This window comes from Micromonospora sp. WMMD998, assembly GCF_029581235.1.
Classification (GTDB): Bacteria; Actinomycetota; Actinomycetes; order Mycobacteriales; family Micromonosporaceae; genus Micromonospora.
Window position 1 is genome coordinate 6,231,717 of record NZ_CP120740.1, and the last position, 113,780, is coordinate 6,345,496.

Consider the following 113,780-nt stretch of genomic DNA (forward strand, 5'->3'; position numbering starts at 1 on the left):
CCGCGGGGTCAGCGCGGCGATCTCCCGGTCCAGCCGCACCACCTCGGCCGCGGGCGGATAGGGCGGGCGGCCACAGGCGCGGCAGCCGGCGACGAGGTCGGCCGGGGCGCCGCAGCCGGGACAGGGATAGCCGGTGTTCTCCACCCCGCCAGCTTCACCGACGGCGAAGCGGGCGGACAGAGTAGGCGTACCTAGGGTCGGGTGTGTTCGCGCATCCACGCGGTGTAGTCGGGGTTGCCGCTGTCCTCCCGGCTCACCAGGATCTCCGGCACCTCGTACGGATGGCTGGCGCGAAGCTGGTCGACGAGCGCGTCCACCCGGTCCGGCGTGGTCTTGAACCGCACCCACCACTCGGCGGTGGTCTGGATCGCCGACTGCCACCAGTAGGTGCTGTCCACCGGCCCGCCGACCTGGGCGCACGCCGCCAGGCGCCCGGCGACGGCCGTGGCCGCCAACACGTCCGCCACCCGGCGGGCGTCCACCACCGTCGTCACCACGCAGATCTGGTCCACCAGCGCACCCTACGCGGCATCCGGGCCGCTCCGCCGCAACCGGTGGGTGAAGCCGCTCAGGCGTCGGTCGTGCCGTCCCGGTTCGCCGCGACCCACCCGTCGATCCGGGCCCACCAGTCGAACAGCCAGTCGATGCGTTCCTGCTCTCCGGCGGGGATCTCCTCGGGCGGCACGGACCAGAAGCGCATCACGATCCGCTTGTCCATCGGCAGTTCCCGCCACACGTCCGCGACGGTGAGCATCTGGTCCAGGCCGGTGTGCGCCACGAAGATCACCCCGGCGTCCGGCGCGGCGTCGAGCGCGGCGAGCAGCCCGCCGGGTTGGGGTGCGAGCACGTGCTGCATCCGTTCGGCGCGCAGCGCCATCCGCTCCAGGCCGAGCCGGCGCAGCCGGGCGATCGCGCGCAGCCGGCGGGACGGGGTGAAGTTGCCGCCCTCCGGGAAGATCACGAAGGCGTCGTCGTCGTCGAGGCCGGCGGCCAGGTGCCCGATCTGCCGCACCGCCGAGTCCCGACCGTCCGGGCCGGGCGCGATGAACCGGTTGGGCAGCCGGTTGAGCAGCACGTCGATGGCCGGGTCCCACTGGAGGCTCTCCTTGAGCACGATCCGGGGCTCCCGGTGGAACCAGTTCACCAGCGCGTGGATCAGGATGAACGAGTCGCCCGGGCCGGCGTGCCGGCAGAGCACCAGCTCCGGGCGGCCGGGCAGCGCGGTGTCCGGGTCGGTGCCGACCGCGTCGATGCTCAGCCGCAGCGTCCACCGGGCCTGCCAGAACAGCACCCGCAGGAAGTGGCCGGCGACCACGTAGTGCGCCCGTTGGAAGGCCGGGGACCGTTTGTGCCGGCCGAAGCCGGAGGCCAGCCAGAGCAGGAAGAGGGCGAGCAGCGCCGCGGCGTCCCAGACCAGGTAGACGGCGCCGATCCAGAGCAGCCGCAGCGGACGCAGCCGCCCCGGCACCAGCGGCGACACGGCCAGCGCCAGCAGCGCCCAGCCGGGCAGGGTGGTCACCACGGCGACGGCGAGGAGCACGACGCCCGGCGCGAGCAGCAGCCGACGGATCCAGCGGGGTGGCAGCGACATCAACGCTCCAGCGCGGTGTCCAGGTAGCGGCGGGAGGCGGTGTACGCCCGGCTGATCCGCCGCCCCACCGCCGCCATGTCCCGGTACGCCCACGGGCTGTCGTCACGCGGCTCCAGCCCGCCGGTCGGCAGCACGTGCACCTCGATGCCCTCGGGCAGGGCCGCCATCTCCCGGGCGAACCGGTGCCGGCGGGCGACCTCGAACGCGACCTGGGCGACCTCCCAGGGCCGGCGGGGCGGGCTCAGCTCACGTTCGATCCGGCCCACCTGGAGGACGAAGATCTGCCTCGCCCCGGCCGCCACCGCCTCGCCGACCGGGATCGAGTTGACCACCCCGCCGTCGATGTAGTGCTGCCCGTCGATCTGGGCCGGCGGCAGCAGCCCCGGCACCGAGGCGGACGCGAGCACCGCCGGCACCACCGGCCCGGTGGAGAACCAGTGCTCGGCCGCCCGCTCGATGTGGGCGGCGCAGCAGCGGAACGGCACCGCCAGGTCCGCGAACGTGGTCGCCTCGCCCAACTCGCTCTCCAGCAGCCGGCGCAGCGGGCGCGGCGAGTGCAGGTGGGTACGCGCGGCGAAGCGGCGCAGTTGCCGGGCGACCGAGTCGCCGTACACCTCGCCGGCCTCCGGGGAGGCCCAGAGCCGGACCAGCCGGTCGGTGACCGCCTCGGTCGGGTCGGCGGCCACCAGGACGCCGTTGACCGCCCCGATCGACGTGCCGAGCACCAGGTCGGGCCGGATCCGGGCGCGGAACAGGGCACGCAGCATGCCCACCTCGACCGCGCCCAGCACGCCCCCGCCGCCGAGCACGAACGCCACCGGACCGCCTGCCATGCCGCTCATCCTGGCATGCGGCCGGCCGACCCGCCCGCGCCGCCCGCGCCGGTCCGGTCGATCACGCCTCGCCGTCGCGGGCACGCGGGGTGTGACGGCAGTCGGACGCCCGTTGACAGCCCGGACACATTCGCGCAACCTGATAGCGCTCCCGAGCCCAGGCAGGTGCGAGGCGATGGCGACACTCCAGGCCGGCCGCCTGCTGGCCCGGCGTTACCGGCTCATCGACCGGATCGGTGCCGGCGGCATGTCGGTGATCTGGCGGGCCCGCGACGAGGTGCTCGACCGGGTGGTGGCGGTGAAGGTGCTGGCCCCCTCGCTCGCCGCCGACGCGCGGTTCCGCGACATGGTGCGCGAGGAGGCCCGCTCGGCCGCCCAACTCGACCACCCGCACGTCACGGCGGTGCACGACTACGGCGAGACGGTGGCGCCCGACGGTTCGATCACCTCGTTCGTGGTGATGGAGCTGCTCAGCGGCGAGGAGCTGGAGCACCGGCTGACCGAGGGCCCGCTGCCCTGGCCGGCAGCGGTGGAGACGGGCGCCCAGGTGGCCGAGGCGCTGGCCGCGGCGCACCGGCTCGGCATCGTGCACCGGGACGTCACCCCGGCCAACGTGATGATGACCGGGGTCGGGGCGAAGGTGCTCGACTTCGGCATCGCCACCCGGGTCGGGGCGCCGGACGAGGACGAGGACGGCGGCACGTTCGGCACTCCGGCGTACGTGGCGCCGGAACGGCTGGACGGGGCGCCGGCCCAGCCGGCCACCGACGTCTACTCGTTGGGCGTGCTGCTGTTCGAGACGCTCACCGGCCAGCCGCCGTACCCCGCGGACACCTGGGAGCAGCTCAGCGCCGCGCTGGCGGAGAGCGCGCCGCCCACTCTGGACGACGTACCGGGGCTGCCCCGGCCGGTCGCGGAGATCTGCCTGCGCTGCCTGGCCCGCGACCCGCGGCGCCGGCCCACCGCGCACCGGGTGGCCGCCGTGCTCCGCGACCAGTTGCTGCCCGCCGATCCGCAGGCCGCCACCATGCTGGCGCCGACCGTGACGCTGCCCGCGCTGCCGCCCCGGGCGGCCTCGACGCCGCCGCTGCCGGCGGCCGGCCCGCCGCCACCGTCCGGCCCGCCGCTGCCGTCCGAATCACCGCTGCCGTCCGGATCACCGCCGCCGTCCGGATCACCGCCGCCGTCCGGATCACCGCCGCCGGAGGGGGGCGTGCCGCGCCGATGGCGGGTTCTCGCGCTTGCCGGCGCCGGCGTGGTGCTTGTCGCCGCCGCCGCGTTGCTGGTGCCGGCGCTGACCCCGGACCGGCAGGTCGTCCCGCGGGTGCTGCCGACCGCCGGGCCGGCGGAGACCCCCACCACCGCGTCGCCCGAGCCCGAGACGCCCACCCCCGCGCCGCCGTCCGAGCCGACCAGCCGGCCCACCACCGGCGGCCCGACCGCGCCGGCCGGCGACCCGGCCGACCCGGTCGACCCGGCCGAGCGCGTGGACGGGCTGATCGAGGCCGGGCTGACCGACGGTGAGATCCGCAGCGACGTCGGGGTGGACCTGCGCAACCTGCTGCGCAACGCGGTGGCCGCGAGCGGCGAGGGCGAGGTGACCGCCGCGGTGGAACGACTCCGCGGCAAGATCGCCGAACGGCGGCGTGAGGGCAGCATCAGCCCCGGGTACGCGCGGCAGCTCGACGCCGCCGCGGCCATGCTCGTGGCCGGCCGCACCTGACCGGTCACCCGGCGACGAGCCGGGCGACCGCCCGGGAGCCCTCCGCCCGCCCGGCCAGAAAGCCGCGGTACACCGCCTCGTGGCCGACGGCCATCCGTTCCACCGAAAAGCTCTCCGCGACGTGCGCGACACAGTCGGCCGGGTCCAGGTCGGCCGCCGCGCGCAGCGCCGCCGGCAGCTCCTCGGCCCGGTCGCAGACCAACCCGGTGACCCCGGGACGGACCAGCTCCGGCACCGCGCCCCGGCGCAGCGCCACCACCGGCGTGCCGGTCGCCATGGCCTCCACCATCACCATGCCGAACGGCTCCGCCCACTGGACCGGCATGATCAGGCACCTGGCGTCGAGCAGCAGTCGCAGCACCGCCTCGCGGCCCGCGTTCACCACCAGGTCGACGTCGTCGCCCAGCAGTGGCTCCACCACCTGTTCCAGATAGCGGCGCTCGGCCGGCTCGTGGCACTTGCCGACCAGGGTGAGCGGCAACCCGGCCGCCCGGCAGGCCCGGATCGCCACGTCGGGGCCCTTGTCCGGGCTGAACCGGGCGAGCCAGAGCACCGGTCCGGCCCCCGGCGCCCGCTTGTGCGGGAGGTCCCGCACCGGCATCGCGTTGTGCACCGTGCCGACCCAGGGCAGGCCGGGGTTCGCCCGGCGCTGGGCGTGCGAGATCGCGATCAGGCCCACCCCCCGGTCGGTGTTGCCGAGCACCGTGCCGTACTCGCCGACGGGGTTGCCGTGCACGGTGGCCACCGTGGGGACCCGGCGCCGGCCCGCCACCATCGGACCGATCGTGGTGTGGTCGTGCACGAGGTCGAAGTCGGCCGGATCCACCAGGCGGTCGACGTGCGCCAGGTGGGCCAACTCGGGCAGCGACTCGCCCATCCGGTCGTACTGCAACTCGGGGTGGGTGGAGACGAACTCGGCGGCGGTGCCGTGCTCCGTGCCGGCCCCGAACAGCGTCACCGCGTGGCCGCGCTCGACCAGGGCGTCGACCAGGCCGGCCACCACGTGCTCCAGCCCGCCGTAGCCGGGCGGCGGCACCGACAGCCACGGCGGTACCACCATCGCGATCCGGAGGGGCCCGGCTCGGGTGCGCTCCGACAGCGGCTGGTTCACGGTCACGCGCCCCTCCCCGTTGGTTCCCCGGCCGGCGACGGGTTCCCGAGCCGGCACCGGGTAAACGGCGGGCGAGGCGGGGCCACCCGCACCGGGTGAGAAACGAGGAGGGGCGGCGGGCGACGGAGCCAACCCCCTTGGCTCTGTCGCCCGCCGCCCGGGAGGGAGGCAGGTCTTCGGGGACTATGACGTCTCGGCGAGCGTCACGGTTGCGGTCTCGTCGGATCCGTTTCGCTTGAACTGGATTTCGACCCGGTCGCCGACCTTGCCGGCCTGCACGGCGCCGACCAGATCGTTGGAGTCGTTGATCACCTTGTCGCCGAACTTGGTGATCACGTCGCCCCGCTGGAGCCCGGCCTTCTCGGCGGCGCTGCCCGGGGTGACCGCGGCGACGAGCGCGCCGCCGTCCTCGGCGGCGTTCACGCTGACCCCGAGCGACGGGTGGCTGATCTTCTCGCCGCGCTGGAGCTTCTCCGCCACGTCCTTGGCCTTGTTGCTCGGGATGGCGAAGCCGACACCGATGTTGCCGTTGCTGCCCTGCCCGGCGGTGGCGATCGCGGTGTTGATGCCGATCACCTCGCCCCGGGTGTTGACGAGCGCGCCGCCGGAGTTGCCCGGGTTGATCGGGGCGTCGGTCTGCAACAGGCCCGAGATCGAGCTGACGCCCTGCTGCGGGGCCTGCTGCTGGCCGCCCTCACCGGCGGAGATGGTGCGGTCGCGGGCGCTGAGGATCCCCGCGGTCACCGAGCCCTGGAGGCCGAGCGGGCTGCCCAGCGCGAGCACCTGGTCGCCGACCTGCATGCCGTCGCTGTCGCCGAACTTCGCCGCCTTCAGGCCGCTCACGCCGCTGGCCTGGACCACGGCGAGATCGGTCTTCGGGTCGGTGCCGACGATCTTCGCCGGGGCGTTCTTGCCGTCGGCGAAGACCACCTTCACCGTGTCGCCGCTGGCGGAGGCGACCACGTGGTTGTTGGTGAGCACGTACCCGTCGGCGCTGAGGATCACCCCGGAGCCCTCACCGCTGTCCGTCATGATCGTCACGATGCTGTCCTGGACGGAAGCCGCGATCTTGGGCAGGTCGGCGCTGTTGATCACCGGGGCCGCGGAGTAGGTGCGGGTGATACCGCCGCCGTCGTCGAGGGCGAGCGCGAGCGCGCCCCCGGCCACGCCGGAACCGAGCATCAGCGCCAGCGCCAACGCGCCCGCGCCGACGAACTTGCCGGCCCGGCTCGGCCGTGCCGGCTGCTGCGGCTGGCCCCACGGCGGGACCGGCTGCCCGGCCTGGTGCTGGTGGTGCTGCTGGTACGGCTGGTGCCCGGGCTGCGCCTGGTAGGTCGGCACGGGCCCGCCGGCGTGCTGCGCCGACGGGTAGCCGGTGCCGCCCTGCTGCGCCCAGCCGCCGTGCTGCTGCCCGCCGTACCAGGGGTGCTGGCCGGTCGTCGGGTACTGCGGGGCGTACGGGCTGGCCGGTGTCCCGGTGGGCTGGGCGTACGGGCTGGCCGTGGACCCGGACGGCGGCGCGTACGGGCTCGCCGGCGAGTCGGCGTGGGCGTTGGTTCCGGCGGCCGGGGAGTCGGCCGGAACCGACGCGGCGGCCGGAGTGGAGTCCGATGTCCCGCTCTGGACGCGGGGCAGCTCGGCGGTGTGGTGCGACGGCTCGGCGTCGGCAGGTGCCGGCGACCGCTGCGGCTCGGTCTCGTGGTCGGTCATGCCTCCAGCTTTCCCCGTCGCACTGTCACCAGCCTGGAATCCGCCTGAATGTTTTCTGTAAGTCACTCGCCCGGCTCGGGCGCCTCGGGCAGCAGCGGCAGCTTCACCCGGAACGTCGCCCCGCCACCGGGCGTCTCGGCCACCTCCACCGTGCCGTGGTGCGCCGCGACAAGCGCGGCGACGATGGCCAGGCCGAGCCCGGTGCTGATCGGTCCGCCGGCCCGACGGGTCCGCGCCGCGTCCACCCGGTAGAACCGCTCGAAGACCCGCTCGGCCTGCTCCGGGGTGAGGCCGGGACCGTTGTCCGCCACCTCCACCACGGCGAGGTTCCCCGGCTCCGCCCGCAGCCGCAGCGTCACCGCGGCGTCCGGCGGGGTGTGGGTGAGCGCGTTCGTCATCAGGTTGCCGATCACCTGCCGCAGCCGGGCGTCGTCACCGAGCACCACGAGCGGGCCCGCGCCCGGCTCCCGTTCCAGCTCGATCCGCCGGTCCGGGTCGACCACCCGGGCCGCCTCCACGGCGTCCGAGGCCAGCACCGGCAACTCCACCGGGGCCAGCGCGATCGGCCGCTCCCGGTCCATCCGCGCCAGCAGCAGCAGGTCCTCGACCAGCAGCCCCATCCGGGACGCCTCGTCCTCGATGCGGCGCAGCAGGTCGGCGGTCTGCTCCGGAGCCCGCGCCGCGCCCTGCCGGAACAGCTCGGCGAAGCCCCGGATGGTGGTCAGCGGCGTCCGCAGCTCGTGTGAGGCGTCCGCGATGAACTGCCGCATCCGCTCCTCGGACCGACGGGCCCGCGCCTCGGACGCCTGCGCGTACGCCGCGGCGTCCCGCGCGCCCGCCTCGGCGCTGCGCGCCGCCGCCTCCGAAGCGGCCCGGGCGGTGAACGCGGCCTCGATCTGCGTCAGCATCGCGTTCAGCGCCCGGGATAGCCGGCCCAGCTCCGAGGTGGGGCACGGCCGCCCCTCCTCCGGGTCGGGCACCCGCCGGCTCAGGTCGCCGCCGGCGATGGCCGCCGCGGTCCGCTCGATCTCCACAAGCGGCTTGAGGCTGGTACGCACGATGCCCGCGCCGACCGACGCCAGGATGATCAGCACCGCCCCGCCCACCAGGAGGTCGATCCAGAGCAACTGCCGCACAGAGAGATCGACATCGGTGAGGTTCTGCCCGATCACCCGGTACGAGTCCTCGCTGTCCTGCCGGACCATCAGCCGCCAGCGGACCCGCTTGTCGGCGCCCTCCTCGGTGAACGCCTCGCCGTTGGCGTGCCTGTCGTACCAGGACTGGTCCTCGATGCCGGCCGGCAGATCCTGGTCCTGCAACGTCTCGTCGCGAAGCGCGGCGCCACGCTGGGCGGAGCTGCTCCACAGCGCCACCATGTAGTCGGTCGGCAGCGTGGTCGAGTTCTTCTGGCTGACCGTCACGCCCCGGTCGAGCTGGTCGTTCAGCTCGCCGTCGATCCGGCCCACCAGGTAGTTGTGCAGGAAGTAGGCGGTGGAGACGCTGATCACGAGCAGGGCGCCGGCCACCAGGGCCAGCACGGCGGTGACCAGCTTCAGCCGGAGCGGTACGCTGCGCACCCAGCCCTTCGCGTCGTGGACGGCGTTCACGCCGCCGGCTTGCGCAGCACGTACCCGACCCCGCGCAGGGTGTGGATCAGCCGGGGCTGGGTGTTGTCGACCTTGCGGCGCAGGTAGGAGATGTACGACTCGACGATGTTGTCGTCACCGCGGAAGTCGTAGTTCCACACGTGGTCGAGGATCTGCGCCTTGCTGAGCACCCGGTTGGCGTTGAGCATCAGGTAGCGCAGCAGTTTGAACTCGGTCGGCGAGAGCTGCACCCGCTGGCCGGCCCGGTGCACCTCGTGCGTCTCCTCGTCCAGCTCCAGGTCGGCGAAGGTGAGCCGGGACGGGGCCTGCTCACCGGTCGCGGTGCGCCGCAGCACGGCCCGGATCCGGGCGGTCAACTCCTCCAGGCTGAACGGCTTGGTGACGTAGTCGTCGCCGCCCAGGGTCAGCCCCCGGATCTTGTCGTCGGTGGCGTCCCGGGCGGTCAGGAACACCACCGGGGTACGGGTGCCGCCCTCGCGGAGCATCCGGATGACCTCGAAGCCGTCGAGGTCGGGCAGCATCACGTCGAGCACCACCAGGTCGGGCCGGTGGTCCTTGGCGGCGTGCAGCGCGGCGCTGCCGCTTGTCGCGGTGGCCACGTCGAAGCCCGCGAAGCGCAGGCTCGCGGAGAGCAGTTCGAGGATGTTGGGATCGTCCTCGACGACGAGCAGTCGGGCCTCGGTCTGGGTAGCCGCCATGGCACCCATCATCCGCGCTCCGGCTGCGGCCACGCTGGGCGGTAGCTGGAAACAACCTGTGAGGTCAGCGGAGCAGCCGCTGTAGCCCGTCGAGCGCGCCGTCGAGCAGCCGGATCGCGGTACGGAGCTGGTTGTCGCTGAGCCGCCCGGCCCGGACCAGCGCGCCGACCTCGACGGTGAACGCGGCCAGCCGCTTGTCGAACTCGGCGAGCAGCGGCGACTCGGCCGGACGGGCCACGTCCGGACCGCTCCCACCACCCGCCTGGCCCCGGTTGCCACCGGGCCGGGTGGTCGGCGCCGTCCAGCGGCCCTGCCGGGTCTGCAGGGTCGCCTCGCGCAGCTCCCGCTTCAGGTCGCGCACCGAGCCGCGAACCTCGGTGCGGATCTCGCCGGCCAGCGCGGAGAGATCCTCGACGGAGGCGCTGATGTCGGCCTCCAGGGTGACCAGCTCCTCGGCGCGCTGCCGCAGCTCGGCGCGGCCCGCCTCGGTGATCTCGTAGACCTTCCGCCCGCCCGCCGCCGTGTGGGTGACCAGCTCCTCCACCTCAAGCCGTTGCAGGCGGGGGTAGATGGTGCCGGCGCTCGGCGCGTAGAGCCCGAGGAAGCGCTCCTCCAGCAGACGGATCAGCTCGTAGCCGTGCTTCGGCCCGTCGTCGAGGAGCTTGAGCAGGTAGAGCCGGAGCCGCCCGTGACTGAACACGGCGGTCACGGCAGATCCTCCACGTCGTCGGCGTCCACGACCGGGCGGGCCAGCAGCGCGATGCTGCCGGACGTCGCGGACGCCCAGAGCTTACCCGCGCCCCCGCCGAGCACCCCGTGGCTGTCCTTCACCGCGCCGAAGCCGTGCTGCCCGCCGCAGATCTGCGGGAAGCCGCTGGTGATCCGGCCGGAGGTGGTGTGCAGGTGCACGCTGAGGTCGCTGTCCTCGCGGACCCGGACGGTGATGCTGCCGGAGATGGCGCTGAGCCGGATCTCGCTGCCCCGCGGATTGTCCAGGTCGCAGGTGATCGACCCGGAAACCGCGTGGGCGCGGACCCGGTCGGGCGCGCTGTCGGCGAGGATCAGCTCACCGGAGACCGTCTCCAGGTCGAGGTCACCGCCGATGCCCAGCGCCTCCACCGGACCGGAGACGACCTTGGCGGTGGTGCGACCGCGCAGCCCCATCAGGGTCACCTGGCCGGAGGTGACGTCGACCCGGGTGTCCCGGCGCAGCCCGGAGGCGACAAGCGTGCCGTCCACCAGGTGCAGTGCGGCCACCGCCTGGGCCGGCACGGCCACCGACACCTCGGCGCGGAACCGCCGGCGGAGCTGGCCGAGCCACCACAGCGCCCCTGGCCAGCGGCCGGTCCGGTCGTGCCGGACGGTCAACCGGCCGTCGTGCATCTCGACCACGAGTGGTCGGCGGCTGACCCGGGTGACGTCGACCCGGGCCGGGCCGTCGGTGCCCACCACGTTGAGCCGGCCGCTGACGAGCCGGACCTCCAGCCGGGTGACCGGCTCGTCCAACGTGATCCGTTGCGGGCTGTCGACAGTCCAACCGGCCATGGTGTCCTCCCCTCGATGACGTGTCCGCCGAGGACACGCCAACTATCGCGAGGAGCATAACGCGATACATCGCGACACTACAAGACACTATCGCGTCTCCCCTATCCCGCCCGCCGCCGAGGACAACCTCATGATCGGCGCGAGAGACGGGAGGCAGGGAGGTCTGACCGGTAGGTGGATCCGCCTTGCACCTGTGTGGGCGTCTTGATGCTTGCGGTATTCGGGGGCGCCGGTAGCCGGGTGGGCGGGGTGGCACGGTGGGCGGACGCCAGTTCGGTGAAGTGGCGGTATCCGACCAGCGGCGATCCCGCCACTTCACCGGACTGGTGTCGATCTTTCCCGCCTACGGCGTCCCCCAAAGACCAGGTGACGTGGTACGCGGGCGGCCGGTGGGGCCGTTCACACCACGATCCCGGAAGCTGGCGGGAGTGGGGCCGGGACGGTCAGGCGGCCAGATCGAGTGCCGGTCCGCTCAGGGACGCCGCCGGGACCGGGGGGCGGACCGCCGGGACCAGGGACGCCGGCGGGACCGGGGACGCCGGCGGGACCGGGAGGCGGGCACGCCGGGGCGGGGCGTGGTGGATCGCGGCCTCGGCGGCGCGGGCCAGCAGCCGGCGGTCCGCCCCGTCGGCCGGGTGCAGGGCGGCGGCCACGGTCACCGCCACGGTCAGGTCCCGGGCGGCCAGCACCCGCCGGACCGAGGCCCAGAGCGTCTCCTCGCCGAGGAAGGCGGGCAGCGTGCTCGGATCGCCCGCGTACCGGTAGCCGACGCTCAACGGCACCACCGGCGCGCCGACGGTCACCGCGGCCTCGAAGATCGCCGGGCGGAAGCCGCGGGCGGGGCGGCAGTCGGTCGCGGCGCCGCACCAGGTCGTGCCCTCCGGGAACACCGCCACCGGGTGCCCGGCACGCAGCGTGTCGGCCACCCGGGCGACCGTGGCCGGCAGGTCGCGCGGCCGGGAGCGGTCCACGAAGACGGTGCCGGCCGCGGCGGCCAGCACGCCCACCACCGGCCAGGCCCGGACCTCCCGCTTGGCCAGCATCCGGGCCGGCGACACCGCGAGCACGGCGAGGATGTCCAGCCAGGAGACGTGGTTGGCGACCAGCAGCGCGCGGCGGCGTGGCGGCCGGCCCCGGACCACGAGCCGTACCCCGAGCGCGCGGAGCGTCCCGCGGGCCCAACCCCGCAGCGCGACCCGCCGGTCGGCCGCCGGCAGCACCGGCAGCAGCGCGGCCATCCCGGCCCCGACCAGGAGCATTCCGAGTACGCCGAGCAGCCGGCCGGCCCGGCGCGGCAGCGACACGTCCGGGGCGGCCCGGGGTGGAAGGCACGTCGGCCCGCAGCCGGACGCGGGCCGCCACAGGCCCTCACCGTGCGGCCGGCGGGCACCGTCGACAGTCGTCACGGTCCCACCTCACCGAGGAAGTGCCGCAGGTGGCGGGGGTTCATCCGGTCCAGCGAGAAGAGCACGTAGAAGTCCGCGCAGCCGAAGTCCGGGTCGTACGCCGGTTCGCCGGCGATCCAGGCGCCGAGTCGCAGGTAACCGCGGAGCAGCGGCGGCACCAGCGCCCGGCGTTGCGCCGGGGTGAGCGCGGCGGGTGTGGCGGTGGCCGGCGCCTCGGCGAACCAGGGCCGGCGGGGGGTCACCCGCAGCGGCGGCGGGGCGAGGTGCCGGGCGGTGACCTGCGTCCACACCTCGGCCGCGGCGGTCCCGCCGTCGGTGACCGGCACCGAGGCGCAGCCGCCGAGCCAGCGGGAGCCGCGCAGGTGCAGGTAGCGGCAGATGCCGGCCCACATCAGGTTGATCACGGCGCCGGTGCGGTGGTCCGGGTGCACGCACGAACGGCCGGCCTCGACCAGGTCGCCGCGGAGCGGGTCCAGCGGCCCGAGGTCGAACTCGCCGTCGGCGTACCGGCGGTCGGTCCGGCCGGGCGGCAGCAGCCGGTAGGTGCCGACCACCTCGTCGGTGCCCTCACGGAGCACCACCAGGTGGTCGCAGTGTGCGTCGAACTCGTCGGTGTCGAGCCCGGCGGTCCCCGGCGTCAGGGTGGCGCCGAGTTCACCGGCGAACACGTCGTGGCGCAGGCGTTGCGCGGCTGCGACAAGAGTCGGGTCGTCGGCGATCAGCAGGGTGTAACCGCTGGTCGTGAGGGGTGCGCCAGCGGCGTGCAGAACGGCCATGGCTCCTGTGTAGGTGCCCCGGGTTGCCGTACCCGGTGGTGAGGGGTGTCGATCCGGTGAACGCCTGCCGGCGGCGGCGTGCGGGCCGGGGCGGCGCGTGTGCGACGCTGCCGGACGACCACCGGCGTCGGCGTCGGCGGAACCAGGAGGTGCACATGCTTGTCGAAGGCCGCTTCCACGGGCCGGACGGTTCGGGCAACGGCGGCTGGAGCGCCGGGATCTTCGCCGCGCTGATCGACGACCGCGGCCCGGTGGAGGTCACGCTGCGCCGGCCGCCGCCGCTCGACACCCCGCTGGCCGCCGCCGACGGCGAGGTGCGTGATCCGGAGGGTCGGCTGGTCGCCCAGGTGCGCGCGGTCGAGCCGGTGGACGCCGTGGTGCCGCCGGTGGACCGGCCGACGGCCGAGGTGGCCGCGCGGGCGTACCCCGGTCTGGTGGACCACCCGTTCCCCCGCTGCTACGTCTGCGGCCCGGAGCACCCGGACGGCCTGCGGATCTTTCCCGGCCGGCTGCCGGACGGGCGGACCGCCGCGCCGTTCCGCGCCCCGGCCGAGGTGGTGCCCGCGACGGTCTGGGCGGCGCTCGACTGTCCCGGCGGGTGGGCGGTGCTCTCCGCCGGCCGCCCGTACGTGCTGGGCCGGATCGCCGCGCAGGTCACGGCGCTGCCGCGCCCCGGCGACGGGTGCGTGGTCACCGGCGTCGCGGTGGGTTTCGAGGGACGCAGGGCCGAGGTGCACACCAGCCTGTACGGTTCGGACGGCGCGTTGCTGGGCCGGGCGCGGGCCACCTGGGTCGCGCTGCCGACCGCCTGATCTCCTCCCTGAGGAGGACGGCGGGTACGCATCCCGCCTGATTGACCTGCTTGCGCCGGGTTGGAAGGCTGTGCGGGGCGCCCCCGCAACGGCGTCCCACCGGCGTGCGTTCAGCGCGCCGGGGCAGGAGAGGAGAATGATGTCCGACGGGCAGCCACGCCCCAGTGCCGGGACCGGCCAGATCATCGTGTCCGGCTTGACCAAGCAATACAAGAACGTCCGCGCGGTCGACGATCTGTCGTTCACCGTCGAGCCGGGCCGGGTCACCGGCTTCCTCGGCCCGAACGGCGCCGGTAAGACGACCACGCTGCGCATGCTGCTCAACCTGGTCACGCCGACCGCCGGCACGGCCACCATCGGTGGCCACCGGTACGCCGACCTCGCCGACCCGCTGCGGACGGTGGGCGCGGTGCTGGAGGCGTCGAGCGCGCACAAGGGCCGCACCGGGATCAACCACCTGCGGGTGATCTGCGCGGCGGCCGGGCTGCCGAAGGAGCGGGCGGACGAGGCGCTCGCCCTGGTCGGGCTCTCCCCGGCGGCGAAGCGCAAGTTCAAGGGCTACTCGCTGGGCATGAAGCAGCGTCTCGGGATCGCCGCCGCGATGCTCGGCAACCCGCAGGTGCTGATCCTGGACGAGCCGGCCAACGGCCTGGACCCGGAGGGCATCCGCTGGATGCGGGGCTTCCTCAAGGGGCTGGCCGCCGAGGGTCGTACCGTGCTGGTCTCCAGCCACCTGCTCTCCGAGATGCAGCTTCTCGCCGACGACGTGGTGATCATCGCGGCCGGCAAGCTGGTCCGGCAGGGCCCGGTCGAGCAGGTGATGGGCTCGATGACGCACGGCGCCCGGGTGCGGGTGCGCACCCCGCAGGCCGACGAGCTGACCGCGGCGCTGCGGGAGCAGTCCGCGACCGTCGAGGCCGATCCGCACGGCGCGCTGCTGGTCAGCGGCGTGGACGCGCCGACCGTGGGCCGGCTCGCCCTGGCCGCGAAGGTCGAGCTGCACGAGCTGACCACCGAACGTCCCGACCTCGAAGGGGTCTTCCTGGAGCTGACGGCCGGAAAGGCGGAGATCCGATGACGCTTGTCCGATCCGAACTGCTCAAGATCCGCACCACCAGCACCTGGTGGATCTTCGGCCTGATCAGCCTGCCGCTGTGGGCGCTCACGCTGGGCTTCAACTGGTTGCAGACCGACGCCCTGGCCAGCGGGAACGTGGGCGACGTGTCGGCCGACCAGGCCGACCAGATCCAGGCGGTGTCGAGCGCCGACAGCATCGCCGCCAACCTCTACACGAACGGCCAGTTCTTCGGCCTGCTCATCGTGATGCTGCTCGGCATCGTGGTGGTGACGAGCGAGTTCTTCCACCAGACGGTGACCACCACGTTCCTCACCGCGCCGCACCGTACCGCGGTGATGCTGGCCAAGCTGGTCGCGGCCGGCGTGCTGGCGCTGCTGTTCTGGATCGTCACCACGGTGCTCAACCTGATCTTCGCGCCGCTGATCCTGAACGCCACGGGCGTCGATGCGTCGCTCGGCAGCGGGGCGGTGTGGCGCGCGGTGGCCCTGAACGGGCTGGCCTACCTGCTCTGGTCGGTGCTCGGCGTCGGGCTCGGCGTGCTGATCCGCAGCCAGATCGGCGCGACCGTGACCGGCATCCTGCTCTACCTGGGTGGCACCATCGGCGCGGCCATCGCCATCGGGCTGCTGGCGCAGCGGTTCGGCGACTGGATCAACGAGCTGCAACTGCTGGTGCCGTCGCTTGCCTCCTCGCTGATGGTGAGCGGCGCCGAGATCCCGGGCAACCCGCCGCGCTGGGCGGGCGCCGCGGTGCTGATCGGGTACGCGGTGGTGACCGGCGTGATCGGCGTGGCCACCATCCGGCGGCGCGACATCTCCTGACCCATCCGCGCGACGGGCTCCGGCCGGTGACTCCGTGTCACCGGCCGGAGCCCTTTTCGGCTGGCGGTTCTCGCTCGCAGGAGTCGGCGGAACACGCAGCGTTTGCCCAACTTGTGGCATCTTCTGTGAAACGGGCCACCAGGCGGAGGCGAGAATGCCTGCGGCAACCGCACGGCGTAGCCTGGGATCCGATCCCTGTGCGCCCGGCGAACCGGGCGCGGGGGCCCATTGCGTGACATTCACAACCGCGTGAAAGAGGCGATTAGCGGCCGTGTCGACCCAGCAGACATCGCAGGAGAACCCACTGGCGGGTTTCGGCCCGAACGAGTGGATCGTCGAGGAGATGTACCAGCGTTACCTCGCCGACCCATCGAGCGTCGACTCGGCCTGGCACGACTTCTTCGCCGACTACCGGCCGGCGCCGGGCGCCGCCACGCCACGCCCGGACGCTTCGGCCACGCCGGCCGCCGAGCCGGAGCCGGCCGAGCAGCAGGAGGCCGTCGCCACGGTCACCGAGCAGGCCGCCCCGGCCAAGACCGCGCCCGCGAAGGCCAAGCCGGCGCAGAAGCCCGCCGCCAAGCCGGCGGCGAAGGCGTCCGAGCCGGCTCCGGCGAGGAAGACCGCCCCGGCCAAGCCGGCCGCCAAGGCCCCGGCGGCGAGCGCCGCGGGCACCACGCCGCTACGCGGCGTGGCCGCCAAGATCGTCCAGAACATGGACGCCTCGCTCGCCGTCCCGACCGCCACAAGCGTGCGCGCGGTCCCGGCGAAGCTGCTCGTCGACAACCGCATCGTGATCAACAACCACCTGGCCCGCGGTCGCGGCGGCAAGGTCAGCTTCACCCACCTGATCGGGTACGCGATGGTCCGGGCGCTGATCGAGCACCCGGAGATGAACAACTCCTTCGCCGAGGTCGACGGCAAGCCGGCGATGCTCCGCCCGGAGCACGTCAACCTGGGCATCGCCATCGACCTGGCCAAGCCGGACGGCTCCCGCAACCTGGTCGTGCCCTCCATCAAGGGCTGCGAGCAGATGGACTTCCGGCAGTTCTGGCAGGCGTACGAGGACGTGGTCCGGCGCGCCCGCCGCAACGAGCTGACCATGGAGGACTACTCCGGCACCACCATCTCGCTCACCAACCCGGGCGGCATCGGCACGGTGCACTCGATCCCGCGCCTGATGCAGGGGCAGAGCGCCATCATCGGCGTCGGCGCGATGGAATACCCGGCGCCCTACCAGGGCATGAGCGAGGCCACGCTGGCCGAGAACGCGGTCAGCAAGGTGATCACGCTGACCAGCACGTACGACCATCGGATCATCCAGGGCGCCCAGTCCGGCGAGTTCCTGAAGGTCATGCACGAGCTGATGCTCGGCGAGCGCGGCTTCTACGACGAGATCTTCACCTCGCTGCGCATCCCGTACGAGCCGGTGCGCTGGATGCGGGACGTGGCCGTCGACAGCGAAGGCCAGATCAACAAGACCGCGCGGGTGCACGAGCTGATCCACGCCTACCGGGTGCGCGGTCACCTGATGGCCGACACCGACCCGCTCGAGTTCGAGATCCGCAAGCACCCCGACCTGGACGTGCTCCAACACGGCCTGACGCTGTGGGACCTGGACCGGGTCTTCCCGGTCAACGGCTTCGCCGGCCAGCAGCGGATGAAGCTGCGCTCGATCCTCGGCGTGCTGCGCGACTCCTACTGCCGCCGGGTCGGCATCGAGTACATGCACATCCAGGACCCGGAGGAGCGGCGCTGGATCCAGGAGCGGGTCGAGCGCAAGTACGAGAAGCCGGACACCGACGAGCAGAAGCACGTGCTCAACCGGCTCAACGCGGCCGAGGCGTTCGAGACGTTCCTTCAGACGAAATACGTGGGTCAGAAGCGCTTCTCGCTTGAGGGCGGCGAGTCGCTGATCCCGCTGCTCGGCGAGGTGTTGGAGTCCTCCGCCGAGGCCGGGCTGGACGAGGTCGTCATCGGCATGGCCCACCGCGGCCGGCTCAACGTGCTGGCGAACATCGTCGGCAAGCCGTACGAGAAGATCTTCTCCGAGTTCGAGGGACACCTCGACCCGCGGTCCACGCAGGGCTCGGGCGACGTGAAATACCACCTCGGCCAGAACGGCAAGTTCACCACCCCGGACGGGGAGCACGCGGTCAAGGTGTCGGTGGTGGCGAACCCGTCGCACCTGGAGGCCGTGGACCCGGTGCTGGAGGGCATCGTCCGGGCCAAGCAGGACCGGATCGACCTCAAGCTGGAGGGCTACACCGTGCTGCCGCTGGCGGTGCACGGTGACGCCGCCTTCGCCGGCCAGGGCGTGGTCGCCGAGACGCTCAACCTGTCCCAGCTCCGCGGCTACCGCACCGGCGGCACCGTGCACGTGGTGGTCAACAACCAGGTCGGTTTCACCACCGCCCCGGAATACAGCCGGTCCAGCCTCTACAGCACCGACGTGGCCCGGATGATCCAGGCGCCGATCTTCCACGTGAACGGCGACGACCCGGAGGCGGTCGTGCGGGTGGCCCGGCTCGCCTTCGAATACCGTCAGGCGTTCAACAAGGACGTCGTGATCGACCTGGTCTGCTACCGCCGGCGCGGGCACAACGAGGGCGACGACCCGTCGATGTCCAACCCGCAGATGTACAAGATCATTGACTCGAAGCGGTCGGTCCGCAAGCTCTACACCGAGGAGCTGATCGGGCGCGGTGACATCACCCTGGAGGACGCCGAGGAGCTGCTGCGCGACTACCAGGCGCAGCTCGAACGGGTCTTCAAGGCCACCCGGGACGCGGCCACCACGCCGCGCCAGCTCGACCGCCCGAAGCGGGAGGAGGAGCCGGAGCCGCAGGTCGACACCGCCACCGATGCCGCCGTGGTCAAGGCGATCGGCGAGGCGCACGTCAACCTGCCGGAGGGCTTCACCCCGCACAAGCGGATCCAGCAACTGTTGGAGCGGCGCCGGAAGATGTCCGTCGAGGGCAACATCGACTGGGGCTTCGGCGAGATCATCGCGTTCGGCGCGCTGCTGCACGACGGCGTGACCGTCCGGCTCGCCGGGCAGGACTCGCGCCGCGGCACGTTCGTCCAGCGGCACGCCTCGGTGGTCGACGCCCGCACCGGCGACGACTACCTGCCGCTGAAGACGTTCACCGCCGACGGGGAGCGGTCCCGCTTCTTCGTCCACGACTCGCTGCTCTCGGAGTACGCCGCGATGGGCTTCGAGTACGGCTACTCGGTGGAGAACGTCAACGCGCTCGTGGCCTGGGAGGCCCAGTTCGGTGACTTCGTCAACGGCGCCCAGTCGGTGATCGACGAGTTCATCTCCTCCGGCGAGGTGAAGTGGGGCCAGCGCTCCGCGGTCACCCTGCTGCTGCCGCACGGCCACGAGGGTCAGGGGCCGGACCACACCTCCGGCCGCCCGGAGCGTTTCCTCCAGCTCTGCGCCGAGGACAACATGCGGGTGGCCATCCCGACCACCCCGGCGAACTACTTCCACCTGCTGCGCCGCCAGGCGTTGTCGCCCAAGCGCAAGCCGCTCGTGGTGTTCACGCCGAAGTCGCTGCTGCGGCACAAGCTCTGCGTGTCGCCGGTGGAGGACTTCACCACGGGCACCTTCCAGCCCGTGCTGGCCGACACCGCCGCGCCGGCGCCGGAGCAGGTCAAGCGGGTGGTGCTCTGCTCGGGCAAGGTCTACTACGACCTGTTCCAGGCCCGGCAGGAGCGGGGCGTCACCGACACCGTGATCCTGCGGATGGAGCAGCTCTACCCGCTGCCCGTCGAGGAGGTCCGGTCCGCGCTGGCGCAGTATCCGAACGCCGAGGACTTCGCCTGGGTCCAGGAGGAGCCGGCCAACCAGGGCGCCTGGTCGTTCGTCGCGCTCAACCTGCTGGAGCACCTGCCCGAGGTGCGGCTGCGTCGCATCTCCCGCCCGTCCGCCGCCGCCCCGGCGGTCGGCTCGGCGAAGATGCACGAGGTCGAGCAGAATGCGCTGATCGAGGCGGCGCTGCCCCGCCCGTGACACATCACCGGCAGCGGCCCGTCCCGGCACCGGGGCGGGCCGCTGCCGTACGACGAGAGGACGACCGTGTACTTCACCGACCGTGGCATCGAGGAGCTGGTCGAGCGCCGGGGCGACGAGCAGGTCAGCCTGGAGTGGCTGGGTGAGCGCCTGCGCGACTTCGTCGACCTGAACCCGGAGTTCGAGACCCCGGTCGAGCGGTTCGCCACCTGGCTGGCCCGCCTCGACGACGAGGATGACGAGTGACTCTTCGCGTTTGACCAATGGCGCTGCGTGACGTCCACTGTTGAGGTATGAACCTCGACACCCGCAAGCCACCACAGGACGCGGTGACCGTGCGCCGGCTGCGCCTCGGGATCGGCTCGGTCGGCCTCGCGCTGCCGGTCGTGCTGGTGGTCGGCCACATCGCCACCACCCGGCGGCTCACCCTCCTCGACTCCCTCAGCGCCTATTACCACAGCGAGATGCGGGACGTCTTCGTCGGCGCGATGTGCGCCGTCGGGGTCTTCCTGATCAGCTACCGCTACCGCCGGCCGGACGACCTGCTGGGCACCGTAGCCGGGGTGCTGGCCGTCGCGGTGGCGCTCGCCCCCACCGCGACCGGCGTACGGTCGGCCCCGCTCGGCGAGAGCGACCGGATCGCCGGGGTGGTGCACCAGGTCGCCGCGGCCGGGCTCTTCGCCCTGCTCGCGGTCTTCTGCCTGTTCCTGTTCGTCCGCCCGGACACCGCAGGTGTCCCGCCCCGCCGCTCCGCGGTGGTCTTCTACCGCACCTGCGGCGGGCTCATCCTGCTCGCGGTCGCGCTCGCGCTGGCCAGCACGCGGCTACCGGACCCGACCCGGCACACCCTCAAGCCGGTGCTGTGGTGCGAGATGCTCGCCGTGTTCGCCTTCGGCGCGGCCTGGGTGGCGAAGAGCGACGCCCTGCTCCGCGCCGCGGAGCCGACCGGCGGGCTCGACGTCACCGGGCCGCAGGCCCGGCCGAGGACGCCGGCGTGACCGGCCGTCAGGCGACGCCGCGCCGCGCCGCCACGTCGAGATTCCCGGTACGCCGCAGCTTCTGCCAACCGAGCCGCCCACCGGTCAACGCGGTGACCACCGACTGGAGCAGAACCAGGTACATCAACTGCCGGTAGACGAACTGCTGGAGCGGCAGCACCCACAACACCCCGAGCTTCTCCCGGTCCAGCCGGAAGGCCACCACGGCGGTGACGAACTGCACCGCGAGCATCGCCAGCCAGGCCACCACCGTCTCCGTCCGGTCGAGGAAGAACAACCCGTACAGGGCGAGCAGGTCGATCACCGGGGCGGCCAGCGGCAGCAGCACGCCGAACAGGGTCAGGAAGGTCAGGCAACGACGGGTGAACCGGCCGGACGAGCCGCGGTCGAGGACCGCCCGCCGGTGCTTCCACATCGCCTGCATGGTGCCGTAGCTCCACCGGTACCGCTGCTTCCAGAGCTGGCCGAGCGTGGCGGGCGCCTCGGTCCAGGCGCGGGCGCTCTCCTCGTACACGATGTGCCAGCCGGCCCGGCCCAGCGCCATGGTGATGTCGGTGTCCTCGGCGAGGGTCTCGTCGGTCATCCCGCCCACCTGGGCCAGCGCCTCCCGGCGGAACCCGCCGATCGCCCCGGGCACGGTCGGCATGCAGCGCAACGTCTCGTAGAGGCGGCGGTCCAGGTTGAAGCCGATGACGTACTCGATGTGCTGCCACTTGGCGATCAGGCTCCGGCGGTTGCCGACCTTGACGTTGCCGGCGACCACGCCCACCCGCGGGTCCGCGAAGGGCTGGACCAGGCGGCGGACCGCGTCGGGCTCGAAGACCGTGTCCCCGTCGACCATCACGACGAGTTCGTGCCGGGCCAGCGCGACGCCGGTGTTCAACGCGCTCGGCTTGCCACCGTTGGGCTTGCGCACCACCCGGACGTTCGGCAGGCCGAGCGCCGCCACGATGTCGGCGGTGCCGTCGGTGGACCCGTCGTCGACGACCACCACCTCGATGCCGCCGGGGTGGTCGCCGCCGGCCAGGGAACGGACGGCCGCCGCGATGCCCTCCTTCTCGTTGTACGCGGGCACGATCACCGAGACGGGTTCGGTGACCGGCGGCCCCCAGGACCAGTCGGGGCGGCGTCGGCGGGCCGCGTGCCGCAGGGCCAGCACGAAGAGCAACAGGGTCCGGCCGACGGTGAGCGCCCCGACGAGGAGGAAGAAGACGCCGAACACCGCGAACATGTGGTCGGCCACGCTCACCGCGCCGACGAGCATGTCGCCCCGCCACCGGTCGGCGCGCGGAGCGGCCACCTGCTCACCCGACGGGCCGGTCACCCCGGCCTCGGCCAGCGTGCGGTCGAGTCCCTCGCTCACCGTGGTGAAGGTGTAGCCGCGCTGCTGCATCATCGGGATGTACCGGTCCAGCGCGGCCACGGTGCCGGACCGGTCGCCGCCCGCGTCGTGCCACAACGCGATGGTGCCGGCCTCTCCGGCCGGGGTCGCGTTGGCGAGCATCGTCTCGATCGTGGGCTTTTCCCAGTCCCGGCTGTCGACGTCGTTCACCACGGTCAGGTAGCCCAGCTCGCCGGCCTGCCGGAGCACCGGCCAGTCCCGGTCGGTGTAGGCGTCGGCGCTCGACGAGTACGGGAAGCGCAGCAGCGACGTGCGGATCCCGGTGGCGCTGGCGATGGCGAGCTGGGTCTGCGCGTACTCCAGTTCCCGCCGCCATCCGGGCAGCACCGCGAGGTCAGGGTGGGTGAACGTGTGCACGCCCAGCTCGTGGCCGCCGGCCACCATGCGACCGGCCAGCTCCCGGTTGCGCAGCACCTGCGTGCCGATGACGAAGAAGGTCGCCTTCACCTGGTATTTGTCGAGCACCCGCAGCACCTCGGGCGTCCACCGCGGGTCCGGGCCGTCGTCGAAGGTGAGGGCGATGGTACGCGGCGGCAACTCGTGCGACTGGGTCCGGCCCTCCGCGCCGACGTTGACGATCGGGCCGCCCTCGACCACCGAGGTGGGCACCTCCCGCTGGGTGCCCGGCGCGGCGCGTTCGCCGGGCACGAACGCGGAGTTGGCGTACGCCTCGACGAAGAGCAGGCCGCCCAGGATGACGACGACCATGGTGAGGACCAGCCAGCTCGGTCGCGGCACGATGCGCCGGCTGCGGGACCGGCGGGCGGCGGCGATCTGCCGGGCGTCCAGGGCGACGGTCGGCGCGGTCCGGGCGGCGGCCGTCCGTCGCCCGGCGCGCTGCCGGCGGGCGGCGGCGACGCGCCGCGGGTCCAGGCGGGTGGTGGGATCCTCACTCACCGGCGGTCCGGCCCGGCTCGGGGAGCAGGTCGGGCAGGTCGATCAAGGGGGGTGGGGCGGTGGTGGTCGGCGCGGTGGTGGTCGGCGTCGCCGTGGGTGGCGCGGTGGTGGCCGGTGGCCTGGTCGTGCGCGGCGGGGGCGACGGGGTCACGGTCGGCCGGGGGGACGCGGTGGCGCTGCGGCTGGCGCTGCTGGAGGCGCCGCCCGGGGTGGCGGAGGTGGCCGCCGGCCGCGACGGAGCGGGACGGGCGGGCGGTGGCGCGACCGTCACCGCCGACGCGGACGGCGTGACCGCGGTCGTCGTCGGCGACGCCGACGGGGTGGGTGCCGGCTTCTCCTCCTCCGTGCTCGCCTCGACGAACGGGATGACGGCATCCGGGGTGACCGGCCCGCCGGCGAAGCTGACCCCCACCAAAACGGTGTAGAACACCCCGGCCGCACCGGCGCAGTAGGCGAGCCGACGCAGCCGCCGACGCCTCCGGCCGGTCGAGTCGACGAAGACGGGAGGCGGTTCGGGGGCGACGGGAATGAGTTCGGTCGGGCCTTCCACCTGGATTATTATAGATAAGAAAAAAATCCGCCTTCACCCTCGGGGGTGGCTCTGACCAGCCACAATAGAACCCCGCCTTTATGTGATCTTGGGGAATCGGGCCCGGGTCCAAGGACCCGGGCGGAGGTTCGAGCGATCTTGTAGCGTGAGGTCGTGGCGCGCAGCGTGTACCTCACCGGAGTGGGATCGGGCGGGGGCAAGTCGACCGTGGCACTCGGGCTGGCCGAGTTGCTCTCCCGGCAGGTCGAGCGGATCGGCGTGTTCCGGCCGCTCGTCGCCGGCGACCGCCCGGACCCGATCCTGGCCCTGCTCACCGAGCGCTACCGGGTGGAGTCGCCGGTCGACGAGTTGCACGGCGCGACGTACGCCGAGGCCACCGCGCTTGTCGCGAACGGCCGGCGAGAAGAGCTGATCGCCACGATCGTGGCCCGCTACCGGGAGGTCGAGCGGCGCTGCCCCGCCGTCGTGGTGGTGGGCAGCGACTTCGCCGACGGCGACGGCGCCGGCCCACGCGAGCTGGCGTTCAACGCCCGCCTGGCGACCGAGTTCGGCAGCGTGGTGGTGCCCGTGGTGGACGGCTTCGGGCAGCCGCCCGAGGCGATCACCGCGGTGATGCGTGGCGCGTACCACGATCTGGCCGACCTGGGCGCGACGGTGGTGGCGGTGGTCGCCAACCGCGTGCCCGAGCCGATGACGCTGCCCGAGCTGCCGGTCCCCGCGTACGCCATCCCGGAGGTGCCGACCGTGTCGGCGCCGACGGTGGCCGAGGTGGCGGCGGCGCTGGGCGCCACCCGGCTCGCCGGCGACCGGGCCGCGCTCGACCGCGACGTGCTCGACTACGTGGTCGGCGCGGCGCACGTGCCGACCCTGCTGGACCACCTCACCGACGGCGCCCTGGTCATCACCCCGGGCGACCGGGCCGACCTGCTGGTGGCGGCCGGCGCCGCGCACGTCGCCGGGCAGGTGTCGCTCGCCGGGCTGGTGCTCACCCTCGGCGAGCAACCCGACCCGCGGGCCATGCGCCTCGTCGAACGGATGAACACCGGGCTGGCCGTGCTCTCGGTCACCAGCGACAGCTACGACACGGTCGAGGCGTCCAGCCGGATCGAGGGCCGACCCAGCACGGCCAACCCCCGCAAGGTCGAGGCGGCGCTCGGCGCGTTCGAACGCTGCGTGGACACCGACGACCTGGCCCGCCGGCTCCGGGTCACCCGCTCCGCGCGGGTCACCCCGCTGATGTTCTCCAACGACCTGATCGACCGCGCCCGGGCCGGACGCCGCCGGCTGGTGCTGCCCGAGGGCACCGAGGGCCGGATCCTGCGCGCGGCGGAGGTGCTGCTGCGCCGGGGCGTCGCCGAACTCACCCTGCTCGGACGCCCCGACGAGGTCGTCCGGCGCAGCCGTGAGCTGGGCGTCGACATCGGCGACGCCCAGGTGGTCGACCCGGCGACCAGCGAGTGGCGGGACGAGTTCGCCGCCGAATACGCGACCCTGCGCGCCCACCGGGGCATGACGCCCGAGCTGGCGTACGACACCATGGCCCAACCCAACTACTTCGGCACCATGATGGTGCGGACCGGCCGAGCCGACGGGATGGTCTCCGGGGCCACCCACACCACGGCCGCCACCATCCGCCCCGCCTTCGAGATCATCCGGACCGTGCCCGGCGTCTCGGTCGCGTCGAGCGTCTTCTTCATGCTGCTCGCCGACCGGGTGCTGGTCTACGGCGACTGCGCGGTCAACCCGGACCCGGACGCCGCCCAGCTCGCCGACATCGCCATCTCGTCGGCCGACACCGCGGCCAGGTTCGGCATCGAACCCCGGGTGGCGATGCTGTCGTACTCGACCGGCAGCTCCGGCGCCGGCACCGACGTGGAGAAGGTCGCCGCGGCCACCGCGCTGGTCCGCGAACGCCGGCCGGACCTGCTCGTCGAAGGGCCGATCCAGTACGACGCGGCGATCGACCCGCAGGTCGCGGCCACCAAGCTGCCGGACAACCCGGTCGCGGGACGGGCCACCGTGTTCATCTTCCCGGACCTGAACACCGGCAACAACACGTACAAGGCGGTGCAGCGCTCGGCCGGCGCGGTGGCGGTCGGCCCCGTCATGCAGGGCCTGCGCCGGCCGGTGAACGACCTGTCCCGGGGCGCCACCGTGCCGGACATCGTCAACACGGTGGCGATCACCGCCATCCAGGCCGCCGCGGAGGCGTCGGAATGAGCCGCATCCTGGTCCTCAACAGCGGATCCTCGTCCGTCAAATACCGGCTGTACGACGGTGACCAGGTCCTCGACCAGGGCACCGTCGAACGCATCGGTGAGCCGGGCGGCGGACCGCCCGACCACGAGGCCGCCGTCCGGGACATCCTCGACCGGCTCGACCTCGACGGGCTGGCCGGCGTCGGGCACCGGGTGGTGCACGGCGGGCGACGGTTCAGCACCCCGGTGCGCATCGACGACGCGGTCGTCACCGCGATCGAGGAACTCGTCCCGCTCGCCCCGCTGCACAACCCGGTGAACCTGGCCGGCATCCGGGTGGCCCGGGAGGCGCTGCCGGACACCCCGCAGGTGGCGGTCTTCGACACCGCGTTCCACCACACGCTGCCCGAGGCCGCCGCCACCTACGCCATCGACCGGGCCACCGCCGAACGCCACGACATCCGCCGGTACGGCTTCCACGGCACCTCGCACGCATACGTGTCACGGCGGGCCGCCGAACTGCTCGACCGGCCGTACGCCGAACTGAACACCATCACGCTGCACCTGGGCAACGGGGCGAGCGCGTGCGCGGTGCGGGGCGGCCGGAGCGTGGCCACCTCGATGGGCATGTCCCCGCTGGAAGGGTTGGTGATGGGCACCCGCAGCGGCGACCTCGACCCGACGGTCATCTTCCACCTGCGCCGCGAGGGCGGAATGGGCGTCGACGAGATCGACGACCTGCTCAACCACCGCAGCGGCCTACTCGGGCTGACCGGCGTCAACGACATGCGGGAGGTGCTGGCCCGCCGGGACGCCGGCGACCCGGACGCGACACTGGCGTTCGACGTCTACTGCCGCCGGATCACCGGCTACGTGGGCGCGTACTACGCGCTGCTCGGCCGGGTCGACGCGATCGCCTTCACCGCCGGGGTCGGCGAACACGCCGCCGCGGTCCGGGCCGCGTCGCTGGCCGGGCTGGACCGACTCGGCATCGCCGTCGACCCCGCCCGCAACGACGGTACGGGTGACCGGGTGGTCTCCCCCGCCGGCGCGGAGGTCGCGGTGCTGGTGGTCGCCACCGACGAGGAACGGGAGATCGCCCGCGAGACCCGCGACGTGCTCGCCGCCTGACCCGTTGATCGACACGCTCCCGCCGACACGGCGGACGCCGTCCATCTCGACCGACACGCTCCCGCCGACACGGCAGACGCCGCCCCGCTTGATCGACACGCTCCCGCCGACACGGCAGACGCCGCCCCGCTCGACCGACACGCTCCCGCCGACACGGCGGACGCCGCCCGGCTCGACCGACACGCTCCCGCCGACGCGGCGGACGCCGTCCGGCTCGATCGACACGCTCCCGCCGACGCGGCGGACGCCGCCCCGCTTGATCGACACCATTTCGCCGAGGTGGCGGTATCGCTGCCGGGCCGATGCCGCCACCTCGGCGTACCGGTGCGGATCAAGGAAGTTCGGGGCTCAGCGGAGCGCGAGCCAGGCGACCAGGGCGACGACGACCACGACGGCCACGCCGATCCCGGCGATCAGCGGCAGCCGCGACGGCGCCGGCGCCGGGGCGGCCGACTCGGGCGCGTCCACGAAGGCGCGGAACTGCGCGGTGTTGCCGCTCGGATCGGTGTAGTTCTCAGTCATGCGCGTGACCCTAGCGAAGCCGGACGGGCGGCACGGTCCCGCCGGGCCGGCCCCGGCGCTCCCGGACACCCGATCGCGACGAAACCGATCCGGCCGGTGGAGACACCGCCCGGCCGGACGGCGGGCGCGCGTCAACCGCTCGGCCGCCTACTCTGCAGTGGTGACGGCGACGGCGGCTGGCCGGGCTCACGGCGGCGCTGCTGGGTCGCCACCTCCGACCCGATCCCGGCCGCCGTCCTCAGCCTGCTCCGGCAGGGCACGGCGAATACTCACCCCGGTTCGCCCCGGTGCTCGCCACCACCACCGACTTCCTCCCTTGGACGCTCGACGACGACCGGGCCGCCCTGCGCCGCCTCCCCGCCGCCGCAGGTGTTAATAGGGGGCCCCGCCTCTACCGCAGGCGTTAAAAAGGGGCCCCTCCTCACCCCATCGGCGTAGCATTCGCTCGATGGACGGGCTGGAACAGCGGCAACTGGACGCCATCCGGGACGTCGTCGACCTGGCCGGTGTGGCCGGGATCGAGGTCTGGCTGCGCGGTGGCTGGGCGATGGACTTCCACCTCGGCACGGTGAGCCGCCCGCACGTCGACGTCGACTGGTACTGCTGGCGGCACGACGCCGACCGGTTGGCCGCCCGGCTCGGTGGGCAGGGCTGGCGCCCCGACCCACGGATGCCCGCAGCCAACCAGCTTGACCTGCTTCGCGGCGACGTCGAGCTGAGCTTCGCCTACCTGGACCGGGATCCGACCGGCCGGGTGGTCGTCGGCGCCGGCCCGTGGGCGGGCACCGCCCTGCCGGACGGGATGCTGGCCGCCCCGCCGGGCCGGATCGGGTCGCTCGTGGCACCGGTGATCAGTGTCACCGCACAGATCGAGTTCAAGGAGATGTTCCCGGTCTGGATGCCCGAGCGCCCTCGACGCGCCAAGGATGCCGCCGACCTGGCCCGCCTCCAGGCGTCGATCGGCAAACGCCCGCCGGGCTGACCCACCCGCGCCGAGTGTTAATAGGGGCCCCCGCCTCTACCGCAGGCGTTAAGAAGGGGCCCCTCCTTACAACCGCGAGGCACAATCGGGGGCATGCGCCGTCGTTCCGTTGCCCTGGTTGCCGCCGCTCTGCTCGGCGTCGGCCTGGCCGGCTGTTCGGAGCCGACCGCCCCGACCGGGCGACCGGCCCCCGACGCCTCACCGCAGGCCACCACGCCTGCCCCACGGGTCGCCACAGGCAAGGCGCCCACGAAGAGCTTCGCGGTCGGCGTACGTCAACTGAAGCTGAACCGCGACGGCGACCGGCCGTTGCCGGTGACGCTCTGGTATCCGGCGACGGGCGCGGCCGGCGGCGCCGCCGAGCGGTCCGCCCGCGCGGCCGACGGGCGGTTCCCGGTGGTGCTGTTCAGCCACGGCCTCGATGCCCGGCCGGAGGACTACCAGGTGCTGTTGACGCGCTGGGCGGCGGCCGGGTTCGTGGTGGCCGCGCCGCGGTTCCCGCACACCGCGCGGGGCGGTGACGGCAACCCGCTGGACGTGCTCAACCAGCCGGCCGACGTGTCGTACGTGTTGACCCGAGTGCTCGCGCTCGGCGAGGCGGCGGGTGATCCGCTGCGCGGCCGGCTGGATCCGGAGCGGGTGGCCGCGACCGGGCACAGCGCCGGCGGTGTGACCACCATCGGGCTGTTCACCATCGGCCGGGACGAGCGGCTGGACGCCGGGATCGTGTTCGCCGGTACGGCGCTCGGCGTGGGCACCGGGTTCGCCGGCGCCGCCGCGCCGCAGTTGTTCGTGCACGGCGAGGCGGACGAGGTGGTGTCGTACGCGGCGGGCAAGGCCGTGTTCGACGCGGTGCCGTGGCCGAAGGCGATGCTCAGCCTGCCGAAGGGCGATCATGGCCGGGCGCTGCTGGGTGACGGGAAGGCGCTGCGGGTGGTCGCCGACACCACGGTCGAGTTCCTCCGCTGGACTCTCTACGGTGATCCGGTGGCAAAGAAACGCCTCCCCACCGAAGCGACGAGTGGCAACCTGGCCACCCTCGACGACCGGCTGTAAGGCGGGGCCCCCGCTTAACGCCTGCGGTAGAGGCGGGGCCCCCGCTTAACGCGCGCGCCGGCTCAGGTGGTGTGGTCGACGACCACCTTGCCGAAGACCTCGCCGGAGTGCAGCCGAGCGAACGCCTCCTCGATCCGGCTGAACGGCACCACCCGGTCCACCACCGGCCGGACCCCGTGCTCGGCGCAGAACGCGAGCAGCTCGGCCAGTTCGCCCGGGGTGCCCATGGAGGTGCCGAGGATCTCCAGTTGCATGGCGAAGACCCGACGCAGGTTGACTGTGGGCTCGTACCCGGCGGTCGCGCCGGAGACCACGATCCGGGCCATCGGCGCGGCCGATTTCAGCGAGTGGTCGAACGTGGCCGCGCCGACCGTCTCGATCACCACGTCGACCCGCTCCGGCAGGCGCGCGCCGGGCTCCAGCGCGGTGGCGCCCAGCTCGGCGATCCGCTCCCGTTTGGCTGCGTCGCGGCTGGTCGCGTACACCCGCTTGCCGAACGCGACGCCGAGCGCGACCGCCGCGGTGGCCACGCCGCCGCCGGCGCCCTGGACCAGCACCGACTCGCCGTCGGCGACCCGGCCCCGGGTGGTGAGCATCCGCCACGCGGTGAGCCAGGCCGTGGGCAGGCACGCCGCGTCGGTGGCCGACAGGCCGTCGGGCAGCGGCAGCAGGTTCATCCGGGGTACGGCGACCAGCTCGGCGAAGGTGCCCGGGAAGCGCTCGGAGAGGATGGAGACCCCGCGCGGGTCGCCCGGGGTGGGCACCACCGGGTAGATGACCACCTCGTTGCCGTCCGGGTCGGTGCCGACCGCGTCGCAGCCGAGGATCATCGGGAGTTGGTCGGCGGTCAGGCCGACGCCGCGCAGCGACCAGAGGTCGTGGTGGTTGAGCGAGCTGGCGCGCACCCGCACGGTGACCCAGTCGTCCTGCGGGTGGGTCGGCTCGGGACGGTCGCCGACGGCGAGCGCGGCGAGCGGGTTGTCGTCGTCGAAGGCCGAGGCATAGGCAGCACGCATGATCCGCACCGTAACAAGCTGAGCGGCCGTTAAGAAGGGGCCCTTCCTATGCAGAAGGCGTTAAGAAGGGCCCCCTCCTTACACCCTCAGCGGCGCGCGACCCCGTCGCGCCGGGCGGCTTCGGCGACCGCCTCCGCGACGGCGGGGGCGACCCGCGGGTCCAGCGGCGACGGCACGATCGCGTCGGCGGTCAGCGACTCGGCCACCACGCCGGCGATGGCGTCGGCGGCGGCCACCTTCATCCCCTCGGTGATCCGGGTGGCGCCGGCATCGAGCGCGCCGCGGAACACGCCCGGGAAGGCGAGCACGTTGTTGATCTGGTTCGGGTAGTCGCTGCGCCCGGTGGCGACCACGGCGACGTGCCGGGCGGCCACCTCGGGGTGCACCTCCGGCGTGGGGTTCGCGAGCGCGAAGACGATGCCGCCGGGGGCCATGCCGGCCACCGCCCTCTCGGGGATCTGGCCGCCGGAGACGCCGACGAGCACGTCCGCGCCGCGCAGCGCCTCGGTGACGTCACCCTGGCGACCCTCGGCGTTGGTGAGTTCGGCCAGTTCGGCCTTGGTGCCGGTGAGGTCGCGGTGCCGGCCGATGATGCCGCGCGAGTCGCAGACCACCACCCGGGCCGGGTCGACGCCGCCGGCGATCAGCATCTTCGTGACCGCCACTCCGGCCGCGCCGGCCCCGCTGACCGCCACCCGCAGGTCACCGAGCTTGCGGTTGAGCAGCGTCGCGGCGTTGCGCAGCGCGGCCAGCACCACGATCGCGGTGCCGTGCTGGTCGTCGTGGAAGACCGGGATGGGCAGCGCCTCGTCCAGCCGACGTTCCACCTCGAAGCAGCGCGGCGCGCTGATGTCCTCCAGGTTGATGCCGCCGAACGAGGGCGCGATCGCCCGTACCACCGCGACGATCTCCTCCACGTCCTGGGTGTCCAGGCAGACCGGCACCGCGTCCACGCCGGCGAACTGCTTGAACAGCACCGCCTTGCCCTCCATCACGGGCAGCGCGGCGCGTGGGCCGATGTTGCCCAGACCGAGGACGGCGGAGCCGTCGGTGACCACGGCGACGGTGTGCGACACCCACGTGTAGGTGTCGGCGAGGTCGGGATCGGCGGCGATCGCCTCGCAGACCCGGGCAACCCCCGGGGTGTACGCGAGGGAGAGGTCTTCCCGGCTGGTCAGCGGCACGGTCGAGGCGACGGCCATCTTGCCGCCGACGTGCAGCCGGAAGACGGGATCAGCGGGGTCCGGGGTGGACGCAGACATGGTGACTCCAGGATCTGTCGAGCAGACGGACCGGCCGGCGCGGTCGGCGAGGTCAGCGACCGGCGGGGCGGCGGTGCGGGGGGTCACCCGGGCACTTCCGAGCATAGTCACGGGTCGGCTCCCACGATGTGAGCGGGGTCATATCCACCGTCACCCCTGCGGACGGCCCCTGATCCGACCCGGCCGGGGCCACCAGCGGACCACCACCCGGCCGCGTACGTCGGCCACTCCGTACGCCCGGGAGTCGTCGGTGACCAGGTCGTTGTCGCCGCGCAGCCACCAGCCGCCGTCGCGTGGCTCGACCGCGCGCTTCACCACGAGCAGGTCGGGGCGGCTGCGGAAGACCGCGACCACCACGTCGCCGGGACGGACCGGACGGCCACCGGTGCGCACCAGCACCGCGTCGCCGTGACGCAGTGTCGGGGACATGGACGGGCCGGTTATCAGGACGGGCAGCACGGGTTTCACCTCCCGCCCGCTGGAAAGCATCTCCAGGAGTAATGTCGTCTTCGATCATCGCAAACATCCCATGGAGGACCCTGATGCGCCTTCCTCGCATCCTCACGCCCCGGGTGACCGCCAGCGCCCACTGTGACCTGCCCTGCGGCGTCTACGACCCGGCCCAGGCTCGGATCGAGGCCGAGTCGGTCAAAATGATCTGCGAGAAATACCAGGCGAACACCGATCCGGAGTTCCGCACCCGCGCCATCCTGATCAAGGAGCAGCGGGCCGAGCTGGTCAAGCACCACCTGTGGGTGCTCTGGACCGACTACTTCAAGCCGCCGCACTTCGAGAAGTACCCGCACCTGCACCAGCTCTTCAATGAGGCCACCAAGCTGGCCGGCGCGGCCGGCGCCAAGGGCGGGACCGACCCGGCCAAGGCCGACGAGCTGCTCTCGAAGATCGACGAGATCTCCAAGATCTTCTGGGAGACCAAGCAGGCGTGACCTCGCCCGTCACGGTGCCGACGATCCGGCCGGTACGTCCTGAGGACGTGCCGGCCGTCGTCGCGATGGTGCACGAACTCGCCGCGTACGAGCGCGCTCCGGAGCAGTGTCACCTCACCGCCGAGCAGCTCGACGTGGCGTTGTTCGGCCCCGAGCCGGCGCTGTACGGGCACGTCGCGGTGGACGCGGCGGACGAGCCGGTGGGCTTCGCCCTCTGGTTCCTCAACTTCTCCACCTGGGCCGGTGTGCACGGCATCTACCTGGAGGATCTCTACGTGCGGCCGGATGCCCGGGGCACCGGCGCCGGCCGGCTGCTGCTGGCCGCCCTGGCCGCGATCTGCGTCGAGCGCGGATACCAGCGGCTCGAATGGTGGATGATCAACTGGAATCCCGCGGCCCGCTTCTACGCCGCGATCGGCGCCACGCCGATGGACGAGTGGACGCCGTATCGGCTGGCCGGGGCCGCGTTGGGCGAGCTCGCCGCGCAGGCGACGCCCGCACCCACCCGTTCGGCCGACTGAGCGGGTAGAGTCCCGCACCGGGGGGATGAGGCGTGACTCAACTGACCGGGCATCCGACGACGGACGACGACGTCGTGCACCTCACCGTGCCCGCCGACGGCGGTTATCTCGGCGTGCTCCGCACCGCCACGGCCGGCCTCGCGGCCCGGCTCCAGTTCGCGCTCGACGAGATCGAGGATCTGCGCATCGCGGTCGACGAGGCGTGCGCCATGCTCCTCGCCATCGCCACCCGTGACGCCGAGTTGGAGTGTCGCTTCGCGGTCACCGAGGACGCGCTCACCGTCGAGGTGACCGTGCCGACCGTGCGGGGCGCCACGCTCCCGTCCGAGTCGTCCTTCGCCTGGAAGGTGCTCACCGCGTTGACCACCGGTGCCGGCGCGCGGGCCGCCGACGGCCGGGCCACCATCTCGCTGTTGACCCGCCGCTCGAGCGGCTACTGACCGGCCCGGCTACCGGTCGGCCGGGCCGCCGAAGCCGAGCGCCCGGTTGGTCGGGCCGCTGAGCAACAGCCCGACGACGCCGAGCCCGAGCGCCATCAGCGGCAGCCCGAGCCAGCCCAGCCCGCCGGTGAGCATGTACCACCCGATGGGCAGCAGCATGAGTTGGAGCACGATGGCCGGCGCGCGGGCACCCGTCCGCCGCCGGGACAGCGCGCCGCCGAGCGCCCAGAGCGCGACCGCCCCGGCGACCGCGAAGACGGTCACCAGCAGCGCCGAGGTCAGGTCGGTGCGCTCGGCGGTGAGGTCGGACCAGATCAGCCACAGCGCGACCAGCCCGAGCGCCACCGCCTCGGCGCGCAGCAGGAGCACCGCCGCGCGGAGCGGGCCGGGGACCGGGTCCGAGTCGATCGTCACGGGCGCCACGATACCGGTGGGTAGGCGCGGTATTGTGCCGCCCATGCGGGCCGTCCTGGTGGTCAATCCGAAGGCCACCACCACAAGCGAGCGCAGCCGGGACGTGCTGGTCCGGGCACTGCGCAGTGAAGTCGACCTGTCGGTGCGATACACCCGCCGACGGGGCCACGCCATGGATCTGGCCCGGGAGGCCGCCCAGGAGGGTGTCGACCTGGTCGTCACGCTCGGCGGCGACGGCACGGTCAACGAGGTGGTCAACGGATTGATGGCGGCCGAGCCGCCGACGTTCCGCACCGGGCCGACCTCGGCCGAGCGGCTGCCGGCGCTGGCCACCGTGCCGGGTGGCTCGACGAACGTCTTCGCCCGGGCGCTCGGGTTGCCGCGGGAGTGGCCGGACGGCACCAGCATGATCCTGGAAGGGCTGCGCCTGGGCCGGTCCCGCACCATCGGGCTGGGCCGGGCGGACGACCGTTACTTCACGTTCTGCGCCGGCTTCGGGCTGGACGCGGCGGTCATCCGGCGGGTGGAGCAGGCCCGCAAGCGGGGCCGGGTGTCCACCCCGGCCCTCTACTTCCGGTCCACGGCCAGCCAGTACTTCGTCGGCTCCGACCGCCGCCACCCGCCGATCACGTTGGAACGCCCGGGTGAGGCGCCGGCGACCGAGTTGGCGACCGCGATCATCCAGAACACCGCGCCGTGGACCTATCTCGGTGACCGTGAGATCAACCCGAATCCGGAGGCGTCGTTCGACCTCGGGCTCGACGTGCTCGCCATCCGGCAGCTCAAGGTGGCCAGCACCACACGGACGGTGACTCAGTTCTTCTCCCGGAAGCCCGATCCGCACGGCAAGCAGGTGCTCCGGCTGCACGATGTGGAGGAGTTCACGCTGCTCGCGACCCGTCCGCTGCCGTTCCAGCTCGATGGCGACTATCTCGGCGAGCGGGAAAAAGTCAGATTCACATCCGTACCCGCCGCACTGAGAGTAATCTGCTAGGTCTCGGGTATCCCCGTCGGTTGACGCGGACCCCCGCCCGCGCAGGGGCGAGGTGGCCGCCACGCCGAGGAAGGGTGCCGGAAATGTCAGCATCGTCACGCAGACCGTACTATATTGATCCTCGACTGTGGCACACCGGGTAACGAGAGCCCTCGCAAACCGGGACAAATGGGTGGTGAGCCCGCTCACTGTTCGGAGTTTTTCCGAGCGTCACCCTTGACATCGCTGTAGTTCGTGAAAGTATTCACAAGCGAACTCGTGTTACCGGGACATCGCCTGGATACGCTCGTCCGGTTGAGCTGTTCCAGCAGGTCCAGGGGCCCGCAGCCTGCTCACGCAGCGCCGAATTGATGGATGCTGACCGTCACCTTTCGGCAACGCGGACGCATATAAGGAATAGCAACAAAGCGTTATCTGGCCATCCACTAAGAATGAGGAGTGTTGCCGCCATGGACTGGCGCCACGATTCGGTCTGCCGCGACGAGGACCCGGAGCTGTTCTTCCCGATCGGGACGTCCGGTCCGGCCCTCCTGCAGGTGGAGCAGGCGAAGGCCGTCTGCCGGCGCTGCCCCGTGACCGACCAGTGCCTGCAGTGGGCGCTGGAGTCCGGTCAGGACGCCGGCGTCTGGGGCGGGATGAGCGAGGAGGAGCGCCGCGCCGTCAAGCGTCGCGGTGGTCTCCGGGTGCTGCGCGCTCACTCCGCCTGACCCACACACGCGAAAAGCCCCGGCCGGGATCCCGGCCGGGGCTTTTCGCGGTCCGAACCGTGGTCAGCCCGCCACCGCGTCCACCCGCCGCCGCACCAGATCGGCGAGTTCCGGCAGGTCGGTGAGCGGGTCGGCGACCGCCACCGCGCCTGCGGAGCGGGCCGCCGCGCGTACCCCGTCGTGAAACCGGCCCGGCGCCAGGAAGTAGGCGGCCACCGCGACCCGGCGAGCGCCCGTCGCGCGCAGCCGCGCCACCGCGCCACCGACCTCCGGCGGCGCGGCTGAGGCGTACGAGACCCGGCAGCGCACGCCCAGCCCGGCGCCGAGCGCCGCGGCCACCCGACCCACCGAGGCACGCGCGGCGGGATCACGGGTGCCCGCCGCGGCCAGCACCACGGCGTCCGCGCCCTCCCCGGCGGCCTCGGCCAGCCGGCGCCGCAGCGCGGCCAGCAACCGCCCGTCGACCACACCGCCGGTCGGCCCCAGCACCTCCGTCACCCGCACGTCGAGGTCCGCGCCGGCCGCCGCGACCGCCGCCGGGATGTCCACCTTCCGGTGGTACGCCGCGGTCAGCAGCAACGGCACCAGCACCGCCCGGGAATGACCCGCGTCCGCGAGTTGCCGCAGCACCTCGCCCGGCCCGGGCTCGGTGTGGTCGAGCCAGCTCGGCAGCACCGGCCGGCCGGGAGAGGTGGCCGCCACCGCCCGGGCCAGCGCCCGCGTCGCCTCGGCCGCGCGCGGATCACGACTGCCGTGCGCCACCAGCACCACCGGCGCGTCGCCCGTCAGATGTGCAGGCCGCACTCGGTCTTCTCGAACATCGCCCAGCGACCCGCCCGCGGGTCCTCCCCCGCCTTCGTCCGGCGGGTGCACGGCCAGCAGCCGATCGAGCCGTAGCCCCGGGCGAACAGCTCGTTGACCGGGATGTCGTGGCGGGCCACGTACGCATCCACCTCGCGCTGCGTCCAGGCGGCGATCGGGTTCACCTTGACCTTGCCGCGCCGCGCGTCGAAGCCCACCACAGGCGTGTTGGCCCGGGTCGGCGACTCGTCCCGGCGCAGCCCGGCGGCCCATGCGTCATAGCCGGCCAGCGCCCGCTCCAACGGCTCCACCTTGCGCAACTGGCAGCAGTCGTCCGGGGACCTGTTGAACAGGCGCGGCCCGTACTGGCCGTCCTGCTGGCCGACCGTCATCCGGGGGCGGATCGAGCGGACCCGCACCGGCATCCGCCGGGCCACCTCGTCGCGGACCCGCAGCGTCTCCGGGAAGTGCAGGCCGGTGTCGAGGAACACCACGTCGACGCCGGGCGCGACCCGGGAGACCAGGTGCGCCACCACGCCGTCTGCCATCGAACTGGTCACGCAGAACCGCTCGCCGAACGTCTCCGCCGCCCACCTGGCGATCTCCAGCGCGGGCGCGTCCGCCAGCTCCCGCCCGGCCTCCTCGGCCAGCGCGCGCAGCTCCTCCGGGTCCCGCCGGGCCGGGTCCGCCGGGGCGGCCCCGCCGACCAGGCCCAGGCCGGCGGCGGAGAGCAGGCCGGTCACCGGTTCACCGCCCGGCTCAGCAGACCGGTGAACCTCACCGAGAACACCCGCGCGCAGGCGTGGCACTCCCAGGCGCCGTGCCCGGCCTCGTGCGGTCGCAGGTCCTCCTCGCCGCAGTACGGGCAGTAGAGAGGCGCAGATCGAGCGTCACTCATCGAAGCTCCTCCTCATCAACTCTGATCACCCAGTTGGCGAAGCTCTCGCCGTCGGTCCGGCTGGCCAGGTAGCGGCGGGCCAGCCGTTCCACGTACTCCGGAAGCTCGTCAGCGGTGGTCTTCAGGCCCCGCAGCTTGCGGCCGAAGCCGGCGGTCTGCCCGGCGGCCATGCCGAGGCCGCCGCCGAGGTGCACCTGGAAACCCTCGACCTGCTGGCCGTCCGGGCCGACCACGAGCTGGCCCTTGAGACCGATGTCCGCGACCTGCGTGCGGGCGCAGGCGTTCGGGCAGCCGTTGAGGTGGATGGAGATGTCCGCGTCGAAGTCACGCAGCCGCTCCTCCAACCGCGCGACCAGTTCCTCGCCGCGCCGCTTGGTCTCCACGATGGCCAGCTTGCAGAACTCGATGCCGGTGCAGGCCATCGTGCCGCGCCGCCAGGCCGACGGCCTGGCCTCCAGGCCGATCCCCCGCAACGCGGTCACCAGCTCCTCGGTCCGCTCCGGCGCCACGTCCAGGACCAGGAGCTTCTGGTACGGCGTGAGCCGCACCCGGTCGCTGCCGTGCGCCTCGACCACGTCGGCCAGCTCGGCGAGCTGGGTGCCGGAGACCCGGCCCACCACCGGGGCCGCGCCCACGTAGCAGGCGCCGTCACGCTGCGGGTGCACGCCGATGTGGTCGACCGGCTTCGCCGGCAGCTCCGCAGCCGGACCGTCGAGCAGCGTCCGACCCAGGTATTCCTTCTCCAGCACCTCCCGGAAGCGCTCCACGCCCCAGTCGGCCACCAGGAACTTCAGCCGGGCCCGGTTACGCAGCCGGCGGTAGCCGTAGTCGCGGAAGATGCCCACCACCCCGGCCCACACGTCCGGCACCTCGTGCAACGGCACCCAGACACCGAGCCGCTTGGCCAGCATCGGGTTGGTGGAGAGCCCACCGCCCACCCAGAGGTCGAAACCGGGGCCGTGCTCCGGGTGCTCGACGCCGAGGAACGAGATGTCGTTCGCCTCGTACGGGGTGTCGACGAGCCAGGAGATCGAGGTCTTGAACTTGCGGGGCAGGTTGGAGAACTGCTTGTCGCCGACGTACCGGCGGACGATCTCGTCGATCGCCGGGGTGGCGTCGACCACCTCGTCCCGGGCCACGCCAGCCACCGGGCTGCCCAGCACGATCCGGGGGCAGTCGCCGCACGCCTCGGTGGTCTGCAGGCCGACCGCCTCCAGCCGGCGCCAGATCTCCGGCATGTCCTCGACCCGGATCCAGTGATATTGAATGTTCTGCCGGTCGGTGATGTCGGCGGTGTCCCGGGCGAACTCCCGGGAGATCTCCGCGATCACCCGGAGCTGGGCCAGGCTGAGCTGACCGCCGTCGACCCGAACCCGGAGCATGAAGAACTCGTCCTCCAGCTCGTGCGGTTCCAGCACGGCGGTGCGCCCGCCGTCGATGCCGGCCTTACGCTGGGTGTAGAGGCCCCACCAGCGGAACCGGCCACGCAGGTCCTGCGGGTCGATCGAGGCGAAACCCCGGTGCGCGTAGACGTTCTCGATCCGGTCCCGCACGTTGAGCGGGTCGTCGTCCTTCTTCAGCCGCTCGTTGGAGTTGAGCGGCTCACGGTGACCGAGCGCCCACTGGCCCTCGCCACGCGGCCGACGGGGCGCCCGGGTGGTGGGAGCCGGCTGGTCCGAGCGGGTTGGGGTGCTACTGACCGCCATCGCGGCGTCCTCCGTTTGTCTGCTGCGGTGCCTGGGAGCGCGGGCGCGGCGGCCAGCCCTGAAGAGGACCGAGGACGGCGGTGTCGATGACGGCCGGCGCGGAGCGCGCCCGAGACGGATGGGTCGGGCGTCGTCAGTGGGCCGGACAGATCGCGCTGCGCACGCGGCCGTAGTCGACGTGGCGGCGAGCCACGAAGCGGCGGACGACAGCGGCGGTCATGGCTTCATGCTGCCACACCACGGGGTCTCCGGCCACCGACCGGTGCTCTGATCCCACATCACGGGCCCCCCGCCCGGATCGACACCTATCCACGCGCCACCTTTGTGACCTGCCCCACTCCGCCTGGTGTCCGTTTGGTGGAACGCCGCTTTGGGCGCGGAAGCCGGCCCACGGTCCGGACCGACGGCGCCACGTGCCCTGCCGCATCCGGAGCGCCACCGCCGGAGACGAAGGCCCCTCGCGAGGCTTCCGCCCGCCCAACCCGCACCCCCCAGCCCCCGGCCCCCGCTCCGGCACCCCCGCACCCCGGCACCCGGCACCCGGCACCCGGCACCCGGCACCCGGCGATGCTCGACACCCGCTTGTCCGGCGTCCGGGCGCCCCGCCCCCAGGCGCCCCGCCCCCGGATATCCCGCCTCCGGATGCCGACCAGCCCGGGCAGGGCATCAAGCCCATCCACCCAGCGCGAGCCGGACGGCCCTGGCCGTGACCAAGGGGTTTGCGTCATCGAAAGCGCCACCGCCGACGCAAACTCCTTGATCAACCCCGCCGTCGGGAGATCTTGGAGCCAAATGGCCCCTCCAGGGGCCGAATCCTTCCAAGATCTACCGGGTCACTCGTCGATCATGAGGTTAGCGGCGACAAAACGGACTCCAGGTGCTGCCAACTCCATGATCGACGGGCGAGAGGGAAGGCAAGGCCGAGGCGAGAGCAGGAGCGAGAGCAGGAGCGAGAGCAGGAGCGAGAGCAGGAGCGAGAGCAGGAGCGAGAGCAGGAGCGAGAGCGGGAGCGGGAGCGGGAGCGGGAGCAGGACGGGCGGGAGCGGGACGAGGGCAGAAGCCGGGGCGCGGGGACGGGAGTGGGAGTGGGAGTGGGAGTGGGAAATTGGCGGAGGGGGGTGGGCGGGTGGGGGTGGCGTGTGAGGCTGCGGGGTGTGAGCGCGCCTGCCGAGCCTGCGCCGACCCGCGTCCGGGGTTGGGCGGTGTGGGCGGTCCCCGGCCTACTGGCGCTGGTGTTCACGCTGGCCGGGATCGGGCACGCCCAGCCGTGGCGGGACGAACTGGCGACCTGGAGCTCCGCGACCCGCCCGCTGCCGGACCTGGCCCGGCTGACCCGCACCATCGACGCCGCCACTGGACCGTACTACCTGCTCATGCACGGGTGGACCGCGCTGGCCGGCACCTCTCCGACGGCCCTGCGGCTGCCTTCGGCGCTCGCCACGGCGGTCGCCACCGCGCTTACCGCCCGCCTCGCCGCGCGGCTCGTGTCCGACCGGGCGGGGCTGCTGGCCGGGCTGCTGTTCGCCGTGCTGCCGGCCACCTCCCGCTACGGCCAGGAGGCCCGCCCGTACGCGCTCGCGACGCTGCTCGCCGTGCTCGCCACGCTCCTGCTGGTCGGGGCGTTGCGTCGGCCGACGTGGCGGCGCTGGGCCGGGTACGCGCTCGCGGTCGCCGCGCTCGGACTGCTCCACCTGATCGCGCTCACCCTGCTTGCCGCGCACGCCATCGCGGTGCTGCTGACCACCGTGCGCGGCCCGGCCGCCGCCGGCGTCGACCCGCCCGCCCCCTCCCGACCAGTCCCACCCGACCCGACCTCGCCCGGTCGCAGACACCCGCAGCGTTCCACCCACCCCGGACATCGCCCCCGGGTGGAACGCCACGGGTGTCACCGCACCCCGGAAACACCCACAGCGTTCCACCCACCGGCGACGCCGACCGCGGGTGGAGCGCCACGGGTGTCACGGCACGGGACGGGCGGCGGGGTCCGGGGAGACCCGGGGGCTCCGGTGCCCGCCGGGCGGGTGGTCGCGCGGTGGCTGGTGGCGCTGGTTCCGGCCATCGTGCTCGTTACCCCGCTGGGCCTCGTCGCCCAACGACAGCGGGGCCGGCAGCTCGACTGGGTCGATCCGGCCCGCCTGTCCGACCTGGCGTCGCTGCCGGGCGGGCTGGCGCAGAGCGGCGTGGTGGGCGGTTTCCTGCTGGGACTCGCCGCGCTCGGGGCGGCCCGGCTCGGCCGGCGGGCGCTGCTGCCTGGAGCGGTGGTGCTGCTGCCGGTGCTGCTGCTCTTCGCCGCCGGCACGGTGGTCCCGCTGTGGGTGAACCGCTACCTGGTCTTCACCCTGCCGTTCGCCTGCCTGCTGGCCGGCGCGGCCCTGGCCCGGGTACGCCTCGGGCCGGCGCTGGTCGTGGTGGCCCTGGCCGGGCTGCTCGGACTACCCGACCAGGTGGCGCTGCGCCGGACCCACGAGTGGCCCCGCACCGCGCCGGTCGACTACGCGGGCGCGGCCGGAGTCATCGCCGCCGGGCAGCGGCCGGGCGACGCGGTCGTCTACTCGCCCCGGGACGGCTGGCTCTTTCCCGACCTCGGTCTCGCGTACCACCTGGGGTCGGGGCTGCCGCGCGACGTGCTTGTGGTCCGTGACCAGCGGGCGGGCGCGAGCCTCTGGGCCGTCGAGTGCGGCGACCCGGCCCGCTGCCTGGCCGGCGCGGACCGGGTCTGGCTCGTGGTCACCGGCCGCCGGACCGACCCGCTGGCGGCGGTGCCCGGGGCGAAGGGCGAGGCGCTGCGCGACGGTTTCACGGTCCGTCAGGTCTGGCCCCGCCCGGGTCTCACGGTGGCGCTGCTCGCCCGGTGAGCGGCCCGGCTCGACAAACGGCCGCCGGCCGGGGGCTCAGCCCGACAGGCGGTCGGCGGTGCCCCGGGCCAGTGGTACGACGAGGACCGCCTCGGTGCCGCCGGCCGCGCCGTTACGCAGCTCGATGGTGCCGCGCAGCTCGCCGGTGACGAGCGCCCGGACGATCTGGAGGCCGAGGTTGCCGCCGCGTTCGGCGTCGAACTGCCCGGGCAGGCCGCGGCCGTTGTCGGCGACCGAGACGTGCAACTGCTTGCGGTGCCGGTGCACCGAGACGACCACCTCGGGTCGCGGTGCGCCCGCCGGGGTGGGGGCGGCCTCCTCGTCGACCGGCGGGAAGCCGTGCTCCACGGCGTTGAGCAGCAGCTCGTTGAGGACCATGACAAGCGACGTGGCGATCTCGGCGGGCAGGATGCCGAAGCTGCCCCGCCGCCGCATGCCGACGGTCACCTCGGTGGCGGCCACCTCGGTCGCGGCGCTGGCCACCCGGTCCACGATGCCGTCGAACTCGACCGCCTCGTCGCTGGAGAGCGAGAGCGTCTCGTGCACCAGGGCGATCGAGGCGACCCGGCGTACCGACTCCTCGAGCGCGACCCGGGCCTCGGGCATGGCGACCCGGCGGGCCTGGAGTCGCAGCAGCGCGGCGACGGTCTGGAGGTTGTTCTTCACCCGGTGGTGGATCTCCCGGATGGTGGCGTCCTTGGTGATCAGGGCGCGGTCGCGGCGGCGTACCTCGGTGATGTCGCGGACCAGCACCAGCGCGCCGATCGGCACACCGGCGGGCATCAGCGGCAGCGCCCGGGTCAGCATGGTGGCGCCCCGGGCGTCGACCTCGCGCCGGGGTGGGGCCTCGCCGCGCAGCGCGGCGAGGACCGCGTTGCCCGCGTCGGTGCCTTCGAGGGGGTCGCCGGCGAGCCGGCGGTGCAGCTTGGCCAGGTCCTCGCCGACCAGGTGTGAGGCGTAGCCGAGCCGGCGGTACGCGGACTGCGCGTTGGGGCTGGCGTAGGTGACCTTGCCGTTGGCGTCGAGCCGCACCAGGCCGTCGCCGACGCGGGGCGCCGAGGTGGTCTCGCCCGGGTGCCGGGGCGGCGGGAAGGTGCCGTCGGCGATCATCTGGGCCAGGTCGTCGGCGGTGGTCAGGTAGTTCAGTTCGAGCTGGCTCGGGGTGCGGGCGGTGGAGAGGTTGGTGTCCCGGCCGACCACGCCGATGACCTCACCGTGCTCGCCGTCGCCGGTGCGCAGCCGCACCGGGATGGCCTCGTGCCGGGCCGGTACGTCGCCGTACCAGACCGGGTCGCCCTCCCGCCAGATCCGGCCCTGCCGGTGCGCCACCTCCAGGTGCGCCACCTCGGGCCCGCCGACGATGCGGCCGACCTGGTCGTCCAGGTAGGCGGTCGGGGCGGTGGTCGGGCGGACCTGGGCGACGCAGAGGAACGTGCCGTCGCCGTCCACCGGCACCCAGAGCAGCAGGTCGGCGAAGGACAGGTCGGAGAGGAGCTGCCAGTCACCGGCGATCCGGTGCAGGTGGTCGATGTCGGCCGGCCGGAGCGCGGTGTGCTCCTCGGCGAGGTCACGGAGGGTGGACACGCCCCACAGCGTGCCACGCCGGGCTCACATCGTCGCCGTGACCTTCTTCAAACCCCGGGGCGCGTCCGGGTCCTCGCCGCGGGCCAGCGCCAGGGCCAGGGCCAGTCGTTGCAGCGGCAGGATGTCGAGCAGGGGCGCGTACCGTTCGTCGACCTCCGGCACCGCCATCCGGGTGGCGCCGACGTCGGCGGAGCCGACCACCACCACGTCGGCCCGGCGTTCGCCGAGCCGGGGCAGCACCTCGCGCATCGACGTGCCGCCGGGACCGGAGCCGACCACGGCGAGCACCGGCACGTCCGGGTCGGTCATGGCGAGCGGGCCGTGCAGCAGGTCGGCGCCGGAGAAGGCGAGCGCCGGCAGGTAGGACGTCTCCATCAGCTTCAGCGCCGCTTCCCGGGCCGTCGGGTACGCGTAGCCCCGGCCGGTGGTGACGAGCTGGGCGGCGAACCGGTAGCGCGGGGCGAGCCGGGCCGGGGTGTCGTCGGCGAGGGTGTGCGCGGCCAGCTCGGGCAGGCGGGCCAGCGCGTCGCGTTCCTCGGCGGGCAGCGCGCCGTCGCCGGCGCGTACCCCCTCGACCAGCATGAGCAGCGCGAGCAGCTCGGCGGTGTAGGTCTTGGTGGCGGCGACCGCCCGCTCGTGGCCGGCGGCCACGTCGACGCTCAGCTCGGCGGTCTCGGCGAGCGGCGAGTCGGGGTTGTTGGTGACCGCCAGGGTGAGCGCGCCGGAGGCCCGGGCCACCCGGAGCACCTCGGTCAGGTCGGGCGAGCCGCCGCTCTGGCTGACGCCGACGACGAGCGCGTCGGAGAGGTCGGGGCGGGCGCCGAAGACGGTGATCGCGCTGGGTGAGGCCAGCCCGGCGGGCAGGCCGAGGCGGATCTCGGTGAGGTAGGCCGCGTAGAGCGCGGCGTGGTCGGAGGTGCCCCGGGCGGTGAAGACCACGTGGCGGGGTCGCCGCTGCGCGACGACGGCCGCCACCTCGGCGATCGCGGCGGCGTGCGTGGTGGAGAGCAGGCGCTCGTAGCCGGCCGGCTGCTCATCGATGTCGGCGGCCATCCCGGCCCCTGGTCGCGTCACCGCGCACCCCCTTCTGCGCGATTACCGCGCGTTCGGTGCTCAGTCTTGCACGTTTGGGCCAGAATCAACAATGCAACGAGCAACAGTGCGCACCAGATCACCACTCGGCGGCAAGATCCCCTAGGCTTGCCCGGCTGACCGACCGACCAGCCCGGCGATGGAAGGACGACGTGCCCGAGGACGACGCCGCGCTCTCCGCCGAAGAGGAACTCGCGCTGGCCCGGTTGGCGCTGGGCGAGGGCGACCTCCGGCACGCGGCCGACCACGTCGCCGCCGCCCTGGTGCGCTCACCCACCCTCCCCGAGGCGCACGAGACCCTCGCGCGGCTCGCCGCCGCAAGCGGTGGCGACATCGAACTCTTCCCGCTCGGCCAGCACGCCTTCGTCGGCGCCGTGGTGGCCCGGGCACACCTGCTCGCCGCCGCCGGCCGCCCCGCCGAAGGTCTCGACCTGCTGGCCGCCGCCACCGGCTACGCGCCGGGCGCGCCATGGGCCGCCGTACCCTGGGTGACCGCCGCCGACCTGCCGGAACGGCTCGATCCGGAGCGCACCGCCCGGATCCTCATGCAGGTCTGCGCCGCCGCGCCCGACCCGGTTCCGCGCCGGCTGCGCGAGCCGCTGCTGCCCTACCTCACGCTGGCCCGCAACGCGATCACCGTGCATCCGGGTCACCCGCTGCTGCTGGGGGCGGCGTCCGCGCTGGCCCGGCGCCTCGGCGAGGTCGCCCTCGCGGTCGAGTGGGCCACCCGGGGGGTACGCGCGGAGCCCAGCAAGCTCGGCGAGGTGTGGCTCGGATACGCGTACCGCAGCGCCGGCCGGACCGCCGACGCGCTCGCCGCGCTGGAGCGTGCGGTCGCGCTCGACCCCGACGACCTGGCGATCTACGCGGACATCGCCGGCACGCTCGCCGACCACGGCCGGCTCGACGCGGCGCTGGGCTGGATCGACCGGGCGCTGGCGAAGGACCCGACGTTCGACTGTGCCGTGCACACCGCGCACCGGCTGCGCTTCCAGCGCGACGGGAACGTGGACCACCTGGTGGCGCTCGCCGACTTCGTCCGCGACCACCCGGACGACTCGCACGAGCACGGCGACCTCGCCGAGTGTTGCCGGGGACGCCCGTGGCTCGGCCAGGTCACCCCGGCCGGCGCGGACCACCTGCCCGCGCCGACGGCGGACACCGCCCGCCCGACCGAGAACGCGGTGCGTCGGCTCCAGCAACTGGCCCACCCGGCCTGGGCGCACCCGCCGGCCGCGTACGACGCCGCGGTCGGACTGGCCACGCTGGACCTGGCCGACCTGCTCGGCCTGCTGGCGTACCCGCCGGAGGCGCCGCCCACGGCGCTGGGCCGGGTGCTCGGCGGTCAGGACCCCGCGCTCTGGACGCGCTGCGCGCAGGTGTGGGCCTGTCTCGGCCTGCTGCACCACCGCACCGACGAGCCGTGGGCGGAGTCGACCCGCCGGCGGGTGCTGCGGGACCTGGCCGGGGGCGAGCCGGGGCCGGTGCCCGAGGCGGCACTGTTCGCCCTGGTCACCGCCGCCTGGGTGGACCCGGCCGTACGCGCCGACGTGGCCGGTCTCGTGGCCGGACGGCTCGCCGAGGTGGCGACCGGCCCCGCCCATCACGGTCCGGAGGCGGTGTCGCTGGCCCACCTCGCCCGGGCCACCCCGGCCCTCGACCCGGCCGCCCGCGCGACGGCCGACACGCTCGTCGCCGACGCCGGGGCCGGTCCGCTGCGCCGGCTGTGGCGACGCCTCACCGCCCTGTTCCGCCGCGCCTGAGCGCCTGCGATCCCCGGGCGTGGTGTTAAGCAGGGGCCCCGGCACAACGCCAGGCGTTAAGCGGGGCCCCCTCCTAACCTCAGACGGGGGTTTTGCCGAGGGCGACCTCGGCCTCCTCCTCCGGCGTGGCGCTGGCCGGCGGGACGTCGTTCGTCGCGCGCAGCGGCACCTCCTTGACGAACCAGGCGAGCACCGGGACCGCCACCGTGATGAAGAGGGCCCAGAGGAAGACGTGCGAGATGGCGTCGGAGAGCCCGCCGAGCACCAGCTCCCGCGCCGGGCCGGTGAGCTGCTTGAGGTTCTCCAGGTCCATCGCGCCGCCCTCGCCGCCGCCGTTGCCGGCGAGCGCCGGACCGGCGGGCGAGTCGGCCAGCCGGTTGGCGAAGATGGCGCCGAACAGCGAGACGCCGAACGAGCCGCCGATGGACCGGAAGAAGGTGGTCGCGCCGCTCGCCGCGCCCAGGTCCTTCTGCTCGACGCTGTTCTGCGCGATGAGCATCGAGGTCTGCATGAGGAAGCCCATGCCGACGCCGAGCACGACCATGTAGAGCGAGGACTCGGTCTTGCCGGTGCCGAGGTCGAGTTGGCTGAGCAGCCACATGCCGACGGCCATCACCACGCCGCCGATGATCGGGAAGGCCCGGTAGCGCCCGGTCTTCGTGATCGTCCGGCCGACCACGAGCGACACCACGAGCATGCCGAACATCAGCGGGAGCAGGAGCAGGCCGCTGTTGGTGGCCGACGCGCCCTGCACGGTCTGCTGGTAGAGCGGCAGGAAGTTCATCGCGCCGAACATGGCGAAGCCGAGCAGGAAGCCGATCACCGAGATGACGGCGAAGTTGCGGTTGGCGAACAGGCCGAGCGGGAGGATCGGCTCCGGCGCCCGCCGCTCCACGAGCGCGAACACGCCGAGCGCGGCCACCGCCAGCACGGCCAGGCCGAGGATCTGCGGCGAGGACCAGTCGTACTGCTTGCCGCCCCACGTGGTGACGAGCACGAGCGCGGTGATGCCGACGGAGAGCAGCGCCGCGCCCAGCCAGTCGATCTTGTGCTCGGTGCGGTACTTCGGCAGGTGCATGGTGACGGCCAGGAGGAGCAGCGCCACCCCGCCGAGGGGCAGGTTCACGTAGAACGCCCAGCGCCAGGAGAGGTGGTCGGTGATGAAGCCGCCGACAAGCGGGCCGGCCACCATGGCGATGGCCATGATGGCGGCGATCATGCCCTGGTAGCGGCCCCGCTCGCGGGGCGGGACCAGGTCCCCGATGATCGCCATGACGCCGACCATCAGGCCGCCCGCGCCGAGGCCCTGGACCGCCCGGAACGCGATCAGCTCGACCATGCCGGTGTCGGCGCCGCCGAAGACGCCGGAGCCGGACATGCCGCAGAGCGCGGAGCCGATCAGGAAGACGACCACCGAGGTGAGGAAGACCGCCTTGCGGCCGTAGAGGTCGCCGAGCTTGCCCCAGATCGGGGTGGAGACAGTGGTGCCCAGCACGTACGCGGTGACCACCCAGGTGAAGTGGTCGGCGCCGCCGAACTCGAAGACGATACGCGGCAGCGCGGTGCTGACGATCATGTTGTCGAGCATCGCGAGCGTCATCGCGATCATCAGGCCGAACAGGATGACGCGAACGTTTGGTCTCGCGCTGACCGGGGCTTGTTGACTCATGGGTAGGCTCCCCCGCAGATCGGTGATCGACTTACTTGCCGCCCGGCTAGTTAACTTACTAGCCGCACGGTAAGCTGGGCACCGGGACAACGTCAAGCGGATGGGAAGGTGTCGGTCGGGTGAGCGAGAGCACAGGCGGCACGCGCCAGCGCATCCAGGCCGTCGCGCTGGAGCTCTTCACCGAGCAGGGATACGAGAAGACCTCGCTCCGGGAGATCGCCGAGCGCCTCAACGTGACCAAGGCGGCGCTCTACTACCACTTCAAGAGCAAGGACGAGATCGTCAGCAGCTTCGTCGACGACCGGCTACGCCGGATGGACGAGCTGATCGCCTGGGCCGCCGACCAGCCGGCCACGCTGGAGACCCGGCGCACCCTGATCGCCATGTACGCGGACACCATGTTCTCCGGCGAGCTGCCCCGGGTGATGCGGTTCTTCGAGCAGAACCAGACCGTGCTGAAGAGCCTCGTCGCCGGCCAGCAGATGCGCGACCGGATGATGCGACTGGCGGGCGAGCTGAGCCGCGGCGACGAGTCCCCGGCCGCCCAGCTACGCGCCTCGCTCACCCTGTTCGCGGTGCACAGCAGTTGGTTCGCGGTGCGCACCACCGGCATCACCGACGACGAGCGGCGGAAGATCGCCCTCGAGGTGGCCGACGAGCTGCTCGCCAAGATCGGCGACGGCGACTGACGCGGTGAGGGGCAGGCGCAGGCCGAGCAGGTCGATCCCGGGCAGCGGAGCCCAGTCCTTCTCCGGCGCCCGGACGAACCCGAGCCGGTCGTAGAGCCGGTGCGCACTCGCCGCCATGCCGGCGCGCACGCAGATCACCACCGCCGCGCAACCCTGCTCGACGGCGCGCGCCACGCACGCCTCGGCCAGCGCCGCGCCCGCGCCCCGGCCCTGGGCGGCCGGGTCGACCGCGAGCATCCGGAACTCGGCCTCACCGGGGTCGGCGAGTTCGGCGTACGGGGTGCCCGCCAGCACGAACGTCACCGCGCCGAGCACCGCGCCGGTGGCCACGTCCACGGCGACCAGCACCTCCCCGGTGCCCGCCCGGCCGGCCACGTCGGCGAGCACCGGCGCGTACCCGCTCTCGTCCTTGAGCTGGCCGTCCGCCTCGTAGGCGGCCACCGTCAGGCGGGCCACCGCCGGGAAGTCCGCCGGCTCGGCGCGGCGAACGAGCAGGCCGGTCAACCGATCACCGCGATCAGGTCGCCGTCCTGCACCACGTCGCCCTCGTTGACCGCCACCTGCTGCACCACGCCGTCGGACTCGGCGACCACCGGGATCTCCATCTTCATCGACTCCAGGATCACGAGCGTGTCCCCCTCGGACACCGTGTCGCCGGCCGACGCGACGACCTTCCAGACGTTCGCCACCATCTCGGCGCGGATCTCCTCGGCCATCTCCCGGCCCTCCCTCTCCCCGACAGTCCTGCGAACGGTATCCAATCATGACGCCGGTCACGTCCGATCTCAGACCACCGGCCCGGGACGCGGCCCCACCGCGCCCGGCGCGGCACCGGCGGCACTAGCATCGTCCGGGTCGGCGCCCGGCGACCCGGGGCCGTACGCGACCTCCGCCGCGCTCACCCGCGGCCGGACCGTGACCAGCACAGGAGGCAGAGCATGGCGAAGAAGGCCCGGAAGAAGAAGGCCCGGAAGAAGAGCAGCGCCAACCACGGCAAGCGCCCCAACTCCTGATCACCGATCAGCGGCGCCCGGCCCTGCGGGGCCGGACACACCTGTGGCCCGGGTCCACACACGGACCCGGGCCACAGGTGTCTGATCGGTCGGCGGCGTCAGTCGGCCAGCTCGCGGGACTCGGTGGTCTCGAAGACCACCAGCTCGCTCAGCCGCAGCCGCAGCCGCTCACGCAGCTTCTCCGGCGCCGCCTCGTTGCCGCAGCACCGGGCCACAAGCGCCTTGACCTCCTGCTCGATGCCGTACTCGCGCAGGCACGGCCCGCACTCCTCCAGGTGGTGCCGGATCAGCACCCGGCGCTCCTCGCCGCACTCCAGGTCGAGGTAGAGGTAGACCTCGGCGAGCACCTCGTGGCAGTCCGTCTCGTGCGGTCGTCCACAGCTCACGGTCACACCTCCCGGCTGGCGGCGGCGGTCGAACCCTTCGACGGGGCGGCGCTGAAACCCCGCTCCGCCGCGTACCGCTCCAGCAGCTTCCGCAGGTTGCGTCGGCCCCGGTGCAGGCGGGACATCACGGTGCCGATCGGCGTACCCATGATGTCGGCGACCTCCTTGTAGGAGAAACCCTCGACGTCGGTCAGGTAGACCGCCAGGCGGAACTCCTCCGGCAACTGCTGGAGGGCCTCCTTGACGTCACTGTCCGGCAGCCGGTCGAGCGCCTCGGTCTCGGCCGAGCGCAGACCGCTGGACGTGTGCGACTCCGCCTCGGCGAGCTGCCAGTCGGTGATCTCGTCCGTCGGCGCCTGGACGGGCTGACGCTGCCGCTTCCGGTAGGAGTTGATGTAGGTGTTGGTCAGGATCCGGTAGAGCCAGGCCTTCAGGTTGGTGCCCTGCTCGAACTGGTGGAAGGCGGCGTACGCCTTCAGGTAGGTCTCCTGGACCAGGTCCTCGGCGTCCGCCGGGTTACGGGTCATCCGCAGCCCGGCAGCGTAGAGCTGATCGACGAAGGGCATCGCGTCCCGCTCGAAGCGGGCCCTGCGCTCGTCCGTCTTCTCGGTGGTCAACCGCACATCCCCTCGCGTCGGATGCTTTCCCGCCGAGGATACGCGCACCCGCCTGCCGGCAGATTCACTTCCCGAGTGTGTGCCGGTGCTCACGGTCGACGCCGACGCCTGCCACTCCGGGGCGTCAAGCAGCCGCCGGAGCTGCCGTTCGTCCCGTTCGTCCCGTTCCCGGCTCCGAGTCTCGACCGGCACCGGTCACCCCCCTCGCGCTGGCAATGTCGTTTCCCAACAGGTCCCAACGCGATCGCCGCCCCCCAACATTCCACCCACCCGACCCCCGCCACCGCCGGAAGCGGCGAGATCTTGGTACGGAGGCGCCCCTCCGGGGGCCGTTTCGTACCAAGATCTCGGGTCACCCGTTCCTGGCCCCAGCTCGACCGCGACCGATGCTGGGACCAGGAAGGGCCTGGGAGGTGACTCCGATCACGCCCGTGCCGGGCGGCCGGCGCCAACCGGTGCAACGACCGCCCGGCGGAGACGGTCACGCACGCCCGCCGAGCCGGGACCGGCCGCCCAGCCAGCCGGGACCGGGGCAGCCGGGACCAGGGCAGCCGGGACCAGGGCAGCCGGGACCGGGGCAGCCGAGATCAGGGCGGCTGTCAGGGCAGCCAACCTCGGGCCGCCAGCCAGGCGCGCACCACCTCGGCCGTGCCGGGCGGGTCCCGGCGGAGGTCGTGCCGCTCCCCCGGCCGGACCACCACCTCGACGCCGGGCGCGAGATCGGGCACGCCGAAGGGGTCCCGGTCGCCGTTGACCACCAAGGTCGGCAGTCCGGTGCCCAGCTCGTCGGCCCGGGACCGCTCCGGCCGCCCGGGTGGGTGCAGCGGGAACGCCAGCGCCACCACCCCGGCCGCCCCGACGGCGGCGGCGGTGCGGCAGGCCACCCGGGCGCCACTCGACCGCCCACCCACCACCCAGCGGCCGGTGCCCGGCAGACGACGGCGCAGTTCGGTCAGCACCGCCGTCCACGCCTCGTCGAGGTGCCCGGCCGGTGCGGGCGCGCGACGGCCGGCGACCCGGTAGGGCTGGGTCACCAGCACCACCCCGGCCCCGGCGTCACGAACCGCGTCGCGGACCGCCAGGAGATCGGGCGCGTCGACGTCGCCGCCCGCGCCGTGACCCAGCACGAGCAGGGTGCCGCCGGTCGCCGTCGGCGGGTCGAGCCGGATGCGCGCCGGCCCCCGTGGCGTGTCGATCTCGTCGTCGTGCCGCACCGGCCCATTCTGCGCACGGCGGCCCGCCGGGCGACGGCCGGGCGCGGAAACCACCGACGCCCGACCAGTCGAAATCCGGCGTCGAGATCCGGCCCGACGCCCGCGGCCAGGGGCCGGGATCAGCTCAGCGGCACCAGCGTGAGCAGACGATCGCGGACCGGCGGCCCGGGCTCGTCGACCGCGTCCGGATCCGGCTGCACCTCGCTGCGCCAGGCGACGAGCATGGCTCGCCGCTCACGCGGCGTGGTGCCGCCCCAGACGCCGTGACAGTCGCCCACCTCCAAGGCCCAGGCCAGGCAGGAGCCTTGGACGTCGCAGGTGCGGCAGAGCGCCACCGCCGCGTCCGCCGGCTCGTTGGGCGCCGGAAAGAACGTCTCCGGATCGACGCTCTGGCAGGTGCCCCTGGTGCGCCACGCCTCGTCCTGTCGCCGTTCGCGCAAGGCTCGCAGCAGCCGCGGATCGCGCCGCGCCGCCGCCACCTCGTGCGGGCGGGGCATGCGTGCCCGTGTCAATACACCCACCTCCCCCGTGGGACCGGCGAAGATCTTCCTAGAGATCGATGGATGTCATTCGCCCCGTGCGAACGGACGCCCATCACCGGCGCTGTGTTCTATCGCACTCGCGCACGCCGAGACAAGAGTCTTCGGTAAACATGACTAAACGACCGGGCGACTTTTCCGGCGCAACCCCGGCAAATCAGCACTCGACAATATGCTGAGGGTGATCAGAACAACGTCGGTTCCCGGTCCGCCTCCGCCCCCGCCGGGGCGACCCGGGCGATCAGCTCCGGACCGTCGTTGCGGACGTCGCCGACCGCCGGTGAGACCGGCCGGATCTCCAGCGCGGCGAGCTGCCCGGCGGCCGGCGGGACGAGCAGCGCGGCGGGCTCGTCGGTCGGGCCGAGCCAGGCGGCCCAGCGGTCCCGGGGCAGCAGCAGCGGCATCCGGTCGTGCACCTCGGCCAACTCGCCGAGCGCCGCGGTGGTCAGCACACTGAACGTGAGCCGGGGCGTCCCGGCCGCCTCCCAGAGCGACCAGATGCCCGCGAAGGCCAGCACCGAGCCGTCCCGCGGGGTCATGAAGTAGGGCTGCCGCCCGCCGTCCGGCCGGCGGACCCACTCGTACCACCCGTCGGCCGGAACCAGGCAGCGGCGGCGGGCGAAGGACGGGGCGTACGCCCGGCTGGTGGCGACCGTCTCGGCCCGCGCGTTGATCATCCGGGCCGCGCCGGCCGCGCTGCGGGACCAGGGCGGGAGCAGCCCCCAGCGGCCGAGGGAGAGCAGCCGGTGCCCCTCCGGCGCGAGCCGGACCAGCGGCGCGGAATCGGTCGGGGCGAGGTTGAAGTCGGGCCCGACCCCGCCGGTGGAGTCGGTCGACTCGAACAGCGCGCTCAGGTCGCCCGCGCTCCTGGTCGTCGCGTACCTCCCGCACATGGCGCCCACGCTAGCCCCAGCGGGCCGTTTCGGCTGTCCCGCCCACCGGGAGCAGGCCCGGCGGGCGGCCCGACGGGCCCGCCGGGTTGGCAGAATACGAGCGTGGGGAATCTGACCGCTACGCGCCCGCCGCAGCCCTGGACCGCACCGACCGCGAGCGACCCGGTCGCCGCGACGCTGCGCCTGCCCGGCTCCAAGTCGATGACCGCCCGGGCCCTGGTGCTCGCCGCGCTGGCCGGCGGGCCGTCGACGCTCGACCGGCCGCTGCGCGCCCGGGACACCGAGCTGATGGCCGGTGGCCTCCGCGAGCTGGGGTCGCACATGTCGGTCGCCGACGACGACCGGTGGCTGGTCCGCCCACACCCGCTTGTCGGCCCGGCGCACGTCGACGTCGGCCTGGCCGGCACCGTGATGCGCTTCCTGCCCCCGGTGGCCGGGCTGGCCGCGGGGCGGGTCACGTTCGACGGCGACCCGCACGCCCGCACCCGCCCGCTCGGCCCGCTGATCGGCGCGTTGCGCACCCTCGGCGTCCGGGTCGACGCCCCGCCGGCCGGCAGCCTGCCGCTCGTCGTCCTCGGCGACGGCCGGGTGACCGGTGGCGAGGTCGTGATCGACGCCTCCGCGTCCAGTCAACTGGTGTCCGGGCTGCTGCTGGCCGCACCCCGCTTCGACCGGGGCGTGGTGGTCCGGCACGAGGGGCCGCCGGTGCCGTCCGCGCCGCACGTGCGGATGACCGTGCGGATGCTGCGCGCCGCCGGGGCCGCCGTCGACGACGCCACGCCCGACGTCTGGGTGGTCGAGCCGGGCCCGCTCACCGGGCGCGGCTGGGACATCGAGCCCGACCTTTCCGGTGCCGCGCCGTTCTTCGCCGCCGCGCTCGTCACCGGCGGTGAGGTCACCCTCCAGGGCTGGCCGCACCGCAGCCTCCAACCGGTCGAGCGGCTGCGCGAGCTGCTGCACCGGATGGGCGGCGAGGTGACGCTGGGCACCGACGGGCTGCGGGTGCGGGGCACCGGCGCGGTGCGCGGGGTGGACGCCGACCTCTCCGACGTCGGCGAGCTGACCCCGGTGCTGACCGCGCTCACCCTGCTGGCCGACACCCCGTCCCGGCTGACCGGCATCGGTCACATCCGGGGCCACGAGACCGACCGGGTCACCGCGTTGGCCAAGGAGTTCACCGCGCTGGGCGCCGACATCACCGAAACCCGCGACGGCCTGGAGATCCGGCCCCGCCCGCTGCGCGGCGGCACCTTCCGGACGTACGCCGACCACCGGATGGCGCACGCCGCGGCGGTGGCCGGGCTGGCCGTTCCCGGCATCGAGGTCGACGACGTGACGTGCACCTCGAAGACCATGCCGGAGTTCCCGGCACTATGGTCAGGAATGGTGACCGACAAGAGCTGACAGCGGGGGGACGTCCTGGCGACCAGGCGGCGGGAGTACGACGAGGACGACGTCCGGGTCCGTCCCGGCAGGTCGTCGCGCCCCCGCACCCGCACCCGGCCCCGGCACGCCGACGCGGTCGACGGGTTCGTGATCGCGGTCGACCGGGGGCGGTACACCTGCGTCCGCCCCGAGGCCGGCCCGGACGACCCGGTCGTCACCGCCATGCGCGCCCGCGAGCTGGGCCGCAAGTCGGTGGTGGTGGGCGACCGGGTGGGACTGGTCGGTGACGTCTCCGGCGCGTCCGGCGCGCTGGCCCGCATCGTGCGCATCGCCGAGCGCACCTCCGTGCTGCGGCGCACCGCCGACGACGACGACACCACCGCCGAAGGGCGGTTGGAGCGGGTGGTGGTGGCCAACGCCGACCAACTGGTGATCGTCAGCGCGCTCGCCGACCCGCCGCCGCGCACCGGGTTCATCGACCGCTGCCTGGTGGCCGCGTACGACGCCGACATCGAGCCGCTGCTCTGCCTCACCAAGGCCGACCTGGGCGGCCCCGACGCGGTGCTCGGCTACTACACCGAGCTGGAGCTGCCGTACGTGCTGATCCGCCCGGGTGCCGACCTGGCCGAGCTGCGCACGCTGCTCGCCGGCCGGGTCTCGGTCCTGGTCGGCCACTCCGGCGTGGGCAAGTCGACGCTCGTCAACCGGCTCGTGCCGGAGGCGGAGCGGGCGGTCGGCACGGTCAGCGCGATCGGCCGGGGCCGGCACACCTCGACGAGCGCGGTGGCGCTGCGCCTGCCGCCCGACCGCGGCGCCGGCGGCGATCCGGGTTGGATCGTCGACACCCCGGGCGTGCGCAGCTTCGGGCTGGCGCACGTCTCCGCGGAAAGCCTGCTGCACGGCTTCCCCGATCTGGTCGAGGCGACCGTGGACTGCCCGGCCAACTGCCCGCACACCGCCGACGAGGCGGACTGCGCGCTCGACGCCTGGGTGGCCGCCGGCAGGGCCGACCCGCGCCGGCTCGCCTCGTACCGGCGGTTGCTCGCCTCCCGCAGCGGCGAGGGCGACGCGCGCGAGCCCGAGCGCAATCCGGGCGACCCGCTCGCCGGTTCCTGACCGGCGGACCGGCGGCCACCCGCCGGGACCCGCCGCGCGGGCGGCGCTAGCGTGTGGACCATGACCGGGTACGCCGACGACCTCGCCCTCGCCCATGTGCTCGCCGACGCCGCCGACGCCGTGTCCACGGCCCGGTTCCGCGCCCTCGACCTGCGGGTCGAGTCGAAGCCGGACCTGACCCCGGTCTCCGATGCGGACACCGCCGTGGAGCGGGAGATCCGCGCCCTGCTGGCCACCCACCGCCCGACCGACGGACTGCTCGGCGAGGAGTACGGGGAGCACCCCGCCGCCGGTCCGGACGGGCGGCGCTGGGTGGTCGACCCGATCGACGGGACGAAGAACTTCGTCCGGGGCGTACCCGTCTGGGCCACGCTGATCGCGCTGCTGGAACGGGACCGGCCGGTGCTCGGCCTGGTCTCCGCGCCGGCGCTGGGCCGGCGCTGGTGGGGCGCGCTCGGCGCGGGCGCGTTCGCCGGCACCGGGCCGGCGGACGGCGCGCCGATCCGGGTCTCCGGCGTCACGGCGCTCGCCGACGCGAGCGTCTGCTACTCCTCGCTGACCGGTTGGGAACAGGCCGGCCGGTTGGACGCGATGCTCCAGCTCATGCGCGACAGTTGGCGCACCCGGGCGTACGGCGACTTCTACGGCTACATGCTGTTGGCCGAGGGGGCACTCGACGTGATGGTGGAGCCGGAGCTGTCGCTGTGGGACATCGCCGCGCTGGTGCCGATCGTCGCCGAGGCCGGTGGCCGGTTCACCGACCTGGCCGGGCGACCCGCGCCGGCCGGCGTCGACTCCGCCGACATCAGCGCGGTCGCCAGCAACGGCGGGTTGCACGACGACATCCTGGGCCGGCTGGGCCGGCCGGCCGAGCGCTGACCCGGACCGAGCCTTATCCTCGCGGGGTGGTCTCCTCCGGCTGGTGCTTCCTCGCGGCGATGATCGTCGCGTACGGCTTCGCCAACCTCCTCCAGTCGGTCGCCGCCGCGCGGACCACCCTGCACCACACGTTCGACCCGGGGCTGCTGCTGCGGCTGGCCGGTCACCGGACGTACCTGATCGGCCTGGGCTGCCAGGTCGTCGGGTTCGTGTTCGCCTTCCTGGCCCGCCGGGACCTGCCGCTGTTCCTGGTCCAGGCCAGTGTGGCGGCCGGGCTGGGGGTGACCGCCGTGCTCGGCGTGGTGGTGCTCAAGTGGCGTCTGCCGGCCGCCGAGCTGGTGCTGCTGGTGCTGCTGTTCGGCGGGATCACCGCGTTGGTGCTGTCGGCCGAGCCGGCGCCGTCCCGGCAGCTCGGCGCCGCCGGGCTGGTCGGCCTGGTGGCGGCGCTCGGCGTGATCGCCGGGTCGGGCTTCTTCGCCGCCCGGCTGCACGGCGCGCTCGGGTCGGTGGTGCTCGGCTCGCTGGCCGGGATGGCGTTCTCCGCCGCCGCGGTGGCCGCGCGCCCGCTCGCCTCCGCCGACTCGGCGGAGGTGTTCGTCCGCGACCCGCTGCTCTACCTGCTGATCGTCCACTCGGTGGTGGGCCAGTTGCTGCTCGGCCTGGCGATGCAACGCGGGTCGACCACGGCCGCGGTGGCCGCGATGGACGCGGCCGGCGCGGTGCCCGCGGCGATCGTCGGGTTGCTGCTGCTCGACGACAAGATCTGGCCCGGTCGGGAGTGGCTGGCCGGGCTCGGCTTCCTGGTCACCCTCGCGGCCGTGGTGGGCCTGACCCGGTACGCCGAGCCGCAGCACCACCACGCGACCGTCCGGAGCCGGGAGCCGGCGTTGGTCGGTGCCGGGGTGCTGCCGGCTCAGGCCGCTTCGAGCGGCCCGCGTTCCGGGACGGCCGCCTCGACCTCGACGCCGACCGGAGCGGTCGTCGGCTCCACCGTGGCCGGCCGGCGACGCCCGATCACCCGCTCGTAGAGCCGCTCCAGCGCCGCGGCCGTCCGCTCCCAGCTGTAGCTGCACCGCACCCGGTCCACCGCCGCGTGCCCGTACGCGAACCGGCCGGCGTTGTCGGTGAGCATCCGGCGCAGGGTGACGCCGAGGGTCCGCACGTCGCCCGGCGGCACCAGCTTGCCGGTCACCTCGTCGACGACGGCGTCGGCGATGCCGCCCATGGCGTAGCCGACCACCGGCACGCCGCAGGCCATCGCCTCCAGCGACACCCGGCCGGCGGACGAGTAGTGCGGGGTGCAGGCCACCACGTCCGCGGAGCGGTACCAGGTGGCCATCTGGTCGTGCGGGACCGCGCCGACGAGCTGGATCCGCTCCGCCACTCCGGCGCGCTCGGCCAGCTCGCGCAGCCGGCGCGCCTCCGCGTGCCGGGCCAGCCGCTCGGCCGGCGGACCGCCGGCGATCACCAGTTCCGCGTCCCCGACCAGCCGCATCGCCCGGATCAGGTCGTCCTGGCCGTGGCCGGGCGCGAGCCCGCCCACGGAGAGGATCCGGGGTCGCTGGTCCCGTGGGGCCGCTTCGCCGTCGGGGTGGAACTGCCCGGTGTCCACGCCGGTCGGCACCATCGCCACCGAGGTGCGTTGCAGGCCCATCCGGGTCAGCTCGTCGACCTCGTCGTTGCACTGGGCGACCGCGACGTCGACCGCCCGGGTCAGCGCCCGTTCGAGCGGGATCCGCTGGCCCGGCCCGGTGTAGCCGCGGCCGAGGTGGCGGAGCTGCTCGACGCCGAGCGAGTGGAAGGTCTGCACCACCGGGATGTTCGTGGCGCGGACCGCCTGGGCGGCGGCCAGCCCGCCGACCCAGTAGTGGCCGTGCACCACCTCGGGCGTCCAGTCGCCGGACCACGCATCGGTCAGCCACCTGCCGAACTCGGCCACGTACGGCACCAGTTCGCCGGTGGGCAGCGGATCGGGCGGCCCGACCGGAACCCGTTCCAGGCGGTAGCCGTCGAGTTCGGCCAGGGCCGGCTGGACGGCCGCGTCGCGGCGTTCGTACACACGGACCTCATGGCCCCGGGCGGCGAGTTCAGCCGCCACGCGCGCAATGTGCTCCTGAGTCCCGACCATGGGACCGTCTGTGGACGAGCCGGCGTGCGCGCATACAAGGCCGACGCGCATGGTGCACCTCCATGCGTTGTTCGGTAGCTGGGTCTCCCGGTAGAGCGTCCCATTAACCCGGGGCCGATGGCCCCAAACCTGGCAGATCAGCATCGGGGCGAGCGTCCCGTGGGCGGGACACCGATTGCGACCGAACCCGATCAGCGTCCGGGTCGCCGGCATGACCGGCCGGCCCCGGGGTACCGCGGAGGAATGGCGCTCACCCGAGACCTCGCCGACGCCACAGTCGTCATCACCGGCGCCTCCAGCGGCATCGGCGCGGCCACCGCGTACGCCCTGGCCGGGCACGGGGCGGCCGTGGTGCTGGCCGCCCGGACCGAGGCGGCCCTCGACCGCGTCGCCGCGCACTGCCGGGAACTCGGCGGGCAGGCCCTCGTGGTGCCCACCGACATGACCGATCCGGACGCGGTCGAGTTACTGGCGGCGCGGGCGGCGGCCGAGTACGGGCATCTCGACGCCTGGATCAACAACGCGGCGGTGGGCGCCGTCGGGCTGTTCGACGAGATCCCGGTGGCCGAGTTCCGCCGGGTGGTCGAGGTGAACCTGCTCGGCACCGTGCACGGTTCCCGGGCCGCGTTGCCCTGGCTCGTGGCGGCCGGCGGCGGAGTGCTGATCAACAACGCCTCCGTGCTGGCCGAGGTGGCCATGCCGTACCAGTCGGCGTACAACGCCACCAAGCACGCCATCCGCGGGCTGTCCGACACGGTCCGGCAGGAGCTGCGGGTGACCGGCCGGGGGAACATCTCGCTCTGCACCGTGCTGCCGGCCAGCATCGACACGCCGTTCTTCCGGCACGCGGCCAACCACACCGGGCGGGAGCTAACCCCGCCCCCACCGGTCTATCCGCCGGAGATGGTGGCCGAGACGATGGTCCGCCTGTTGCGCCGGCCGCGACGGGAGGCGTACGCGGGCGGCGCGGCCCGGCTGATGGGACTCCAGTGGCGGCTGGCCCCGGCGCTGGCCGAGCGGGTGCTCGGCTGGTACACCGCGCGCACCCAGTTCGGCCCCGGCGTACGCCTGGACGCCACCGGCAACGTCTTCACCCCGGCCGGGGAGGGGATGCGTACCGACGGCTGGTCCGGCCGGCGTGGCCAGCTGCTGCGGTTGACGGCGGCCCTCGGGCTGGCCGCTGCCGGCACCGTCGCGGCGGTCAGCCGACGTTCCCGGTCCGGTCGTCCGTGAGTCCCGCCCACCGTACCGATGCGGGCGTGGGTGCCGACGTGCACAATGGGGCGATCATGCCGACGGACGCGCGTTGCCTGGTGGAGACCGACGAATCCGCGACGGTCCGGCTGACCGGGGTGCTCGACCGGGCCGGGGCCGAAGCCGCACGCGGCGCCCTGCTCGCCCGGCTCTGGGAGCGGCCGGGCCCGGTGCGGGTCGACCTGTCCGGGCTGCGGATCCCCGACCCGTCCGTCCGTGACGACGTGCTCGACGAGGTCCGCCGCGCGGTCGCCGACTGGCCGGCCGCCGAACTGCTGCTCGACCCGGCCGAGCCGGCCGACCCGACCGACCAGCCGGCACCCGCCGACCTGGGCGACGCCGACCTGTCCCCGGTGGCGGAGTCCGCCCGCGAGGCCCGGTCGCTCGTCACCGCCGGGTGCCTCCGGTGGGGCCTGCCGGAGCTGGCCGAGCCGGCCTGCATCGCGGTCACCGAGATGGTCAACAACGTGGTCGCGCACGCGGCGACCCCGATGACGCTCCGGCTGGCGCCGCGCGGCGACGCCCTGCACATGGCCGTCCGGGACCATGCCGGCGGGCGTCCCGCGTACGCCGGGCCGGCCCCGGTCGACTCCGTCGGCGGTCGAGGGCTGCTGCTCATCGACACGGTGGCCCGGCGCTGGGGCAGCACCCCGCTGCCCGACGGCAAGGTGGTGTGGTGCGTGCTGTACGCCGAGGACGAGGCCGCGTTCCGCAACTGAGGCGGGATTTCGCCCTGTTCCTCCCGATCCACCCGCCCGCTCGCGGTTAATGCGGTCAACGCAGTGGGTAGTTCACCCCCATGCGCGACGACGAGTTCCCCACCCCCGTGTCCGACCCCGAGGCGGAGGGCCTGCCCGACACCGCCGACGATGACTCCACCGCCAACGACGACGTGCTGACCGGGCGCGAGGCGGACGGCCCGGCGCCGGCCCAGATCCCGGGCGACCGCACCCCCGTCGCCGTGGACCGGTTCGGCACCACGGCCGAGGAGCAACTCGACGGCGAGTCGCTCGACGACAAGCTCGACCGCGAGCGGTACGAACGTCCGGCCGACGACCCGCTCGCCGGCCCGGTCGACCCGGCGATCGCCGCCGAGGCGGACAGCGAGGAGGCCGCCGCGCAGGCCCAGCTCGACGCGGACGTGATCGACCCGGGCCCGGTCTCCGACCCGAACTCCCCGGTCTCGATCTATGACCACGGTCAGCTCGGCACGGCCGCCGACCACGAGGTGGGCCGGCTGGTCGAGCCGGACGAGGGCGCGCACACCGACCTGGAGACCGACAACGTCGCCTACGACGCCGGCGCCGCCGGTGGCGGGGCGACCGCCGAGGAGCTGGCGGTGCACGAGACCCAGCCCCCGCCGACGCAGTGACTCATTCGTCCAGACCCCGCTCGATGGCGTACCGGGTCAACTCGACCCGGTTGTGCAACTGGAGCTTGCCCAGTGTGTTCTGCACATGGTTCTGCACGGTCCGGTGCGACAGCCCGAGCCGCTCGGCGATCTGCTTGTAGGACAGCCCCTTGGCGACCAGGCGCAGCACCTCGGTCTCCCGTTCGGTGAGCCGGGGTGCGTCGTCGTGCGGGGCCGGCGGCGCGGCGGCCAGCCGGCGGTACTCGCCGAGCACCAGACCGGCCAGGCCGGGGGTGAACACCGGCTCGCCGGCCGCGGTGCGGCGCACCGCGTCGAGGAACTCGGCCGGGGCGGCCGACTTGACCAGGTAGCCGGTCGCGCCGGCCTTCACCGCGTCCAGCACGCTCTGCGGCTCACCGCTCGCCGAGAGCATGAGCACCCGCACGTCGGGCAGCGCCGCGCGCAGCCCCCGGACCACCTCGACCCCGGAGACGTCCGGCAGTTGCAGGTCGAGCACGACCAGGTCGGGCCGGGCCGCCGCGGCCACCCGGACCGCCTGCCGCCCCTCGCCGCTCGTCGCCACCACCCGGAGGCCGGCCTCGGTCAGGTCGCGGGCCACCCCCTCCCGCCACATCGGGTGGTCGTCGACCACCATCACCCGGATGCTCACCGTCGCCGGCTCCTCGGCACGGTCAGCTCGATCTCCGTCCCGGCGCCGGGCGCGGAGACGATCCGGACGTCTCCGCCCAGATCCGCCACCCGACCACGGATCGACTGGGCCACTCCGAGCCGGCCCTGCGCCGCGGCCTCCGCCAGCCGCCCGTCCGGAATGCCCGGCCCCTCGTCGCGTACCGAGACGGTCACCGTCTCCTCCTCGTCCTCGATCAGCACCCAGGCCCGCCCACCGGCGTGCCGGGTCACGTTGTCAAGCGCCGCGCCGACCGCCGCGGCCAGCTCTCCGGCGGCCCGCGCGGGCAACGGCACCGGGGTGGCCGGCGCGGCCACCTGGACCTGGCCCGAGGCGTACCGGTCGAGCAGGTCGCGCAGGTCCCGGTTGTCGCCGCCCCGCTCCGGCGCCGCGCCCGCCCGGCCGATCAACGACCGCAGCGCGGCCTCCTGCTCGCCGGCCAGCCGGGCCAGCTCGGCCGCCTCGCCGTCCAGGTCGGCGCCGCGCCGCCGGACCAGCGACAGCACCTGGAGCACCGAGTCGTGGATGTCCCGGGCCAGCCGTTCCCGCTCGCGGGTGGCCGCCTCCAGCTCCACCGCCCGCTGCAACCGGGCCTCCGCCTCCACGGCGAGCCGGGCCACGTGCCCGACCACCACGCCGGCCAGCAGCAGGAGGATCGCGCCGGTGAACGCGGACGGGTTGATCGGATCCCTGGTGGCCAGGTCGGCGGCGCCGAGCACGAGCGCGGCCACCGTGCCCCACCGCCGCCCGCCGGCGACCGCCCACGCCAGCACCGGCCCGCCGATCCAGGCCGAGGTCAGGACCGGCACGCCGGCGGCGAGCGCCGGCCGGCCGACCACCCACGGCGTGGCCAGGATGATCGCCAGCACCACGAGCAGGTCGGCCAGGAGCAGCGGCCGGCGCCGCCCGGCCGGGCGGCGGTAGCCGGCCGTCGTCACGCCGCTCCAGGCCAGCATGCCGAGCAGGACACCGCCGGCCGCCACCGGGTGCGCGTACTGGCCGCCGTCGCGCAGCACGAGCACCCCGACGTACGCCAGGGAGGCGAACCGGAACACGGCGAGGGACCGCCAGAGCGGGCCTTCCAGGCCGGAGGACGACGGCATGGCCGTCACCCTGCCACAGCCGGTCACCGGGGGGCCTCCGGGAGCGGTCCGGGAAACCCTGACGTACGGTGGAAAAGCCGCGAAGTCGTCGGGAAGCATCGTCGGGACGGGTCATGACAAACGGAGAACTCCCCGCACCGCGTACGGTGGTGTCCATCGACACCTCCCTCCTGATCGCCGAGACCTTCGACCAGGCCCAGGTGACCGAGCTTCGGCACTCGGTCACCTCCTGCGCGCACGCCGTGGGTCTCGCCGGCCAGCGGCTCGACGACTTCGTGCTGGCGATCAACGAGCTGATCACCAACGCCGTCCGGCACGGCGGCGGGCAGGGCCGGCTCCGGCTCTGGCGCCGGAACGACGAGCTGGTCTGCGAGGTGGCCGACCACGGTCCCGGGATCAGCGAACGGCGGCTGCGCGACCGCGACCGACCGGCACCGGAGACCGCCGGCGGCTGGGGCCTCTGGTTGGCCCGCGAGCTGAGCGACACCATGGAGGTCGAGACCGGCGACGCCGGCACGGTGGTCCGGATCACCGCGGCGTTGACCACCCGCCAGGCCGCCGCCGGCCCACTCGACGGCTGACCCGGCCGTCGGGCGGCGGCCCGGCCGCCCCCGCGTCACCCGAAGAGCGCGCTCACCGACTCGCCGTTGTGGATCCGGCGCATCGCCTCGGCCAGGGCCGGCGCCACCGACAGCACCTCAAGCTTCGGCACCCGCTTCTCCGCCGGGATCGGCACGGTGTTGGTGCAGACGATCTCCAACACGCCGTCCTGCGCGCTCAACCGCTCCAACGCGCCGCTGGAGAAGAGCCCGTGCGTGCAGGCCAGCCGGATCGAGCGGACCTGCCGCTCCCGCAGGTGCGAGATCAGCTCGACCACCGTGCTGCCCTTCGCGATCTCGTCGTCCAGCACGATCACGTCCCGGTCCGCCACGTCCCCGATGATCGTGCTGATCTGCACCCGGTCGTCGCTGAACCGCTGCTTCGCGCCGGCCGCCACCGGCGTGCCGAGCATCCGGGCGAACGCCGCCGCCTCCTTCGCGTTGCCCAGGTCCGGCGAGACCACCACCGCGTTGCCCAGGTCGTACCCGCGGAAGTGGGCGGCCAGCTCACGCAGCGCGTGCAGGTGGTCCACCGGGACGCTGAAGAAGCCGTGCACCTGCGGCGAGTGCAGCGTCATGGCCAGCACCCGGTGCGCTCCGGCCGAGGTGAGCAGGTCGGCGACGAGCCGCCCGCCGATGGAGATGCGCGGCGCGTCCTTCTTGTCCGACCGGGCGTACGCATAGTGCGGCAGCACCACGGTGATCCGGCCGGCCGACGCGCCCCGGGCAGCGTCGATCATGAGCAGCAGCTCGACCAGGTGCTCCTGCACCGGCGGCACCAGCGGCTGGATGAGGAAGACGTCCCGCTCCCGGCAGTTCGCCTGCAACTGCACCTCAAGGCAGTCGTTGGCGAACCGGGACACCCGCACCGGATGCAGCGGCACGGCGAGGTGGGCACAGATCTCGGCGGCGAGGTCGGGGTGGGCGGTCCCGCTGAACACGGCAATGTCACGCACGTCTGGTGATCGTACGGGCCGGTCGGTGGGAGGCGGGGGACGCTCCCGGCGGGTACGGTGCCTGCGTGACCGGAGAGTTCGTCGCCGCCATCGACCAGGGCACCACCTCCTCACGGTGCATCGTCTTCGACCGGGCCGGCGAGATCGTCGCCGTCTCCCAGCGCGAACACCGGCAGATCTACCCGCGGCCCGGCTGGGTCGAGCACGACGCGGAGGAGATCTGGACGAACGTCGAGCACGTGGTGCGGGAGGCGCTGGCGGGCGCCGGCATCGGTCCCGAGCACCTCGCCGCGGTGGGGATCACCAACCAGCGGGAAACCACGGTCGTCTGGGACCGGGCGACCGGCCGGCCGGTCGCCAACGCGATCGTCTGGCAGGACACCCGCACCGGTCCGCTGCTGCGCGAGTTGGCCGAGACGTACGACGCCGACCGGCTGCGGGCCCGCACCGGCCTGACCCTGGCCACCTATTTCGCCGGGCCGAAGCTGCGCTGGCTGCTCGACCACGTCGACGGGCTGCGCGAGCGGGCCGAGCGGGGCGAGGTGCTGTTCGGGACCATGGAAAGCTGGATCATCTGGAAGCTGACCGGGCGGCACGTCACCGACGTGACGAACGCCAGCCGCACCCTGCTGATGGACCTGGAAACCCTCGACTGGGCGCCGGAGCTGCTGGACGCGCTGCGGATCCCGGCCGCGATGCTGCCCGAGATCCGCTGCTCGGCCGAGGTCTACGGCACCGCCGAGGGGGTGCTCGCCGGGGTGCCGGTGGCGAGCGCGCTCGGCGACCAGCACGCCGCGCTGTTCGGGCAGACCTGCTTCCAGCCCGGCGAGGCCAAGTGCACCTACGGCACCGGCAGCTTCCTGCTGCTCAACACCGGCGCGAGCCCGGTGCCGTCACGGCACGGCCTGCTCACCACCGTGGCCTACCGGATCGAGGGCCAGCCGGCCGCGTACGCGCTCGAGGGCGCGATCGCGGTCACCGGCTCACTCGTGCAGTGGCTCCGCGACAACCTCGGTCTGATCTCCACCGCCGCGCAGGTCGAGGAGCTGGCCCGCACGGTCGACGACAACGGCGGCTGCTATGTCGTGCCGGCCTTCTCCGGCCTGTTCGCCCCGCACTGGCGCAGCGACGCCCGAGGCGTCATCGCCGGCCTGACCGGCTACGTCACCAAGGGCCACCTGGCCCGGGCGGCGCTGGAGGCGTCCGCCTTCCAGACCCGCGAGGTGGTCGACGCGATGAACGCCGACTCCGACGTCGCGCTGCGCCGGCTGCGGGTCGACGGCGGGATGACCGGCAACGCGCTGCTGATGCAGTTTCTCGCCGACGTGCTCGACGTGCCGGTGGTGCGCTCGCGGATCACCGAGACCACCTGCCTCGGCGCCGCCTACGCGGCCGGCCTGGCGGTCGGCTTCTGGCCGGACCTGGCCACGCTGCGGGACAAGTGGCGGTCCGACGCCCAGTGGGAGCCGGCCATGGACCCGGCGCACCGGCAGCACGAGTTGCGCCAGTGGCACAAGGCCGTGCAGCGCACCCTGGACTGGGCGGACTAGCTCCGTACGGCTTGATCAGGAGCGGGCGGCCTCGCCCTCCTCCACCTCCAACAACGCCAGGATCTCTGCCGCGGTCCGGTTCGCCAGCGACGCGAAGATGGCGTCGGCCCGGTCGAGGAGGTCGCCGAACCCGCCCGCCGCGGACCGGGAGTCGATCTCCCGCAGGAAGTCGCGGATCTCCTCCAGGGCCGGCCGGTCCAGCCGCAGGGTGCCGGCCGAGACCTGCCCGCGCAGCGCGTACGCCCGCAGGATGTCCTGCGCGAAGATGGCACCCTTGGCGAGCAGCGTCAACCACCGCGTCTCCAGCGACCGGTCCTGCCGCAGCAGGTCGAACATCCGGCCTTCGTGTGCGGCGAACAGGGCGAGTGCCGCACGGCCCAGAGCCGACCGGCGGAGGATCACGTCCCGGAAGTCGAACAGCACCACGTAGGACGGCTGGACCGCGTGCCCGAGCAGCGGGTCGTCGCGGGTGGCCTCAGCGAGGCGTGAGCCGAACCCGCCGACGGGGTTGCACCCGCCGCACGGCCCTTCCGAGTACAGCCCGGTGAAGTTGCACTCCGACGAACTGGAGACCGTGAAACAAATCGTCTGCCCGGTCGTCCCGTCCCCCGAGGGGTAACAACAGCATCCCATGATCGGTCCTTTCCCCGCCGGGGTGGTGATCGTCATTCTTCGTCGGCCGGAGTCGCTCCGACTCTACGCCGGGCCTATTGATCCGTTGCTTTTGTGTCGCCAATGCGCTTGCGCGGAGGGCCGCCGTGCCGAACGGTGGACCGCGCACGGTTAGCGGATCGGGAGCGCAGTGTTGGGAAACGATCTCACAAGCGGATACGACGTCGTCGCACACTTCTAACAAAGCGCGGTGGAGCGGGTCTTCCAGAGTTACTACCAGGCGGGAGTGTTGCCCTCGCACGTGTCCGCGCCGTTCTCGCAAGGCAGCGCCACCCACACCGTCGAGGTGTTCTACGGCCTGCCCCGACTCAGATTCGTCAGCGTGTCGGGAGTGCAGAACACCATTCGACTCACCTTCGGCTACATCGTCCGACTGACCAATCACGATCAGGAGTGGCCCGGCGAGGCTTCGGTGGTCGTCTCCGCCATACCGTTGACCATGCCCGCCGGTGACGGCACCTTCGTCACGTCGCTCGGTATCGTGCTGAACAACACCGGCCTCGGTCAGCTCACCTTCACCCCGGCGTCCTATCCGGAATTTGAGAACGTCGTCAAGCCGCTGATCGCGACGAGCATTCTGGGCAGCGGCCGGTCGATCTTCTTCACCCCTCCGGCGACTCCGAGCCCGCAGCGGCTGGGGTTCCGGATCTATCCTGGGCCGGGCGACAGCGGTTTCCTCAGCGCCTTCGTCACCGTCGAAGCCACTCCGGCGCCACCGCCGGCGACCATGACGTCGCTCCTGTCGCCGAGTCAGGATCTCGCCGTGGCGGCGCCGGTCGAACTGGTCGACCAGATCCTGGCCGACGGGCTGGCCGCGGCGGGGCTGGGCGACCTGCCGACCACCATGGAGTTCGACGGGGAGGAGCGAACCGTCCAGGCTCTGCGGATCCGGCTGCGCGACCACTTCCTGGACATCAGCGGTGAGATCGACGACGTCGAGTTCACCGCCAAGGCGCTACTCTACGCCCGACCGGACGGAATCACCTACCAGGTCCTCATCCAGGACCTCGACGTGGACCTACCCTGGTATGCCGACGTGGTCGACGTCATCAGCGGCGGAGCCATCACGCGGGCAATCGGCAACTCCTTCCCGGCGATGATCGGCGCCCTGGGTGGCGGGGCGTCCGGCGGCCTGGGCGTCTTCGCCAGCCGGATCCCGACGGTGGAGACCTCGGTCGACATCCACAACAAGGGGTATGCCGCCATCAGCGAGCAGGGGATGGTCGTCGGTGCCTCGGTCACGGCGAAGCCCGTGGCCGCACCGATCGTCCAGCCGACCTATCTCGTCGGAAACCGGAAGAGCCGAGAGTTCCACCGGGCCGGCTGCCCGTACGGCGACAAGGTGAAGCAGCGGGAACTCTTCATCCGTGAGGCCGCCGCCATCCGGGCCGGCTACAACGGGTGCTTCACGTGCGCCCACGAGTACAGCCATCCCTCCGGCAAGCTCACCTTCGGGTTCCGGTCCCCCGGCGGCAACCTCGCCAACGCCCTGCTCACCGTGCCCGTCTCCATAGTCGGCAAGCTGGTCACCCAGGTGGTGGTCGACGGGGTGACGGTCACCGATCCGCCGTTCACCCGGGACGCGACGCTCAAGGTGAAGGTCAAGCCGGACGGCAGTTGGCAGACCTATCTGTACGACTCGAGCAGCCAGCTGATCCCCGGCACCTGGCGACTGCGGGCCACCAGCGGCGCCTGGACCGGCGAGGTCACTGCCGCCATCGTCCCCACCGCCCGCAACTTCGGTGCCAGCAACATGATCGCGTTCACCCTCGGCAAGCCGGCCGGCGTGATCGGATACGGCCGGATGCCGCCGTTCCCGTGAGCCGGCGCGCGGGTCAGGCCGGAGTGAGCAGGCAGAACTCGTTACCCTCGGGGTCGGTCATGACCTTCCACGGGATGTCGGGGCGGCCCAGGTCGACGGCGGTGGCGCCGAGCGTCTCCAAGCGGGCCGCCTCGGCCGCCATGTCGTCGCCCGGGTAAGGGCGGACGTCGAGGTGGACGCGGTTCCACCCGGTCTTCACGTCGGACGAGCGGAGGAACTGGAGATAGGGGCCGACGCCCTGGGCGGAGCGCAGTACCGCCTGATGGTCGGTCACCTTGTGCACGGTCCAGTCCATCGCCTCGCCCCAGAAAGCAGCCATGACGCGCGGATCCGCGCAATCGACCATCACCGCGGCGATCGGCCCGGTGTTTTCGTAGAGCGAGTCGAGCACGCAGAACTCGTTGCCCTCCGGGTCGGCCAGGACCGTCCACGGGACGTGGCCCTGGCCGATGTCGACGGGTGTCGCGCCCAACTCCGTGAGCCGCGCGACCAGCTCCGCCTGATGGGCGGCCGAGGTGGTGGCGAGGTCGACGTGCACCCGGTTCTTCACCGTCTTGGGTTCCGACGAGACGACCAGGTCGATGCAGACGGCGACCGGGTCGGGGTAGACGAAGCCCTCCGGTTCGAGGTTGGTCACGCCCGGCTCCTCGCTGGAGACCCCCCAGCCGAGCGCCTTCGCCCAGAATCCGCCCAGCGCGGCATCGTCCCGGGCCTTCATGTTGATCTGCACGAGCCTCGTCGCCATACCGGCGAGACTAGACGACCTTGACCTGCGCGACGAAGGCCCGCCAGGCGTCCGGGGCGAAGCCGAGGGTGCCGCCGGCGCGGTCCTTGGAGTCGCGCACCAGCACCCGGTCGGGCAGGTTGTCGGCGACCTCGACGCAGGTGTCGCCGCCGTTGCCGGACCGGCTCGACACGCGCCACCGGGGGGTGGGGGCAGTGTTCACAGCTCGCTCACCAGCTTTCCGATCAGCTCGACGGACACGCCGGCGGGCAGTGCCTCGCTGAGCAGCGTGTCCCACATCATCCTCATCGTAGCCACGGCGTCCGGCCGGTCGACGACGTGACCGAAGACGCCGTCCACATAGGCCACCTCGTCGCCGTCGGGCAGCATGGCCAGCACGAAGCCACCGGTCAGCCCCGGATGCGCGCCCACCCCGTCGGGCACCACGTAGAGCCGGATGTGCGGCAGCGCGGCCAGCTCGACCAACCGCTCCCACTGGGCCCGTTGCACGTCCCGGTCGCCGACCACCCGCCGCAGCGCGGTCTCGTCGATCACGGCGGTGAACTGCTTCGGCACCGGGCCGGTCAGCAGCTCCTGCCGGGCCATCCGGCCGGCGACCAACTGCTCCACCTGCTCGGGCGTGTGGGTGCCCTGGGCGCGCAGCACCGCGTGCGCGTACGCCTCGGTCTGGAGCAGGCCGGGCACCAGCGACGGTTGCGACGTGCGGAGGCTGAGCGCCTCGGCCTCGATGCTCCGCCACGGCGCGAACCAGGCCGGCGACTCCTGCCGGGCCGCCACCGCCAGCAGCTCCACGAGCAACCCGCCGGTCTCCAGCGCCGCGTCGGCGGCCTCGGCGAACTGGACCGTCGGTCGGCGCCGGCCGGTCTCGATCGCCGCGATGGTGGACGGACTCCACCTGACCAACTCCGCGAGCGCCTCCTGCGAGACGCCCGCACCGGCCCGCGCTGCCTTGAGCGCCCTGATCCACATGTCGCTGTTCATCCGACCATCCCGAGATCAACCGACGGTGACGGATTCATCCTCGACGGTTACTACGGGCGGGTCCAGCAGGTACGGGCAGGTGGCGGTAACGCGGTCAGTCCCAGCGGTTGCCGGTGAGCTTCTCGTACACCTCGACGTAGCGGGCGCGGGTCGCCTCGACCACCTCGGCGGGCACCTCCGGTGCCGGCGTGCGCTTGTCCCAGCCGCTCTCGACCGCCCAGTCCCGCACGTACTGCTTGTCGAAGGAGAACTGGGCCCGGCCGGGCTGGTAGGACTCGGCCGGCCAGAACCGGGACGAGTCGGAGGTGAGCAGCTCGTCGGCGAGGACAAGCGTGCCGTCCGACGCCCAGCCCAGCTCCAGCTTGGTGTCGGCGATCAGGAGCCCCCGGTCGGCGGCGATCTCCGCGCCGCGCCGGTAGACGTCGATGGTGATCTGCCGCAGCCGCTCCGCGGTCTCCGGACCGACCTTGTCGACCACCTGGTCGAAGGTGATCGGCTCGTCGTGCTCGCCCATCGGCGCCTTGGTCGACGGGGTGAAGATCGGCTCGGGCAGGATCGACGCCTCCACCAGCCCACGGGGCAGCGGCACCCCGCAGACCGAACCGCTGCGTTCGTATTCGGCGAGGCCACTGCCGGTCAGGTAGCCCCGGGCCACGCACTCGACCGGCACCATATCCAGCCGCCGGCACCGGACCGCCCGCCCGGCGAACTCCGCCGGCACGTCGGTGGCCGAGAGGACGTGGTTCGGCACCAGGTCCGACAACTGCTCGAACCACCACAGCGAAAGCGCGGTGAGCAGGCGGCCCTTGTCCGGGATCGGGGTCGGCAGCACCACGTCATAGATGGAGACGCGGTCGGAGGCGACCAGGATCAGGTCCGCGCCGTCGGTGTAGACGTCCCGGACCTTGCCCGAGTGCAGAAGTTCCACGGCGCCAATTACACCATGTCGGGCCGGGCCGCCCGCCGCGCCCATCGGCGGTTAAGGAGGGGCCCCCGCTTAACACATTTGGTAGAGGCGGGGGCCCCGCTTAACACCGCTCAGGCCCGCGAGCACAGCGGCACGGCACAGCGCGTCAGCGCGGCGGGCGGTTGCGCCGGCCCCGGGTGAGAAGCAGCACCAGCAGCACGATCCCGCCGACCACCACCAGGCAGCAGAGCAGCCCGAGGAACCCGAAGCCGCCGCGGGAGCGCCGGCGCGCGGCCTCCACCACGACCTCGCCGGTGCCCGTCGACGCCCAGGCCGCGACCGGCACGAAGACCGAGAGCACAACCGTCCCGATGACCGCGCCCAGGCGGCCCCACCATCTGTTCCATCCAGCCATGCCCCCATCGTCGCCGAGGCACGCAACCGCGGCACGCGGACAGGGCGGAAAGATCGGATACGGCGAAGGCCCCGGAGTTTCCTCCGGGGCCTTCGCGATCACGTAGCGGGGACAGGATTTGAACCTGCGACCTCTGGGTTATGAGCCCAGCGAGCTACCGAGCTGCTCCACCCCGCGTCGGTAGGTACAGCCTACTCCATCCCGATGGTGGAGATCAGCCGGGTCCCCGATCCCGCCGGCCCCGACACCGTCACCTCGCCGACCTGGCACGCCCTGCCGCCACTCCGCCGAAACGGCGAGGTCAGCACAGCCCGGATACCGCCATTTCCCCGAACTGGTGCCGGGCAGTGGTTTCCGCGGGCCCCCGAGCGCGCGTGCGCCGGAGCCGCGCCTACCCACGGCTCGGCGGCACATTCCCTCGCTCATCGCCATTTCGCCGAAGTGGCGCGGTCCGCACACCGCAGACCACGCCACTTCCCCGAGCTGGCGAGGGCCAAGGGCCGAGAATGGGGCCGGGGCCCGGGAGCCAGCGGCCAGCGGCCAGCGACCGGGAGCCGAGGCCAGGGCCGGGGCTAGGACCGGGACCAGACGGCCAGCGACCGGGAGCCGGGGCCAGGGGGCAGGAGCCAGGGACAGGGGAAACGGCGAAGGGCCCCGGAGCGAACTCCGGGGCCCTTCGTCACGAGTAGCGGGGACAGGATTTGAACCTGCGACCTCTGGGTTATGAGCCCAGCGAGCTACCGAGCTGCTCCACCCCGCGTCGGCTCGTTAACCGTAGCGCACCGGCACGGCGAGGCGCAAAACGGGGTGTCGGCCGGTGTCAGCCGCTCGGTGACACCGACGGCGAGGGTGACGCCGGCGCTGACGGCGAGGCGCCGCCCGAGGGCGCGGCGGACCCGTTCGCCGCCGCCTGGGCCTGCTGGAACGCCGTCATCGCCTCGTCCAGCGCCTTCAACGCCCGCCCGTACCGCTCGAAGTCACCGGACGCCTGCGCGGCCTTGACCTCGGCGATGGCGCTCTGCACCTTGCCGGCCGCGTCGGCCAGCTCACCGGTGAGCGGCGGCGGGGTGTTGTTGTTGCCGCCGGACGGTGGCGGGTTGTTGTCGTCGTCGTTGCTCGGCGGCGGGGTGCCCGATCCGGCCCGCTTGCCCTGCTCGACCAGTTGTTTGATGCCGTCGCCGAGGTTGTTGGCGAGCACCACGTACGAGCCGCCGTCACCGTAGGAGAGCAGCACCTTCTGCAACAGCGGGTACGCGTCCTGGCTGCTGCTCTTCACATAGATCGGCTCGACGTAGAGCATCCCGTCGGCGAACGGCAGCGACAGCAGGTTGCCGTACTGCACCTGGGCCTGGTTGGAGGAGAGCAGGTTGAGCTGCTGCCGGATGTCACCGTTGTTCGTCATCTGCTGGTGCACCTGGGTCGGCCCGGAGATCCGGGTCTGGTCCGGCAACTCCAGCACCTCCAGGCGCGGCTGCCCGTCCACGTACGAGCCGGAGACCAGCGCGGCGAGGTTCTGCCGCCCGTTCGGGGTGACGGCGGACGTGAGCTGGAAACGCGGCCCCTCCTGCCCCGGGAACTGGGTGAAGAGGTAGTAGGGAGGCTGCCGCTGCCCGCTGTCCGGCGCGTCCGGCACGTTCGGCACCTGCCAGAAGTCCTGGCCGGAGTAGAAGTCGCCGGGATTGGTGACGTGGAACTTGGTCAGCAGGTTGCGCTGCACTTTGAACAGGTCGACCGGGTAGCGGAAGTGCTCGGCCAGCTCCGCCGGGATGTCGCCCTTGGGCAGCACGAGGTCTCCACCGAAGGCCTTGTTCCACGCCTTCAGCACCGGGTCGGCGTCGTCGTACGAGTAGAGCTTGACCGTGCCGTCGTACGCGTCGACGGTGGCCTTCACCGAGTTGCGGATGTAGTTGACGTTCTCCCGGGCGAGCTGGAACGTGCCCCGGCCGGTCAACTCGTCGGCGGTCTCCGCCTGGAGGTTGACCCGCTCGGCGTACGGGTAGGTGGCGGCCGTGGTGTAGCCGTCGACGATCCACAGGACGCGACCGTTCACCACGGCCGGGTACGGGTCGCCGTCGAGGGTGAGGAACGGCGCGACCTTCTCCACCCGGTCGCGCGGGTTACGCACGTAGAGCAGCTTCGAGTTCTCGTTGACCGCCTCGGAGAGCAGGAAGTTGGGCTCCTGCTCCTTGATCGAGTAGAGCAGCCGCCGGGGGAAGGAGCCGATCTTGACGCCACCCTCGCCGGAGTAGGTGTAGTACTGCTCGCCGCCGGTGGAGGTGGGCCGGTCGAACTCGACGTTGCGGTCGCCGTCCTGCCCGACGATCGCGTAGTCGTCGGCTTCCATCCGCTCGCCGTAGTAGATCCGCGGCTGCTGGGCCGGGATCTCCTCGGTCGGCGCGGAACACGCCTCCTGCGCCTTGTCGCCGAGGAAGCCGGAGACGAAGTACGGCTGGCCGCCGCAGACCACCTGGTTCGCCGGGGCGGCGACCAGGCCGTACCCGTGGGTGTAGACGGTGTGCCGGTTGATCCAGTTGCTCTGCTGGTCGGTCAGCTCGCCGTAGTTGATCTCACGGACGCCGACCACGTAGTCGGAGGTCTTCTCCTTGACCGAGTATCTGTCGATGTCCAGCTTCGAGCCGAAGTCGTAGAAGCCACGGACCTGCTGCAACTGGGTGTACGTCTCGGAGACGAGCTGCGGGTCCAGCAGCCGGATGTTCGGCACCACCGAGGTGTCGGTGGCGAGGCTGGCCGGTGGCACGAGGTTGCTCGCCGCGTACCCGGTGGTCTTCGTGCCTTCGAGGCTGAACGCGGACCTGGTCGCGGCGATGCTGCGTTCGATGTACCGCGCCTCCTTGTCCCGGGCGCTCGGCTTGACCTCGAACGTCTGCACGGCCCACGGGTAGATGCCGCCGATCGCCACCGCGGAGACGCCGAGCAGGGCCAGCGAGATGCCGGGCCAGACCAGGTTCCGCATCACCGCGTTGGAGAACACGATGATCGCGAGCGCCACCAGGATGGAGATCCAGGCCAGGATCTCCTTCGCCGGGAGCAGCGCGTTCACGTCGGCGTAGCCGGCGCCGTAGAGCTTGGTGCCCTCGTTGTACTCCAGCAGCATGGCGCGCCGGTCCAGCACGTAGGCGACGGCCTTGAGCAGGACGAAGACGGCGACAAGCGAACTCAGGTGGGCGCGGGCGGCGTTCGTCATCCGGTCGCCGACGCCCTGGAGGCGCACCCCGCCGAAGACGTAGTGCACGGCGAGCGCGCCGAGCAGGGCCAGCACCACCGCGGTGAAGCCGACGCCGAGCACGTAACGCCAGAACGGGAGCTGGAAGACGTAGAAGCCGACGTCGACGCCGAACTCGGGGTCCTTGACGCCGAAGTCACCGCCGTTGCGGAACAGCAGCCACTGGCTCCACCGGGTCTGCGCGGACAGGCCGGCGAAGAGCCCGACGACGGCGGAGACCAGCGCGATCCAGGTGCCGAGCCGGGGGCTCAGCACCATCCGGTAGCGCTCCAGGGTGGCCTGCTCGGCCGAGTGCGGGCGCATCCGGGGTCGTACCCGGTAGGCCAGCCAGAGGTTGCCGGCGATGACAAGCGCCATGCCGACGCCGACCACCAGGAACAACAGCAGCCGGGTGGCGAGCACACCGGTGAAGACCTGGGTGTAGCGGACCTCGTCGAACCACAGCCAGTCGGTCCAGGCGTTGACTCCCCACCCGAGCAGGGTGAACAAGACGAACACCCCGATCAGGACCCCGATGGTGACGCGCCCGCGCCGGCTCATCCTCGGCAGGGGACTGCTACGCATGACCACTATTGGCTCCGCACGTTTGATGTGATCGGCTCCGACCAGGCACCCCAGAGTACGGGGTGTTCCTGAACACGTCGGGTCAAGGTCACGTCACGATCGCCGGCGGGAGATGACCGGTCCCGCTCAGCAGCGCGTCGGCTGCCCTCCGGCGCGGAGCGTCTCCAGCGCCGTGAGCGCGTCGTCGAGTGTCGCCACCCGCAGCAGCGGCAGATCCGGTTGCGGGTTCCGCACCGCCTCGGCGCAGTTGTCCGCGGGCACCAGGAAGACCTTCGCTCCGGCCTCCTTGGCGCCGACCAGCTTCTGCGCGATGCCGCCGATCGGACCGACCTGCCCCTCGTCGTCGATGGTGCCGGTGCCGGCGATGACCTTCCCGCCGGTCAGGTCCGCCGGTTCGAGCTTGTCGATGATGCCGAGGGTGAACATCAGCCCGGCGCTCGGCCCGCCGATGTCACCGAGGTCGATCTTCAACGTGAACGGGTGCGGCTGCTGCTGGTCGATCTCGACGCCGATGCGCGGCCGTCCGTCCTGTTCCCGGCTGGTGACCGTGGCCGTGCCCGGGGTGCCGCCCCGGGTGTAGCCGATCTTCAACGCGGTGCCGGCCGGCTTGGCCCGGATCAGCTCGGTGAGCTTGGCCGCGCTGGTGACCGGCGTGCCGTCGACCGAGGTGAGCACGTCGTCGGGCCGGAACACGCCCACCGACGGCCCGCCCGGGGTGACGGTCTTGACCCGCACCCGGATCGGATAGCCCAACTCGCGCAGGGCCGCCGTCTCGGCGCTGGTCTGCGAGTTCTGGAAGTCCTCCGCGTTGCGCTGCTCGACCTCCTCCTGCGACTCCCCCGGCGGGTAGACCAGCTCCCGCGGCACCACCGCCTCGTCGGAGGAGAACCAGCCGGCCAGTGCCGACCGGAGCCGGACGGTGGGCTGCACCCCGACCGTGGTCAGCCGGAGCTGCCCGGCGGAGGTGGACGTCGTACGACCGGTGACCTGGATGATCTCCTTGCCGTCCGCGCTGCCGAGCGTGTTGACGGTCGGGCCGGGGCCGAGCACCACGTACGGCAGGGGCACGCTCAACACGCCGACGCTGAGCAGGGCGGTGAGCAGTGCACCGAGCAGGACGGTCAGGCCGCGACGTCTCATGGGCCAGAGCGTACCGATCCGTCCCGCGCCGTCCGGCACGGTGACCGCGGACTTCGCCCTCAGCGCAACACCGACGGGCACGACCTGCGGCGCAGCCCGCGTACCGTAGAGGTCGTGCCTGATATTCCGTTCGGCTTCGCGCTCCCGGGTGGTCAACCACCAGACCCCAACGATCCCGCGCAGATGCAGCAGTTCATGTCGCAGTTGCAGCACCTGCTGTCCGCGCCGGGCAGCGGGCCGGTCAACTGGGACCTCGCCCGGCAGGTCGCCGCGAGTCAGCTCGCCGCCGCCGGTGACCCGGCGGTCTCGCCGTTCGAACGCAACGCGGTGGAGGATGCGTTGCGGATCGCCGACCTCTGGCTGGAGCCGGCGACCTCGTGGCCCACCGGCATCCGCTCGTCGGTCGCCTGGAACCGCAACGAGTGGATCTTCAAGACGCTCGACGTGTGGCGCAAGCTCTGCGACCCGGTGGCCAGCCGGATGGTCGGCGCGATGGGCGACCTGGTGCCGCCGGAGGCACGGGCCCAACTCGGCCCGATGCAGTCGATGGTCGCCACGCTCGGCGGCGCGCTCTTCGGCGGGCAGCTCGGCCAGGCCCTCGGCTCACTCGCCGCCGAGGTGCTCTCCGCCGGCGACATCGGCCTGCCGCTGGGCCCCGCCGGCGCCGCCGCGCTCATCCCGGCCAACATCAAGGTGTACGGCGAGGGCCTGGAGCTGCCGGAGGACGAGGTACGCCTCTACGTGGCCCTGCGCGAGGCCGCCCACCAGCGGCTCTTTCAGCACGTGCCGTGGCTGCGCGGGCACGTGCTGACGGCGGTGGAGAACTACGCCGCCGGCATCCGGGTCAACCGGGAGGCGATCGAGGAGGCGATGGGCCGGGTCGACCCGACCGACCCGGAGTCGATGCAGGCGATCGCGCTGGAGGGCATCTTCACCCCCGAGGACACCCCGGCGCAGAAGGCGTCGCTGGCCCGGCTGGAGACGGTCCTCGCCCTGGTCGAGGGCTGGGTGTGCCACGTGGTGGACAGCGCCGCCGGTGACCGCCTGCCCAACGTCGTACGCCTCGGCGAGGCGTTCCGCCGCCGCCGGGCCGCGGGTGGCCCGGCCGAGCAGACGTTCGCCGCCCTGGTCGGCCTCGAACTGCGGCCACGACGGCTGCGGGAGGCGACGGTGCTCTGGGCGGCGCTCACCGAGCAGCGCGGCATCGCCGGCCGGGACGCGATCTGGGGCCACCCGGACCTGCTCCCCTCCGACGACGACTTCGCCGACCCGCAGGGCTTCGCGACGACCGGCAGCGACCTGGACGAGGAGCTGGCAAGCTTCGACTTCTCGGCGCCGGGCGCGCCGGAGGAGCCGACCCCGGGCGAGGACGACGACAAGTCCTGACATCGGACACCGGTCGGGTCCGCACGGATCTGCGTGCGGGCCCGGCCAATGCGTGCCGGCCGGCCTCGGGCGGCGCGCGGGCAGACCCCGGTCGGGTGACGAGAAACTTGATGACGTAGGTGGTTCAACCCTGCCCGCACCTACCCGCCGGGCGTGAGTCATTCTCGTCATCAAGTTTCTAGTCACCATGGTGGAAGTCGTGGTCTCGAGCGCTCAGCGACCTTGGCGACACGGCACGGCCGGTGGCCAGCTCGAAACCACGACCCAACCCGAGACCACGTCCAACCCGAGACCACGACCAGCCGGCGCGGGACAGGCGGTCAGGCTGGGCGGCCGGAGAGCAGTGCCCGGGTCGCGTCCCAGCCCTCGAAGGCCGGGTCCAGAGCACCAAGGTCGGCCGGGCCGCGCAGCCGGCGCCAGCCGGCGGTGACGGCCACGTCCCCGGGCCTGGGTACCGCCGCGCGCACCTCGGCTGGCGCAGACACGTCAAGGTCGAGTGGCGGCAACCACTCCGGTGCGGGCAGCCGCGCGGCCACCCCGAGCAGGCCCGACGCGCTCCCCTCCACCGGGGCGACCGCCACCGGCCGGCTGGACAGCGGCCGGAGCAGCTTGCCGAGCGTCAGTCCGGGCACGTCTGGTGCGTCGGCGGCGACCACGGCCGCTTGGTCGTAGCCGGCGAGCGCCGCGAAGACCGCGTTGGGAGTGGCGTCGGGCACCTCGTACACGGCAGTGCCCGGCCACACCACCGCGTCGGCCAGCCAGCGGTCCGCCGGCGTGACCGCCACCGCGGTCTCCACCTCGTTCAGCGTGGCCAGCAGGTCCACCACGTCCTCGGCGAGGGCGGTCCGCCACCGCGCCGGCTCGATCCCCGGCGGCGCCCAGCTCACCGGCCCGAGCAACGCCACCACCACCCGTCGAACCATCCCCCGACCCTAGCCTGACCAGACCGTCCCGCCCCGCGCGCCGGGGCGCACATTCACGGAAAGTGTGGCTACCGGAGCTCGGATAGCCACACTTTCCGTGAATCAGGGCGGGGGTCGGGAGGGAGAGGGGGTCAGGGGATGCCGGCGGTGGCGGCCACGCCCTCCAGGTAGCCGCGCGCCCGCTCGGCGCGGGGGTAGCGGGCGACCAAGGCCCAGAACTGCGCGTTGTGGCTGGGAACGATCAGGTGCGCCAGCTCGTGGAGGAGGACGTAGTCGATCACCCAGTCGGGCATGTCCTGGATCCGGTGGGAGATCCGGATGGTGCGGTCGGCCGGGGTGCAGGAGCCCCAGCGGCCGTTCTGGTTGGTCACCCAGCGGACGCTCGCCGGCTCGGCGGCCGAGCCGTATTCCGCCAGGTAGAGCCCGATCAGCCGGGCGGCCCGGGCCAGCAGCTCGGCATCCGAGCGGGCGAACCGGCCCTCGCGGGCGGCCAGCCGGGCCAGCATCCGGTCGACCCACTCGCTCTCCTCGGCCCGGGAGAACTGGTCGGGAATGAGGACGACGACACGCTCCCCGTCCCGGTACGCGGACACCGTGCGTCGCCGGCGCTGGCTGCGCCGCACCTCGACGACGGGCTTCCGCGTCCCGGCCATTACCGGCTCGCGCAGCCTCGGTTGACTGTCACGAGGGAACGGTAATGCGTACTGACCAGGGCTCCGCAAGAGTCAACACGACGACACGCGCCCGGAAAACCCTGATTGGTGCCCAAGGGTCCGGAAAAATTTCTTTGCGACGGTAGTTGACCATCACCTGCCCGCCGCCCCTCACGTTAAGTGATCTACGACGGGCCGCTCGCGGGAGGGTCGCGCGAAGGGGATCTGAGCGTATTTACCCGGCGTGTCCCCGCGAAACTGACTTATCCGACGTTACTCGGCATGCACACTCTCGTCGTCGACTTGCTCACAGAGTCGGCGTGCAGCTGACATGGAACCCCCCAGACCTGGGTAGGGTCCGCCAACCAGCGATCAGGAGACTGACCGCGGAGAACCCCCCGGCGCCGGTGCCACTCGTGGCCCGCCGCAGGGAGACCCGCCGGGGACACCTCCGGCGGACGAGACGAGGAGGCTACCGTGGCCGACCAGGCCCAGACCTACAACGGTTACTGCGTCAAGTGCAAGGAGAAGCGGGACTTCGAGGGGCACGTGGAGGTCTCGAAGACCGGCATGAACATGGCCAAGGGCAAGTGCCCGGTGTGCGGCACAACAGTGAACCGCATCCTGGGCAAAGCCAAGGTCTGACCCGTTCGGGTTCGCACGGAGGAGGAGTGGCCCCGGCCGCCCCTCCTCCGTCGGACATCCGACTCGGTTACCGGCGGGTTGTGGAAAACCCGCGAAATCCTGTGGACAATGCTGGCCATGGCGCGCCGCGCCTGTGGACAACGAATGACGGAGCGCTCGGACACGGTCACCATTCGTGGCGTGACTCCTCCCACTCCTCTCCCCCGTCCCACCCTCCTGCCCGGCCTCACCCGCCTCTGGCGGGACCGGCGCACCCTTCAACTCGGCCTGGAGCCCGGCCCAGCGGTGCTGATCGACGTCGCGACCCCGGGCACCGCCCACCTGCTCGACCTGCTCGACGGCACCCGCAGCGAGCGCGCCGTGCTCGCCGCGGCCAGCACCGCCCGGGTGCCACCGGATGAGGCCCGCGCCCTGCTCGACGCGCTCCGGGCCGCCGGTCTGGTCGTACCGGGGCACACCCTGCTCCCCCGCGACCTCGCCGGGGCGCCGCGGGCCCGGCTGGTCGCGGAGGCGGACGCCCTGGGCCTGGCCGCACCAGACCTGCCCGGCACGCCGGCCCGGCTGTTGCGCCGCCGCCGGTCCGCCCGGGTGCTGCTCACCGGCTCGGGCCGGCTCGGTGCCGCCGTCGCCGTCGCGCTGGCCCAGGCCGGGGTCGGGCACGTCGTACCCGACCTGTCCGGCCCGGTCCGCGCCGGCGACCTGGTCGGGACCGGCCTGCCCGGCGCGGAGCTGGGCCAGCCGCTGGCCCCGGCGGTACGCGAGACGCTGGGCCGGTGCGCGCCGGGCACGGCCACCGGCCCCCTGCGGGCGGCCCGGCCCCACCTGGTGGTGCAGCTCGGTGTGGGCCGCCCCGCCGAGGCGCTCGCCCTCGGGCACGCCCTCCGCCGGCAGCCCCACCTCCTGCTCGACGTGCGCGGCGGCGTACCCGTGATCGGGCCGCTGGTCCGCCCGCCCGCCGGTCCCTGCCTGCGCTGCCTCGACCTGCACCGTGGCGACCGGGACCCGGACTGGCCGGCGCTCGCCGCCCAACTCGCGGCCGACCACGGGGAACCGGCCTGCGCGACCACCACCCGGCTCGCCGCGACGGCGTTCGCGGCGGCCGAGGCGCTGACCCAGCTCGACGGCGGCACACCGGAGACGCTCGGCGCGGCGGTCGAGGTCCGGGGCGCCGGGCGCTTCCGACACCGCCGGTGGTCCCCGCATCCGTCCTGCGGCTGCTGCGGGCGTCGCCCGATCCGGTCGGCCCCAGCCGCTCCCGGCCGCACGGCAGCAGCCGGCCCCTCGCGTCGGTAACAATGGTCGGGTGACCGACATCCCGCGGCGGGCCGTATCCCGCACCGCCAAACTCGCCGCCCTGCCGCTCGGATTCGCCGGTCGAACCGTCCTCGGCATGGGCAAGCGGGTCACCGGGCTCGCGTCCGACGTCATCTCCGCCGAGATCCAGCAACGCACGGCCGAGCAGTTGTTCAGCGTTCTCGGGCAGCTCAAGGGCGGCGCGATGAAGTTCGGCCAGGCCCTGTCCGTGTTCGAAGCGGCGCTGCCCGAGGAGGTCGCCGCGCCCTACCGGCAGGCGCTCACCAAGCTCCAGGAGGCCGCCCCGCCGCTGCCCGCCGCGACCGTGCACAAGGTGCTCGCCGAGCAGCTCGGGCCGGACTGGCGGGACCGGTTCGTCTCCTTCGACGACACCCCGGCCGCCGCGGCCAGCATCGGGCAGGTGCACCGCGCGATCTGGCGTGACCCGGGGTACGGCCCGAACGGCGGCCCGCGGCACCGGGACGTGGCCGTGAAGATCCAGTACCCGGGCGCCGGTGACGCCCTGCTCGCCGACCTCAAGCAGCTCTCCCGGCTGGGCGGCATGTTCCGGGCCATCCAGCCGGGCCTGGACGTCAAGCCGCTCCTCGCCGAGCTGCGCGAGCGGATCACCGAGGAGCTGGACTACGAGTTGGAGGCCGAGTCGCAGCGGGCCTTCGCCGCCGCGTACGCCGACGACCCGGACATCTTCATCCCGGAGGTGCTCGACGCCGCGCCCCGGGTGCTGATCACCGAGTGGGTCGAGGGCATCCCGCTCTCCCAGATCATCCGGGAGGGCACCGAGGAGCAACGCGACCGGGCCGGGCACCTGATGGCCGAGCTGCACCTGTCCGCGCCGGAGCGGGCCGGGCTGCTGCACGCCGACCCGCATCCGGGCAACTTCCGGCTGCTGCCGGACGGCCGGCTCGGTGTGATCGACTTCGGCGCGGTGGCCCGGCTGCCGGAGGGCACGCCCGAGCCGATCGGCCGGATCGCCGCGCTCGCGCTGCGCGGGGACGCCGACGGGGTGGTGGACGGCCTGCGCGGTGAGGGTTTCGTCAGCCGGTCCGAGCCGATCGACGCCCCGGCGGTGCTCGACTTCCTCCGCCCGATGCTGGAGCCGATCGCGGCCGACGAGTTCCGCTTCACCCGGGCGTGGCTACGGGCCGAGGCGGCCCGACTGGCCAGCCCACGGTCCGCCGCCTACCAGCTCAGCCGCCAGCTCAACCTGCCGCCGTCCTACCTGATGATCCATCGGGTGACGCTTGGTTCGATCGGGGTGCTCTGCCAGTTGGAGGCGAAGGCGTCCTACCGGGAGATCCTGGAACGCTGGCTGCCCGGCTTCGCCCCGGTGGCCTGAGGGCGGACGTACGCCGAAGGGGCGGCGACCATCCGGTCACCGCCCCTTCCTCAGGTGTCGATCTAGAGAACGCCCAGGTCGCGGGCCGACTGGCCGCGACTCCGCATGGCGACGGTACGGGCGGAACGGGTTGCCTCAGTGCTCGTGGTGGTGCGACCGGCCTGAGGCCGGGGCATTCGGGCCCGGGACAACGCTTCGTGGAGTAGTTGCATCTCGGTTCCATTCGGCAGGTGCAGCATCGTTGGTCTCTCTCATCTCGGCCGGTGGAGGGACACCGGCATCGGTCGGTTTCGGAACGTAGGTGTGTCAGGCTGCCAGCCGGACGGCGCTACGCGACTCGGACAGCCCACTGGCCGCCAGTCGCGCCTCCGCCTCGACCCGGAGCTGGGCGTCACGGGCGACGTCCTCCTTACGCGGGCGGCCCCGGGGCCGCTTGCGCGGGACGACCGCGCCACGCTCGAAGATCTCGCCGCCCCAGACGCCCCAGGGCTCGGCCCGCTCCACCGCCCCGGCCAGGCACTCGACGCGCAGCGGGCAGTCCCCGCAGAGCGACTTGGCCAGCTCAAGCTCGGCGGGCTGGTCGGAGAACCACAGGTCGGGGTCGAACTTCCGGCAGGGCAGGTTCGCCTCCACCTCGACGCTCACGTCGAGTGGGGCCAACGCCAGACTCATCCTCCGGTCACCTCTCTCTCACTTCGATCTCGTGGATCGCATTTCCGACTTCGGCACTACGGCGGTGCACAAAAAACTGAGGCCGCGGATCCCGGTGTGCGGGTTCCGCGGCCTCGAGGTGAGCCGGTGGTCTGATGGATCAGACCGGTCTACCTCGAGGTGGAACGCCGCTGACATCGGTGCGCTTCTTGACGCCGATGCCCATGCCCGTGAAGCCACTGGTCCCCTCGACTCCACGCGGCGGCGCAACGGTCAGATTCAGCTCGGCCTGAACCTGGGCCTGGTGCACCTGCGGAGCCGACGGTCGAGCGGCGAGGGCCACCCGGACAGCCGACAGCGGAGCGCAGGCAGCTGGCATCGCCGCCGGACGCTCGTAGATGTAAATCTCCATTGGTGCCACCTCCCTGACCTTCCTCGTGCCGACCGTGGACTCATCCCCCGTGAGCAGCCAGAACAGCGCCGCTTCGAGGTGTGCCCTGAGGCTATTCCTCGCCCGCAGGGGAGGGCAAACGATTTACGGCTAGTTTTCAGAAGTTTTCTGTGGGCAGATGTCGTCCACCGCCGCGCCGGCCACCAGCGCCAGCACCGTATCGCCGTAAAGCCCCACTTTCCGGGGCCCGATCCCGGCGATCGCGACCAGTTCCTCGGTGCGCGCCGGCTTCCGTTCCGCGAGCGCGGTGAGCGTGGCGTCGGTGAAGACCACGTACGCCGGCACCCGCTGCGCGCCGGCCACCCGCTGCCGCCACTCCCGCAGCCGCCCGTACAGCTCCTCGTCCAGGTCGGACGGGCAGGTCGGGCAGCGGCCCAGCTTGCGGTCCGCGCCGGCGAGCAGCGTGGCGCCGCAGATCCGGCAGGACACCACCTGCGGTCGCCGCCGCTCGGCCCGCCGGGTCGGACCCGCGCCGCCGGCCCGCTCACCGCCGCCGGAACGGTCCAGTTGCGGCAGGAAGCGGGACGGCCGCCGGGCCCGACCGCCGGGCGAGCGGGCCGCCGCGTACGACAGCCACAGCCACTCCCGCGCCCGGGTGATCCCGACGTAGAGCAGCCGCCGTTCCTCCTCGACCTGATCGGGCGTCTTCGCGTACGTGGTGGGCAGCGTGCCCTCGGCCAGCCCGACCAGGAACACCGCGTCCCACTCCAGGCCCTTCGCCGAGTGCAACGACGCGAGCGTCACCCCCTCGACGGTGGGCACGTGCTGCTGGGCGGCCCGCCGGGCCAGTTCCTCGGTGAAATCGGCGAGCGTCACCGGCCGTTCGATCGAGGCGGCCTCGCCGATCGGCACCACGGGCGGGCTCGCCGCGTACTCCTCGGCGAGCTGGACCAGCGCGGCGAGCGCCTCCCAGCGTTCGCGCGCGACGCCGCCGGGCGGGGGCGCGTCGGGCGTCCAGCCGACCGCGCGGAGCGCCTCCACCACGGCCGTCCTCAGCGGCGTCTCCCCGGGGACGGACCGGGTGGCGGCGCGCAACGCAATCATCGCCTGGCGCACCTCGGGTCGCTCGAAGAACCGCTCCGCGCCCTGCAACACGTAGGGCACCTCGGCCTCGGTGAGCGCCTTCTCGTACGCCTCGGACTGCGCGTTGGTGCGGAACAGCACCGCGATCTCCCGCGCCGGGGTGCCGCCGGCCACGAGCGCCCGGCAGCGGGCGGCGACGGCGTTGGCCTCGGCCGGCTCGTCGGTGAAGATCCGCAGTTCCGGCTCCGGGCCGGGCCGGCGCTGGCCGTGCAGCTCCAGCCGCAGCCGCGCCTCGGCGCCCCGGGCCGCCGAGATCACCGCGTTGGCCAGGCCCACCACCTGCGGGGTGGAGCGGTAGTCGCGGACCAGCCGGACCACCGTCGCGCCGCGGTGGTGGCGCGGGAAGTCGACCAGGTACGACGAGGTCGCGCCGGTGAACGAGTAGATGGTCTGACTGGCGTCGCCGACCACGGTGAGGTCGTCCCGGCCGCCGAGCCACACCTCCAGCAGCCGCTGCTGGAGCGGGTTGACGTCCTGGTACTCGTCCACGACGAAGTGCCGGTACTGGTTGCGCACCTGCTCGGCCACGTCCGGGTGCTCCTCGATCCCCCAGACCGCGGCGCGCAGCATGTCCTCGAAATCGATCACCCCGTTGCCGCGCTTGAGCCGCTCGTACGCGGTGAACACCTCGGCCACCCGGGCCGGCTCGTACGGCGTCTCGCGCAGCGCCTTGGCCGCGGCCACGACGTATTCACCGGGCTCGACCAGGGAGGACTTGGCCCACTCGATCTCGGCGGCGAGGTCCCGGGCGGCGGTCCGGTCGGCCCGCAGGCCCACCTTGGCGGCGGCCAGGGTGACCACCCGCACCTTGCTGTCCAGCAGCTCCGGCATGGCCCGCCCGGCGAGCAGCCGGGGGGCGAAGTAGCGGACCTGCCGCAGCGCCGCCGCGTGGAACGTGCGCGCCTGCACACCCTGCACCCCGAGCACGGTCAGACGGCTTCGCATCTCGGCCGCGGCCCGCGCGGTGAACGTGACCGCCAACACGTGCCGGGCGGCGATGTCGCCGGTCAGCGCCCGGTACGCGATCCGCGAGGTCACCGCACGGGTCTTGCCGGTGCCGGCGCCGGCCAGGATGCAGACCGGGCCGGCCGGGGCGGTCACCGCGGACCGCTGCTCCGGATCCAGCCCGGTCAGCACCCGTTCCGCCGCTGAGTGAACCCCCACAGCAGGGAATCATCCCAGCCCCGCCCGATGTTGCAGAGGTTAGCCTGGCCTGAACGGGCCGGGCGTGAGCCATCCTTGGAGGACCTGACCATGTTGACGTTGTATTCCACCCCGTGGTGCGGCTACTGCCACCGGCTGAAGTCGCAGCTCGACCGGGAGGGCATCGCGTACGAGGTGGTCGACATCGAGCAGGACACCGCGGCTGCGGAGTTCGTGATGGGTGTCAACGGCGGCAACCAGACCGTGCCGACGCTGCGCTTCGCCGACGGCAGCGCCCTGACCAACCCCTCGATCAACCAGGTCAAGCAGCACCTCGCCGCGCTTCCCGGCTGAGCTGAGCGCAACCGACGAGCGGCCGTACCCCTCCGGGTGCGGTCGCTCGTCGTCGGCTCAGCGCGCGCGACGTCGCTGGATGGTGGCGAGCATCTCGTCGTCGAGCGGCCGGCGGGGCCCCGGTACGCGGGCCGGGCCGGCGCCCGGCGGGGTGAGCCCACGGCCCCGCCAGAGATACAGGCCCGCGGCCATGGTGATCACCCCCACCAGCGCGAACAGCAGTCGGTAGTCGAAGACGCCCACGAGCAGCGCGCCGCCGCCGATGGAGACCGCCTGCGGCCCGCTGACGAGCGCCCGCGACGCGGCGGTGACCCGGCCCAGCAGGCCCGGCGGCGTCCGCCGCTGGACCAGCGTGTGCAACCCCACCATGGTCAGCGGCAGCGAGACGCCGGCCAGCAGCAGCGCCACCACCCCGAGCCAGAGCCGGGGGTACGCCAGCGCCAGCGCGGCCGGGCCGAAGAACGTCACCCCGGCGGCCAGCGCGCCGAGTTCGCCCAGGCGGCGGACCACGGCGGCCGAGAACAGGCCGCCGATCAGCCCACCGATCCCCTGCACCAGGACCAGCACGGCGACGAACGCGGCGTCGCGGCCCAGACCCTGGTCGACGTACGCGAAGATCAGCGACTCGGTGAAGCCCATCACCAGCGAACCGAGCCCGTACCCGACGAGCGCCCGGCGCAGCGCCGCCTCGCGGGCCAGGTGGCGCAACCCGGCGCCCAGCCCGGTCGTCAGGTGGCGTCCGGCCCCCGGCGACACGCCCTCGTCCACCCGGAGCAGCCCGACCACCGCCGCGGCGGCCAGGAAGCCGCCCATGGCCAGCACCGTCAGCAGCCAGCCACCCACCGCGGCGTAGATGCCGGCCCCGGCGAGCGGCCCGATCAGCCGCAGCCCCTGCCGGACGGTCTGTAGCGCCCCGTTCGCGTCGCCCAGCAGGTCGGGCGGAAGCATCTGCCGGATCAGCCCGTTGAGCACGGCGGCCACGGTGATCGAGGACAGGCCGTAGAGGCCCGCGACCAGGTAGATCACCCAGACGTCGTCCCGGTCCCGCACGGTGAGCAGCGGGCCGAGCAGCACGGCGGCGGTCAGGTTGGCGACGATGAAGAAGGGCCGGCGGCGGTAGCGGTCGACCACCCAGCCGACCAGCGGGGCGAGCGCCATCGGCGCGATGACGGCGAAGACGGTCGCCCCGGCCATGCCGTCCGAGCCGGTCAGGTCCTTCACCCAGACGGCCGGCGCGAGCAGCAGGATGGACTCCGCCGCCATGCTCGCCACCATCGCGGCGAAGAGCAGGCGGAAGTCGGGGCGGCGCAGGACGGTGCGCATCGGTTCCCTCCGGCAGGGGTTGCGCCCGCGGGCGCGTCGGGGGCGGACGCCGGTGAAGGCGCCCTCCACAGTCCTCTTTTTGTCTCGTGACACGCCCTCGCCGGACCCGCCGACACCGGTCGCGCCGTCCATACTGGCCGTGGGGGGCGAATTCCATACAGTTACCGTCGCGTCTTTGCGACGGTCGACGGGAAAGAGGACGCCGTGCCTCCTGCCTCACCGGGCCCGATTCTGCGCCGTCGTCGACTCGGCAACGAGCTGCGTCGGCTCCGCGAACACGCCGGTCTCACCGGTGACCAGGTCATCGACCGGATCGGTTGGGCCTCCGCATCCAAGCTGTCGCGGTTGGAGAACGGCCGCAGCCGACCCGACCCGGAGGACGTCGACGCGCTGCTGACGATCTACGGCGCCGCCGACGAGCTGCGCGCGGAGCTGATCGGGATCGCCCACGAGGCCGGCGACATGCGGGGGTGGATGCGCAAGTTCCCGGTGATGACCGAGCAGCAGCGCGCCTTCGCCGAGTTGGAGGCGGGTTGCGCGGAGATCTCCGAGTACAGCCCGGTGCTGGTGCCCGGGCTGTTGCAGACCCCCGGGTACGCCCGGCACCGGATCCTGTCCGCGGCGAAGGTGGCCGAGGAGGCCGGCGACCCGGATCCGGAGGACCCGGAGACCGAGGTCGGCGCCCGCCGATCCCGCCAGGCACTGCTGGAGCACGTGACCCGCTACACGGCCGTGCTGGAGGAGACCGCGTTCGGCCGGCGGGCCGGGCCCCCGGAGGTGCTGCGCGAGCAGCTCGTCCACCTGTGCGAGCTGGCGCGACTGCCGAACGTGGAGCTGCGGCTGCTGCTGCGGGACACGCAGGTTGGCGACTGGTACGTTCCGCCGACCGCCTTCTCGGTCTATCGGTTCGCCGATCCCCTCGATCCGGAGACACTCGCCATCGAAAGTGGGTTCGGCGACGTCATGTCGACCGAGGTTAGCACCCTAAATCGCTATAAAGTGGTGTTCGAGTGGCTATGCTCGTCGGCACTCTCCGCTTCGGACACCATCTCCTGGTTGATCGAAGCGACGGGACCGCTGACCGGCACGGCAGTCGAGTCCACCGTGGCGTCCGGGCCGGCAACGGCGCCGACCCAACGCCGCCCGGGCTCGGGGCGCCTCACGACGGAACGGTGATCCGCCACGGACACCGTCCGGCCCCGGCGTCACTCGTTCCCATCGGAGCACCTCACCAGGAGCAGGAACACCATGAACGAAATCCGCAACAGCACGACCTCCGGGCAACTCGCCCGCGCCGCCTGGCGCAAGAGCACCCGCAGCCAGACCTCGAACTGCGTGGAGGTCGCCCCGCTCGGCACCGGAGCGGCGACCATGGCGCTGCGGGACAGCAAGGACCCGGGCGGACCGGTCCTGCTGTTCGACCGGGCCGGCTGGCTCGGCTTCCTCGCCGGGACGAAGAACGGCCAGTTCGACCTGGACTGATCCGGCGAGTGTTCCGGGGCCGTCGGCGTGACGCCGGCGGCCCCTCGCTTGTCCACCCCCGACAACCGTCCTGACCTGCTATCCCCCGAACGGTCGAGCCCGCACGTTTCACTTGCTGGGACGACGTGCGGGCGTACGATGACGCCTGGAGCGACGTGGAAGTTCCACCGCGCATCCGTCCACTTCCGGGGGACACCATGCGGTTCCTGATCGTCCGCACCGAGATCCGAAGCGCCGCCGACGCCGACATCGCCGCCGCCTGGGCCGGCGGGGTCCGGCTGCGGGACGAGACAAGCGCGCCGGAGCCCCGCCGTCAGGTCGTCCACGCCGAGGACCGGGACGCCGCCCTCCTGCTCGCCCGCGCGCTGTCCGCCGTCGGGGCGGTACGCGCCGGTCGGCACCGGGTGAAGGTGCTGCCCGTCGAGGATCCCGCCCCCGGCCAGCCGTACCGCTGGGACGGCGGATGACCGGCCGCTGACTCCGTCGTGGCCGGACCGGCTCCCCCGCCGTGCTCCACGCCTCACCCGGCCACGACGGCCCGTGATCCCGGCCCGGGACCGTCGCGGCAACGACGGTCCGGGCCGGGACCGCGTCCTCCCTGTGTAAGGAAGGGGCCCCGCTTAACGCCTGCGGTATAGGCGGGGGCCCTTCTTAACGTTGGTCAGCAGTGGCCGTCGAGCCAGCGGTGCACCAGGAACAGGGCGATCGACGACGGCGGTGGCAGGAGCAGGCGGTCGCCACCGTCCACCGGCACCGGCTCGCCGGCCAGGGCGGCGCCGATCTCCCGCCGGCTGAACCAGCGCGCGTGCGCGATCTCGGTCGGGTCGACCTCGATCGGCGCGTCGGCGTCGGCCCGGGCCAGGAAGCCGAGCATCAACGAGCCGGGGAACGGCCATGCCTGGCTCGACACGTACCCGATCTCCTCGACCGCGACGCCGACCTCCTCGCGGACCTCACGCAGCACGGCGGCCTCGGCCGACTCGCCCGGCTCGACGTACCCGGCCAGGCAGGAGTAGCGGCGCACGCCGGGGCTGCTCGGCCAGGCCGCGTTGTTGCCGAGCAGGCAGCGGCCCTCCGGGCCGTCCACCCCGTCGTGCACCAGCACGATCATGGCCGGGTCGGTACGCGGCCAGGTGCGGTGGCCGCCCGGGTCGAGCCGGGACCAGCCGGCCTCGTCGACCTGGGTCGGCTGGCCGGTGGACGGCGAGTAGCCGTGCCGCAGGTGCCAGTTGAGCAGCGCCAACGCGGTGGTGAACAGGCCCGCGTCCCGATCGGTCATCAGGTGGCCGACCTCCCGCAGGTGGACCCGGCGGGTGTCCGGCAACGCCGGCAGCGGCCCGTCCACCGCGAAGACCGGCACCCCGTCCGGTTCGACGCCGAGAAACATCGGCACCGAGCGGGGCACCTCGGGCAGTTCGCCGGAGCCGACCAGGACCAGCTCCGGTGGGGCGACCTCGCCACGGACCAGGACGCGACCCTGGTCCGTGGAGTCCAGCACCAGCACCCGGGCCTGCTCCCACGCCTCGGCCAGCCACGCCGGGTCGGCACGCCGGTGGGCGGCCCGGTCCAGCGTGGACCGGGCCAGCGGCGGAGCCGGCTCGCCGGTCACGCTTCCGTCCGCACCGGCGTGAGCGCCGCCAGCGAGTCGGCCACCCGCGCCGCGTCGCCGAGCACCACGGTGACCGCCCGCGCCGGGGCCAGGTAGCGGGCGGCCACCTCGGCGACGTCGTCCACGGTCGCCGCGGCCAGCCGGGCGGCGTGCTCGGTGAGGAAGTCCAGCCGCAGCCCGTTGCCGGCGTACGCGCTGGTCAGCGACGCGAGGCCGGCCTGGGTGGACATGCCGAGCTGGAGCGTGCCGAGCGCGTACCGGCGGGCCTGTTCCAGCTCCTCCGGCTTCACCGGGACGGTGGCCAGCCGGCCCAGCTCGTAGGTGGTCTCCAGCAGCGCCGGCGCGGTCACCTCGGTGGCCACCTCGGCGCCGGCCACGAGCACCGAACCGGCCACCGAGTGCTCGACGAGCGAGTGCGGCCCGTACGTGTAGCCCTTGTCCTCGCGGATGTTCTCCACCCAGCGCGAGGAGAAGTAGCCGCCGAAGATCAGGTTCGCCAGTTGCAACGCGGCGTGGTCGGGGTGGGTGCGGGGCACCGCGGGCAGCGCGAGACGCAGCGAGGACTGCACCGCGCCGGGCCGGTCGACGAGCAGCAGCGGCCCCGGCTCCAGCGGCGGCGCGGGCGGCAGCTCGGCGGTGTGACCGTCGCCCCGCCAGCCGCCGAGCGCCGCCTCGGCCGTGTCGAGCGCCTGCTCCGGGCGGACGTCGCCGACGAGCACCAGCACCGCGCCGGCCGGATGCACCCGCTCGGCGTGCAGCCGGCGCAGCGCGGCCGGGCGGACCGCCCGTACCTGGTCGGGCTCGGGGGTCTGCACCGCGTACGGGTGGCGGCCGTAGACCCGCTTGAGCAGCGCGGTCCGGGCCAGGTGGGAGGGCTGGCTCTGGGCGACCTGGATCCGGTCGACCAGACGGTCCCGCTCGGTCGCCACCCAGTCACCCGGGTAGCTGGCGCCGGTGAGCACCTCGGCGAGCAGCTCCAACATCCGGTCCAGCCCGGTGACCAGACCCGCGCCGGAGAGCATCAGCCGGTCCGGGTCGAGGCCGGCGGAGAGCCCGCCGCCGACCTTCTGCAGCTCGGCGGCGATCTCGGTGGCGGTGTGCGCCTCGGTGCCGGCCAGCATGGTCTGCGCCAGCATCGCGCCCCGGGCCAGGTGGGTCCGGCCGAACGGCATCCAGAGCCGCAGTTCGACCAGGGGTACGGCGGGGCGGCGTACCGCGATCACGGTGAGGCCGTTGCCGAGCGTGCGCTCGGCCTGCTTCGGCACGGTCAGGCGCTTGTTCGGGCCGAGCGCCGGCAGCGGTCGGGTGGTGGTGGCGGCGGCGGTGGCGGTCATCGGGCACCTCCGGCCACGACCTCGACGGATGCGCGGCGCTCGGGCCGCAGGGTGGCGGCGGCGGCGCGGACCTGTTCCTCGGTCACCGCGCCGACCAGCCGGGGCAGGTCGTTGAGGAGTTCCGGCTCGCCGCGCTGCTGTTCCAGCACGGCCATCCGCAGCGCCCGACCCAGCACCGCGTCGGTGTCCCGCAGCAGGTGGGTGGCCATCCGGGCCTGGGTACGCGCCAGCTCGCCCTCGGCCAGCCCGCCGGTGGCCAGCCGGTCCAGCTCCTCGTCGACGGTGCGCAGCACCTTGTCCACGTCGCCGCCGGGCGGCAGGTGGGCCTGGAGCAGCAGCGCGGTGGGGTCGCGCACGTCGAACGGGTCGCCCATGAAGCCGAGGTAGCCGCCCAGGCTGGTGACCGTGCGGTCGCGCTGCACCAGCCGTTCGACCAGCCGGGAGGCGTCGCCGTCGGTGAGCACCTCGGCCAGCACCACGTAGGGCAGGTAGCCGGCGAAGTCGGTGGCCGGGTCGGGCACCCGCCAGGCGCTCGCCACGGCCGGGAGCGGGGCCAGCGCGTCGGTGTACGTGCTGCGCCGCTCGGTGGTCAGGTCGGGTTCGGTGAAGTCGGGCCGCTCCGGGGCGGGGCGGGCCGGCACGTCGCCGAAGTGCCGTTCGACGAGCGCGGTCGTCTCCGCCACGTCGATGTCGCCGCTGACCGCGAGCACCGCGTTGCCGCTGGCGTAGTAGCGGCGGAAGAAGTCGGCGGCGTCGGCCACCGTCGCCGACTCCAGGTCGTCGAAGGAGCCGTAGCCGTCGTGCGCGTTGGGGAAGGTGTCGAACATCACCGGGGGCAGCGTCAGCCAGGGGAACCCGCCGTACGGCCGGTTGAGCACGTTGACCCGGATCTCCTCCTTGACCACGTCGACCTGGTTGCGCAGGTTCTCCTCGGTCAGCCGGGGGCCGCGCATCCGGTCGGCCTCCAGGAACAGCGCCCGTTCCAGGGCGTTGCTCGGCAGCGTCTCGAAGTAGTCGGTGTAGTCGAGGTGGGTGGAGCCGTTGAAGGTGCCGCCGGCGCCCTGCACGTGCCGGAAGTGGGCGAGCTTCTCCAGGTTTTCCGAGCCCTGGAACATCAGGTGCTCGAAGAGGTGGGCGAAGCCGGTGCGGCCCTGCGGCTCGGAGCGGATGCCGACGTCGTAGACCACCGCCACCCCGATCACCGGGGCGCTGCGGTCCGGGGTGAGCACCACCCGAAGGCCGTTGTCGAGGTCGAACCGCTCGACCGGGTATTTCGTGGCTGGGATCTTCACTCTCCGCGTCGGCACGCGATCGACACTAGCGCCTCCGTACCGGCCGCACCGGCGGTGTGCCCCGGCCGAACGGTGGACAGATGCGGGACAGGTCTTGACGACGGCCGCCCCCTGCCCCACTCTTCCTACCAACTAAATAGGAATACTGCGGATTGGACGATCGATGAGACGGCTCCCCCTGCGCCGCCTGGTCACCCTGGCCACCCTGGCCACGGTCGGCGCGGCCACGCTCGGCACCACAGCCGCCTGCGGTGACGACGGCGCCGGTGCCTCCGGCCCGGTGACGCTGCGCCTGGGCTACTTCCCGAACATCACCCACGCGCCGGCCGTGGTCGGCGTGGAGAAGGGGATCTTCAAGGAGAAGCTGGGCGGCGACGTCACGCTGGAGACGAAGACCTTCAACGCCGGCCCGGCCGCCATCGAGGCGGTCTTCTCCGGCGCGCTCGACGCCACGTACATCGGTCCGAACCCGACCGTGAACGCCTTCTCCAAGTCGAAGGGCGAGGCGGTCCGGGTGGTCTCCGGCGCCGCGTCCGGCGGCGTCGCGCTCGTGGTCAAGCCCGCCATCACCACGGTGGAGCAGTTGCGCGGCAAGAAGATCGCCACCCCGCAGCTCGGCAACACCCAGGACGTCGCGCTGCGCTACTGGCTCAAGGAGAACGGCCTGGCGACCACCAAGGAGGGCGGCGGCGACGTCAAGGTCGTTCCGCAGGAGAACGCGCAGACGGTCGAGACGTTCGGCAGCGGGGCCATCGACGGCGCGTGGGTGCCGGAGCCGTTCGTCTCCCGGCTGGTCAACGCCGGTGGCAAGGTGCTCGTCGACGAGCGCGACCTCTGGCCGGACAAGAAGTTCGTCATCACCAACCTGCTGGTCAGCACCAAGTTCCGCAAGGCGCACCCGGACGTGGTGAAGAAGCTGGTCGAGGGACAGGTCGCGGCGAACGAGTTCGTCAACACCAGGCCGGACGAGGCGCAGCAGGCCGTCTCCGCGCACATCGGCAAGATCACCGGGAAGCCGCTGGACCTCAAGCTGATCCAACAGGCCTGGCCGACGCTGGAGTTCACGAACGACCCGATCTCGTCCTCGCTGAAGACCGGCCTGGACCACGCCGTCGCGGTCGGGCTGACCCAACCGGTCGACCTGACCGGCCTCTACGACCTGACGTTCCTCAACGAGGTGCTGAAGGCGCAGGGCAAGCCCGAGGTCACCAAGCCGTGACGTCGACCGCGACCACCCCGCGCGGCGCGACCGGCTCGGTCGCGCTGCGCGGCGTGACAAAGGTGTACGGCCAGGGCGAACACGCCGTCCTGGCGCTGGACGGGGTGTCGCTCGACGTCGCGCCGGGCGAGTTCGTCTGCATGGTCGGCGCGTCCGGCTGCGGCAAGAGCACGCTGCTCAACCTGGTCGCCGGTCTGGACCGGGTCAGCGGCGGCGCGATCGAGCTGGGCGAGGGCGTCAACCCGGGCCTGATGTTCCAGGAGCCGGCGCTGTTCCCGTGGTCGACCGTCGAGGGCAACGTCGAGGTGCCGCTCAAGCTACGCGGGCTCCCCCGTGACCAGCGCCGCGCGCGGGTGGCCGAACTGCTGCGCACGGTCCACCTGTCCGAGTTCGGCCGCAAGCGCCCGCACCAGCTCTCCGGCGGCATGCGGCAGCGGGTCGCGCTGGCCCGCACGCTCGCGCTTGACACCCCGGTGCTGCTGATGGACGAGCCGTTCGGCGCGCTCGACGCGATGACCCGGGACATCCTGCACGACGAGCTGGAGCGGATCTGGGGCGAGCGCAAGCTGACCGTCCTGTTCGTCACGCACAACGTGCGCGAGGCGGCCCGGCTCGCCGACCGGATCGTCCTGCTCTCCAGCCGGCCCGGCCGGATCATCTACTCCACCCGGGTCGACGTGCCACGACCCCGGCGGATCGACTCGCCGGAGGTGTCGGCCATCGCCGCCGAGGTCACCGACCGGCTGCGCAAGGAGGTGGGCCGGCATGGCCAGTGACACCCTCGCCGGATCGACGCGCACCGACGCGGAGATCTCCGGCCTCGACGCGCTGGAGATCGCCGGCCGGGAGAAGGGCCCGTCCCGGGTACGCCGCCTCTGGTCGGCCACCTGGCCCAAGTTCGCCGCGCTGGCGTTGACGGTCGCGCTCTGGCAGGCCGTCGTCTGGAGCGGCTGGAAGGAGCCGTGGGCGCTGCCCGGCCCGGCGGTGGTCTTCGCCGACCTCGGCCACTACCTGACCAGCTCCGCGCTCTGGGAAGGGTTGGCAACCACCGCCCGCCGGGCGGTCGTCGGGTTCTCCGCCGCGGTCGCGGTGGGCCTGCTGCTCGGCCTCGGGGTGGCCCGGGTCAAGGTGCTCCGGGCCGCGCTCGGCTCGATGATCACCGCGTTGCAGACCATGCCGTCGATCGCCTGGTTCCCGCTGGCCATCCTGCTGTTCCAGCTCAGCGAGCAGGCGATCTTCTTCGTGGTGGTGCTGGGCGCCGCGCCGTCGGTCGCCAACGGCGTCATCCACGGTGTGGACTACGTGCCGCCGCTGCTGGTCCGGGCCGGCCGCAACCTCGGCGCCCGGGGGCTCAACCTCTACCGCTACGTGATCGCGCCGGCCGCGCTGCCCGCCATCGTGGCCGGGCTCAAGCAGGGCTGGGCGTTCGCCTGGCGCAGCCTGATGGCCGGTGAGCTGCTGGTGGTCATCGCCACCCGCACCTCGATCGGCGCGCAGCTCACCTACGCCCGCGAGTTGAGCGAGGCGCCCCGGCTGATGGCCATCATGATCGTCATCCTGGTGGTCGGCCTGCTCGTGGACACCGCGTTCGGTGCGGCCGACAAGGCGATCCGCCGCCGCTGGGGCGTGCTGGACCAGGCCGGCAACTGACGTCGCGTGCGCCTCGGCGCACGTCGACCACGCGCTCGGGCCATGCTCGCCGTCATCGGTCGGCCGGACGCCGGGCGGGGCCCGGTGCCGGGGCCCCGCCCGGCCGCTCGCGCCCCCTCGGTGCGTGCGCGGCCGACTATTGTCCGGGGTTGAAGGTGCGGGCCGCACCCCGGTCCTGCGAACCGGCCGCGGCCGGATGCCAGGGCCCGAACGCGGCCACCACGGCGAGCGCCAGACCGGCGCCCGCGACGGCGAGCACCAGCAGCACTTCCCGGGTCCCACCCGGGCCGGCGTCGCCCGCCATGGTCACCCCTCCCGCGTCCGGCCGGTCCCCCCGACCGGCCCCCGGCGACCAGCATGGTCGCCGGAGCGCCGCCGGAGTGTCGGACAGCCGACTGAAAGTCCGCTGATCCCCGACTCAGCGAGGTGACCCGGGCCGGCCGGTCAGCGCCGGCGCGGGCGGCGACGCGGACGGGTCCCGGGGGCCGGATGCGCGGCGACCGGCGGCGCGATGGTCACCGGCGTACCGGAAGGCTCCCGCGCCCCGGTCAGCCGACCCAGCTCCGCGTCACCGGGGCGTACCCGGGTGGTCTTCGGATTGATCCCCGCGGTGGTCATCAGCCGGGCCACGTCGCGGCGCTGCTCCGGCAGGACCAGGGTGACCACGGTGCCCGACTCCCCGGCCCGCGCGGTCCGGCCGCCCCGGTGCAGGTAGTCCTTGGCCTCCGTGGGCGGGTCCGCGTTGACCACCAGATCGAGCCCGTCGACGTGGATGCCCCGCGCCGCCACGTCGGTGGCCACCAGCGCGGTGACCTGGCCGGTGCGGAACTGCTCCAGGATCCGGGTGCGCTGCGGCTGCGACTTGCCACCGTGCAGCGCGGCGGCGCGTACGCCCTTGGCGAGCAACTGGCGGGCCACCCGGTCGGCGCGGTGCTTGGTGGCGATGAAGACGATGGTGCGGCCCTCACGGGCGGCGATGTTCGCCAGCGCGGCCGGCTTGTCCTCCGGCTCCAGGTGCAGCACGTGGTGGGTCATCGCGGTGACCGTGGCGGTGCCCGGGTCGACGGAGTGCGTGACCGGGTCGGCCAGGAACCGGCGGACCAGCCGGTCCACGCCACGGTCCAGGGTGGCCGAGAAGAGCATCCGCTGCCCGCCCGGCGCGACCTGCTCCAGCAGCTTCGTCACCTGCGGCAGGAAACCCATGTCAGCCATCTGGTCCGCCTCGTCGAGGACGGTGATGGCCACCTGGTCCAGCCGGGCGGAACCCCGGTCGATCAGGTCGTGCAGCCGTCCCGGCGTGGCCACCAGCACCTCGGCGCCGGCCCGCAGCGCGTCCGCCTGCCGGCTCAGCGAGAGCCCGCCGACCACCGTGGCGCAGCGCAGCCCGAGCGCCCCGGCGTACGGGACGAGCGCGGCGGTCACCTGCGCGGCCAGTTCCCGGGTGGGCACCAGCACCAGGGCGAGCGGGCGACCGGGACGGGCCCGGCGGCCGGCCGTACGGTGCAGCAGCGGCAGCCCGAACGCGAGCGTCTTGCCCGAGCCGGTCCGCCCGCGGCCGAGCACGTCCCGGCCGGCGAGCGAGTCGGGCAGGGTGGCCGACTGGATCGGGAACGGCGCGGTGATGCCCTGGGCGACCAGCTCGGAGACGAGCGCCGGCGCCAGGCCGGTGTCGGCGAAGGTGGGCAGGGTCGTGGTCATGCGGAAAGCCTTCCTCGAGGCGGCACGTGTCGAGGAAGGGCGCCGACCAGCGGCGCGTCACCGGCAGGGCCGGTGATCACAAGCACGAACCGAAAAGGTACGGGCCGACCCGCCTCGGCGCGCCACGTCCCGGTTACGGGAGGGCGGCGCGGCGGGCCGGCCCGTGCACCACGCCCGGCGGGGCGCGGTGGTGGTGCCGGTTGATCTGAAAGATCAGAGCGGGCGGATGTTCTCCGCCTGCGGGCCCTTCTGGCCCTGGGTCACCTCGAACTCGACCCGCTGGTTCTCGTCCAGGCTCCGGTAGCCGGAGGTCTGGATCGCCGAGAAGTGGGCGAAGACGTCAGCGCCGCCATCGTCCGGGGTGATGAAGCCGAAGCCCTTGTCGGCGTTGAACCACTTCACGGTGCCAATTGCCATGTGTTTCGTCTCCTTGACGGAACGGTCGGCCCGCACGTCTTGCGGGCCGGAGGGAGCACACCACGCGCTGGCCGCGTGCCGTGCTTGTCGCTGCTGGTCGCCCCGCCCGGAGAACTCCGGACACAACAAAGAGCGCCTGGGGCCACAATCCGCCAGGCGCACACAGAGTCTCTGGAAACCAAAACTGCAACCCGGATAACCTACCACGGATCTCGCCGCGGGGGGAGGTCACTCCGAAATTTCCGGCACGGCGGTCACCAGCGCGGTCAGCCCCTCGACGTCGAGCAGGTCGGCCGGGCGGACCGTCGCCCCGTCCCGCACGTAGTGGAACGCCGCGCCGACCCGCTCCACCGGCACGCCGGCCAGCTCCGCCCAGGCCAGCCGGTAGACCGCCAACTGCACCGCAGCCGCGTCCGCCTCGCGGCCGGTGGGCCGCCGGCCGGTCTTCCAGTCGACCACGTCGTAGCGCCCGCCGGGGCGGGCGAAGACCGCGTCCATCCTTCCCCGGACCACCACACCGGCGATCACCGTGGCGAACGGCACCTCCACCTCCACCGGCACCCGGTCCGCCCACTCGCTGGCCAGGAAACGCTCCTGCAACGCGACAAGCGCCTCGTCCGGGGCAGCGCCGTCGTCGGCCGCGCCGGGCAGCTCGTCCACGTCCAGCAGCCGGTCCGCGCCGAAGCGCTGCTCCAACCAGGCGTGGAACGCGGTGCCCCGCCGGGCGTACGGGCTGGGCTCGCTCGGCATCGGCCGGCGCAGGTCACGGGCCAGCGACTCCGGGTCACGACGCAACGCCACCAGTTGGGTCACCGAGAGCTGGCCCGGCAGGTCCACCTCGACCGCCTCGGCCCGCCGGGCCAACTCCGCCCGCTCGGCGAGGAGCAGATCGGCCTCCCGCCGCCACCGGGCCACCTCCGGATCCCCCTGCCCCACATCGGACGGGCCGACGGCGGCCAGCACGGTCGCCTCGCGGCGGGCCGCGTCCGGGTCGGCGAGATGACGGCGGACCAGCGCCGCCGCCTCGGTGAGCGCCGGCCGGCGACCGCCCAGCGGGTCGGCCGGCCACTCCGCGCGCAGCACCGTCTCGGTGGTCGGGTTCACCGCGTCCCCGGCCGGCTCCGGGGCCCAGGCGTCGATCACGTGCCCGTCCGCGCCGGTCAGGCCGGCGTCGTGCACCTCACGCAGGAACACCGACGGGCCGCGGAACCGCTTCGTCCCCTCCCCCCACCAGTAGCCGGAGCAGAGCAGCAACCGCCGGGGCCGGGTCACCGCCACGTAGGCCAGCCGGCGCTCCTCCCGCTCGTCGTGCGCCCGCCAGGCGTCGGTGAACTCGGTCAACGCCCGGGCCACCCCACGCTGGTCCGCCGCCTCCGGCAGGGCCAGCTCGGGCAGCCCGTCGGCGTCGCCGCGCAGCGGGAACGGCAGCACGCCGAGCCCGCCCAGCCAGTGGTCCGAGTTGCGGACCGGCCCCGGCCACACGCCCCGGGTCAGCCCGGCCACCGCCACCACGTCCCACTCCAGGCCCTTCGCGGCGTGCGCGGTGAGCACCTGCACCGCGCCGGCCACCACCTCGACCTCGCCCGGCGCCAACCCGCGCTCCTCGTCCTCGGCGGCGGCCAGGTAGGCGAGGAAACCGGCGAGCGTGGCGCCGGGCGTCTCGCCGCTGAACCGGGCCGCGACGTCGCCGAGCGCGTCCAGGTGGGCGCGGGCCAGCCCGGCGTCACCGGCGCCGTCCCGGCCGGCCCGGACCGCCACCTCCACGTCCAGCCCGATCGTCCGCTCGATGTCCGCGATCAGCTCCGGCAGCGACTGGTCCAGCCGGTAGCGCAGCAGCGCCAGCTCCATCCCGTACGATCGCAGCCGGGCGAACCCCTCCGCCGAGTACGCCTGCGCCGGCCCGAGATCGGCCAACGCCTCGACCAGGGTCGCCTCGTCCAGCACGTCCACGACGATCTCCGGCCCGTCGTCCCCGGTCAGCTCCCGACGGCTGCGGGCGATGGTCCGCGCCCGACGGTGCAGGGCGACCAGGTCACGCGGGCCGATCCGCCAGCGCGCGCCGGTGAGCAGCCGCAGCAGCGCCGCCCCGTCGGTCGGGTCGGCGAGCACCCGCAGCGTGCACACCACGTCCCGGACCTCCGGGGTGTCCAGCAGACCGCCGAGCCCGACCACGTCCACCGGCAGCCCCCGGGCCCGCAGCGCCGCCTCGATCGCCGGGATCTGGCTGCGCAGCCGCACCAGCACCGCCGTGGTCGGGCGACGGTCGGCCGGGATGTGCTCGGGCAGCGCGCCCGGCGTCCCGGCCGCGCCCCGCCAGGACGCCAGCACGCTGTCCGCGATCCAGTCGGCCTCGTCGGCGTACGTCGGCAGCAGCGCGCAGTGCACGGTGCCGGCGGCCCGGCCGCCCGGCGTGCGGTGCGGGATCGGATCGCGGACGCTGAGCGCGGCGTGCAGCTCGGGCACCCGGGCGCCGGCCGCCCGCAGCGGCACCGCGAGCGCGTTGGCGACGTCGAGGATTTCCGGCCGGTTGCGCCAGCTCGTGGTGAGGCCCAGCACGTCGGCGGGGGTGCCGTCGGCGCGGGCGAACTCGCCGGGGAACCGGTCGAGCGTGCCGGCGCTGGCCCCGCGCCAGCCGTAGATGGACTGGCAGGGGTCACCCACGGCGGTGACTGGGTGGCCGCCGCCGAACAGCGCGTTGAGCAGCACCACCTGGGCGTGGCTGGTGTCCTGGTACTCGTCGAGCAGCACCACCCGGAACCGGTCCCGCTCGATCACGCCGACGCCCGGGTGGTCGCGGGCCACCCGGGCCGCGCGGGCGAGCTGGTCGGCGAAGTCCATCGCCTCGAAGTCGTCCTTGCGCCGGGCGTACGCCCGGACCAGCGGCAGCAACTTCAGCCGGGTCCGTTGGAGCTGGAGCGCCTTGCGCACGTCGGCGTAGACCCGGCCGGGACGCGACTGCACCTCGGCGAAGAAGCGGCCGGTCCAGCCCGCCAACTCGTCCGGGTCGACCAGGTGCTCGTCCAACTCGCCGGCGAGGGCGAGCACCGCGTCGGTGATGGTCGACGGCATCCGGTCCACCTCGGACATGTCCCCGTCGTAGTTGCGGACCAGCAGGTCGACGAGCTGCCAGCGGGACGCCTCGGTGAGCAGCCGGGTGGTCGGCTCGTAGCCGGCGCGCAACCCGTGCTCGGTGACGATCCGCCCCGCGTACGAGTGATAGGTGGACACCGTCGGCTCGCCCGCGAACGGGTCCTCGCGCGGGTCCCGGCGCGGTCGGCCCAGGCGGCGGACGAGCTGGTCGAGGCGGGTCCGGACCCGGTGCGCCAACTCACCGGCGGCCTTGCGGGTGAAGGTGAGGCCGAGGATGTGCTCGGGCCGCACGTATGCGTTGGCCACCAGCCAGACCACCCGGGCGGCCATCGTCTCGGTCTTGCCGGAGCCGGCGCCGGCGACCACGAGCAGCGGCTCCACCGGCGCCGCGATGATCGCGGCCTGCTCCCGGGTGGGCGCCGGCAGCCGCAGCAGCTTGGCCAGCTCGACAGGCGTGTAACGGGGGCCCGCGTCGGCGGCCCGGGGCGGGGGCGGGCCGGTGGCGCCGAACAGCGCCGGCTGCGTCGTCATGCTCCGGTCCCCGTTCGACTCCGCGCGCTCACGGCCGGCTCTCCGGTGGCGGCTCGACGACCTGCCGGCCCTGGCCGGAGACCGGGCAGCTCGTGCGTACCGGACAGACCCGGCACTTGGAGTTGGCGACCGCGGCGAACGTGGCGGCGGCCATCGTGTCGGCGGTGCGGCGGACCAGCGCGGTGGCCCAGCCGGCCTCCGGGCCCTCACCGGCCGCGGCCTGGGCCTGCTCCTTGGCGTCCCGGGCGCCGGTGCCGAGCTGAACCAGCGCGGCCCCGCCGGACTCCTCGCCGAATTCCGCGAAGCCGCCCGCCTCCACCGCCGCCTGGTACGCGCCGAGCTGCGGGTGCTCGGCCACCTCCCGCTCGGTGACGGCCGTCGACTTGCCGGTCTTCAGGTCGATCACCACGAGCCGCCCCTCGTCGTCGACCTCCAGCCGGTCGACCCGGCCGGTCAGCTCGACCGGCCGGGTCGGATCGTCGAGGCGGACCGCGAACTCGTGCTCGATGGCGAGCAGCCGGCGCGGGTTGCCGGCCAGCCAGCGCAGCAGCTTGTCGACCATCGCCTCGGCACGCTGCCGTTCCGGGCCGACCATCCACCGGGCGGCCAGCTCGATCGCGTCGAACCGGGCGGCCACGTACTCCAGCAACGCCTCCCGGTCCGCGCTCGCGTCCTCGGCGAGCATCGCGGCGGCGTGCACCAGGTTGCCGACCCCCTGGGCGGCGCTTGCCGGCCCGCTGCCGCCGTGCCGTTCCAGCAGCCAGCGCAGGCTGCACCGCAACGCGCTCTCCATGGCCGACGGGGTGACCCGCACCGGCTCGCCGTCGTCGACGAGCGGCCGGTCGTCGGAGAGGCCGCGCAACCCCCACCAGTCGTCCGGGTGCGCGCCGGGCACCCCGGCGGCGGCCAGCCGCGCCAGCTCACCCGCCGCCGCGTGCCGCCGGGTGATCGGCGCCGCCGGGTCGGTGATCGCGGTACGCAGCTCCGCCACCAGCGCGGACAGGGTGAGCCCGCGCGGCGGCAGCGTCACCGGGAGCGCACCCGGCGCTCCGTCCTGCGGATGCTCGTCACCGTGCGGCACCGGCCCGTCCGGGTCCGGACCGCTCTGGTTAGCGCCGCTGCCGGTGGCGGGCGGGTCGGCGGCGGCCAGTTCGTGCAGGAAGCGGCTGGGCTGCTCCTCGTGGTCGTCGCCGCCGACCGCCGCGGAGGCGACGGCGGTGACCAGCAGCCGGCGCCGGGCCCGGCTGACCGCGACGTGGAACAGCCGCCGCTCCTCGTCCAGCAGCGCCGACGTCTGCCCGACCAAGCTGGCCCGCAGCCCGGCGCCGTCGGCCCGGCCGGCGAGCACGTCGACCAGCCGCTCCGAGCCGAGCAGACTGCCACGCAGTCGCAGGTCCGGCCAGACGCCCTCCTGCACGCCGGCGACGGCCACCAGATCCCACTCCAGGCCCTTCGCCGCGTGCGCGGTGAGCAGGCGTACCGCGTCCCCCCGGTCGGCGGCGGCGGCGAGCGTGTCGGCCGGCAACTCCTGGCCGAGCACGTGGTCGAGGAAGACCTCGGTGCGCGCCCCCGGCAACCGGTCGGTGAACCGGGCCGCCGCGTCGAAGAGCACCAGCACGGCGTCCAGATCCCGGTCGGCGGCCTCGGCCCGCCAGCGTTGGGCCGTCTCGTGCTCGCCGGTGGCCGCCCGCCCCCGGGTGATCGCCCCGGCCCAGCGCTCGGCCAGCCCGCTCTCCCGCCACACCGCCCAGAGGACGTCCTCGACGGTGGCGCCGGGCGTGCCGGCGGCCTGCCGGGCGGTCGCCAGCAGGTGCGCCACAACCTGTGCCGGCTCCGCCCACCGTCGCTCGATGGTGGCCAGCTCGGCCGGCTCGCGCAGCGCCTCCACAAGCAACTCACCGGAGGGGCGACGGTCGCCGCCGGCCAGCGCGAGCGCCCGCAACCCCTGCCGCAGCCGCCGCTCGGCCAGCGGGTCGGCGCCGCCGAGCGGCGAGTGCAGCAGCGCGACCGCCGACTCCTCGTCCAGCCGGTCGGGTTCGAGCGCGCAGCGGAGCAGGAGCAGCAGCGGGGCCACCGCCGGTTGGAGGTGCAGCGGCAGATCCTCGCCGTGCACCACGGTGGGCACGCCGGCGGTGTGCAGGGCACGACGCAGCGACGGGAGCTGCCGCCCGGTGGAACGCACCAGCACCGCCATCCGGGACCAGGGCACCCCGTCGAGCAGGTGGGCCTCCCGCAGGGTGTGGGCCAGCCACGCGGACTCGCTGGTGGCGGAGCGGAAGGTGCGTACCTCGACCGCGCCGGCCGGGGCATCCGGAAGCGGACGCAGCCGCCGGTGGGCCGCCGGACCCCGGAGCCGGCGAGCCAGCCGGGCGGTCGCCGCCAGCAACACCGGCCCGGCCCGGTAGGAGGTCGCCAACGTGACCTGGGCGGCCGGCGCGCCGGAGGCGGTCCGGAACCGGTGCGGGAACGCGCCGACCGCGGCCGGGTCGGCGCCCCGGAAGGCGTACGTGGAGGAGTCCGGGTCGGCGAAGGCGACCAGGGACTTGCCGCCGCCGGCCACCACGGCGAGCAGGTCCACCTGGGCCGGATCCGTGTCGGCCAACTCGTCGACGTAGACGTGGGTCAGGCGGCGGCGCTCGGCGGCGAGCAACCCGGGATCGTCGAGCAGCATGCCGGTGGCGGCCCGCACCAGCTCCGCCGGGTCGTACGCGACCGAGCCCCGGTTGCTCACGTCACGCAGCGCGAGAACGGCGACGTACTCGCGGAGGAAGCGGGCGGCGGCCGGCCAGTCGGCGCGGCCCAGCTTCTCGCCGAGGCGGGCCAGCTCGACCGGGCCGACGCCCCGCTCGGCGGCCCGCATCAGCAGGTCGCGGAGCTGCTGGGCGAACGCCCGGGTACGCAGCGCGGGACGCATGTCCGCCGGCCAACCGATCGGATCGTCGTCCGGTTCCTCACCGACCACGTCGAGCAGCTCGCGGATGATGAGATCCTGCTCCGGGCCGGTGAGCAGCCGCGGTGAGGGCTCACCGCGTTCCGCCGCGGCCCGGCGGAGCAGCCCGAAAGCGTACGCCGGAAACGTGCGGACCAGCGGCTCACGGAGCACGCGGTGGCCGTCCCCGGCGATCCGGGCCTCGATGCGCCGGCGCAGCTCGGTGGCGCCCCGCCGGCCGAAGGTCAGCACCAGGACCCGTTCCGGGTCGACGCCCTCGGCCACCCGGGCGGCGACCGCCTCGACCAGGGTGGCGGTCTTTCCGGTGCCGGGCCCGCCCACGACAAGCATCGGCCCGTCGGTGTGCGCGACGACCTCGGCCTGCACCGGATCCGCCCGACGCCCGCTGGCCCCAGTCGGCCCGGCCACGCTCGGCCCGGCCCCAGTCGGCCCGGCCACCCTCGGCCCAGCCGCAGTCGGCCCAGCCCCAGTCGGCCCAGCCCCAGTCGGCCCAGCCATGCTCGGCTCGGCCACGGTCGGCTCGGCCTTGCTCGGCTCGGCCACAGCCGGTGGGTGCGCGGCATCGACCGTCGACCCCCCGGATCGCGGCTCCGTCACGGCCGGTCCGTCGGACCGGCCCACCCCCTGCCCCGCCCCGGCCCCGTGGGTGACCCCCGCCCCCGCGCCGCCGGGCCGGCGCACCAACCGGTACGCCTGCATCACCGACATCCCACCACGCCGGTACGACACCCGGAAACCGGCGCCGCCCACCGGACGCAGCGCACCCGGTCAGCGGGAACGGCCGCCACCGGGACGATCCGCCCGCCCGGCGGCGGCGCTGCCGTGTCCCGAGCGCCGGTCGACGCGGAGGGCTCGTGGTCTCGCCCTCCGTGCCCCTCTCCCAAGCCGTCAGCCGGAAGCACCCCCGCAGGGCGGCGCGGAGACACCCATACCGTTCCACTCGCCCGGCGCGGGGCCGATGAGTGGAACGGTATGGGTGTCAAACGGGGCCGGAGACACCTCTCCCGTTCCACTCGCCCGGCCCGCAGCCGATGGGTGGAACGGGAGGGGTGTCAACCAGGCGGCACCAGTGCCAGGGCGGCACCAGTGCCAGGGCGGGAACGGGAACGGGAACGGGGAGGGCGGGGGCGGGAGCAGGAGCAGGAGCGGGACGGGGCGGGGCGGGGCGCGTCAGGTGAGGCGGGCGTCGATGAGGTCGAGGGCGGCGGGCACGCTGTCGGCGACCATCACCAGGTCGAGTGCGGCCGGCTTGAGGAAGTGGCGGTCGGCCAGCGTGCCGAGCCAGTCGAGCAGCGGCCGGTAGAACCCGTCCGCGTCGACAAGCACCATCGGCTTGGTGTGCAGGGCCAGCGTGGCGGTGGTCCAGACCTCGAACAGCTCGTCGAGCGTGCCCAACCCGCCGGGCAGCGTGACGAAGGCGTCCGACTTGTCGACCATCAACGTCTTCCGGCTCGCCATTCCATCGGTGACCAGCAGTTCGTCGGCGGCCAGGTCGGCCGCCTCCAGGACGACCAGCGGCTGCGGGATGACTCCGATCGTGCGCCCCCCGGCGGCCCGGGCGCCGTCCGCCACCGCGCCCATCATGCCGACGCAGCCACCGCCGCTGACCAGGGTGTGCCCGCGTCGGGCCAGTTCGGTGCCGGTCTCGGTGGCAAGCGCCAGCCAGCGGTCGTCGAGGGTGCGCGAGGAGGCGCAGAACACGCAGACGTTTGCCATGTCAGCGCCGACCCGTCGGGCCGTCGGGGGCGGCCTCGGCGGCGGCCCGCTGGTCGGCGGCCACCCGGGCGACCGCCTCCTCGCGGACCGCCTCCTGCTCGGCGGAGAGCACGGCCTCGGCCTCCACGATGTGCCGGACCGCCTCGTTGACGTCGTCGGTGACGCAGATGAGGTCGAGGTCGCCCGACCCGATCTTGCCGTCGGCGGCCATCCGGTCGCGTAGCCAGTCGAGCAGGCCGCCCCAGTAGTCGGCGCCCATCAGCACGACCGGGAACCGGGTCACCTTGCCGGTCTGCACCAGGGTGAGCGCCTCGAAGAGCTCGTCCATGGTGCCGAACCCGCCGGGCAGGACCACGAACGCCTGGGCGTACTTGACGAACATTGTCTTGCGGGCGAAGAAGTAGCGGAAGTCGATGGCGAGGTCGACCCAGTCGTTGAGGCCCTGTTCGAACGGCAACTCGATGCCGAGCCCGACGGAGAGGCCGCCGGCCTCCCCGGCGCCCCGGTTGGCGGCCTCCATCACGCCCGGCCCGCCGCCGGTGATCACCGCGTAGCCGGCCCGGGCCAGGGCGCCGCCCAGTTCCTCGGCCAGGCGGCACTCCGGGCTGTCGGGCTTGCTGCGGGCCGAACCGAAGACGCTGACCGCGGGCGGCAGGTCGGCGAGCGTGTCGAACCCCTCGACGAACTCGGAGAGGATCCGCAGGGCCCGCCAGGCGTCCTTGGTCTTCCAGTCGCTGCGGCCCCGGGAGTCGAGCAGCCGCTGATCTGCGGTACTGTTAGGAATCGCTCGATTGCGCAGCGTGACCGCGCCGCGGTGCCGCTCCCCCCGCGGCGACCCCTGCTCAGCCGACTTCCTGCTGCTCTCAGTCATGGGGCCACCGTAGTGGAGCACCAGCGGGGCGGCGCGTAGACGGGCCTGCCGGAGAAAAACTTCGCGATCAAGGCAACTTTTTCGGTGGCGGACACGTCTTACTATTCACATACCCGGTATGCCCGGGGCGACGCGCCTTCGGGGGAGGAGCAAGCGTTTGATCAGCAACAGCGAGATGATCCGGATCCGCCGGCAGATGCAGCGGCGGATCCACGACGTGGTGGCCGAGCGCCGCCGGGCCCGGATGATGGAGGCCCACCGCGCCGAGTCGGCGGCCGAGACCGACGAGGCGGACACGTCGCTGTCCCCGAGCGTCTGACGATCCGGGGCCCCGCGACGCCGCGCGTGGCCCCGGATCGTCGGTACGTCAGGCCGGGGCGAGCCAGCGATGCAGGGTGGCCGCGCCGTCACGGATCTTGGTCAGTTCGACGTGCTCGTCCTTGTGGTGGGCCAGGTTCGGGTCGCCGGGGCCGAAGTTGAGCGCCGGGATGCCCAGGGCCGCGAACCGGGACACGTCCGTCCAGCCCAGCTTGCCGATCGGGGCGGCGCCGACCGCGGCCAGGAACTCCTGCGCCACCGGGTTGTCCAGCCCCGGGGCCGCCCCGGCAGCCGCGTCGGTGACCCTCAGGTCGAAGCCGGCGAAGACCTCGCGCAGGTGCGCCTCGGCCGTCACCGGATCGCGGTCCGGGGCGTACCGGTAGTTGATCTCGATCTCGCAGAGGTCGGGGATGACGTTGCCGGCCACCCCGCCGTGGATCCCGGTGGCGTTGAGCCCCTCCCGGTAGTCGCAGCCCTCGATGGTCACCCGACGTGCCTCGTACGCGCCCAGGCGGCGCAGCACCTCGCCGGCGCCGTGGACGGCGTTCACCCCGTGCCAGGAGCGCGCCGCGTGGGCCCGCTCGCCGCGCGTGGTGACGACCGCCCGGATGGTGCCCTGGCAGCCCGCCTCGACGATCCCGTAGGTGGGCTCCAGCAGCACCGCGAAGTCGGCCCGCAACCACTCGGGGTGGCTCTCCCCCACCAGGGTGAGGCCGTTGTAGCGCGACTCGATCTCCTCGGCCTCGTAGAAGAAGTAGGTGACGTCGTAGCGCGGGTCGGGCAGCGTCACCGCCAGGTGCAGCGCGAACGCCACCCCCGACTTCATGTCTGAGGTGCCGCAGCCGTACATCAGGTCGCCGCGCATGGTTGACGGGAAGTTGTCGTTGAGCGGAACGGTGTCCAGGTGGCCGGCGAGCACCACCCGCTGCGCCCGGCCCAGCTCGGTGCGGGCCATCACCGTGTTCGAGTGTCGATAGGTACGCAGGTGCGGTACGCCGCGCAGCACCTCCTCGACGCAGTCGGTGATCGCCTTCTCGTTGAGGGAGACCGACTCGATGTCGACCAGGGCGCGGGTGAGCGCCACCGGATCGGCCAGGACCTCGGGGGTCAACGGGTTCTGCATGTCTCGCACGGTACCGTCATCGTCGGTGGGTGTGAGGCACACGTTCCCGCGCCCACGGCCGCGAGCAGCGGCGGACGCCGCCGCCGGAACGAGAGGTGACACCGTGACGTCCGCACCATCCGCCTGGGGCATCGGCCTGGCCACCGTCACCGCCGACGACCAGGTGCTCGACACCTGGTACCCGACCGGCAAGCTGGGGCTCGGCGAGCTGCCCCTGGTGCCCGGGGAGGAGCAGGCCGACGTGCTGGACCTGCCGCCGGGCGCGATCGGCGAGCGGGCGCTGCCCGGTCTGCGTACCGTCGAGGTGACCACGGTGATCGGCTCGCTCGACGACCCGATCAAGGACGCCGCGGACGCGTACCTGCGGTTGCACCTGCTCTCCCACCGCCTGGTGCGGCCCAACGAGCTGAACCTCGACGGCATCTTCGGCAAGCTGGCTAACGTGGCCTGGACCTCGGCCGGACCGTGCCCGCCGGAGCGGGTGGACGAGCTGCGCGTCATCGAGCGGGCCGCCGGCCGCCACCTGGCCGTGTACGGGGTGGACAAGTTCCCCCGGATGACCGACTACGTGGTCCCGGCCGGCGTGCGGATCGCCGACGCGGACCGGGTCCGGCTCGGCGCGCACCTGGCCGCCGGCACCACCGTGATGCACGAGGGCTTCGTCAACTACAACGCCGGCACGCTGGGCACCTCGATGGTGGAGGGGCGGATCGTGCAGGGCGTGGTGGTCGGGGACGGCTCCGACATCGGCGGCGGCGCCTCGATCATGGGCACGCTCTCCGGCGGCGGCACCGAGAGGGTGCGGATCGGCGAGCGCAGCCTGGTCGGCGCGAACGCCGGCGTCGGGATCACCCTCGGCGACGACTGCGTGGTGGAGGCCGGCTGCTACATCACCGCCGCCTCGAAGATCAGCCTGCCGGACGGCCGGGTGGTCAAGGCCCGCGAGCTGTCCGGCGTGGACGGGTTGCTGTTCTGGCGCAACTCGGTGACCGGCGCGCTGGAGGCCAGGCCGCGGACCGGCCGGGGCATCGAGCTGAACGCCGCCCTGCACGCGAACTGACCACCCGCCGGGCCCGCGACGCGAGGTCGCGGGCCCGGACGGGCGGGCTCACCGCAGGCGGTACGCCTGGATGATCCGCTGGGTCACGGTGTTGCCGGCGTCGTCCCGGGCGCAGGCCCGCAGCGACACGTAGCCGGGGCCGGCCGGGTGCTTGACGGTGGCCGTCCAGCCGGCGCCCCGCTTCGTCACGGCCGCCTTCCGCCACGTCTTCCCACCGTCGTAGGAGACGTCGACGGTGAGCGCCACGACCTTGCCGGACGGCGCTCCCGACTGGCGCTGCACCGTCACCGGGACGGTGAACGTCCGGCCGGCCGGCGCGGTGCCGTCCGCCGACAGCGGCGGGGTGAACCGGACCGCCATCGCCGGCAGCCGCGCCGGCTCGTCACCCGGCACCCGCGTGGAGCGGAACGTCCAGCTCGCCGAGACCTCGGTGCTCAGGTCCGTGAAGCTGCGCGTGGCCGTGGTGTCGAGCCGGTAGTTCGCGGCGCCCGGGGGCACCTCGAACTCGCCGTACCCGGCGCTGTCCTCCGCACCGACCAGCTTGCCGTTGCGGTAGAGCGCGGTGCGTGCCGTGTCGGTGAGCGAGAAGCCCTGGTGACCGGCCGCGTCGCTGTGGGTCGGCAGCGAGACCAGGACGGTGTCCCCGGTGCGGGTGATGCCCTCCTCGGGGAAGCGCGGCTGCGGCGCGAAGGACGGGCCGTACGGCGCGTTGTTCCAGACCTCGGAGTAGGCGTGGCCGGCCTGGTAGCGGGTCGGCCCGGCCGTCAGCAACACCTGCGGGTCCAGCCATCCGCTCTCCGGGTTCGGCTGGCCGAAGTCGTGCTCGAAGCTCCAGCGGGTGCGGTCGGTGCTCAGGTGTTCGATCCGCTTCCCCGGCACCTGGGCCGGCAGGATGATCGCCGAGCCGCCCATGTTGTAGTCGAGTTCCGGGTAGATGATCCGCTCGTTGGCCTGCCCGGCGTAGCCGTTGCCGAACCGGCTGGTGACGGTCGCCAGATCGGCCTGTTGGTAGTGCCGGACGAACCCGGTCGGGAACCGGCCGGGGAACACGTCGCTCAACCCGTAGAAGTACGGGCTGCGTTCCGGCGCGGTCGGTTCGGTCCACTGGCTGGCCACTGCGCCGACGAAGACCTTGTCGGAGACGTTGCGGCCGAGCTGGGCCGAGTAGAGGCCGTCGAACCGGTCCGTCAGGAGCCCGAAGGTGGCGTAGTAGTCACCGACGTTCCAGGCGGCGCTGACGTCGATCAGCAGCGGGGCCGCGCCGCGCTGCGGCACGGTGGTGCGGACCGGCTTCGCCCGCCGGGCGTCCAGGGTGAGCCGCTGGTTCCCGGTCACCGCCAGCTCCGGCTGGGTCAGCGTGGAGACCTCCGACCAGCCCTCGTCGCCCTCCACGAAGAGCAGGCTCTGCACCCCGTACCGGCCCTTGGGCACCCGGATGGTGGTCTCGCCGGCGCCGAACACGTCCCGGGTCGAGCCGTCGTCGAGCCCGATCAGGGTGGTGTAGTAGTTGTCGGTGGGCGCGCCGGCCCGGTCCCGGTGGGTCACGGCCAGGTCGTAACTCTCCACCTCCCGGTTGACCGCCAGCGGGGTCACCGCGACGGTGTCGCCGGATCGGGCGACGAGCCGACCGGTCCAGTAGCCGTCGACGCCGAGCCGGGTGTCCACCACGACGGTGGCCTGGGCGGTGCCGCCGGCCGGGACGGTGAGCCGGGAGGCGCTGAGGGTGAGCATGCCGGCCGGCGCGGACCGCCCGCCCGGGCCGGTGAACTCGGCGCCCAGGTCGAGCGTGAGCGGGGCGGCGCTGTCGTTGTGGTAGGTGACGGTCTTGCTGATCGGCTTGTCGTCGGCGTGCGGCCAGAGCGCGAGGCCGAACGAGACCGAGGCCGGCTCGCTCGTCACCTGCTCGGTGATCGCGTGGGCCACGTCGACCCGGCCGGCGCCCTGCTGGAACGCGGTCTGCTCGGGGTGCGGCCGGGCCGAGGCCATCAGCGTGGCCTTGTAGCGGCCCGCGTTCCAGCCGGGGTGCTGCTGGGCGATCAGCGCCGCCGCGCCGGCCACGTGCGGGGCGGCCATCGAGGTGCCGGAGAGGGAGACGTACCCGTCCCCCGCCGGGTCGCCGATCTGGCCGTGCGCGGCCCGCGCCGCCACGATCTCCACGCCCGGCGCGGTGATGTCCGGCTTGATGGCCCCGTCGCCGACCCGGGGCCCACGGCTGGAGAAGATGGCGAGTTCGTCGTCCCGGTCGACCGCGCCGACCGCCAGCGCGGCGTCGGCGGTGGCCGGCGAGCCGACCGAGCCGTCCGCGCCGTCGTTGCCGGCGGAGATCACGAAGAGCGTGCCGGTCTGCGCGGTAAGCGTGTTGACCGCCTGCTCCAGCGGGTCGACCTCCGGCGTGTCGTAGCCGCCCAGGCTCAGGTTGACCACGGTGGCGTGCTGCTCGGCGGCGGCCCACTGCATGCCCGCCAGGATCGCCGAGTCGGTGCAGCCGTAGACCTCGCAGACCTTTCCGGAGAGCAGCGTGGCGTCCGGCGCCACGCCCCGGTACCTGCCGCCGGAGGCGGCGCCGCTGCCGGCGATGATCGAGGCGACGTGGGTGCCGTGTCCGACGATGTCGTCGGGGTTGGTCTCCTCGCTGAAGTTGCGCGACGCGGCGACCTTGCCGGCGAGGTCGGGGTGGGTGAGGTCGACGCCGGTGTCGAGCACCGCGACCGTCACGCCCTTGCCGGTGTATCCGGCGGACCAGGCGGCCGGGGCGCCGATCTGCGGCACGCTGTGGTCGAGCGTCAACTGCCGCCGGCCGTCCAGCCAGAGCCGGTCGACACCCCCCGCCGTGTCGAGCCGGGCGCCGGAGCGGTCCGCTCCGATCGCGTGCCAGAGCGCGCCGGTGTCGGACTTGGTCGCGACGAGCGCCGCGCCGCCGATCGCCGGCAGGTCGCGGATCACCCGGGTGCCGGCGAGCGGGCTCGCGGCCCGCCGGGCCACCCCCTGGCGGTACGCGACAAGCAAGGGCACGGTGTCGCGGTGCGCGTCGTCGTAGCCGGCCGCGATCAGCCCGGTGACGTCGAACAGTCGCGGGTCGAGCCGGCCGGACCGGACCAGGGCCAGGGCGTCCTGGGGCACCACGCTGATGCCGTGCCGCTCGCGGCGGACCACGAACTGCATCCCGGCGCGATCAC

At 73.3% G+C, this 113,780-nt stretch carries 105 protein-coding genes, 2 tRNA genes and 1 pseudogene (2 of these 108 cut by a window edge); 43 read left to right on the forward strand and 65 right to left on the reverse strand.

Annotated features, from left to right (window positions below):
• The 4 genes in view from O7619_RS28325 to O7619_RS28340 are tightly spaced (at most 56 nt apart) and all read right to left on the reverse strand, a layout consistent with a single transcriptional unit that may run on beyond the window.
• On the reverse strand, positions 1-144 hold the 5' portion of the coding sequence (locus O7619_RS28325) for a hypothetical protein (RefSeq protein ID WP_282284506.1). The gene continues 2,994 nt to the left of window position 1, outside the view; 144 of the gene's 3,138 nt are visible here — the first part of the coding sequence; it begins with the start codon at positions 142-144; its stop codon lies beyond the left edge, outside the window.
• A gap of 47 nt (positions 145-191) precedes the next feature.
• On the reverse strand, positions 192-512 hold the full coding sequence (gene cutA / locus O7619_RS28330; RefSeq protein ID WP_282284507.1) for a divalent-cation tolerance protein CutA: 321 nt from the start codon (positions 510-512) through the stop codon (positions 192-194).
• Between the two features lie 56 nt (positions 513-568).
• On the reverse strand, positions 569-1,591 hold the full coding sequence (locus O7619_RS28335; RefSeq protein WP_282284508.1) for a 1-acyl-sn-glycerol-3-phosphate acyltransferase: 1,023 nt from the start codon (positions 1,589-1,591) through the stop codon (positions 569-571).
• On the reverse strand, positions 1,591-2,424 hold the full coding sequence (locus O7619_RS28340) for a patatin-like phospholipase family protein (protein ID WP_282284509.1): 834 nt from the start codon (positions 2,422-2,424) through the stop codon (positions 1,591-1,593). The genes O7619_RS28335 and O7619_RS28340 overlap by 1 nt, the downstream gene beginning before the upstream one ends.
• A gap of 175 nt (positions 2,425-2,599) precedes the next feature.
• Between O7619_RS28340 and O7619_RS28345 the strand changes: the two genes are divergently transcribed.
• Complete coding sequence (locus O7619_RS28345; protein ID WP_282284510.1) at positions 2,600-4,147, forward strand: serine/threonine-protein kinase; 1,548 nt, start codon at positions 2,600-2,602, stop codon at positions 4,145-4,147.
• A gap of 4 nt (positions 4,148-4,151) precedes the next feature.
• Here O7619_RS28345 and O7619_RS28350 read toward each other — a convergent pair whose 3' ends face one another.
• From O7619_RS28350 to O7619_RS28385, 8 genes are all read right to left on the reverse strand, one after another.
• Positions 4,152-5,207: a glycosyltransferase family 4 protein gene (locus O7619_RS28350; protein WP_282288978.1), complete on the reverse strand. Its 1,056-nt coding sequence runs from the start codon at positions 5,205-5,207 to the stop codon at positions 4,152-4,154.
• Between the two features lie 234 nt (positions 5,208-5,441).
• Positions 5,442-6,968 (reverse strand): trypsin-like peptidase domain-containing protein, encoded by a 1,527-nt coding sequence (locus O7619_RS28355; protein ID WP_282284511.1) that lies wholly within the window; start codon positions 6,966-6,968, stop codon positions 5,442-5,444.
• Between the two features lie 62 nt (positions 6,969-7,030).
• On the reverse strand, positions 7,031-8,575 hold the full coding sequence (locus O7619_RS28360) for a HAMP domain-containing sensor histidine kinase (RefSeq protein ID WP_282284513.1): 1,545 nt from the start codon (positions 8,573-8,575) through the stop codon (positions 7,031-7,033).
• The gene (locus tag O7619_RS28365; RefSeq protein WP_091068807.1) at positions 8,572-9,273 is read right to left on the reverse strand and encodes a response regulator transcription factor; all 702 of its coding nucleotides are present in this window, start codon (positions 9,271-9,273) and stop codon (positions 8,572-8,574) included. The genes O7619_RS28360 and O7619_RS28365 overlap by 4 nt, the downstream gene beginning before the upstream one ends.
• A 64-nt stretch (positions 9,274-9,337) precedes the next feature.
• Positions 9,338-9,982: a PadR family transcriptional regulator gene (locus O7619_RS28370; protein ID WP_282284519.1), complete on the reverse strand. Its 645-nt coding sequence runs from the start codon at positions 9,980-9,982 to the stop codon at positions 9,338-9,340.
• Positions 9,979-10,818, reverse strand: a complete 840-nt coding sequence (locus O7619_RS28375; RefSeq protein WP_282284521.1) for a DUF4097 family beta strand repeat-containing protein — start codon at positions 10,816-10,818, stop codon at positions 9,979-9,981. Before O7619_RS28375 ends, O7619_RS28370 begins: the two co-directional genes overlap by 4 nt.
• Before the next feature lie 443 nt (positions 10,819-11,261).
• Positions 11,262-12,224 (reverse strand): lysophospholipid acyltransferase family protein, encoded by a 963-nt coding sequence (locus O7619_RS28380; RefSeq protein WP_282284522.1) that lies wholly within the window; start codon positions 12,222-12,224, stop codon positions 11,262-11,264.
• Positions 12,221-13,000 carry a GNAT family N-acyltransferase gene (locus O7619_RS28385; RefSeq protein WP_282284523.1) on the reverse strand — a complete coding sequence of 260 codons (780 nt, stop codon included), beginning with the start codon at positions 12,998-13,000 and terminating at the stop codon, positions 12,221-12,223. Before O7619_RS28385 ends, O7619_RS28380 begins: the two co-directional genes overlap by 4 nt.
• Before the next feature lie 155 nt (positions 13,001-13,155).
• Here O7619_RS28385 and O7619_RS28390 point away from each other — a divergent pair, with 155 nt between their 5' ends.
• The 6 genes from O7619_RS28390 to O7619_RS28415 all read left to right on the forward strand — a co-directional run bounded on the left by O7619_RS28390 (position 13,156) and on the right by O7619_RS28415 (position 20,724).
• Positions 13,156-13,812: a hypothetical protein gene (locus tag O7619_RS28390; RefSeq protein WP_282284524.1), complete on the forward strand. Its 657-nt coding sequence runs from the start codon at positions 13,156-13,158 to the stop codon at positions 13,810-13,812.
• Between the two features lie 139 nt (positions 13,813-13,951).
• On the forward strand, positions 13,952-14,890 hold the full coding sequence (locus O7619_RS28395; RefSeq protein ID WP_282284525.1) for an ABC transporter ATP-binding protein: 939 nt from the start codon (positions 13,952-13,954) through the stop codon (positions 14,888-14,890).
• Entirely contained in the window at positions 14,887-15,711 is an 825-nt protein-coding gene (locus tag O7619_RS28400) for an ABC transporter permease (protein ID WP_282284526.1), read from the forward strand. The genes O7619_RS28395 and O7619_RS28400 overlap by 4 nt, the downstream gene beginning before the upstream one ends.
• Positions 15,712-15,982: 271 nt before the next feature.
• On the forward strand, positions 15,983-19,726 hold the full coding sequence (locus O7619_RS28405) for a multifunctional oxoglutarate decarboxylase/oxoglutarate dehydrogenase thiamine pyrophosphate-binding subunit/dihydrolipoyllysine-residue succinyltransferase subunit (protein WP_282284528.1): 3,744 nt from the start codon (positions 15,983-15,985) through the stop codon (positions 19,724-19,726).
• A gap of 66 nt (positions 19,727-19,792) precedes the next feature.
• Positions 19,793-19,972, forward strand: coding sequence for a DUF6104 family protein (locus O7619_RS28410; protein WP_091068787.1), 180 nt, complete (start codon positions 19,793-19,795; stop codon positions 19,970-19,972).
• 47 nt (positions 19,973-20,019) lie between these two features.
• Positions 20,020-20,724 (forward strand): hypothetical protein, encoded by a 705-nt coding sequence (locus O7619_RS28415; RefSeq protein WP_282284530.1) that lies wholly within the window; start codon positions 20,020-20,022, stop codon positions 20,722-20,724.
• 7 nt (positions 20,725-20,731) lie between these two features.
• Here O7619_RS28415 and O7619_RS28420 read toward each other — a convergent pair whose 3' ends face one another.
• Positions 20,732-22,834, reverse strand: coding sequence for a glycosyltransferase (locus O7619_RS28420; RefSeq protein WP_282288979.1), 2,103 nt, complete (start codon positions 22,832-22,834; stop codon positions 20,732-20,734).
• A gap of 248 nt (positions 22,835-23,082) precedes the next feature.
• On the opposite strand from O7619_RS28420, the gene O7619_RS28425 reads away from it, so the two are divergent.
• The 3 genes from O7619_RS28425 to O7619_RS28435 all read left to right on the forward strand — a co-directional run bounded on the left by O7619_RS28425 (position 23,083) and on the right by O7619_RS28435 (position 26,902).
• Complete coding sequence (locus O7619_RS28425; RefSeq protein WP_282284531.1) at positions 23,083-23,448, forward strand: GTPase; 366 nt, start codon at positions 23,083-23,085, stop codon at positions 23,446-23,448.
• A 278-nt stretch (positions 23,449-23,726) separates the two neighbouring features.
• Complete coding sequence (gene pta / locus O7619_RS28430) at positions 23,727-25,793, forward strand: phosphate acetyltransferase (protein ID WP_282284532.1); 2,067 nt, start codon at positions 23,727-23,729, stop codon at positions 25,791-25,793.
• Positions 25,790-26,902: an acetate kinase gene (locus O7619_RS28435; RefSeq protein WP_282284534.1), complete on the forward strand. Its 1,113-nt coding sequence runs from the start codon at positions 25,790-25,792 to the stop codon at positions 26,900-26,902. Before pta ends, O7619_RS28435 begins: the two co-directional genes overlap by 4 nt.
• A 348-nt stretch (positions 26,903-27,250) precedes the next feature.
• Here the strand turns inward: O7619_RS28435 and O7619_RS28440 are convergent, their stop codons facing one another.
• Positions 27,251-27,424 (reverse strand): hypothetical protein, encoded by a 174-nt coding sequence (locus O7619_RS28440; RefSeq protein ID WP_282284535.1) that lies wholly within the window; start codon positions 27,422-27,424, stop codon positions 27,251-27,253.
• Between the two features lie 448 nt (positions 27,425-27,872).
• Between O7619_RS28440 and O7619_RS28445 the strand changes: the two genes are divergently transcribed.
• Together O7619_RS28445 and O7619_RS28450 are read left to right on the forward strand one after the other, a co-directional pair.
• On the forward strand, positions 27,873-28,406 hold the full coding sequence (locus tag O7619_RS28445; protein WP_282284536.1) for an aminoglycoside adenylyltransferase: 534 nt from the start codon (positions 27,873-27,875) through the stop codon (positions 28,404-28,406).
• Between the two features lie 93 nt (positions 28,407-28,499).
• Positions 28,500-29,462, forward strand: a complete 963-nt coding sequence (locus O7619_RS28450) for a chlorophyllase (protein ID WP_282284538.1) — start codon at positions 28,500-28,502, stop codon at positions 29,460-29,462.
• Positions 29,463-29,524: 62 nt separating this feature from the next.
• Here the strand turns inward: O7619_RS28450 and O7619_RS28455 are convergent, their stop codons facing one another.
• From O7619_RS28455 to O7619_RS28465, 3 genes are all read right to left on the reverse strand, one after another.
• On the reverse strand, positions 29,525-30,478 hold the full coding sequence (locus O7619_RS28455; RefSeq protein ID WP_282284539.1) for a zinc-binding dehydrogenase: 954 nt from the start codon (positions 30,476-30,478) through the stop codon (positions 29,525-29,527).
• An 86-nt stretch (positions 30,479-30,564) separates the two neighbouring features.
• Positions 30,565-31,740, reverse strand: a complete 1,176-nt coding sequence (locus tag O7619_RS28460; RefSeq protein WP_282284540.1) for an NADP-dependent malic enzyme — start codon at positions 31,738-31,740, stop codon at positions 30,565-30,567.
• A 150-nt stretch (positions 31,741-31,890) separates the two neighbouring features.
• Entirely contained in the window at positions 31,891-32,229 is a 339-nt protein-coding gene (locus tag O7619_RS28465) for a S26 family signal peptidase (protein ID WP_282284541.1), read from the reverse strand.
• Between the two features lie 53 nt (positions 32,230-32,282).
• On the opposite strand from O7619_RS28465, the gene sodN reads away from it, so the two are divergent.
• Genes sodN through O7619_RS28480 form a run of 3 tightly spaced genes read left to right on the forward strand, consistent with a single transcriptional unit; the run spans position 32,283 to position 33,648 of the window.
• Entirely contained in the window at positions 32,283-32,687 is a 405-nt protein-coding gene (gene sodN / locus O7619_RS28470) for a superoxide dismutase, Ni (protein WP_282284542.1), read from the forward strand.
• Positions 32,684-33,208, forward strand: coding sequence for a GNAT family N-acetyltransferase (locus O7619_RS28475; RefSeq protein ID WP_282284543.1), 525 nt, complete (start codon positions 32,684-32,686; stop codon positions 33,206-33,208). The genes sodN and O7619_RS28475 overlap by 4 nt, the downstream gene beginning before the upstream one ends.
• Positions 33,209-33,240: 32 nt before the next feature.
• Positions 33,241-33,648: an ATP-binding protein gene (locus O7619_RS28480; RefSeq protein ID WP_282284544.1), complete on the forward strand. Its 408-nt coding sequence runs from the start codon at positions 33,241-33,243 to the stop codon at positions 33,646-33,648.
• A 9-nt stretch (positions 33,649-33,657) separates the two neighbouring features.
• Here the strand turns inward: O7619_RS28480 and O7619_RS28485 are convergent, their stop codons facing one another.
• Positions 33,658-34,062 (reverse strand): hypothetical protein, encoded by a 405-nt coding sequence (locus O7619_RS28485; protein WP_282284545.1) that lies wholly within the window; start codon positions 34,060-34,062, stop codon positions 33,658-33,660.
• Positions 34,063-34,105: 43 nt separating this feature from the next.
• Here O7619_RS28485 and O7619_RS28490 point away from each other — a divergent pair, with 43 nt between their 5' ends.
• Together O7619_RS28490 and O7619_RS28495 are read left to right on the forward strand one after the other, a co-directional pair.
• Positions 34,106-35,056: a diacylglycerol kinase family protein gene (locus O7619_RS28490; protein ID WP_282284546.1), complete on the forward strand. Its 951-nt coding sequence runs from the start codon at positions 34,106-34,108 to the stop codon at positions 35,054-35,056.
• Positions 35,057-35,505: 449 nt separating this feature from the next.
• Positions 35,506-35,763, forward strand: coding sequence for a WhiB family transcriptional regulator (locus tag O7619_RS28495; RefSeq protein WP_013288358.1), 258 nt, complete (start codon positions 35,506-35,508; stop codon positions 35,761-35,763).
• A 63-nt stretch (positions 35,764-35,826) separates the two neighbouring features.
• Here O7619_RS28495 and O7619_RS28500 read toward each other — a convergent pair whose 3' ends face one another.
• From O7619_RS28500 to O7619_RS28515, 4 genes are read right to left on the reverse strand one after another with little or no spacing between them, the layout of a single operon-like run.
• Complete coding sequence (locus tag O7619_RS28500; protein WP_282284547.1) at positions 35,827-36,567, reverse strand: CbiX/SirB N-terminal domain-containing protein; 741 nt, start codon at positions 36,565-36,567, stop codon at positions 35,827-35,829.
• Positions 36,549-37,307 (reverse strand): phosphoadenylyl-sulfate reductase, encoded by a 759-nt coding sequence (locus tag O7619_RS28505; protein WP_282284548.1) that lies wholly within the window; start codon positions 37,305-37,307, stop codon positions 36,549-36,551. The genes O7619_RS28500 and O7619_RS28505 overlap by 19 nt, the downstream gene beginning before the upstream one ends.
• Entirely contained in the window at positions 37,304-37,462 is a 159-nt protein-coding gene (locus O7619_RS28510) for a hypothetical protein (RefSeq protein ID WP_181570118.1), read from the reverse strand. Before O7619_RS28510 ends, O7619_RS28505 begins: the two co-directional genes overlap by 4 nt.
• Positions 37,459-39,168: a nitrite/sulfite reductase gene (locus O7619_RS28515; RefSeq protein WP_282284549.1), complete on the reverse strand. Its 1,710-nt coding sequence runs from the start codon at positions 39,166-39,168 to the stop codon at positions 37,459-37,461. The genes O7619_RS28510 and O7619_RS28515 overlap by 4 nt, the downstream gene beginning before the upstream one ends.
• A gap of 1,154 nt (positions 39,169-40,322) precedes the next feature.
• Between O7619_RS28515 and O7619_RS28520 the strand changes: the two genes are divergently transcribed.
• A complete protein-coding gene (locus O7619_RS28520) occupies positions 40,323-42,023 on the forward strand; it encodes a glycosyltransferase family 39 protein (RefSeq protein WP_282284550.1) in 1,701 nt (566 codons plus the stop codon).
• 36 nt (positions 42,024-42,059) lie between these two features.
• On the opposite strand, the gene O7619_RS28525 is transcribed toward O7619_RS28520, so the two are convergent.
• Entirely contained in the window at positions 42,060-43,607 is a 1,548-nt protein-coding gene (locus O7619_RS28525) for a PAS domain-containing sensor histidine kinase (RefSeq protein ID WP_282284551.1), read from the reverse strand.
• A 24-nt stretch (positions 43,608-43,631) separates the two neighbouring features.
• The gene (locus O7619_RS28530; protein ID WP_282288980.1) at positions 43,632-44,660 is read right to left on the reverse strand and encodes an SIS domain-containing protein; all 1,029 of its coding nucleotides are present in this window, start codon (positions 44,658-44,660) and stop codon (positions 43,632-43,634) included.
• 191 nt (positions 44,661-44,851) lie between these two features.
• Between O7619_RS28530 and O7619_RS28535 the strand changes: the two genes are divergently transcribed.
• Positions 44,852-46,462, forward strand: a complete 1,611-nt coding sequence (locus tag O7619_RS28535) for a tetratricopeptide repeat protein (RefSeq protein WP_282284552.1) — start codon at positions 44,852-44,854, stop codon at positions 46,460-46,462.
• A gap of 79 nt (positions 46,463-46,541) precedes the next feature.
• On the opposite strand, the gene O7619_RS28540 is transcribed toward O7619_RS28535, so the two are convergent.
• Positions 46,542-48,131, reverse strand: coding sequence for an MDR family MFS transporter (locus tag O7619_RS28540; protein WP_282284553.1), 1,590 nt, complete (start codon positions 48,129-48,131; stop codon positions 46,542-46,544).
• 119 nt (positions 48,132-48,250) lie between these two features.
• Between O7619_RS28540 and O7619_RS28545 the strand changes: the two genes are divergently transcribed.
• Positions 48,251-48,820, forward strand: coding sequence for a TetR/AcrR family transcriptional regulator (locus O7619_RS28545; protein WP_282284554.1), 570 nt, complete (start codon positions 48,251-48,253; stop codon positions 48,818-48,820).
• Here O7619_RS28545 and O7619_RS28550 read toward each other — a convergent pair.
• The 8 genes and pseudogenes from O7619_RS28550 to O7619_RS28585 form a co-directional block, all read right to left on the reverse strand.
• A pseudogene (locus O7619_RS28550) lies at positions 48,821-49,324 on the reverse strand (GNAT family N-acetyltransferase); the annotation flags it as partial.
• A complete protein-coding gene (locus O7619_RS28555) occupies positions 49,321-49,536 on the reverse strand; it encodes a biotin/lipoyl-binding carrier protein (RefSeq protein WP_282284555.1) in 216 nt (71 codons plus the stop codon). The gene O7619_RS28555 and the pseudogene O7619_RS28550, both read right to left, overlap by 4 nt.
• Before the next feature lie 182 nt (positions 49,537-49,718).
• Positions 49,719-49,874: a hypothetical protein gene (locus O7619_RS28560; protein ID WP_281586825.1), complete on the reverse strand. Its 156-nt coding sequence runs from the start codon at positions 49,872-49,874 to the stop codon at positions 49,719-49,721.
• A 57-nt stretch (positions 49,875-49,931) separates the two neighbouring features.
• Positions 49,932-50,219 carry a mycothiol system anti-sigma-R factor gene (rsrA, locus tag O7619_RS28565; protein ID WP_282284558.1) on the reverse strand — a complete coding sequence of 96 codons (288 nt, stop codon included), beginning with the start codon at positions 50,217-50,219 and terminating at the stop codon, positions 49,932-49,934.
• A 2-nt stretch (positions 50,220-50,221) separates the two neighbouring features.
• Positions 50,222-51,028 (reverse strand): sigma-70 family RNA polymerase sigma factor, encoded by an 807-nt coding sequence (locus O7619_RS28570; protein WP_282284559.1) that lies wholly within the window; start codon positions 51,026-51,028, stop codon positions 50,222-50,224.
• A 407-nt stretch (positions 51,029-51,435) separates the two neighbouring features.
• A complete protein-coding gene (locus O7619_RS28575) occupies positions 51,436-52,050 on the reverse strand; it encodes an alpha/beta family hydrolase (protein ID WP_282284560.1) in 615 nt (204 codons plus the stop codon).
• 119 nt (positions 52,051-52,169) lie between these two features.
• The gene (locus O7619_RS28580) at positions 52,170-52,562 is read right to left on the reverse strand and encodes a WhiB family transcriptional regulator (RefSeq protein ID WP_091068696.1); all 393 of its coding nucleotides are present in this window, start codon (positions 52,560-52,562) and stop codon (positions 52,170-52,172) included.
• A 212-nt stretch (positions 52,563-52,774) separates the two neighbouring features.
• Complete coding sequence (locus tag O7619_RS28585) at positions 52,775-53,482, reverse strand: SOS response-associated peptidase (RefSeq protein WP_282284562.1); 708 nt, start codon at positions 53,480-53,482, stop codon at positions 52,775-52,777.
• A gap of 102 nt (positions 53,483-53,584) precedes the next feature.
• Here O7619_RS28585 and aroA point away from each other — a divergent pair, with 102 nt between their 5' ends.
• From aroA to O7619_RS28605, 4 genes are all read left to right on the forward strand, one after another.
• Positions 53,585-54,886: a 3-phosphoshikimate 1-carboxyvinyltransferase gene (gene aroA, locus O7619_RS28590; RefSeq protein ID WP_282284563.1), complete on the forward strand. Its 1,302-nt coding sequence runs from the start codon at positions 53,585-53,587 to the stop codon at positions 54,884-54,886.
• Positions 54,887-55,090: 204 nt separating this feature from the next.
• Positions 55,091-55,984, forward strand: coding sequence for a ribosome small subunit-dependent GTPase A (gene rsgA, locus O7619_RS28595; RefSeq protein WP_282288981.1), 894 nt, complete (start codon positions 55,091-55,093; stop codon positions 55,982-55,984).
• Between the two features lie 60 nt (positions 55,985-56,044).
• Entirely contained in the window at positions 56,045-56,863 is an 819-nt protein-coding gene (gene hisN / locus O7619_RS28600; protein WP_282284564.1) for a histidinol-phosphatase, read from the forward strand.
• A 59-nt stretch (positions 56,864-56,922) separates the two neighbouring features.
• Positions 56,923-57,891 (forward strand): hypothetical protein, encoded by a 969-nt coding sequence (locus O7619_RS28605; protein WP_282288982.1) that lies wholly within the window; start codon positions 56,923-56,925, stop codon positions 57,889-57,891.
• On the opposite strand, the gene O7619_RS28610 is transcribed toward O7619_RS28605, so the two are convergent.
• Positions 57,777-59,042 carry a glycosyltransferase gene (locus tag O7619_RS28610; RefSeq protein ID WP_282284565.1) on the reverse strand — a complete coding sequence of 422 codons (1,266 nt, stop codon included), beginning with the start codon at positions 59,040-59,042 and terminating at the stop codon, positions 57,777-57,779. The two genes, O7619_RS28605 and O7619_RS28610, sit on opposite strands and share 115 nt — an antisense overlap.
• A gap of 192 nt (positions 59,043-59,234) precedes the next feature.
• Between O7619_RS28610 and O7619_RS28615 the strand changes: the two genes are divergently transcribed.
• The 3 genes from O7619_RS28615 to O7619_RS28625 all read left to right on the forward strand — a co-directional run bounded on the left by O7619_RS28615 (position 59,235) and on the right by O7619_RS28625 (position 61,617).
• A complete protein-coding gene (locus tag O7619_RS28615) occupies positions 59,235-60,224 on the forward strand; it encodes an SDR family oxidoreductase (RefSeq protein ID WP_282284566.1) in 990 nt (329 codons plus the stop codon).
• Positions 60,225-60,280: 56 nt separating this feature from the next.
• Complete coding sequence (locus O7619_RS28620) at positions 60,281-60,964, forward strand: ATP-binding protein (RefSeq protein WP_282284567.1); 684 nt, start codon at positions 60,281-60,283, stop codon at positions 60,962-60,964.
• Positions 60,965-61,044: 80 nt separating this feature from the next.
• A complete protein-coding gene (locus O7619_RS28625; RefSeq protein WP_282284568.1) occupies positions 61,045-61,617 on the forward strand; it encodes a DUF5709 domain-containing protein in 573 nt (190 codons plus the stop codon).
• A 1-nt stretch (position 61,618) separates the two neighbouring features.
• Here the strand turns inward: O7619_RS28625 and O7619_RS28630 are convergent, their stop codons facing one another.
• Both O7619_RS28630 and O7619_RS28635 read right to left on the reverse strand, forming a co-directional pair.
• Positions 61,619-62,251, reverse strand: a complete 633-nt coding sequence (locus tag O7619_RS28630; RefSeq protein ID WP_282288983.1) for a response regulator transcription factor — start codon at positions 62,249-62,251, stop codon at positions 61,619-61,621.
• Between the two features lie 11 nt (positions 62,252-62,262).
• Positions 62,263-63,387 (reverse strand): DUF5931 domain-containing protein, encoded by a 1,125-nt coding sequence (locus O7619_RS28635; RefSeq protein WP_282284569.1) that lies wholly within the window; start codon positions 63,385-63,387, stop codon positions 62,263-62,265.
• A gap of 113 nt (positions 63,388-63,500) precedes the next feature.
• Here O7619_RS28635 and O7619_RS28640 point away from each other — a divergent pair, with 113 nt between their 5' ends.
• Entirely contained in the window at positions 63,501-63,968 is a 468-nt protein-coding gene (locus tag O7619_RS28640; RefSeq protein ID WP_282284570.1) for an ATP-binding protein, read from the forward strand.
• 35 nt (positions 63,969-64,003) lie between these two features.
• On the opposite strand, the gene O7619_RS28645 is transcribed toward O7619_RS28640, so the two are convergent.
• On the reverse strand, positions 64,004-64,942 hold the full coding sequence (locus tag O7619_RS28645) for a ribose-phosphate pyrophosphokinase (protein WP_282284571.1): 939 nt from the start codon (positions 64,940-64,942) through the stop codon (positions 64,004-64,006).
• A gap of 65 nt (positions 64,943-65,007) precedes the next feature.
• Between O7619_RS28645 and glpK the strand changes: the two genes are divergently transcribed.
• The gene (gene glpK, locus O7619_RS28650) at positions 65,008-66,492 is read left to right on the forward strand and encodes a glycerol kinase GlpK (RefSeq protein ID WP_282284572.1); all 1,485 of its coding nucleotides are present in this window, start codon (positions 65,008-65,010) and stop codon (positions 66,490-66,492) included.
• 15 nt (positions 66,493-66,507) lie between these two features.
• On the opposite strand, the gene O7619_RS28655 is transcribed toward glpK, so the two are convergent.
• On the reverse strand, positions 66,508-67,125 hold the full coding sequence (locus O7619_RS28655; protein ID WP_282284573.1) for a hypothetical protein: 618 nt from the start codon (positions 67,123-67,125) through the stop codon (positions 66,508-66,510).
• 229 nt (positions 67,126-67,354) lie between these two features.
• Here O7619_RS28655 and O7619_RS28660 point away from each other — a divergent pair, with 229 nt between their 5' ends.
• On the forward strand, positions 67,355-68,986 hold the full coding sequence (locus O7619_RS28660; protein WP_282284574.1) for a hypothetical protein: 1,632 nt from the start codon (positions 67,355-67,357) through the stop codon (positions 68,984-68,986).
• A 13-nt stretch (positions 68,987-68,999) separates the two neighbouring features.
• Here O7619_RS28660 and O7619_RS28665 read toward each other — a convergent pair whose 3' ends face one another.
• The 9 genes from O7619_RS28665 to O7619_RS28705 form a co-directional block, all read right to left on the reverse strand.
• The gene (locus O7619_RS28665) at positions 69,000-69,731 is read right to left on the reverse strand and encodes a VOC family protein (protein WP_282284575.1); all 732 of its coding nucleotides are present in this window, start codon (positions 69,729-69,731) and stop codon (positions 69,000-69,002) included.
• A 10-nt stretch (positions 69,732-69,741) separates the two neighbouring features.
• On the reverse strand, positions 69,742-69,903 hold the full coding sequence (locus O7619_RS28670; protein WP_348774341.1) for a DUF397 domain-containing protein: 162 nt from the start codon (positions 69,901-69,903) through the stop codon (positions 69,742-69,744).
• Positions 69,904-69,929: 26 nt separating this feature from the next.
• On the reverse strand, positions 69,930-70,712 hold the full coding sequence (locus tag O7619_RS28675; protein ID WP_282284577.1) for a helix-turn-helix transcriptional regulator: 783 nt from the start codon (positions 70,710-70,712) through the stop codon (positions 69,930-69,932).
• Between the two features lie 94 nt (positions 70,713-70,806).
• Entirely contained in the window at positions 70,807-71,640 is an 834-nt protein-coding gene (locus O7619_RS28680; RefSeq protein WP_282284578.1) for a phosphoribosylaminoimidazolesuccinocarboxamide synthase, read from the reverse strand.
• Between the two features lie 145 nt (positions 71,641-71,785).
• Complete coding sequence (locus O7619_RS28685; RefSeq protein ID WP_281586804.1) at positions 71,786-72,034, reverse strand: hypothetical protein; 249 nt, start codon at positions 72,032-72,034, stop codon at positions 71,786-71,788.
• A gap of 103 nt (positions 72,035-72,137) precedes the next feature.
• Positions 72,138-72,211: transfer RNA gene (locus tag O7619_RS28690), tRNA-Met, on the reverse strand.
• Between the two features lie 509 nt (positions 72,212-72,720).
• Positions 72,721-72,794 (reverse strand) — tRNA-Met (locus tag O7619_RS28695).
• Positions 72,795-72,854: 60 nt separating this feature from the next.
• On the reverse strand, positions 72,855-75,842 hold the full coding sequence (locus tag O7619_RS28700) for a UPF0182 family protein (RefSeq protein WP_282284582.1): 2,988 nt from the start codon (positions 75,840-75,842) through the stop codon (positions 72,855-72,857).
• A gap of 126 nt (positions 75,843-75,968) precedes the next feature.
• On the reverse strand, positions 75,969-76,982 hold the full coding sequence (locus O7619_RS28705) for a PDZ domain-containing protein (protein ID WP_282284583.1): 1,014 nt from the start codon (positions 76,980-76,982) through the stop codon (positions 75,969-75,971).
• 114 nt (positions 76,983-77,096) lie between these two features.
• On the opposite strand from O7619_RS28705, the gene O7619_RS28710 reads away from it, so the two are divergent.
• Entirely contained in the window at positions 77,097-78,368 is a 1,272-nt protein-coding gene (locus O7619_RS28710; protein WP_282284584.1) for a zinc-dependent metalloprotease, read from the forward strand.
• A gap of 320 nt (positions 78,369-78,688) precedes the next feature.
• On the opposite strand, the gene O7619_RS28715 is transcribed toward O7619_RS28710, so the two are convergent.
• Complete coding sequence (locus O7619_RS28715; RefSeq protein WP_282284586.1) at positions 78,689-79,291, reverse strand: hypothetical protein; 603 nt, start codon at positions 79,289-79,291, stop codon at positions 78,689-78,691.
• A 131-nt stretch (positions 79,292-79,422) separates the two neighbouring features.
• Entirely contained in the window at positions 79,423-79,944 is a 522-nt protein-coding gene (locus tag O7619_RS28720) for a M48 family metallopeptidase (RefSeq protein ID WP_282284588.1), read from the reverse strand.
• A 477-nt stretch (positions 79,945-80,421) separates the two neighbouring features.
• Between O7619_RS28720 and O7619_RS28725 the strand changes: the two genes are divergently transcribed.
• From O7619_RS28725 to O7619_RS28735, 3 genes are all read left to right on the forward strand, one after another.
• Positions 80,422-80,589: a DUF5679 domain-containing protein gene (locus O7619_RS28725; RefSeq protein WP_007464795.1), complete on the forward strand. Its 168-nt coding sequence runs from the start codon at positions 80,422-80,424 to the stop codon at positions 80,587-80,589.
• A gap of 180 nt (positions 80,590-80,769) precedes the next feature.
• The gene (locus tag O7619_RS28730; protein ID WP_282284590.1) at positions 80,770-81,882 is read left to right on the forward strand and encodes a TOMM precursor leader peptide-binding protein; all 1,113 of its coding nucleotides are present in this window, start codon (positions 80,770-80,772) and stop codon (positions 81,880-81,882) included.
• Positions 81,883-81,892: 10 nt separating this feature from the next.
• Entirely contained in the window at positions 81,893-83,239 is a 1,347-nt protein-coding gene (locus O7619_RS28735; protein ID WP_282284592.1) for an AarF/ABC1/UbiB kinase family protein, read from the forward strand.
• Between the two features lie 306 nt (positions 83,240-83,545).
• Here O7619_RS28735 and O7619_RS28740 read toward each other — a convergent pair whose 3' ends face one another.
• The 3 genes from O7619_RS28740 to O7619_RS28750 form a co-directional block, all read right to left on the reverse strand.
• Positions 83,546-83,911, reverse strand: a complete 366-nt coding sequence (locus O7619_RS28740; protein ID WP_281586796.1) for a WhiB family transcriptional regulator — start codon at positions 83,909-83,911, stop codon at positions 83,546-83,548.
• Between the two features lie 139 nt (positions 83,912-84,050).
• Entirely contained in the window at positions 84,051-84,302 is a 252-nt protein-coding gene (locus O7619_RS28745) for a hypothetical protein (RefSeq protein ID WP_282284593.1), read from the reverse strand.
• 129 nt (positions 84,303-84,431) lie between these two features.
• The gene (locus tag O7619_RS28750; RefSeq protein WP_282284594.1) at positions 84,432-86,588 is read right to left on the reverse strand and encodes an ATP-dependent DNA helicase UvrD2; all 2,157 of its coding nucleotides are present in this window, start codon (positions 86,586-86,588) and stop codon (positions 84,432-84,434) included.
• Between the two features lie 90 nt (positions 86,589-86,678).
• Between O7619_RS28750 and O7619_RS28755 the strand changes: the two genes are divergently transcribed.
• On the forward strand, positions 86,679-86,921 hold the full coding sequence (locus O7619_RS28755) for a mycoredoxin (protein ID WP_282284595.1): 243 nt from the start codon (positions 86,679-86,681) through the stop codon (positions 86,919-86,921).
• Between the two features lie 57 nt (positions 86,922-86,978).
• Here the strand turns inward: O7619_RS28755 and O7619_RS28760 are convergent, their stop codons facing one another.
• Complete coding sequence (locus tag O7619_RS28760) at positions 86,979-88,244, reverse strand: MFS transporter (protein ID WP_282284596.1); 1,266 nt, start codon at positions 88,242-88,244, stop codon at positions 86,979-86,981.
• Between the two features lie 204 nt (positions 88,245-88,448).
• On the opposite strand from O7619_RS28760, the gene O7619_RS28765 reads away from it, so the two are divergent.
• The 3 genes from O7619_RS28765 (at position 88,449) to O7619_RS28775 (ending at position 90,193) form a co-directional block, all read left to right on the forward strand.
• Positions 88,449-89,420, forward strand: coding sequence for a helix-turn-helix transcriptional regulator (locus O7619_RS28765; RefSeq protein WP_282284597.1), 972 nt, complete (start codon positions 88,449-88,451; stop codon positions 89,418-89,420).
• A gap of 72 nt (positions 89,421-89,492) precedes the next feature.
• Positions 89,493-89,726, forward strand: coding sequence for a DUF397 domain-containing protein (locus O7619_RS28770; protein ID WP_282284598.1), 234 nt, complete (start codon positions 89,493-89,495; stop codon positions 89,724-89,726).
• A gap of 197 nt (positions 89,727-89,923) precedes the next feature.
• Positions 89,924-90,193, forward strand: coding sequence for a hypothetical protein (locus O7619_RS28775; RefSeq protein ID WP_282284599.1), 270 nt, complete (start codon positions 89,924-89,926; stop codon positions 90,191-90,193).
• A gap of 194 nt (positions 90,194-90,387) precedes the next feature.
• Here O7619_RS28775 and nudC read toward each other — a convergent pair whose 3' ends face one another.
• The 3 genes from nudC to O7619_RS28790 are packed head-to-tail and all read right to left on the reverse strand — an operon-like array spanning position 90,388 to position 93,976.
• The gene (gene nudC / locus O7619_RS28780) at positions 90,388-91,335 is read right to left on the reverse strand and encodes an NAD(+) diphosphatase (RefSeq protein WP_282284600.1); all 948 of its coding nucleotides are present in this window, start codon (positions 91,333-91,335) and stop codon (positions 90,388-90,390) included.
• The gene (locus O7619_RS28785) at positions 91,332-92,669 is read right to left on the reverse strand and encodes a pitrilysin family protein (protein WP_282284602.1); all 1,338 of its coding nucleotides are present in this window, start codon (positions 92,667-92,669) and stop codon (positions 91,332-91,334) included. The genes nudC and O7619_RS28785 overlap by 4 nt, the downstream gene beginning before the upstream one ends.
• Positions 92,666-93,976, reverse strand: a complete 1,311-nt coding sequence (locus tag O7619_RS28790) for a pitrilysin family protein (RefSeq protein WP_282284604.1) — start codon at positions 93,974-93,976, stop codon at positions 92,666-92,668. The genes O7619_RS28785 and O7619_RS28790 overlap by 4 nt, the downstream gene beginning before the upstream one ends.
• Before the next feature lie 148 nt (positions 93,977-94,124).
• Here O7619_RS28790 and O7619_RS28795 point away from each other — a divergent pair, with 148 nt between their 5' ends.
• Genes O7619_RS28795 through O7619_RS28805 form a run of 3 tightly spaced genes read left to right on the forward strand, consistent with a single transcriptional unit; the run spans position 94,125 to position 96,830 of the window.
• Positions 94,125-95,180, forward strand: coding sequence for an ABC transporter substrate-binding protein (locus O7619_RS28795; protein WP_282284605.1), 1,056 nt, complete (start codon positions 94,125-94,127; stop codon positions 95,178-95,180).
• Positions 95,177-95,956, forward strand: coding sequence for an ABC transporter ATP-binding protein (locus tag O7619_RS28800; RefSeq protein ID WP_282284606.1), 780 nt, complete (start codon positions 95,177-95,179; stop codon positions 95,954-95,956). Before O7619_RS28795 ends, O7619_RS28800 begins: the two co-directional genes overlap by 4 nt.
• On the forward strand, positions 95,946-96,830 hold the full coding sequence (locus O7619_RS28805) for an ABC transporter permease (RefSeq protein WP_282284608.1): 885 nt from the start codon (positions 95,946-95,948) through the stop codon (positions 96,828-96,830). Before O7619_RS28800 ends, O7619_RS28805 begins: the two co-directional genes overlap by 11 nt.
• Before the next feature lie 136 nt (positions 96,831-96,966).
• Here O7619_RS28805 and O7619_RS28810 read toward each other — a convergent pair whose 3' ends face one another.
• The 7 genes from O7619_RS28810 to O7619_RS28840 form a co-directional block, all read right to left on the reverse strand.
• The gene (locus O7619_RS28810) at positions 96,967-97,134 is read right to left on the reverse strand and encodes a hypothetical protein (RefSeq protein ID WP_282284609.1); all 168 of its coding nucleotides are present in this window, start codon (positions 97,132-97,134) and stop codon (positions 96,967-96,969) included.
• A gap of 140 nt (positions 97,135-97,274) precedes the next feature.
• Positions 97,275-98,528, reverse strand: coding sequence for a DEAD/DEAH box helicase (locus O7619_RS28815; RefSeq protein WP_282284610.1), 1,254 nt, complete (start codon positions 98,526-98,528; stop codon positions 97,275-97,277).
• Positions 98,529-98,741: 213 nt separating this feature from the next.
• Complete coding sequence (locus O7619_RS28820; protein ID WP_013288421.1) at positions 98,742-98,945, reverse strand: cold-shock protein; 204 nt, start codon at positions 98,943-98,945, stop codon at positions 98,742-98,744.
• A gap of 228 nt (positions 98,946-99,173) precedes the next feature.
• Complete coding sequence (locus tag O7619_RS28825; RefSeq protein WP_282284611.1) at positions 99,174-102,566, reverse strand: UvrD-helicase domain-containing protein; 3,393 nt, start codon at positions 102,564-102,566, stop codon at positions 99,174-99,176.
• A 28-nt stretch (positions 102,567-102,594) separates the two neighbouring features.
• Positions 102,595-106,215 carry a PD-(D/E)XK nuclease family protein gene (locus O7619_RS28830; RefSeq protein WP_282288984.1) on the reverse strand — a complete coding sequence of 1,207 codons (3,621 nt, stop codon included), beginning with the start codon at positions 106,213-106,215 and terminating at the stop codon, positions 102,595-102,597.
• A 471-nt stretch (positions 106,216-106,686) separates the two neighbouring features.
• A complete protein-coding gene (locus O7619_RS28835; protein WP_282284613.1) occupies positions 106,687-107,232 on the reverse strand; it encodes a TIGR00730 family Rossman fold protein in 546 nt (181 codons plus the stop codon).
• A 1-nt stretch (position 107,233) separates the two neighbouring features.
• Positions 107,234-108,103 (reverse strand): TIGR00730 family Rossman fold protein, encoded by an 870-nt coding sequence (locus tag O7619_RS28840; protein WP_282284615.1) that lies wholly within the window; start codon positions 108,101-108,103, stop codon positions 107,234-107,236.
• 157 nt (positions 108,104-108,260) lie between these two features.
• Between O7619_RS28840 and O7619_RS28845 the strand changes: the two genes are divergently transcribed.
• Positions 108,261-108,422: a hypothetical protein gene (locus O7619_RS28845; RefSeq protein ID WP_282284616.1), complete on the forward strand. Its 162-nt coding sequence runs from the start codon at positions 108,261-108,263 to the stop codon at positions 108,420-108,422.
• A gap of 48 nt (positions 108,423-108,470) precedes the next feature.
• Here the strand turns inward: O7619_RS28845 and dapE are convergent, their stop codons facing one another.
• On the reverse strand, positions 108,471-109,544 hold the full coding sequence (gene dapE / locus O7619_RS28850; RefSeq protein WP_282284617.1) for a succinyl-diaminopimelate desuccinylase: 1,074 nt from the start codon (positions 109,542-109,544) through the stop codon (positions 108,471-108,473).
• A gap of 103 nt (positions 109,545-109,647) precedes the next feature.
• On the opposite strand from dapE, the gene dapD reads away from it, so the two are divergent.
• Positions 109,648-110,604 (forward strand): 2,3,4,5-tetrahydropyridine-2,6-dicarboxylate N-succinyltransferase, encoded by a 957-nt coding sequence (gene dapD, locus O7619_RS28855; RefSeq protein WP_282284618.1) that lies wholly within the window; start codon positions 109,648-109,650, stop codon positions 110,602-110,604.
• A 48-nt stretch (positions 110,605-110,652) separates the two neighbouring features.
• On the opposite strand, the gene O7619_RS28860 is transcribed toward dapD, so the two are convergent.
• A protein-coding gene (locus tag O7619_RS28860; RefSeq protein ID WP_282284619.1) for a S8 family serine peptidase crosses the window boundary here: on the reverse strand, positions 110,653-113,780 show its 3' portion. The gene runs 202 nt beyond the window's last position; 3,128 of the gene's 3,330 nt are visible here — the last part of the coding sequence; its start codon lies beyond the right edge, outside the window; its stop codon occupies positions 110,653-110,655.

Bases quoted from the DNA above. Each gene is read 5' to 3' on its own strand.
- O7619_RS28625 (WP_282284568.1), top strand. From the start codon at position 61,045: ATGCGCGACGACGAGTTCCCCACCCCCGTGTCCGACCCCGAGGCGGAG.
- O7619_RS28720 (WP_282284588.1), bottom strand. From the start codon at position 79,944: ATGGCCGGGACGCGGAAGCCCGTCGTCGAGGTGCGGCGCAGCCAGCGC.
- O7619_RS28745 (WP_282284593.1), bottom strand. From the start codon at position 84,302: ATGGAGATTTACATCTACGAGCGTCCGGCGGCGATGCCAGCTGCCTGC.
- O7619_RS28390 (WP_282284524.1), top strand. From the start codon at position 13,156: ATGCTTGTCGAAGGCCGCTTCCACGGGCCGGACGGTTCGGGCAACGGC.
- O7619_RS28335 (WP_282284508.1), bottom strand. From the start codon at position 1,591: ATGTCGCTGCCACCCCGCTGGATCCGTCGGCTGCTGCTCGCGCCGGGC.
- O7619_RS28345 (WP_282284510.1), top strand. From the start codon at position 2,600: ATGGCGACACTCCAGGCCGGCCGCCTGCTGGCCCGGCGTTACCGGCTC.
- O7619_RS28530 (WP_282288980.1), bottom strand. From the start codon at position 44,660: ATGGCCGCCGACATCGATGAGCAGCCGGCCGGCTACGAGCGCCTGCTC.
- O7619_RS28630 (WP_282288983.1), bottom strand. From the start codon at position 62,251: ATGGTGGTCGACGACCACCCGATGTGGCGGGAGGGGGTGGCCCGCGAC.
- O7619_RS28755 (WP_282284595.1), top strand. From the start codon at position 86,679: ATGTTGACGTTGTATTCCACCCCGTGGTGCGGCTACTGCCACCGGCTG.
- O7619_RS28640 (WP_282284570.1), top strand. From the start codon at position 63,501: ATGACAAACGGAGAACTCCCCGCACCGCGTACGGTGGTGTCCATCGAC.
- hisN (WP_282284564.1), top strand. From the start codon at position 56,045: ATGACCGGGTACGCCGACGACCTCGCCCTCGCCCATGTGCTCGCCGAC.
- O7619_RS28770 (WP_282284598.1), top strand. From the start codon at position 89,493: ATGAACGAAATCCGCAACAGCACGACCTCCGGGCAACTCGCCCGCGCC.
- O7619_RS28495 (WP_013288358.1), top strand. From the start codon at position 35,506: ATGGACTGGCGCCACGATTCGGTCTGCCGCGACGAGGACCCGGAGCTG.
- O7619_RS28685 (WP_281586804.1), bottom strand. From the start codon at position 72,034: ATGGCTGGATGGAACAGATGGTGGGGCCGCCTGGGCGCGGTCATCGGG.
- sodN (WP_282284542.1), top strand. From the start codon at position 32,283: ATGCGCCTTCCTCGCATCCTCACGCCCCGGGTGACCGCCAGCGCCCAC.
- O7619_RS28610 (WP_282284565.1), bottom strand. From the start codon at position 59,042: ATGCGCGTCGGCCTTGTATGCGCGCACGCCGGCTCGTCCACAGACGGT.
- O7619_RS28355 (WP_282284511.1), bottom strand. From the start codon at position 6,968: ATGACCGACCACGAGACCGAGCCGCAGCGGTCGCCGGCACCTGCCGAC.
- O7619_RS28515 (WP_282284549.1), bottom strand. From the start codon at position 39,168: ATGGCGGTCAGTAGCACCCCAACCCGCTCGGACCAGCCGGCTCCCACC.
- O7619_RS28620 (WP_282284567.1), top strand. From the start codon at position 60,281: ATGCCGACGGACGCGCGTTGCCTGGTGGAGACCGACGAATCCGCGACG.
- O7619_RS28340 (WP_282284509.1), bottom strand. From the start codon at position 2,424: ATGGCAGGCGGTCCGGTGGCGTTCGTGCTCGGCGGCGGGGGCGTGCTG.
- O7619_RS28415 (WP_282284530.1), top strand. From the start codon at position 20,020: ATGAACCTCGACACCCGCAAGCCACCACAGGACGCGGTGACCGTGCGC.
- O7619_RS28665 (WP_282284575.1), bottom strand. From the start codon at position 69,731: ATGGCGACGAGGCTCGTGCAGATCAACATGAAGGCCCGGGACGATGCC.
- dapE (WP_282284617.1), bottom strand. From the start codon at position 109,544: ATGCAGAACCCGTTGACCCCCGAGGTCCTGGCCGATCCGGTGGCGCTC.
- O7619_RS28400 (WP_282284526.1), top strand. From the start codon at position 14,887: ATGACGCTTGTCCGATCCGAACTGCTCAAGATCCGCACCACCAGCACC.
- O7619_RS28740 (WP_281586796.1), bottom strand. From the start codon at position 83,911: ATGAGTCTGGCGTTGGCCCCACTCGACGTGAGCGTCGAGGTGGAGGCG.
- O7619_RS28540 (WP_282284553.1), bottom strand. From the start codon at position 48,131: ATGAGTCAACAAGCCCCGGTCAGCGCGAGACCAAACGTTCGCGTCATC.
- O7619_RS28705 (WP_282284583.1), bottom strand. From the start codon at position 76,982: ATGAGACGTCGCGGCCTGACCGTCCTGCTCGGTGCACTGCTCACCGCC.
- O7619_RS28435 (WP_282284534.1), top strand. From the start codon at position 25,790: ATGAGCCGCATCCTGGTCCTCAACAGCGGATCCTCGTCCGTCAAATAC.
- O7619_RS28585 (WP_282284562.1), bottom strand. From the start codon at position 53,482: ATGTGCGGGAGGTACGCGACGACCAGGAGCGCGGGCGACCTGAGCGCG.
- O7619_RS28420 (WP_282288979.1), bottom strand. From the start codon at position 22,834: ATGGTCGTCGTCATCCTGGGCGGCCTGCTCTTCGTCGAGGCGTACGCC.
- rsgA (WP_282288981.1), top strand. From the start codon at position 55,091: ATGCGCGCCCGCGAGCTGGGCCGCAAGTCGGTGGTGGTGGGCGACCGG.
- O7619_RS28350 (WP_282288978.1), bottom strand. From the start codon at position 5,207: ATGGTGGTACCGCCGTGGCTGTCGGTGCCGCCGCCCGGCTACGGCGGG.
- O7619_RS28490 (WP_282284546.1), top strand. From the start codon at position 34,106: ATGCGGGCCGTCCTGGTGGTCAATCCGAAGGCCACCACCACAAGCGAG.
- O7619_RS28385 (WP_282284523.1), bottom strand. From the start codon at position 13,000: ATGGCCGTTCTGCACGCCGCTGGCGCACCCCTCACGACCAGCGGTTAC.
- O7619_RS28820 (WP_013288421.1), bottom strand. From the start codon at position 98,945: ATGGCAATTGGCACCGTGAAGTGGTTCAACGCCGACAAGGGCTTCGGC.
- O7619_RS28555 (WP_282284555.1), bottom strand. From the start codon at position 49,536: ATGGCCGAGGAGATCCGCGCCGAGATGGTGGCGAACGTCTGGAAGGTC.
- O7619_RS28655 (WP_282284573.1), bottom strand. From the start codon at position 67,125: ATGGGATGCTGTTGTTACCCCTCGGGGGACGGGACGACCGGGCAGACG.
- O7619_RS28635 (WP_282284569.1), bottom strand. From the start codon at position 63,387: ATGCCGTCGTCCTCCGGCCTGGAAGGCCCGCTCTGGCGGTCCCTCGCC.
- O7619_RS28445 (WP_282284536.1), top strand. From the start codon at position 27,873: ATGGACGGGCTGGAACAGCGGCAACTGGACGCCATCCGGGACGTCGTC.
- O7619_RS28675 (WP_282284577.1), bottom strand. From the start codon at position 70,712: ATGAACAGCGACATGTGGATCAGGGCGCTCAAGGCAGCGCGGGCCGGT.
- O7619_RS28460 (WP_282284540.1), bottom strand. From the start codon at position 31,740: ATGTCTGCGTCCACCCCGGACCCCGCTGATCCCGTCTTCCGGCTGCAC.
- O7619_RS28825 (WP_282284611.1), bottom strand. From the start codon at position 102,566: ATGACGACGCAGCCGGCGCTGTTCGGCGCCACCGGCCCGCCCCCGCCC.
- O7619_RS28700 (WP_282284582.1), bottom strand. From the start codon at position 75,842: ATGCGTAGCAGTCCCCTGCCGAGGATGAGCCGGCGCGGGCGCGTCACC.
- O7619_RS28835 (WP_282284613.1), bottom strand. From the start codon at position 107,232: ATGGCAAACGTCTGCGTGTTCTGCGCCTCCTCGCGCACCCTCGACGAC.
- O7619_RS28810 (WP_282284609.1), bottom strand. From the start codon at position 97,134: ATGGCGGGCGACGCCGGCCCGGGTGGGACCCGGGAAGTGCTGCTGGTG.
- O7619_RS28840 (WP_282284615.1), bottom strand. From the start codon at position 108,103: ATGACTGAGAGCAGCAGGAAGTCGGCTGAGCAGGGGTCGCCGCGGGGG.
- O7619_RS28815 (WP_282284610.1), bottom strand. From the start codon at position 98,528: ATGACCACGACCCTGCCCACCTTCGCCGACACCGGCCTGGCGCCGGCG.
- O7619_RS28805 (WP_282284608.1), top strand. From the start codon at position 95,946: ATGGCCAGTGACACCCTCGCCGGATCGACGCGCACCGACGCGGAGATC.
- O7619_RS28760 (WP_282284596.1), bottom strand. From the start codon at position 88,244: ATGCGCACCGTCCTGCGCCGCCCCGACTTCCGCCTGCTCTTCGCCGCG.
- O7619_RS28365 (WP_091068807.1), bottom strand. From the start codon at position 9,273: ATGGCGGCTACCCAGACCGAGGCCCGACTGCTCGTCGTCGAGGACGAT.
- O7619_RS28465 (WP_282284541.1), bottom strand. From the start codon at position 32,229: ATGCTTTCCAGCGGGCGGGAGGTGAAACCCGTGCTGCCCGTCCTGATA.
- O7619_RS28715 (WP_282284586.1), bottom strand. From the start codon at position 79,291: ATGGTTCGACGGGTGGTGGTGGCGTTGCTCGGGCCGGTGAGCTGGGCG.
- O7619_RS28775 (WP_282284599.1), top strand. From the start codon at position 89,924: ATGCGGTTCCTGATCGTCCGCACCGAGATCCGAAGCGCCGCCGACGCC.
- O7619_RS28450 (WP_282284538.1), top strand. From the start codon at position 28,500: ATGCGCCGTCGTTCCGTTGCCCTGGTTGCCGCCGCTCTGCTCGGCGTC.
- O7619_RS28375 (WP_282284521.1), bottom strand. From the start codon at position 10,818: ATGGCCGGTTGGACTGTCGACAGCCCGCAACGGATCACGTTGGACGAG.
- O7619_RS28455 (WP_282284539.1), bottom strand. From the start codon at position 30,478: ATGCGTGCTGCCTATGCCTCGGCCTTCGACGACGACAACCCGCTCGCC.
- O7619_RS28785 (WP_282284602.1), bottom strand. From the start codon at position 92,669: ATGACCGCCACCGCCGCCGCCACCACCACCCGACCGCTGCCGGCGCTC.
- O7619_RS28830 (WP_282288984.1), bottom strand. From the start codon at position 106,215: ATGCAGGCGTACCGGTTGGTGCGCCGGCCCGGCGGCGCGGGGGCGGGG.
- O7619_RS28440 (WP_282284535.1), bottom strand. From the start codon at position 27,424: ATGACTGAGAACTACACCGATCCGAGCGGCAACACCGCGCAGTTCCGC.
- O7619_RS28605 (WP_282288982.1), top strand. From the start codon at position 56,923: ATGATCGTCGCGTACGGCTTCGCCAACCTCCTCCAGTCGGTCGCCGCC.
- O7619_RS28395 (WP_282284525.1), top strand. From the start codon at position 13,952: ATGTCCGACGGGCAGCCACGCCCCAGTGCCGGGACCGGCCAGATCATC.
- O7619_RS28615 (WP_282284566.1), top strand. From the start codon at position 59,235: ATGGCGCTCACCCGAGACCTCGCCGACGCCACAGTCGTCATCACCGGC.
- O7619_RS28795 (WP_282284605.1), top strand. From the start codon at position 94,125: ATGAGACGGCTCCCCCTGCGCCGCCTGGTCACCCTGGCCACCCTGGCC.
- O7619_RS28510 (WP_181570118.1), bottom strand. From the start codon at position 37,462: ATGAGTGACGCTCGATCTGCGCCTCTCTACTGCCCGTACTGCGGCGAG.